This is a genomic window from Taklimakanibacter albus, assembly GCF_016595235.1.
GTDB classification, from domain to species: Bacteria; Pseudomonadota; Alphaproteobacteria; order Rhizobiales; family Aestuariivirgaceae; genus Taklimakanibacter; species Taklimakanibacter albus.
In genome coordinates this window covers 600,855-714,479 of the sequence record NZ_JAENHL010000007.1, presented here as the reverse complement: position 1 = coordinate 714,479, position 113,625 = coordinate 600,855, and the positions used below count along the sequence as shown (strand labels likewise).

Sequence of the window (113,625 nt, the reverse complement as noted above, 5' to 3'; positions counted from 1 at the left end):
TCGACCTTGCCTTCCTTGTCGGCCGGCAGCATCACCAGATGATAGTCGGTGAGCATGAAAGGCAGGTCGGCATTGCCGCTCGCCAGCTTGACCACCAGCGTGTTCTTGTCTTCGGCCTTGATGCTTTCGACCGAGGCCAGGAGCGACTTGGCGCCTGAGGTCGATTTCTCGCCGCGATGATGGTTGAGCGAGGCGGCCGCATCCATGGCGTCGAAGGTCTTGCCATTGTGGAATTCGACGCCTTTACGCAGCTTGAGCACCCAGGTTTTGGCATCCGCCGAGGTTTCCCAGGACTCCGCCAGCTCGCCGGCGACATCGTTGGTGGACGTGATCTCGGTCAGGAAATTGCGATGGGTATGCGCCATGGTGATCATGAAGCGCGAATTGTAGGTCGCCGGGTCCATGCTGTCCGACGAGTTGCCATCATCGAGGCCGACGCGGAATTGTCCGCCCTTCGTGGGCGCGCTGCGCGCCGCTGTGGTCCACAGGCTGGTCGCGAGCGGCGCCGTCACGCCGAGCGCCAGCGCGCTTTGCATGAAAGCGCGCCGGTTCAGGCGGCCGGAACGGGCAATCGACATCAATTGGGAAAGGTCAGGCGAAGTCTTGCTCGGGCGCATGGCTGTCTCCTCCGGATTTTTGTCGTCGTTGCGGAGAAGATTAAGCGCAGATGCCGAGCACGAATGTTCAGCTCTCGCGAATTTATGTGCAGGGTTAAAGGTCGGCGTAAAGCTGGGCGGCGTCGGTGAAGTTGAACAGGATCGGCACCGGACGTTCGGCGACGAAAACCTCGGCCGTCTCGCCGGTCAACAACGAAACGGCGCGCTCGGTATCGGCGACCGCACCGCCATAGAGCCGGTTAGCGAGATTGAGCACCGCCGTCTTGTGCATTGCCGATGTGGCGCTGCCGCAGGCGTCCTTCACCAGAAGAACGCGCAAGCCATGTGTGATTGCATCCCGCACGGTCGCGGCGACGCAGGCCTCGGTCCAGACGCCCGAAACCACCAGCCAGGTGACACCGCGGGCCTTCAGGCGCGCCGCAAGGTCACCTTCGCAGAAGGCGCTGGCGTCATTCTTGGTGATGACCGGTTCACCGTCGCGCGGCGCCACTTCATGACAAATGGCGGTCAGTGAGCTGGCCACGTCGCTGAAAGTGGGTTTGCCATCCGCCGCGGTCGGTTCGAATGGCCGTGGCGGGATCTTGGTGAAGTCGCGGATATAGGCGGCATGAACGACCATGTGGTTCAGCGTCCGCGCCGTCTCGAGAAGGCGCGCGGCATTCTTGAGGATCTGGCTCAGGCCGGGGACCTTGTAGAGCGGATCGTGGCGCTGCTCCTCCTGAAAATCGATGAGGAGGAGAGCGGCAGCCTGGCCGTCGAACGATAATGTCGTCTTCATTCAGATCTCTTTGCCAAGCAGCTCTTCCTCGAAGGGAAAGCGGGAAATCAGCTTCGGTCCGCGCTCCGTTATAAGGACTTCTTCCTCGAGTTTCACGCCCTCCTGGCCACCTTTTTCACCGATATAACTTTCGACGCTCACCACCATGCCGGGCTCGATCGTGCCTTCGCGCCCGTAAGTGGCGAAATCCATGGCATGGGCGATGAACGGCGTCTCGCCATGCATGCCGACACCATGCATGACCGAAGTGTAGCGCTGATCGATGAAACGCTCGGGGATCTTCCAGGCTTTCTCGGCGATCTCGCGGAAGCTCATGCCCGGAGTGATGATGCCGATATTGTGCTGCACCTGGTCATAGGACATGCGGTAGAGCGCCTTCTGATAGGCGGTCGGCCTGCCCGGGCCGCAGCGGAAGGTGCGGGAGAAGTCGGAATAATAACCGAAGCAGCCGATGGTGTCGGTGTCGAGCGCCACCAATTCGCCGGGCCTGACGCGCCGGCCGCTCGCTTCGTTGAACCACGGATTGGTCCGCTGTCCGGAGGTGAGGAGGCGGGTTTCGATGAACTCGCCGCCCTGGCGAATGACCTCATGATACATGACGGCGAAAAGCTCGTTTTCGGTAATGCCCGGCTTGATGGCGTCGCGTACCGCGGCGACCGCCGCTTCCGCGCCCGTCATACTGATTTCGAGGCACTTGATCTCTTGGGGCGTCTTGACAGCGCGCACGGCGAGAATCTCGCCCTGGCAATCGCGGACATCAAGGCCACGGCCCTGGAGCGCCACAGCCTGCAGATGACTGCAGCGGTCGAGGCCGATCTTCTTGTTGCCCGCCGCATGAAGACGCATCAGCTCGGCGATCTCATCGGCGAAAGGCCCCGCTGTCTCAGTATCCTTGCCCGATACCGACGACCAGACGAGCTTGCTCGGGCGCGCTTCATCGACCGTGTCGAGCTGCAGCGAGACATGATAGCTCTGCGGATATTCGAAGAGGATGATCGGGCCTTCGGTGGGGATGAAGAAATAACGCGTCGAATTGCGCAGGAAATAGCCGAACATGTTGCGCGTGCCGGTGGCGTAGCGCTGATTATAGGGGTCGAACAGCAAAACGGCGCCATAATCCGCCTTGGCCATCCACTGCCTGAGCTTGGCGAGCCTTTCGCGGCGCAGCGCCACCGCATCGACCGCCGGGGGCTCGGTGTCGGACAGCCACATATTGTTGGCCGGATCGTCGAGCGAGGGATGGCGCATGCCGGTCGAGAAGTCGACATCATCGACATTGTCCGGGTTGAAGACGACGATGCTCATGAAGGGGTAAGCCTTTCGCGATGGGAACGGCCCGAAAGGATGGCCGACAAAGCCGGCAATGAATGTGCCGTCTTCGCGCTGAAATGTGCCGTTATGCTCTGCGTGCCTTGCCGGGTGTCGTGCCGAATACGGCTCTATAAGCGCGCACGAAAGAGGAGAAGCTCTGATAGCCGCAAGCGAGGCCCACCTCGCGCACCGGCATCTTGGAATGGATGAGAAGGTCGCGCGCTTTCTCCAGGGTGAAGCGGCGATAATATTCGGCGGGGCCGATGCCGAACTCCACCTTGAACAGGCGCTCGAGCTGGCCGATCGACAGACCGAGCTTCGCGGCTATGGCGGAAATCTCTTCAGGCCTGTCCTGGGCCTTCTCCATCTCGGCGACGGCCTTGAGGACGACGTCGTCGCGGATGCCGGTGCGCAAACGCAATTGCAGGCGCTCGCGATCCGCCGTCGCCTTGATCCGATCATGCACGAACCATTCGGCCACCTGGCGGGCGAGCTCGGACCCGTGATGCCGGCCGATGAGCTCGACCATCATATCGAGAGCTCCGACGCCGCCGGCGGAGGTGATGCGGGTGCGATCGATCACGAAGATCTCGCGCGCCAGCTTGATATGAGGAAAGGCTTCGAGGAAGGCCGGCTGGCTCTGCCAGTGCAAGGTACAGGCGAAACCATCGAGAAGGCCGGCGCGGGCGAGATAGAAGGCGCCGTCGGCGACGCTGCCGATATTACCGCCGAGGCGCAATGTCTTGCGGATCCAGGACAAGGGCTTCTTGGCGACGAGTCGGTCGGCGTCACCGCCGGAGCAGACCATGATGTAGTCCGCGGCCGGCGCCTTGGCGGCGGCGTGATGCGGGGTGACGACGATGCCGTTGGAGGCGGTGACGGGCGCGTCATCCGGCGCCACGATCGTCCAGTCATAGAGGCGCCGGCCGGTGATCGTATTGGCGGCACGCAAGGGCTCGATGATGGCGCTGAAAGCCATCAGCGGAAAACCCGGAAAGATCAGGACGGCGAATTTTCGCGTCGCGCTTCTAGCCACAGCTCTTCATCACATAGAGTCCGGCGCCGATGATCAAGGCAATGCCGAGCCAGGTCCAGAGATCGGGCAGGGCGCCGAAGACGACGACGCCGAACAGCACGGCACCGATGATCTGGGCATAGCTGAAAGGCGCCAGGCGGTTCGCCGGGGCGAGCGCGAAGGCGCGGATGATGAAGATCTGGGCCAGGCCGAAAGTGAGGCCGAGGGCGATCATGATGAGCCAGTTCAAGCTCGAGATCGGCTCCCAGGTGAAGGCGGCGAGCGGCGTGGAGATGGCCATGCCGATGGCGAGCGTCCAGGCCAAAGTGGTTTCCGGCCGCTCGCCCGCCGCGCCGAGCTTGCGGGTGAAAATCTGGAAGAACGCATAGAAGAGGGCGGCGGCGATCGGAAACAGCGCATAGAGGCTGATATCGCTCACCCCTGGCCGGGTGACGATCAGCACGGCAAGGAAGCCCGCGAACACCCCGATCCAGGCCGACAATCTCACTTTCTCACCGAGCAGCGGCTGCGACAAAGCGACGACCAGGAGCGGGCCCATATAGAGAATTACGGTCGCGTCGGCGAGCGGCAGATGGCGCACGGCCAGCACCATGGAAATGCTGATGCTGAGCGGAATGAGGCCGCGGATGATCTGGTTCTTCCTCTCCCGCGTGCGAAAGAGCGTACGCCACTCGGTGCCGGGGCTCGCCCAGATGAGGACGGGAATGGCAAAGGTGTAACGCGCCCAGACGATCTGTCCGACCGATTGGTCGTTGGCGATGACCTTGCTCAGGCCGTCGAGCACGGCGAAGATCATCGCCGCGGCGATCATCAGCACCGCGGCTTTGACCCAGCCCGAGGTCGTGTCGGGCGTCGTCACTGCGGGACGGTCTGCGCCGGCAGCCCTGCTGTCTGTGGGAAGGGAAAGCCGATCTCGGCCGCCAGTGCCCGGAAATCCTCGTTCTGCCAGAGCTTCTTGAAGGAGCGGTCGATGCGGATGGCGAGAATGTCGGTCTCGCCGATCTCCTTCGATTTACGCAAATAGGCCATCGTCGTCTCGGCATCGCCGATCACGCCGGCGGTGCGCGCCACATTGAAGGCCTGCTCGCGGCCCTGGTCGAATTGCAGGCGCTGCTCATCGAGCATCGCGGCAAAGAGGCCGCGCGCGCCATCCGCTTGATAGCCTTTCTGGGCCGCCGCGAAGATCTTGCGCATGGCCTCATTTTTCTGAAGCTCCGCTGCCTTCAGCGACTCGCGCAGATATCCTTCATAGTCTTCTTCATCGAGATACATCGTCGCCAGATAGAAATGGGTGGCGAGGTGGCCGGGTGCCGTACGCCGCAGCTCCTTCAGGATGGCGATGGCTTCTTTCGTATTGCCGGCGTGGAACAGCATCAGCGCCTTGTTGGCGAGGATGGCGCGCGATTCGGGATCGAGCTCCTGCGCCTTGCTGATGGCGGCGAGCGCCTTGCCGAACTCTCCCCAATGCATGATGGTCATGGCGTACCAGGCATAGGTCTGGGCTGAATTGGGATCGAGCGCCAGCGCCTGCTCGAACAGCGCCTTGGAGCGGCTGAAATCGCGTGACCAGAAGAATTCCGTAAAGCCCAGCGCGCTGTAACCCGCGGCCAGCTTGGGGTCGAGGCGGATGGCGCGCTCGGCCGCGGTCTTCGCCTGCGGATAGGCGATGTCGGCTGGCATCAGCGCATATTGCGGCAGGAGATTGTAGGTATTGGCGAGCTCGGCATAGGCGCCGGCATGGTTAGGATCGCGGGCGATGATCTGGGTGAACTGCTCGAGCGCGCGGGTCAGTCCCTCGGGCGTACGTGTGCTCAGATTATAGCGGCCGGCGAGATAGAGATCGTGGATGGAGGGCGCAAGCGGCTCGGTCACCTCGTCGTCGCCGCCAGATATAGTGGTCGGCGGGACCAGGCGATAGAATAAGATCACACCCGTCGCGATGACGAAAGCGAGCGCCAGCAGACCAATCGCCCCTTGGCCGTAGGAAAGGCGGAAGCCTTTCGGCGGCGGCGCGATCTCGATTGCGGGTTCGGGCTCGGCCTCAGCGTCCGAAGGCGGCACTGCTTCCGCGGGTGGCGATTTCAGCCAGTCTTCCAGCTCATGCGCATAGGCATAGACGCTGGTGCGGCTGCCGCCCGGCACGCGATGCACCGGCAGGCCGCGCTGCACTTCCCAGCGTTTCACCGTGCGCTCGTCCTTGCCGAAAAACTGGGCAATCTCCTTCCAGCTTCTCAGGCGGCGATCCGGTTTTGGATGTGCCGGTTCGGTCTTCATGCCCCGTCCCCATGTCCGTCTGAGCGGCGGCCGGATGCTAGCCGAACTGGCAAGCAGGCACCAGTCGGACTTGCCAGGAAATTCCGCCATCGGTTCGAGGTACCCGGCATAAATCATGGACACCATGGGCATTTTCCCGTGATGCCCCACTTTGTCCCAGGATGTCACGACTTGCCCTGCGCCGCTTCATGACGGGGGCCTCTACTCTTCAGGAGGAATCGCGTCGGGTCGCATGCCCTCATCGGCCCCGCGGGAAGCCAAGGAGGAGATGAGGGAAAGCGAGTTGGTTCCGCCTGAAGGCGGGCTGGGGGAGGGCTATCTTGTCTATCCATGTTCGTTGCCTGACGCAGCACGTCAGGAAGGCCGCGATGCTGTCGATCTCGTCACTGGCACTTGCGGCCATTGGCGGTACCGCCCAGGCGGCCTGCACCAGCACCGCGCCGGCCAGCAACACAACCGTCACCTGCACGGGCGCCAACACGACCGGCGTCATCGCGCCGGCGAGCACCGGCGTCACGCTCACCGTCGATCCGAACGGGTCGATCATTCCGCCGAGCGGTCTCGCCATCTCGCTCGGGGGCACCGCCAATGTGACGATCGGCGCCGGCGCCGATCCGACCATCGATACATCGGGACAGGGAACACAGACAGCCTATGCGATCGTCATCGGTGACGGCTCGACGATGACGATAAACGGCGTCGTCAAAGGCAAGGGCGGCATCAGCGATGCCAATCTTGGGACCAACCTGACCGGCTTCGCCAACAGCACCATCACCCTGAATGCCGGCGGCAAGATCGTCACCACGGGTACGGTGCAGAATTTCGCTCTCAATGGCCGCGGCGGCAGCAATATCTACCAGATTGACGGCATGATCGATGTGACGGGCGCCAGCGGACAAGGGATCGGGGTCGGCAATGGCGACCAGATCACCATCGGCGCGACCGGCAGCATCATCACCAGGGCGGGTGACTCGTCCGGCGCGATCGCCGGATCCGGCAAGAACAATGTCAAAGTGACGATCGCGCAAGGCGGGCTCATCGAGACGCACGGAACGGCTTACGCCGTTTGGCTCGGCAATGATGCCGACATCAAGGTCGAGGGCACGATCAAGAGCCTCAGCGATGCCGCCGCTGCCAATTCAGGCGGTGGTGCGGCGATCAGTGCCGGCAACAATGCCAGGATCACGGTCGCCGCAACCGGTAAGATCTATACGGGCAATCCGAGCGGCGCGCAGGGATCGAGCGCCTGGGGCATCATCGCCAAGGATAATGCCGTGATCCAGATGGACGGGCTCATCGACACGCAGCGCGCCCATGGCATCGATATTCTCGGCAAGGCAGCCGATATCACGATCGGCAAGACCGGAACCGTCACGGTGCATGGCGGCGCCAGCAACGCCTATGGCATCTTCGTGCGCGCCAATACGGCAGTTGGTGACGCGCCGGTCAAGATCATGGTGGCCGGCCGTGTCGAGAATTTCGGTACCGGCTCGGCGATCTATCTGATGGGTGACAACGGGCCGGTCGATCTCGTCACCAATGTCACCATCGCCGAAGGCGCCTCGCTCTTCGCGCAGAACAACATCGTCTACAAGCAGGCCGACAGCGGCGGGGGCAATTATCCGGCGGTGATCGACAATCTCATCATTGCCGGCAAGATCGAGCGCGGGTCGTCCGGCATTGCCATCGATCTGAATGATGGCGACGATGTCATGACTCTCCTGCCGACCTACGAGATCGTCGGCGGCGTCACGGGCGGCAATGGCGCGGACAGGTTCCAGCTCGACGGCGCAACCGGCACGACCGGCAGCTTCGATTTCGGCACCGTTGCGGTGACGAATTTCGAAGCCGGCCGCAAGCAGGGCGCCGGCGAATGGATCCTGAAGGGAACCGCAGGCGCCAATGCCATCGCGGGCACTTTCGAAGCTCAGCAAGGGCTCCTCACCGTCGATGGGACGATGTTGTTCACCGACTTCGACGTGAAGTCCGGCGGTGCGCTTGGCGGCAATGGCTCGATCAAGTCCCTCACCGCCGCCGGCAGCGTCAATCCCGGCAGCAAAGGAAACATCGGCACGCTCACCGCCGGTTCCGCGAATTTCACGTCCGGATCGGTCTTCCAGGTCGATCTTGATCCGTCAAATTCCGATCTGCTCACCGTCACCGGCAACGCCACGATCGATGCGGGCGCGCAAGTCTCCGTCCTCGCCGGATCCGGCTCCTATGCCGATGGCATGGAATATCTCATCCTCGACGCCGCCACCCGCGCTGGCACCTTCGGCGGCGTGATCGACAATTCCGCCTTCCTGAATTTCATGCTCGATCACGACAAGGATCCGAACCAGGTGTGGCTGCGCGTCGCGCAGGTGGCGGTGTTCCCGGATGTCGCCGAGACGCCGAATCAGCTGTCGACGTCCGAGGCCCTGCAGGGGCTCGACCCCGCCAATCCGATCTACCATGCCGTGCTGCAGCTCAGTGCCGGCGAGGCGCGGCAGGCCTTCGATCTGCTATCGGGCGAAATCCATGCCTCGCTCAAGAGCGTGCTGTTCGAGGAAAGCCGTTATCTGCGCGAAGCCGTGCTGGGGCGCCTCAACCAGGCCGCCTCGGGCGACCTCGCCATCACGCCGGTCGCCGATGCCGATCTCGATGCGGCATCGCAAGCGCGCAATGGTTTCTGGGGCCAAGGCTTCGGCTCCTGGGGCGATCTCGACGGCGACGGCAATGCCGCTTCCGTCGATCGTTCATCCGGCGGCTTCTTCGCCGGCCTCGATGGCGAGGTCGCGGATGGTTTGCGCCTCGGCCTGGTCGGCGGCTACAGCCACAGCTCGCTCGACGTCGATGAACGCGCGTCCTCGGGCGAATTCGACGGCTATCATATCGGCCTCTATGGCGGCACCGCGTTCGACAGTCTCAATCTCCGGCTCGGCGCCGCCTATAGCTGGTACGATATCGACACGCGGCGGCAGGTCGATATCCCCGGCTTCGACGACAAGCTCGACGCCGATTATTCGGCCGGCGCGGCGCAGGTCTTCGGCGAGCTCGGCTATCGCTTCGATCTCGGCGGTCTCGCGGCCGAACCTTTCGCGCGCGCCGCTTATGTGCATCTCCACACCGAAGGCTTTGATGAGGAGGGTGGCGCCGCGGCGCTTTCCGCCGACAGCGACAATCAGGACATGACCTTCACCACGCTGGGCGTTCGCGCTGCCGCCCAGTTCAGCGTGGGACAGAGCTCTGTGACGGCGCAGGGGCTGCTCGGCTGGCGCCATGGATTCGGAGATATCTCCCCCCAATCCATGTTCGCGCTGGCCGGCAGTGCCGATTTCGACATCGCCGGCGTGCCGTTGGCGCGCGATGCGCTGCTGATGGAAGCGGGCCTCAAGGCGGCGCTGAGCGATGAGGTGACGCTCGGGGTGAATTACTCCGGCCAGACCGGCGATGGCGTCGAGGACCACGGTGTCAGGGGCAGTCTCACTTTCACCTGGTAATCGGCTCGGCGGCACGACGGCGCAGTTCGTATTTCTGTACCTTACCGGTCGAGGTTTTCGGCAGTGGTCCGAAGATGACAGTCCGTGGGGCTTTGAAATGTGCCATGTTGGCGCGGCAGAACTGGATCACCGCCTCGGCGCTGAGCTCGGCGCCCTTCTTGAGGTCGATGAAGGCGCAAGGATGCTCGCCCCATGTCACATCGGGCGCCGCGACGACCGCAGCCTCGAGGATGGCCGGATGGCGATAGAGGACTTCCTCGATCTCGAGCGAGGAGATGTTCTCGCCGCCCGAGATGATGATGTCCTTCGAGCGGTCCTTGACCTCGACATAGCCGTCGGGATGGCGCACGCCCAGATCGCCGGTGTGAAACCAGCCGCCGGCGAAAGCCTTGGCGCTGGCTTCCGGGTTCTTGAGATAACCCATCATGATCGTGTTGCCGCGCAGGAAGATCTCGCCCATCGTCTGGCCATCGGCCGGACAGTCGGCGCCGGTGTCGGGATCGGCGACCGTCACCGCTTCGAGAGTCGGGAAGGTCACGCCCTGGCGCGCCGCGAGCCTGGCGCGCTCGGCGAGCGGCAGTTCATTCCACTCCTCGTGCCAGGCACAGACGAGGGCGGGACCGAAACTCTCGGTCAGGCCATAGAGATGCGTCACCCGGAAGCCCGCTTCCTCCATTGCGGCGATGATGGCGCTGGGTGGTGCCGCGCCGCCGGTCAGCACATCGACCGGGTGGTCGAGGCGCCAGTCATCAGGCCGCTCGGCGCGGGCGATCATGTTGAGCACCACCGGCGCGCCGCAGAAATGCGTGACCCCGTGATCCTTGATCTTCCTGAAGATGGCGGCGGTCTCCACCTGGCGCAGGCAGACATGCGTGCCGCCGACCGCCGTCACCGCCCAGATGTAGCACCAGCCGTTGCAGTGGAACATCGGCAAGGTCCACAGATAGACGCTGGTCGATGAAAGGCGTGCTTCGAGGGCATTGCCGAGCGCATTGAGATAGGCGCCGCGATGATGGCAGACGACACCCTTGGGGTCGCCGGTGGTGCCCGACGTGTAGCCGAGGCTGATCGGCGCCCATTCATTGACGAGCGGCGGAAGGTCCTGGGCCGGGTCGCCTTCGGCGAGCAAAGCCTCGTAATCCTCGCCGATGACAATCACGGGAACTTCGTGGCCTGAGTGCTGGAGCGCCGTCTCGACCACATCAAGGAACTGCGGATCGACCAGCACGAGCTTGGCCTCTCCATGGGCGAGGCAGATGCCGATGGTCGCAGCGTCGAGGCGGATATTGAGACAATTGAGGACGGCGCCCGCCATGGGCACGCCGAAATGCGCCTCGATCATCGCCGCGCTATTGGCCGCCATGATGGCAACGGTGTGACCGGTGCCGATGTTCCGTCCGATGAGCGCCGAAGCGAGGCGGCGGGCGCGCTCGTCGAGCTTGCGATAGCTGTAGCTCCGCGTCTCGTCGATCACCGCGATCTTGTCGGGGAAGGTCAGCGCCGCGCGCCTAAGGAACGAAATCGGTGACAAGGGCTGGTAGTTCGCCGGATTGGGCGCAAGGCCTTGCTCATAGATATTGGACACCCAGACACCCTCTCGTCAGAAAATCCGTAGAGATTCCTATCCTCATCTTAGTTCCATTCGGTTCCCGCCGACTATGTAAGATTTTAGTAACCGCATATCGGCATTGCCGGAACGATTGCCGCCCTCGCGCTTTGTTTCGACATGGACCAGATGGCTACAGATCTCCGCGCCGCGGCCGCTTCGGCAAGAGCTTTCGCCGACACGGTCGAGTCGGCTGAATTGCGCGAGAGCTTCCGCGACATGGCGCGCCGCTGGGAAGCGGAAGCCAAACGCTGCGAGAAGCGGAAGGGAACCGCAAGGTCGTATTTTGAACAGCGAGCAGATGCCCCAACGTCAGTAAACATGAAGGATCGGTAAGCGACGGAATCCGCCTCCCCGCTCGTCCTTGTTCATGAGAGTGGGTGAAATGCGCCTTTCGGAAAATGAACGGCGCCTGCAGTGCGGAGAAAAATATGAAGAAACTTTTGATGACTCTGGCCGTGGCGGCTCCGATGGCGCTTGGCATCGGTCTTGTTGGGACGGGCAGCGCCGAAGCCAAGACGAGCGTCAATATCTATCTGGGCATTCCTCACTATGGCTATCAGGTCGGTCCTGACTATGTGTATCGCAAAGGCCACGGCTGGTACCGGCCGGGTCGTCCGAACAACAGGGGCATGAGCTGCAACCGGGCGCGTGATCTGGTGCGTGACCGCGGCTACCGCAATGTCCAGGCGCGCAATTGCAGCGGCCAGACCTATACCTTCCGCGCCACCCGCAATGGCCGCGCGTTCCTCGTCTATGTGAATTCGCGTACCGGCGCCGTCTGGCGCGGCTGATCGGCAAAGCAGAGATGGGACCCGCCGTTAACCCGGCGGGTTTTTCATTGCCTAGAATCCGTAACGGATATGCTCGGCCCAATAATGCTCGAGCCGCTTCAACGCCGAGACGAGGCGTTCGAGATCCTCGGCGGTGACGCCTTTCTCCTCGAGCACCGGAACATGGCCTTCATAGATGGCGGCGACCATCGCCCTGATTGCCTGGCCCTTTTCCGTGAGGCTCAGGCGAACGACACGTTTATCCTGGGGCGCGCGCTCATAATGGAGGTAGCCGCCCTCGACGAGCTTGGCGATCGTGTAGCTCAGATTCGAGCCGGTATAATATCCCCGGACCCTGAGCTCGGTGGCCGACAGCTTGCCGTCGCCGATATTGTAGAGAAAGACGGCCTGGGCGCTCGTCACCTCGGCGTCCTGGATCTGGCGCTCGAGCTCCAGTTTTATGAGCTCGAGCAGGCAGCGGTGCAGGCGCTCCAGCTGCCCGAGGGCGCGGACGAAATGGCTCTTGAGGAGCCGGTTTTCGACCTTGGGATCGTCATTTTGGTCATCCGGCTTCGGGTTTTCGGGAATCGGTTTTGCTGCCATAGGGTCGGCTGTAAAGGCCGCTTGGTTAAACCAAGATCAAAAAAATCGCTAAAATTTGCTTTATCCCCAAAGAGATAGGGGGCGACAAGGGGCGGCTGCGGAGGTTCTCGCATAGGTTGCGGCGAGGTGAGGCACATTGACAAATCATGCCCAAAACCTCATCTAGACCGGGTTCGATCTATGGCCTTGCTTGGCGTTTGCCCTTTCGGGCTCTTCTCAAGACATTGCGGGTTCGAATACGGGGACAAGAGACGGTCCACCGGTTTGGTCACAACTCGAAAGGTACTTCCTATGCCGACAGGCAAAGTTAAGTGGTTCAACCCCCAGAAGGGCTTCGGCTTCATCCAGCCGGATGACGGCTCGAAGGACGTGTTCGTTCATATCAGCGCCGTTGAGCGCGCTGGTCTGTCGACCCTCAACGAAGCGCAGAAGATCAGCTACGAGCTCGTCACCGAGCGTGGCAAGACGAGCGCCGGCCATCTGAAGATGGTCTGAGCTATCTGGAAAAATTCAGTTGGGTCGAGGGCCGGGATGCAAATCCCGGCCCTTGGCTTTTTGGGGGTGGCCTGAAATTTGGGATAGCCCGTTGTATTTCTTTAATTTTGACGTGTTTTATTTTTGAAACCATACGAGATTTTCCCGTAAGCAGATAAAGTCTATGGCTTCGCTTCTCGGGGAAAAGTTATCCACAGGTGGCGTTCAATCTGTGGACGGAGAAAATCGGCATATCGACTTCAAAGGCAATCGGCGTGACACTCTCCCTCACACGACGCCGATATTGTGATCCAGATCGCAGCCGGGTCCATCCAAGATATAGGCGCCGTCTCATGGCCGGGCTCGCTGGCAACAGTTAGAGACCGGACCGCGACATGAGGCCGATGAGTGTCATAAACGGCGGCTTATCCGTTTGATGGCCGGGCAATTGGGCCGCAAGGTTCAGCTGTTCGCCGGCCGGCAGCTTGGGTTGCAAAATCGGAGCAGCCTGGTCGCTTCAAAGTAGACTTATGGCACGGGTCATCCTCGTGGTGATCAGATGCTGTGGGCAGCTTTGAACAGGGAGGCGTGGGCACTTCGGTGTACCGCGCCTTCTTGTTATTGGGCCGGGCTTCACCGATATTATGTTTCATGTCGCGTGAACGAAAATCCAAAGCGGATATCGACGAGAAGCTCGATGAGGCCTTGAGCGAGACCTTTCCGGCGAGCGATCCGGTTGCCGTCGGCCGCAATGACCATCCCGGCAAGCCGAGACAGCCGGCGCCGGAAAAACCCGACAAGCCCGAGTAAACTGACGATCAGTGGAGCTGCAGCCAGCTCGGCAGCCGGGCGTCCTGGTCGGCGAGCGGATCGACCTGGGGCTGCTGCAGCAGGCCATATACGCAGACGCGGTTGCGGCCTTGTTCCTTGGCCGCGTAGCAGGCCTTGTCGGCCTGATGCAGGATCTCGCTGAGCTCGGGCGCCGTGTCGGAAATGATGGTCGCGCCGATGCTGGCGCCGATGCGGAAAAGATCCAGCTCCCAGCGGAACTCCATGCGTGAGATCGCGGCGATGATCCGCTCCGCCGTGGCCTGCGCCTCGGGCAATTCGCAGTCGCGGATGAGAAGCGCGAATTCATCGCCGCCGAGCCGGGCGGGGACATCCTTCTTGCTGCAATTGAGCGCGATGATCTTGGCGGTCTCTTTCAGGAGCGCGTCGCCCGCGGCATGGCCGGCCCGGTCATTGACCTGCTTGAAATAATCGAGATCGATGAAGCACAACGCATGGGTACGGTGCTCCTGGCGCACCTGGGTGATCGCGTCATTCACCCTGGCGATGAAGGCCGTGCGGTTGGGCAGGCCGGTCAGCGCGTCATGCAGGGCCGAATGGGCGATTTTCTTCTGGCGCGCATGCGCCTCGGTCACGTCGCGGAAGACCAGCACCGCGCCGATCGAGCCCTTGGCCGGGCTGCGTACCGGTGCCGCCGACATCTGGATATCGCTGACGCCGCCCTCGCGGTTCACCAGGAACACGCCGCCGTCGCGCTGATGAGAGGCATTCCCCTTGAGGCATTCGGCGACGGGATCGGCGGCACGGTCGCCGGTCGCCTCGTCGACGATATTGAAGATGGTGGCGAGCGGCATGCCTGAGACCTCGGTCGACGACCAGCCGGTCAGCTTCTCGGCGACCGGATTCATGAACGTGATCAGGGTCTCGGCGTCGGTGCAGATCACCGCGTCGGCGATCGAGGTGAGCGTGATGCCGAGGCGCTCGGTTTCCTCATAGGCCTTCTCGGTCAGCCGCTTCTGGTCGGTGATGTCCCAGTTGGCGCCCACCGCGCGCGTCGCCCGGCCGTGATCGTCCCTGAAGATACGGGCGATGCTGTGGATGAAGCGCTGCTCGCCATCGGGACGGATGATGCGGAACTCGTCCTCGTAATGATTGTGATTCAGCTGCGCGTCCTCCCAAGAGGTCAGGACGCGCATGCGATCGTCGGGATGGAGGATGGAGCTCCAGGAATCGAGGTTGCGAACGAGGCTCGCATCGGTGCCGTAGATCTTGTGCAGGCGGTCGTCCCAATGCGGCGTCTCGCCGACCAGGTCATAGTCCCACACGCCGATCTGTCCGGCGCTGATGGCGAGGTCGAGCCGTTCATGCAGGCGCGATATCTGCGTCTCGTAGTTCTTGATCGAGGTGATGTCGGTATGGGTGCCGATGATGCGCTGCGCCCGGCCGTCGGCAGTCCAGGCGACGGTGCGGCCGCGGCTCAGGATCCAGACCCAGTGCCCGGCCTTGTGGCGCATGCGGAATTCGCATTCGATGCCGTCGAACTCGCCTTCCGTGTTGCGGCGCATGGTCTCGACCATCCGGGCGCGATCGTCGGGATGGAGCAGGTCCTCCCAGGACTGGCGGGTATTGGCGATCTCCGCCTCGCCATAGCCCAGCATGGCTTTCCAGGTAGGCGAAAAATAAGTCACGTTCGAGCTGACGTCATAGTCCCACACGCCCTGATGGGCGCTTTCGAGCGCGAAGGACCAGCGCTGCTCGCTGTTGGCGAGCTTGCGTTCGGCCTCCTTACGCGCGGTGATGTCGACGAGCTGCGAGACGACGAGCGGCGGCTTGCCCTTGTTGCGCAGGACCGACGCGGCGCCCTGGACATAGACGATGCGCCCGTCCTTGTGGACATAACGGCGCTCGAATGTGTAGCCGTCGCGTTTGCCTTCCTCGATCTCCTTGAAGTTCCGGCGGATTTGTGCGGCATCGTCGGAGGTAATGAAGTCCTCGAGGCGCAAGGCGCGCAATTCTTCGACACTGCGGCCGACGAGGCCGGCATAGGCGGCATTGGCATAGGTGATACGGCCGTCGAGCGACAGAATAACGATGCCGATCAGGGTGTTGTCGAAAAGACTGCGCAGCAGCTGCTCGTCATTGCCGGCACCCGGAGGCGGCGCAAATGGGGAGGACTGGACCATCAAGCCACTATCTTCGACCAAGCTTAATAATGGTGGTTAATGTGAATTTCAATTTTAAATATAAGGCCCGCAGCGGAGGGACTCGCTGCGGGCCATCGACAGGGGATGCCCAGGGGGAATGGGCAGGGGACCTGGCCTCGGGTAGGCCAGTGCAGATAAAACGCGCCCAGCTCCAGAAAGTTTCATCCGAAGTTCAGATTTTTTCCGTCGTCCCAGGGGCTTTCCGCCTCGCCGTCGCGGTCGTCTATGCCATAGACATGGACGCAGCGGCGCCCGGAGCTCTTGGCCGAATAACAGGCGAGGTCGGCGCGGTGGAGCACGACGGCGCTGTCGGAGGAGTCGTTGGCGATTTCGGTGATCCCGACGCTGGCGCCGACCCGAAAAATCATGGATTCCCAGCGGAATTCCATGGCGCAGACGGCATCGACGATACGTGTGGCGACGGCGCGGGCCTCGGCGGCGCCGACATTGCGCAAGATGAGCCCGAATTCGTCGCCACCCAGCCGGGCGGGCACATCCTTCTTGCTGCAGCTCAGGGCGATGATCTTGGCGATTTCCTTCAGCAGCGCGTCGCCCGCGGCATGGCCGCCGGTATCGTTGACGGTCTTGAAGCGGTCGAGGTCGATATAACACAAAGCATGGGGCCCTGAGCCCGGGACCGTCTCCTCGATCGTCTGAGCGAGCTTGGCCTGGAAGGTGGCGCGGTTGGGCAGGCCGGTCAGGCCGTCATGCTGGGCATTGTGGGTGATCTTCTTCTGGGCGGCGCGATGCACGGTCACATCCTGGAAGACCACGACGCAGCCGATCATCTCGCCGTCGGAGCGGCGCACCGCGGCGGCCGAAAGCTGGATGTCATAGACGCCACCCGCGTGGCTCAGCATGAAAATGCCGCTGGCGCGGTAATGCGAGGCTTCATGCGCGAAGCATTGGCCGACCGGATTGGGGGCGGGATCGCCGGTCGCCTCGTCGATGAGGCGCAGCACCTCGACCAGCGGCTGGCCGATCGCCATCTCGGCGGCGGCGATGCCGGTCATGGCCACCGCGGCGGCGTTCATGAACGTGACATTGGCGAGCGCATCGGTGCAGATCACCGCCTCACCGATCGAGGCGAGCGTGATCCTGAGGCGTTCCTTTTCCTCGAGAATTTCCTGGTTGAGATGTTTGTAATCCGACACATCCCAATTGGTGCCGACGGCGCGCAGCAGCGCACCCTTGTCGTCGCGAACGAACTGCGCCAGCGCCTTGATGTGGCGAACCTCACCCGAGTGCCGGATGATGCGGTATTCGGCACTGAAATGACTGGAACTCTCCTTGGCATAGCGCCAGTCCTCGTGCACTTTCGCAACGTCGGCGGAATGGATCATATCCATCCAGTCGTCGAGATGTCCGCTGAAGGCGCCGGCCGCGACGCCATAGATCGCGTGCATGCGCGCATCCCAATGATAGTCGCCGTCGGCGAAATCCACGTCCCAGACACCGGCGCCGCTGGCCTCCATGGCGAGCTTCAGGCGCTGGTGGAGCGCCGAATTGCGCGCCTCGGCCTGCTTCTGGGCGGTGATGTCGGTGAGCTGGAGGATGGCGATATCGGGCTGGCCGGCGGCGCGGTGCACCGACACGGCGCCCAAAGCGTGAAGAATGCTGCCGTCCTTGCGGATATAGCGGCGCTCGAGCTGATAGCCGTGGGTCTCGCCGCTGGCGAGAAACTGGTGAAAGCTGTCGATGGTGACGGGGTAATCGTCAGGATGGGTGTGAATGTCGAGGCCACCCTCCAGAATCTCGGCCTCGCTGAAGCCGATCATCGTCGTGAAGGCGCGGTTGGCGCTCAGGATGCGGCCGTCGAAGGTCATGATGACGAAGCCGATCGCCGCGTTCTCCATGATATTGGTGAGGAGGGCGGCGGGATCGAGCCCGGTCAATAGATCGCTCTGGTAGTGGACGCCGGCTTGCATAACTTACCGTCGCACGCACCGATTAAGGTCGGCTAGCGGAACTCGTTCAATTTTTCGCTTTTTTCCCTATTGGGAAAAGACCCTCAGCGCGTGATGGTCTTCTGCAGCGCCTTGATGCGCTGGGCGAGGGAGACGACATTGCCGGGGAAACGCTGGGCCGACTGGCTTTGGCTTGCCGATTTCTTGGCCGATTTGGACTTGCCGGAGCCGTTTACCGGTTTTGCCGCCGGTTCTGCCGGCGCTTCCACTTCCACCGGGGCTTCCGGCTCGCCGGCGCGGTCTTCGAAGCCAAGCTCGGTAAGTTTTTCCGGCCAGGCCTTGTCGAGGGCACGGATCTCGGCGGCGAGCTTGTCGCTCTGCTCGGCGGCCTCGGCCAGCCTCTCCTCGATCGGCTGGCTCTTGGTCTGCAGCTTCCAGATCTTGCTCTTGAGGCCGGCGATCTCATCACCGCGCTCGGTGAGCTCATTGTCCTTGGCCTGCGCCTTGGCGGCCAGCAACTGATTGGATTCGGCGCGCTGGGCGAGATCGGCCTCGAGTTCGGCGATATGCTGCTGCAGGCGGGTGATCTCGGCCATGTGGCCGGAGCCGACCTTTTCGCGCAGGCTCAGATCGGCGGCCAGGATCTCGATGCGGTTGCGGTGGCGCGAGACCTCTGCGGTCTGTTCGGCGAGCTTCGCCTTCAGCTCGCCCAGGCGCACTTCGAGCTTGCGCGCCATCATGGCGTTTTCGGCGCGCATGCTGTCGCGCTCGGTTTGCAGCTCGGAGACGGTGCCCGGCACCTTGCGTGCCATGCGGCGGGCGCCGAGTCTGACGCCCGAGCGCCAGGCGGCGCGACCCAGGAAAAGGGCGATCAGGCTCGCCACCGCGAAGCCCAGGCCGAACCACAATAACGTCTCAAGCTGAGACATGAATTCCTCTACGCCACGCCGCCTCAAAGCTCGCCGAAGCGAAGCCTTCCGACCCACCATAGCGTGGCAAATGTGGCGGAGCGACGGCTAAATCGCTCCAGAACCGGCTCAGAACGGGTTCCAGGTCGGCTTTCTCGTATATTTGAGATAACCGACATTGGCCCCGAGCCGGGCGCCCACGCCCGTCCGGATGGGAGCCAGTATTATATCCCGGTTCTTCTGGAAATTCACGCCCAGACCACCAACCAGATAGGCCGAGCCTTCGACGCCGCCGAAGCGCTCGTCATAGAGGTCGCGCGGGGCCGAGGAATTATAGACCAGCACCAGTGCCCGCGAGCCGTTGCCGCCGAAATCGAAGCCGATCGAGGGGCCCTGCCAATAGACCTTCTGACGAGTGCCGTTCTTATAATAGATCACGCCTTCGCCATAACGCAGGCCGCCGACCAGGGCGCCGGAGCCTTCCTCGCCGACGATATAGGCGGTGGGCTCACCCTGGCTGGAAAATACATATTCCACCGCTTCAGCCACGCCCCGCGTCGTCTTGCCGAAGAATTTCTGACCGGCATCGACGATCTCGCCGGACGAATAGGTCTGCTGCTTGCGCTTGGTGGCCGCTTCGGCGGGCCCGAAGCCCACGACACCGGCGGTGAGGCCCATACCCAGAAGCGCCAGGGCTTGGCGACGGTTGATAATCTTGCTCATGCACAACTCCTTCAGCACGTCACCCAACCGGCACTCCCGCGACGCGGTGTCCTGGCCATTCGACCTGCTTGAATCCCACCTGTTATGAAACCTTACTCTAAGCGCTGCTTGTGGCAGCTTTGAGTCGCGGATTTCAGCCCGACAAAGTGGCGTTCTTTTGGTTAACAGGGCGCTAAAATGGAGGTGTTCAGGCGCCCCGGGCGATGAAGGCCGGGTTGTCGTAGCCGCGTTCGGCCTTGCCGTAACGTAGGGGGTCACCGGTCTCGACCTCGACATGGCCGCCGGCGGCGGCAAGCACGGCGTGGCCCGCCGCCGTGTCCCATTCCATGGTGCGGCCGAAGCGCGGATAGAGATCGGCTTCGCCGGCGGCGAGGAGGCAGAATTTGAGCGAGGAGCCGGCGGACACGATCTTCTTCACCTTCAGGCCCTTGAGATAGGCCTCGGTGCGCTCGTCGCGGTGCGAGCGGCTGGCGACGACGACGGGGCCTTCGGGCGCGGCTTTACGTGCCTTGAGCGGCCGCCAGGCGCACAGCGAAAGATCCTGCTCACCTTCCATCTTGGCCTCGAAGGCGCCCAGGCCCTGTTCGCCGCAGAAGATGCGCCCGATGGCAGGCGCATAGACGATGCCGGCGACCGGGATGCCGGTGTCGACGAGTGCGATATTGACGGTGAACTCGCCGTTGCGGCTGAGGAACTCCTTGGTGCCGTCGAGCGGGTCGACGAGATAGAAGCGCTGGCCGGTCTTGGGGATGAAGCCTGCCGCCGCGGCCTCCTCGGAAATGACCGGAGTTCCACCATCCTGGGCCTTGAGGCCGGCGAGGATGATCTTCTCGGCCGCCTCGTCCGCCTCGGTCACCGGCGTCAGGTCGGCCTTTTCGCGGGCGACCACGGGCCTCGCATAGATGGTCATGATTTCCCGGCCGGCAGCCAGAGCGAGGTCGGCAAGGGCCAGGAGGCGGGACGAGAGGGAGGCTTGAGCAGTCATGATGGGGGCCGCTATGCCCTGAAGCCCGCGCATCGGTCAATGCGGAATTATTCACCTCGATCTGGTAAAACGGTCACACGAATCACCCTTACCTCCAGGATATGTGCCGCCGATGCAGCAGAGCCTCTTGAGCGATCTCGACCTTGCCGCCCTCCTGTGCAGCCGAGTCTGCCACGACGTCATCTCGCCGGTCGGCGCCATCACCAATGGTCTCGAGCTGCTCGAGGTCGAGGACGACGAGGCGATGCGCGTCATGGCGATGGACCTGGTGCGCAAATCGGCGAAGCAGGCCTCGGCCAAGCTCAAATTCTGCCGTATCGCCTTCGGTGCCGCGGGCTCGGCCGGCGCCATCATCGACATGGGCGAGGCGGGCGATGTCGCCAAGGCTTTTGTCGGCGAGGAGAAGATCAAGCTCGACTGGCAGGTGCCGCGCGAGAACCGGCCCAAGCAGCAGGTCAAGCTCCTGCTCAACATGATGCTGATCGCCATGGGCTCCATTCCGCGCGGCGGCGTGGTCAAGGCGGAAGCGATCGAAGGCGGCTTCACCATCCGGGCCACCGGTGAGGGCGCCAAGATTTTCGAGAAGACCGACCAGGTTCTGAAAGGGGCCGCCCCGCTCGAGGAGATCGATGCGCGGCTGATCCAGCCTTATTACACCAAGCGGCTCGCCGAAGCGGCGGGCATGCCGCTGTCGCTGGCCTTGGACGGTGCCGATGTGGTGGTGAGTGCCATCGCCGAAGCCACCAACCCGGTGGCCGTCGGCGCGTGAGGCCCTCTTGCCGGGGCCTGCGTCCATCGTTGGCGCCGAGGCGGATGATCTCGTAGACCGCATCTATGAAGCCTCGGTGCTGCCGGAGCTTTGGACGAGAGTCATCGCGCAGATTGCCGATTCCGTCGCGGGCGAGGCGGCGCTCCTGTCGACGGTGCAGATGAACACGGTGCGGATGGTCGCGACCTCCGCCGACTTCGCCGAAACCTGGCAGCTCATCTTCAAGCGATTTCCGGGCGCGTCAAATCCGCGGACGCAGCGATTGCTTGCAGCCAGACATTCGGGGTTCGTGACCGATGCGCATGTATTCAGCGCAAGCGAGATCGAGCGTGAACCGCTCTATACGGAAATCCTTATCCCGCGCGGTTATGGAAGCGGCGCCGCTACCGCCATTCACTATCCGGGCGGGGAGGCGGTTGTCCTGAATATCGAGCGCCGGGCAGCACTCGGAACCTTCGACGAGCAGGCTATCACGCGGCTCGACGGGCTGCGCGCCCATATTGCCCGCTCGTCCCTGATATCGATGCGCTTGTTGTTCGAGCGTGCCAGGACGGCGGTCGAGACGATTTCGGCCCTCGGGCTCGCGGCCTGTGCGGTCACCGAGACGGGCGTGGTGCTCGTCGCCAATGCCGAGTTCGACGCCGAAGCGGATGTGTGGACGAGCCGCGGCGGCGACCGCATCGCCTTATTGGACCGGCGCGCGGACGGGCTGCTTCAAGAGGCGCTCGCCTTCATCGCCACGGAACGCGGCGTCCGGTCCCTGCCAATCGCGGCCGGCGAGGGGAGGCTGCCCGGCGTTCTGCATGTCGTGCCGATCCGCCGCGCCGCCCATGACCTGTTCGGCCGGGCGGCGGCTATTCTCGTCTTGACGAAGGCGTCCAATGAGCCGACGCGGGCGACCGCGCTGTTGCAGGTATTGTTCGACCTGACGCCGACCGAGGCGGTGGTCACGGCGCGGATTGCGGCGGGTCAGACGATCGAGCAGATCGCGCGCGCTGACGGCAAGAGCATCGCGACCGTGCGCAATCAGGTGAAAAACGTGCTCGGCAAGACGGGATGCCGCCGGCAAACCGAACTCGCGCGGTTGTTGGCGCAGTTGATCCCGGCCGGCAGCTGAGGGCCTCGCTCGAAAGTCGGCGCCGGACCAAAAGAAAATCCCGGCGCCTTGCGGCACCGGGATTTCCCAACCCCTTCTGCGCCCGAACCGTCAGGCGCTTTCGCGCATATCGTCTTCCTGCGGCGCACCCTCGCGCAGCACATAGCCGCGGCCCCACACCGTCTCGATGAAATTCTTGCCGCCCGCGGCGGTCGCGAGCTTCTTGCGCAATTTGCAGATGAACACGTCGATGATCTTGAGCTCGGGCTCGTCCATGCCGCCATAGAGATGATTGAGGAACATCTCCTTGGTGAGGGTGGTGCCCTTGCGCAGCGAGAGCAGCTCCAGCATCTGGTATTCCTTGCCGGTCAGATGTACGCGCTGGCCGCCGACTTCGACGGTCTTGGTGTCGAGATTGACGAGGAGGTCGCCGGTGGTGATGACCGACTGGGCATGGCCCTTGGAACGGCGCACCACGGCATGAATGCGAGCGACGAGCTCGTCCTTGTGGAAGGGCTTGGTCATGTAATCGTCGGCGCCGAAGCCGAGGCCCCGCACCTTGTCTTCGATACCGGCCAGGCCGGACAGGATCAGGATCGGCGTGTTCACCTTGCTGACCCGGAGCGTCTTCAGGACTTCATAGCCCGACATGTCGGGCAGGTTCAGGTCGAGAAGAATGATGTCATAATCATAGAGCTTGCCGAGATCGACGCCCTCTTCACCGAGATCGGTGGTGTAGACATTGAACCCTTCCGACTTGAGCATCAGCTCGATGCTCTGGGCCGTCGCTGTATCGTCCTCGATCAGCAGAACTCTCATGCGTATCCCCTTCATCCGCCCCGGACTGCGACGCCTCACGGCCCGCGAATCCTAAGAAACCTCGCCGTGAAACGTTCAGTTAACGTTGATCGTTAACATACGCCCGGAAAGGTTAACAAAATCTAATAAACCTGACTCAAGATCACTGTTCCCCCCGGTGCCGGAAGCCCGGATTTACCCGGTCTTAAGGTTACGGGCCCAGTATGGGCTCCAGAGGTTCGAATCTCCAAGTTAGTTGATTCGTATTCCTATGCCTAGGGAGGGCGGGGGGCACTCGCGCTACCGGGCACCCGTGTGTTGAGTATAAGAGGGTTACATGCGTTCGTCCCGTGAGACGCTTCTCAGGCTGCACCGCTTCCGCACAGAAGAAAAACGCCGGCAGGTCGCTGATATCGAAGCGATGATCGCGGATCTGATGCGCAAATATGACGATCTCGACGCGCAGATGAAGATCGAGGAACAGCGCACCGGCGTCAACGATCCCGCCCATTTCAACTATTCGATGGCCGCCAAGTCGACGCGCGGACGGCGCGACAATATCCTCAAGACCGTCGGCGACCTGAAAGACCAGCAGTCGAGCGCGCAAGGCCTCCTCCAGGAAGAGGAAGCGGAGCTGCGCAAGCTCGAGCTCCTGGCCGAGAAGGAACTCGACCATCGTCCCGCCTCACGCGGCGCGCCGACCGGCTTTGCGCCGCGCCAGGCGATGAGCTGAGGCGGGCTATCCTCCGTCTCGCGACCCTTGCCGACAGTGAAACCGTCGCCGGGCTTCTACGGCTGATGGATGCGTATTACCGGCCCGGCGAGGTCCTGCCCGCGCCGGGAGCCTATGCCGCCATGGCCGAGGCGACGATCCGGACGCAGGAGGGCACGCGTTTCGTCCTCTGTTTCGCGGGCGACGAGCCGGCGGGGCTCGGCTGCTTCGCGCTGCTGCGCCCGGGCCGCGACCTGAAGGGGCTGATCTTCGTCAAGGACCTGTTCGTGCGCGCCGAGCGACGCGGCCAGGGGCTGGGCCGCGCGATGCTGCGTTTCATTGCCGGCGTCGCGCTGGAGCAGGGCATCAGCCGCATCGATCTCGCCACCGATGTCGCCAATGAAGGGGCGCGCAAGCTTTATGAGGCGCTGGGCGGCGTGGTGCGGCCGGCCGTCTATTTCAGCTTTCCAGAGAATGCGCTGAGAGATCTGGCGCAACCGTCCGCTAGCGCGTTTGACCAGGCGATCCTGAAGGAAGCTTTCGAGCTGATAATTCTGGGGAAACGGATGGCCGCGATAGCGCCGGAACCCCTCACCAAACGCAACCCCTATGCGCTTGCCCCGCTCGGCCGACCATATCTCCATCTGATTCACATAATCATCCATATGATGGTGGGCCTTCAGCCAGGTACGCTGTGACTGGTGATGCTCGAGCATCGCGCGTTTGACCGCGATCTTGCCGGTGATATCGACAATGAAATCCGGATCGATCAGGTCGCCGCTGCGGTCGATGCCACCCAGCGGATCCATCAGGTAGAGCTCGGGGATTCCGTCGATAGAAGGCGAGTCTGTCTGGTAATTGGGTGAACCTGCCGCAAAGCAGGCGTCGCGCACGAGCAAGCTCGTCGCTTCGTGATCCGGGGAGTAGTCCACGGGCGATGCCGTGAGAACAATGTCGGGACGTGTCTTTCGCAGCAGCTCCACCACGGCGTGCCGAGACGCGTTATCCGAGAAGATTTCCTGGTCCAGGAAATCTCCGGGCAGATACTGCGCGCCGATGACCGCCGCCGCGGAAGCGGCTTCCTTCCGGCGCAGCGCCGATATCTCCGGCGCCGACAGGTCGTGCGATCCCTTGTCGCCGCTGGTCAGCGTAGAGAAGACGATGTCGTGATTTCCCGTGTCGGCCAAAAGCGCCAAAGTACCTGCGGCGAGGAACTCGATATCGTCAGGATGTGCATGTATTGCGAGAATGCGTGCCAAGTAAGTTGCTCCAAAAATCCTTATGCGCGCCTGCTTCGACTGACCGATTGCGCGCCTCCCCCGGAAGCCAACCAGTATTTCTACATTGTAGAATGTCATACGTTGATATAAAAAAGTTGACAAGCATCCTTTTCATGATTGTAAATGTTATTGTACATTGTAGCAAAATAACGGATGCCGCCTGGTGATCTCGCCAGGCGATGTCTTGCAAGAAAAGGGTGGATCGCATGAAGTACAGGACGATTGTCGGGCTCCTGGGAGCTGTCGGCTCGTTGTTTTTGGTGAGCTCGGCCTCATCCGAGGAGACAAAAACAATCGGGTTCTGGAAGGCCCCGCACAGCGCGGACGAGGCTGCCCTTTGGTCTCCGTACATTGCCGAATTCGAAAAAGCACATCCCGGCGTGAAGATCGATCATGTGATCACCCCCTGGAACACTTGGAACGAGGCCTATACGGCGGCCTTTGCCAGCGGCAACGCGCCCTGTGTCAGCTACATGGTCGACGCGTTCTCTCCGGCCTTCATCTACAACAAAAAATTCGTGGATATCGATGCCGCCGGTTGGTCCGATCAGGTGAAGGGCGGATATGGCCCACTCTGGACCGTCGCCCATTTCGGCGAGATGCAGGTCGGTGTCCCGTTCGCGACCAGTCCGCGCATGTGGCTCTACAACAAGGACATGTTCGACAAGGCTGGTGTCAAATATCCCACCGATGACTGGACGATGGACGACCTGGTCGAGACGCTTCGCAAGCTGAAGGCGAGCGGCGTCGAGACCCCGGGCAATATTCCGGTCGCGGCGGCCAAGCTCGGCTATCAAAGCTATCTGCCGTTCCTGTGGTCGATGGGTGGAGACATCCTGGACAAGAGCGGAAAACCTCGCGTGGACGACGATGCCTCGGTCCACACGATGAAGTGGCTGAAGGCGCTGTTCGACGAGAAGCTGATCGCTCCGATCGGCAACTATTCCGCTCAAGAGGGACAGGATCTGTTCGTGCGTGGCAGCATTGCCGTGCAGAACATGGCAGCAGAGGTGCTCGGCAAGCTCAAAGCGGAAGCGCCGGATCTGAAATACGGCATCGTCAAGTCGCCGACGGGCCCCGGCGGGCAGCACAACTTCCAGGACTGGGGATATTTCGCCATCGCCAATGAATGCGCTTACAAGGAAGAGGCCTGGGAATTCGTCAAGTTCATAACGTCGAAGCAGGTGGTTGAGCAGTATATCGCAGCGGTCGGATTATTCCCCGCACGCGTGGACACCAATCTCTACCAGAGCGATCCCGACGGTAAGGCCTTTCTCGATAACATGGCGCAGAACCGCAATATACCGATCGTGCCCAAGTCCAATCAGATCGTGGATCTGTGGTTCAAGGAGGTCGAGGCCGCATTGTCTGGGATAATTGCACCCGAAGAGGCCGCGAAAAACGCCCAGGCCTCTCTGGAGCGGGTTCTCCGCTGATCCCGGCGGGGCCGGTGCGATCCGTGCGCCGGCCCGGCTTTGACAATTTCATCTGGCTTGCCATCAATGAATGTCCTCTCAGCCGCTCGTCGGTCCGGAAAAGCGCATCTTGGATTGCGGGAGGCGCTCCTCAGCAATGCCGTCGCCTATCTATTCCTGGCTCCGGCGCTCCTCTTCTTCGTCGTCTTCCAGGCCGGCCCGCTGATCACGACCATTGTGCTGTCCTTCTACGAAGGCGGTATCCTGTCAGGATTCAGCTATTCGGGATTCGACAACTACCTGACGCTTTGGTCGGACAGAGAGTTCTATCAAACCATAAAATTCACCCTCCTGTACTTCGTCATCATCGTTCCGTCGGTTCTCGCGGTGTCGCTGGCGATGGCGGTGCTGCTGAACGACAAGTTCATTCGCGGGAAGAACTTCTTCAAGGCGGCGATCTTCTTCCCGAGCCTCGCCCCGATGGTGACGCTTTCGACGCTCTGGCTGTTCATGATCTTTCCAAATGTCGGGCTGATCAACATGCTGCTGGCGGTCGTGAACGTGCGCGAGGTGGAGTGGCTGTCTTCGCCTCTGATGGCCACGCTGACCATCGTCCTGGTCGAGCTCTGGCGAGGCGTGGGCTTCTACATGGTGATCTTCCTCGCCGGACTGGTCGCCATTCCTGAGGAGCTTTATGAGGCGGCGGAACTGGACGGCGCCGGGCCCATCCGCCAATTCTGGTCGATCACACTGCCGCAATTGCGTCCCACGATCACCTTCTGCCTGATCATGGCGGTCATCTTCAACTTCCAGCTCTTCGATGCGGTCTACATGATCACGGGTGGCGGGCCAGGCGGATCCACCGAGTCGATCGCCTGGTATATCTTCAGCAATGCCTTCAAATACGACCAGCTCGGTCTCGCATCCGCCACCTCGACATTGCTGCTGCTCGCCGTCATGAGCATCACCGCCGTGCTGCTCAAAGTCCTCCCCTCGGACCGATAGACATGACCTCCGCATCCCGGACCCTGCTGCTCCGTCACCGCCCGGCGCTGAACCGTCAGGTCTCCAGGCTTCCGATCTACATCGGCGTGACGATCATTGCCGTCCTGGTCCTTTATCCTTTCGTCTTCATGCTCTCGACGGCCTTGCGTGAGTCCACGATCCTGCGTTTCTCGCCCTGGGACCTGGTGCCGAGCGATGTGACGCTCGCCAATTTCCATCGCCTGTTCTCCGATACGTCCATGCTGAACTGGCTGGGCAACAGCATGTTTGTCGCGACTACGACCGCCTTGTTGAAAGTGGGGATCGATTCGCTGGCCGGTTATGCGTTCGCGCGGCTGCAGTTCAAGTTCAAAGAACTTATTTTCCTTCTGCTGATCGCCGCAATGATGGTCCCGCCGGCGGTGACCATCGTGCCGCGTTTCCTCCTGCTGCGCGATATCGGACTGATCAATACGCCGTGGGCGCTCATTTTGCCTCATCTCTCCTATCCGCTCGGCGTCTTCCTCATGCGGCAGGCCATGGCGACGATTCCCTACGAGCTGGAGGAGGCGGCGAAGCTCGATGGATGCTCGGTCTTCACGATCTACTGGCGCATCGTGCTGCCGCTGGTCGCGCCGGCACTGGCGGTCGTGGTGATCACGACATTCATGTATCAATGGGTGGATCTGCTGTGGCCGGTCGTCGCGATCACCAACGATGGGCTCAAGACGGTCACGGTCGGAATTTCCTCGATGAAGGCCGAGCAGTCGCGCGCCGACTGGGGACTGATCATGGCGGCCAATACCTGCGCCATGATACCGATCGGAATGCTGTTCGTGTTCTGCCAGCGGTATTTCATGACAGGGATGACCAGCGGCAGCTTGAAATAGGCAGGAATCAAAATGAGCGCGATCGACATCAGGGGACTGGGAAAGCATTATGCCGGCACGGATGTGCTCAGGCAGGTCGACCTGACCATCGATGAGGGCGAGTTCATCGTCCTGGTGGGACCATCGGGTTGTGGCAAGTCGACGCTGCTGCGCATCATCGCCGGCCTCGAGGACATCAGCGAAGGCGAGCTTTATATCGGCGGGCTGCTGTCCAATGCGGTAAAGGCCCGGGCGCGCAATGTCGCGATGGTCTTTCAAAGCTATGCGCTCTATCCGCACATGACCGTCGAGGAGAATATCGGCTTCGCCCTGAAGGTCGCAGGTCTGAGCAAGGCCGAGCGTCATCGTCGCGTCCGCGACGTCGCCAGGTCGCTCGGGCTTGAAAACCTGCTCCAGCGCAAGCCGAAGGCCTTGTCGGGCGGACAGCGTCAGCGGGTCGCCATCGGCAGGGCGATCGTCAGGCACCCCAAGGTATTCCTGATGGACGAGCCGCTGTCCAATCTGGACGCCAAGCTTCGTGTCGAGATGCGCGCGGAGATGCGCGCCTTGCATTCCAGACTCGGGGTCACGACCGTCTATGTGACCCATGACCAGGTCGAGGCCCTCACTCTCGGCACCCGCGTGGCGGTGCTCCGCCCGATCGGCGAGAGCGGCAACACGAACGTCCAGCAGTTCGCCACGCCGACCGAGCTCTTCGAAAGGCCTCATAATGTTTTTGTCGCCGGTTTTATGGGCAGTCCGCCGATGAACATCCTGCTTGCCAGGCTGGTTCGCCGTGGTGGCGCCCTCGAGATCAGCATGGGCGATATCGTGATCGCCCTGCCGCAGGCGATGCAGAGCCAGGCACTGGCGGACGCTGCCGGCAGAGCAGATGGGTATATCGTTATCGGCGTGCGGCCGGCAGACATAGGCGTGGCGCCCCCGGGCGGAGTCGCCTTCAATACCCGTATCACCGACATGGAGATGCTGGGCGACCATTCATCCGTCTCGTTCTCCGCCAGGACGCCGGCGGTTCCTTTCGATTTCGACTTCACGGCCAAGGACGTCTACACGTCGCTTCTGGGCGGGAGCAGCTTGACAAAGATATCCGCGCGACTCGAGGGCCGGCTTCGCCTTCGGGCGAATGACGAGGTATCGCTCGCCATCGATCCGGCGCGCATCTACTTCTTCGACGCGCAAACTGGTCTCGCGCTCGGTAATCCGTGACCGCTCGAGCCGTTCCGTCCGGTGACCGGCGCAGTGAAGCGTGCTCAGCCTACCGGCCGGAGTGAGGCCTTCAGACGAGAGCCTTGCCGGTCGTCGTGTCAAACAGATGGATGGAAGCCGGGTCGATGGCGATCGAGGCCGATTGCCCCGCCTTTACATGAGTACGGCCGTTGACGCTGGCGCAAATCTGCTCGCGGCCGATGTGGCCTATCACGTAGGAATTCGCGCCGGTGAACTCGACATCAGCGACCTTGAAGTGGATCCCGCCGCTGTCGCAGAACCTGATACGTTCCGGACGGAAGCCGACAGTGACCCGTTGACGGGGCTTGGCGTGGCCCGGCGCCTTCACCGACACCCTCTGCTCGCCCAGGAGAACGCTCCTCATGTCATCGGCGAGTTCTCCCGGCAGAAAGTTCATGGCCGGAGAGCCAATGAATCCAGCGACGAACAGGTTGGCAGGCTGCTCGTAGAGCTCACCCGGCGTACCTACTTGTTCGATCCGTCCGCCGCACATGACGATGATCCTGTCGGCGAGCGTCATCGCCTCGACCTGATCATGTGTCACATAGACGGCGGTGGTCGGGAATTGACGGTGCAGTGACTTGATCTCGCTGCGCATCTGGACGCGAAGCTTGGCGTCCAGATTGGAGAGCGGCTCGTCGAACAGGAAGACTTTTGGATTGCGGACGAGCGCGCGGCCCATCGCGACACGCTGACGCTGCCCACCGGAAAGTTGTCTCGGATAACGCCGTAGCAGGGGAGAGAGGCCAAGGAAGCCGGCCACCTGCTCGACGCTCGTCCTGATCGCCGGCGCCTTCCTGCCAGCGAGCTTCAGGCTGAAACCCATATTCTGCTCGACCGTCATATGCGGATAGAGGGCGTAGTTCTGGAATACCATGGCGATATCCCGGTCCTTGGCGTGGACCTCGTTGATGACTCGGTCGCCAATGGCGATCGTTCCCGACGTGACGCCCTCGAGACCGGCAATCATGCGCAACAGGGTCGACTTGCCGCAGCCCGAGGGCCCGACGAGGACGACGAACTCGCCGTCCTGGATCTCCGCGTCTATGCCATGCAGGATCTCGAATCCGCCATAGGCCTTCTTCACATTGTTGATTGTCACACCCGACATCTGATCAATCCTGTTGTCTGTCAACTGCTTGCGCGATCAGCCTTTCACGCTGCCCGCCGCCAATCCCTTGACGAGAGAGCGCTGCAGGAAGAAGGCGATGAAGACCGGGGGCAGCGCCGAAAGCAGGCCCGCTGTCGCGATAAGCGGGTAGTCGGTCGCGCGGCCGGCGGCGAAATCCGCGATCGCGACACTCAGCGTCTTGGCGCGCAGGTCATTGGTCAGGATGAGCGAGAAAAAGAACTCGTCCCACGCCAGCAGAAGTCCAAACAATGCCGCCGTGCCAATGGCCGCTCCCGACAAGGGAAGCACGACATGGCGAATGGTCTGCCAGAGATTGGCACCATCCATCGCCGCGGCGTGGTCGATTTCACGCGGCAGCGTATTGAGATTGCCGGTGAGCAGCCAGACGACGAAGGGCAGCACGATCGAGCAGTAGACGACCGCGAGGCTGAACGGGGTATTGAGCAGGCCGAATGCGCTCAGCGCGATATATATCGGCAGGATCAATGCCACCGACGGCAGCATGTATGTCGAGAGCACCAGATAGAGAAGCGGAGCCCGCCGGCCAGGAAGCCGCGAGAAACTGTAGGCGGCGGGAAAACCGACTATCAGTGACAAAATGGACGCTCCCGCCGCCGCGAGGAAGGTATTGCGCAGCGCAAGGAGGAATATCTCGCCGGGCGAGTTCGGCTCGAACGTCAACAACATGCGGTAGCGGGAAAAATCCATCGTTGCCGGAAGCCATTGCATCGGCCGTGCGGTCAGATCGGTCATGGAGCTGACGCTCATGATGAACATCCAGCATACCGGCGCCAGGATGATGGCCGTGACAAGCAACACGCTCGCATAGAGGGCGATGCGCCAGAAAATTCTTCTCATGGCTGGTCCTGCCTCCGAAGCAGACGGACATAGATCGCAATCAGCACCATCGAGATCGCAACGACGACGAGTGCGTATGAGGCGGCGCTGCCGGCCCGCAGGAACGCAAAGGATTCGTCGTACACGAAGAAGGTGGCGGTCTTGGTCGTGTTGGCGGGGCCGCCGCGCGTCATGACGTAGAAGATGTCGAAGACCTTGAAGGCTTCGATCGTGCGCAGCACCAACGCCACGCTGAGCGGTGCCAGAATGCCAGGCCAGGTGACATTGCGGAAGCGAGCCCACGGTCCCGCGCTATCGATTGTCGCGGCCTCATACAGCTCACGCGGAATCGTCTGCAGGGCGGCAAGCACGATGATCGCCACGATCGAGAAGTTCTTCCACACCTCGGCAACGATCACCATGTTCATGGCCAGGCCGGGTGTGCCGAGCCAGGACTGATAATTGTCGATCAGGCCGATCTGGAGCAGCAGGGCATTGAAGGCGCCATATTCGGGATTGTAGATCAGTCGCCACATCATGGCCGACACCACCGTGGGCATCGCCAAAGGCAGCACCAGCAGGGCGCGAACAAAGGCGCGCCCGCGAAATTCCTGGTCGAGCAGAAGGGCGACCATGACGCCAATCATCGCCTCAGCGAGGACCGATACGATCGTGAAATAGAGTGTGCGCGCAACCGCCGCGCGGAAGGCCGCATTCTCGAGAACAGTCTTGAAGTTGGCCAGCCCGACCCATTCGGCCTGGACATCGTGTCCCGCCAGCGGGCGCGAATGAAATGACAACCAGATCGATTGCAGCAGCGGGTAGCCCGTTACCCCGAGCACGATGATGAACATGGGAAGGAGCAGCAGCCATGCTGTCCGGTTTTCTCGTCTAATGAGCGTCACAGTCTGTCCGGCGGGATCATTTCTGAAAGGAGGCGGCTTCGCGTCATCGCGATTTTCGCTGGAAGGAGCCGCAGGGGAGGGTGCATAGGGGGCTTGCCATCGGCGACCTGCACCCATGGCAAGCACGGCGCGATCCTCACTTCATTCCGCTGGTCTGTGAAGCGAGCTCCTTCATCGCCTGTTCCGGCGATTGGAGGCCGAGCAGCGCGCTTTGAATCTGCTGCTGGAGCAGGGTGGAAATTTCCTGGTACTGAACCTTTGTCGGGCGATTATACATGATCGCGACAGAGGTTTCGGCCGCCTTGATCAGCTCTTCCTGACCCTTGACCACCTTCGGATCAGCGTAGGAGCTCTTCCAGATCGGCAGGCTCATGCTGGCGTATTTGTCCTGCGTTTCCTGCGAGGTCAGATACTTGATATATAGCCAGGCGGCATCCTTCTTGTCCGAATTCCGCATGATGCTCAGACCCATCGAGCCGTTGATGGCGGCCTGCGGGCTGCCTTCGGGCGTTCCGGGCGCCGGCACGATGCCGATCTTGCCGGCCACCTCGCTCTGCTTGGGGTCGTTGGCGAGCGGCCACATATAAGTCCAGTTCAGCGCGAAAGCCGCCCGGCCGCTCGAGAAGGTATTGCGGACCTCTTCCTCGAGGAACTCGGTCGAACGGGGATTGGATATGCCGTCCTTGATCGAGCCCACCATGAACTGCAAGGCCTTGAGCGCGCCGCCTTTGGTGAAGGCGGGTTCGCCGTTTTCGTCATAGAACTGGCCTCCGAAGGCCTGGACGAGAAGCGCGTAATCGCAGACGAGCGCCTCCGCCTGACCCCAGCTCCACACGATCGGGTAGTCGGCAAGACCCTTGTCCTTGATGACCTTGGCCTGCTGGGTCAGCTCGTCGAGTGTCGCGGGGGGATGATCGAACCCGGCCTTGGCGAGAATATCCTTGTTGTAGAACAGATATTTCGTGTCGAGGATCCAGGGCATCGCCCAGATCTTTCCGTCATATTCACCGGTCTTCCAGGCGCCGCCGAAGATGGGATCGCGCGGCGGAACCAGGCTCGTGAGGTCGTCGACAAACTGGTTCGTGGCGAACTCTGCCGGCCAGATCGTGTCCACGAGGGCGACATCATATCCACCCGAACCGGCGCTGATGGAGGCGACAATCTTGTTGTGCAGGGCTTCGTAAGGCACGAATTCGAGATTGACCTTGATCCCCGGATGGGCAGCCTCGAAATCGGTCGTCATGTCGCGCACGTCTTTGTCGCTATAGGCGGTCTGCTTCATGAAGAGTGCCTGGAGAACAATGTCCTGGGCCTGGACGACCGTTGAGGCCGCCATCACCGCGGCAATGCTCAGAGCTCCCAAAATGCGTTTCATCTCCCACTTCCCTTGTCATTTGTGTTTTTAAGCCCGGTCAGATTTCAGCGGGAAATGAAATTTGTCAATATAGAAAATTATGCTACAATAGCGAATGAGAGACAGTACCTTCCTGATGAACTAGCGCGTTTTGCTGGGATTCGGGGTTAGATATGTGTGCGATGATGAATTGACGGCGGTTGATTTTCGTATTGTCGCTTGATAAGCGATATTGTCGCAAGTGTAGATGAAGCCCTGATGACCGAGATGACGCATGACCACGGCAGCCGCTGATTTCGGCATCAACTCCTACTCTTATATCTATGACACCGACGCGCTTGGCTTTCTGCAGCGCGTGCATCAGCTCGGATTTTCACGCTTCGAGCTCATGGCGTTTCCCGGGCATCTCTGGCCCGGCGAGGCAACCTCCGCCCAGAAGCAGGCGATCAGGAAATATGTCGGGGACAACGGGCTGGTCGTCTCCACGCTCAATCAGCCGAATATCGACATCAATATTGCCGGTGCTTCTCCCGAAATGCGCCGCTATTCGCTGGACGTCATCGCGGGGATCATCGAGCTGGCGGGCGAGATCGGATGCGCGAATGTCATTGTCGGCCCCGGCAAGGCGAATGGCCTGCTGTCGGCGCCCCTGGAGCTGCTTGCCAGCCGCTTTTTTGACGGCCTGGACTTTCTCCTGCCGGTGGCGAAACGCGCCGGCGTAAATGTCCTGGTCGAGAACATGCCCTTTGCGTTCCTGCCCGATGCGCAGGGGCTGCTGGCGGCTCTCGAGCGTTATGGCGATCCCGGCATCGGGGTGGTGTATGACATCGCCAATGGCGCCTTCATCGGCGCCGACGTGGCGGCCGAGCTCGAATTACTCAGCCCGCGCCTGAAATACCTGCATGTGTCGGACACGACGCGGGCCAGATATGATCACGCCGCGATCGGGTTGAAGAACAGCGTGATCGATTTCACCGCCCTTGCCGCTCCAGTCGGCCGGCTGGATCTGCTCGGGCCGCCCATCATCGAGGTCATTTCAGCCAGCCCCGACGGCGATATCCGTGAATCCGCCGCGAAATTGTCGGCGCTGGGCTGGTAGGCCGCTTCCGGCGATTCACACCTATATGCGTCATATTCATCCTGATCCAACAAGGGGCCGATAGTGGCTGAAATGGAAAGTGCGGATTTTGTCATCATCGGGGGCGGTTCTGCCGGCTGTGTGCTGGCCAACAGGCTGAGCGGCGATCCCGCCACCGGCGTGGTCTTGCTCGAAGCCGGTCCCGCGGATGACTGGCGGGCCTGGAGCGTACACATGCCGGCCGCCTATGGGATAAATTTTCAAGGCGGGCCCTATACGCGTTCCTACCATACCGAGCCCGAAGCGCAGCTTTTCGGGCGCAAGGTGTATCAGCCGCGCGGAAAGATCCTGGGCGGCTCGTCCGGCATCAACGGCATGTGCTACACGCGCTGCAGCCCGCTCGATTATCAGCGCTGGGTCACCGAAGGCGCGCAAGGCTGGTCGTATGCGGAAGTGCTGCCGTATTTCAAGAAGCTCGAAAGCAGCGATAGCGGCGATGACCTCTATCGCGGCCGAACCGGCCCGGTCCGGGTCAAGGCGGGACCCTGGGCCTTCGCCAGCTACGACTCGTTCCAGAAGGCGGGCGAACAAGCCGGCTATCCGCTGACGCTGGATATCAATGGCTATCAGCAAGAAGGTTTCGGACGTTTCGAGCGCAATGTCGATAATGGCATCCGCGCCAGCGCTTCGTGGGCCTATCTGCGTCCTGTCCGGCATCGGAAGAATCTTAGGGTCAAGACCGGCGCAACCGTGGTGAGGATCCTGTTCGAGGGCACAAAGGCTGTCGGCGTGGAGTATCGTCAGGGCGCGCAGGTCAGGAAGATTCGCGCCGAACGCGAGGTGCTCCTCTGCGCCGGGGCGATCAATTCGCCGCAGATTCTGCAGGTCTCCGGAATCGGCGAGCCTTCCCATCTCAAGGAGCTCGGTGTTGCGACGGTCGCGGCGCTGCGCGGTGTCGGACAGAATCTCCAGGATCACTACGAATTCTATCTGTCCTGGACATGTCCCGACGAGGTGTCTCTCAACCGTCATCTCGGCCCCCTCGGCAAAGCCAAAATCGGTCTTGAATGGATCCTGACACGGAGAGGATTTGGCGAGTCCAATCATTGCGAGGGCGTCGCCTTCGTCAAAAGCGACAATTCGCTTGGATATCCGGATGTCCAGTTCCAGTTCATGCCGCTTCAGCTGGCCGACGGCCTGTCGCCGAAGTCGAAGCCGGGAGGGTTCTGCATAACCATCGCGCATCAGAGGCCGAGAAACCGCGGACATGTGAAAGCCCGATCACTTGACGTGGATAAAGCGCCGGAAATCGTGCTGAATTATCTGTCGACCGATTACGACCTCGCAAAGGCGCGACGCTGCATAGAAATCGTCCGCGATGTCATCGCGCGCCCGGCATTCGATGCTATTCGCGGCAAGGAAATGAAGCCCGGTGTCGAAATAAATTCGCGCCAGAGCGTCGAGCAGTTCTGTCGCGAGACGGGAACCAGCGGATACCACGCTTCCGGCACGTGTCGGATGGGATCGGCGCACAATCCGGATGCCGTGGTTTCTGCCACGGGCAAGGTCTTCGGAGTCGAAAATCTGCGCGTCGTAGACGGGTCCATCATCCCGAGCCTGACCACCGGAAATACGAATGCGCCGATCATGATGATGGCCGAGAAGCTCGCCGACGACATTCTCGGCGTGCCGCCGCTCGTCCCGATCCACGCGCCCTTCGCCGGCGAGCTGAAGCCGGACGTGTAGCTTGTAGGCTCTAGCTCAGCTTGTGATCCCGCAGGCGCTGGTAATGAGGCTGAGCCGCCTCGGCGATCCTGGCCAGATGCGGGCTCAACTCAATGGGCCGGTTCTCCGGCTTGGCGAAACCGGTCGATGCCCAGACCGCATTGTACCAATGCGGCGCCCAGACGCCGTCGAAGCTTTTCGGGCCCTTGGGCCAGCTCAGCATGTGGTCGTCGAAGGGAATGGCGCAGGCCGCGCACAGCCGGCCGAGGGTGCGCCGGGGGTCGGCCAGCACATCATCGGCGTCGATGACGGCGGGGGCGCGGCCCAGATGATCGGCGACGAGGTCGAAGATCTCGGCCTGCTCGACGAAGCCGATATCGCGCAAGGAAACATCCGCCCATTTGCGCGTATAGCTCGCCAGGACACGCTCGGGCCGGCGGATGAGAAAGGCGTTGGTGAGCGGCAGGATCCAGGCGCGGTCGAAGCCCTTCAGCATGTGATGCGTCATATGCTTCTGGTAGACGACGCTCTTGCCGTCCGGCGGCGGCGCGAGGCAGGCCTTGACGAGCCTGTCCCAGTCGCTCTCGTGATGGGCGATGATCTCGTCGCGCATCGGATGGTCGTTGCCGTGGTTCTTAAGCGCGAAGGCGTAGAAAGGCTCGTCCCAGGCGAAACAGTCCGGCCGGTTGCCGAAGGAATACATCATCGCGGTCGAGATGTTGCGCGGTCCCGACCACATGGCGATGGTGACGGATTTCATCAGAGGGCGCGCTTCGCTTCGCGTTTGGCCAGCGCCTTGTAGAGGCCGGTGAGCCGTTCCGTCATCGGGCCGATGCCCGTCCAGTCGCCCTTCGGCGCTAGTGGATGGGCGACGATACGGCCGTCGATCTCGCGCACCGGTACGAGGCCGGCGAAAGTGCCGGTGACGAAAGCCTCATCGGCGCCATAGACGTCATAGAGCGAGAACTGCTTCTCGAAGACCGCAATGCCGTTCTCCCTGCAGGCGCGGATGACGGCCGAACGGGTAATGCCCGGAATGCAATATTGGCCGCTCGACGTCCACACTTCGCCGCGACGAACGATGAAGAAATGCGTCGAGTTGCAGGTGGCGACGAAGCCCAGAGGATCGAGCATCAGCGCCTCGTCGGCGCCGGCATTCATCGCCTGCACGCAGGCGGTGATGCAATTGAGCTTGGAATGCGAGTTGAGCTTCTGGTCCTGCACGTCGGGCGCGCCGCGGCGCACATTGACGGTGTGCAGCTTGAGGCCTTTGGCCACCACCTCCGGCTTCGGCGACTTCCATTCCGGAATGATGACGATGGTGGCGGGCGAAATGGTGGCGCGCGGATCCTGATAGGGCGTCGCCTTGACACCACGCGTGACCATCAGGCGGATATGCACGCCGTCGGTCATCCTGTTGGCGTCGAGACAGGCGAAGAGGCGCGCCACCAATTCGTCCGGCGTGAGGCCGATATCCATGAAGATCGCTTTGGCGCCTTCATAGAGCCTTTCAATATGCTCGCGCAGAAAAGCGATGCCGCCATCATGAAGGCGCAGGCCTTCCCACACGCCGTCGCCCAGGATGAAGCCCGAATCGAAGACCGAGACCACCGCCTTGGCGCGCGGCAAGAGCTCGCCATTGACCGAGATCAGGATGTTCTCGTTGCGCGGGTCGATTTTAAATTCTTGCGTCACGATGCGGCCTTCTCCTCATTCTCGCTCATGCTGCGCGGATCGCGCGCGGCGTCGTTCTGCGTGTCCCAGGACCGGTCGGGCGCCAGTTCCGGGCGGGGGCGCTGGTCGCCCGACAGCACGCGCTCGATCTCGGCTTGCGCGGCGCGCGAAATGTCGATGATGGTGTCGATGTCGCCGGCATGGCGGGCGGAGCGGCGGATCAACGCCTCGTCATGCTTGCGGAAAACCTGCAAGGCGCGCGTTGCCTCGTACGGATGGGTGCCGAGCGCCACCAGCGCGTCTTCGGCCATGACGAGGGACGAGTCATAGACCTCGCGATAGACATGCTCGACGCCGGCATTGAACAGCGCATAAGCGTGGGTGCGGTCGAAGGCGCGGGCGAAGATCTCGAGATGCGGAAAGCGGCGCTTCGCCGTTTCGACGATCTGCAGGATCTTGTCGCGGTCGTCGATGGCGACGACGAGGATCTTCGCGTCCTCGGCGCCGGCGGCCGCGAGCAGGTCCTCGCGCGAGGCGTCGCCATAAAAGACCTTGAAGCCGAAGCGGCGGAGCGCATCGATCTGCTCGGCATCGTGGTCGAGCACCGTGGCGCGTGAGCCATTGGCGGCGAGCACGCGGCCGACCGTCATGCCGAAGCGGCCATGTCCTAAGATGATCGCCGAAGATCCCGCGGGATCGATGCGGTCGGCCTCGCGCTGGAAGCCGTAGCGCTCGAAACGCGGCTGGATCACTTTGGCATCGAGCATCATCAGCAAGGGGGCGATGGCCATGGAGAGCGCTACGATGGCGACCAGCATGCTGGCCTGCGCCACCGCGAGAAGGCCGAGCCCCGCGGCAAAGGAGATGAGCACGAAAGCGAATTCGCCACCTTGCGCCAGCGAGAAGGAGAACAGCGAGGCGCGCGGCGGCTTCATGCGGGCGAAGCGGGCGATGGCATAAAGCACGATGAGCTTGAGGGCGACGAAAGCGAGGACGCCGCCGAAGATCAGGCCGGGCTCGCTGGCGATCAGCTTGAAATTGATGCCGGCACCGACGGCGATGAAAAACACCGCGAGCAGAAGGCCCTTGAAGGGATCGAGATCCATCTCGATCTCATGGCGGTATTCGCTTTCGGCGAGCAGCACGCCGGCGAGGAAGGTGCCGAGCGCCGGCGACAGGCCGACCATTTCCATGAGCAGCGTGATGCCGACGACGAGCGCCAGCGCCAGCGCGACGAAAATCTCGCGCAGGCCCGTCATGGCGATGAGGCGGAAGAGGGGGCGCATCAGATAACGCCCGGCCAGCACGATCATGGCCACCGCGGCGAAGACGACAACCGCCTGTTGCCAGGCGGGCAGGCGGGCAATATGGCCGGCCTCGCCATGCGCGACCTCGCCGCCATTCACCGCCAAGAGCGGCAGCAGCGCCAGGATCGGGATGACGGCGATGTCCTGGAACAGCAGCACGGAGAACACCGACTGGCCGCCCGAGGTCTTGAGCTGGCCGCGCTCGGCGAGGCTCTGCAGCACGATGGCCGTCGAGGACATGGCCAGGATGAGGCCGATGGTGAGCGATGTCTTCCAGGCGGTGCCGCACAGGATCAAGGCGACGGCGATGGTGGCGGCCGTGCCCACCACTTGCAGGCCGCCGAGCCCGAGGATCGGCTTGCGCAGGTTCCACAGCTTGGAGGGCTGCAGCTCGAGGCCGACCAGGAACAGCATGACGATGACGCCGAATTCGGCGAAATGCATGACATCCTCGCCCTCGCTGCCGATGAGGCCCAGAACCGAGGGGCCGATCAGCATGCCGGCGATGAGATAGCCCAGAACCGAGCCGAGGCCGAGCCGCGTGGCGATCGGCACCGAGATGACCGCGGCGCCCAAATAGATGAAGGCGCCGAGCAGGAAGCTGTCGAGGCTAAGTTGCATGGCGCTTCTTGTGAGACCGATGCCCCTCGAAGGCAAGCGGCAGGCTGTAGCCCTTGGCCAGGCGGTGCATCGGGTCGATATGGCCGTCGCGCAGGCCTTCGATGAGGCCCAGATAGTCGCTGGTCCTGAGCGCCAGGTCCTCGCTCGTCATCCAGCGGCCGGCGAAGACGGCGAAGGGTTCGAGATAACCCATGCCGCAGAGATGGGCCGACTGGTTGAACGGGCTCAGGAGCTCGGCGATCTCGAAGCGGTTGCGCCCGCCATGATGGTAGGCGGTCTCGGCACCACCGGTCGAGATGGCATTCATCAGGAACTTGCGCTGCAGATGGGTGCCGCCCGGCCCATATGCCCAGCCGATCTCGAGGACGCGGTCGAGCCATTCCTTGACGATTGCCGGCGCGGAATACCAGTAGAAGGGATGCTGCAGCACGATGACGTCATGCTCCAGAAGCAGCTCCTGCTCGCGCGCCACATCGATCATGAAATCGGGATAGGCGGAATAGAGATCGTGAAAGGTGATGCCGGGCAAGGTGCTGACGGCGTCATAAAGCATGCGCTGGACGAGCGAGCGGGACAGGCGGGGATGGGCGAAGAGAATGAGGACCTTCATGCGTGCCTGAAGATAGAACCAAGCCTGAAGCATGAAAAGGCCGTTCGCTCGATACTCCGTTACCCCGACGAAAGTCGGGGTCCATTGAATTCGTACAATGCGAGCAGCGCCTGTCGCATGGAGGCTTTTGTGGATCCCGGCTTGCGCCGGGATGACGGTTCTTTTCTCAGAATTCCCGACGCTCCTGTTTCGCCTTCATGACGCTTTTGGCCATCTTGCCGAATGCCTTGCTGCGGGCGCGCCGCTCGGCGAGGCTTTCATTGTTGTGCGCTTCCTCGGCGGCGAGCTTGCGCCAGCGTTTGAGACGATCGGGATCGAGGGGGCCGTCGGCGGTGGCCGCGATGATGGCGCAGCCCGGCTCGCCATCATGCCGGCAATCGCTGAAGCGGCAGGCCTGGGCCAGCGCCGCGATGTCGGCGAAGACGCCGTCTATCCCCGAAGCCGCATCGGTCAGCTGCAATTCGCGCATGCCCGGCGTGTCCATCAGCCAGCCGCCGGCGGCGAGGCGATGCAGCGCGCGGCCCGTCGTGGTGTGGCGGCCCTTGTCGTCATCACCGCGAATGGCCTGCGTCACAATGGAATCGCCGCCGGTCAGCGTGTTGACGAGCGTCGACTTACCGACGCCCGACGACCCCACGAAAGCGACGGTCTGGCCTTTCTTGCACCAGGGCAGCAGACAGGCGGTGCTTTTCGGATCGCGCGCATCGACAATCTCGACGAGAAGGCCGGGCAGGAGCCGCGCCGCCTCATGCACATAGTCTTCCGGCGTCTCGCTGAGATCAGCTTTGGTGAGGACGACGACCGGCATGACCTCGGCGTCTTCGGCGAGGACGAGATAACGCTCGAGACGCGCTTGGTTGAAGTCCTGATTGCAGGACGAGACGATGAAGAGCGTGTCGACATTGGCGGCGATGAGCTGCAGCTTGCGCGCCGTGCCGGCGGCGCGGCGCTTGAACAGGCTGCGGCGGGCAAGAAGACGGCGCGCCCGGCCGAGGGCCGGGTCGAGGAGCAGCCAGTCGCCGATGGTGGCGTGGGATTGGTCGTCATCTTCATCGGCGATGAAGGGTGCGATGGTGGTGTCGAGGCCAACGCCCAAGACCTCCAGTCGGTCACGGTGAACCGCCATCACGCGGGCGGGGATGAGAGGCGTATCGGGATCGAGTTGCGCGGCGAAATAGCCGCTCCAGCCGAGTTCGGCGAGATCGAGAATTGCGGAATTCATTTGTGCACCAGCTACGGCGCCTCATGCGAGGCGCGCATGGACGATCGGACCTGCCAAAGCAGGCTCCGGTTTCAGGCTGGGCGGACGGAAGGAAACGTTATCGCTGCGGACGGGCCGCGGCGGGCGTCAGAATGCTTTCCGGATGGCTCCAGCCAAACGGGACAAGAGGACAATCATTCAGGCCTCCTTTCAAAAAAACATCGTCAGGCGCTAATATGTGACGGAAATGAGCGCTCCCCGCAAGCCCCGCGATGTTTTTCTGGCCCTGGTCAACGGCCTGTGCGACGGCCATTTCGACGATGTCGTCAAGCTTTATGCCGAGAGGACCGATATCTCGCATCCCTTCGATCCCTTACACGGCGAACGGCTGACGAGCCGGGCTCAGCTTACGGAGCATTTCTCGCGGCGTCCGGTGCGCAAGACGCTCGCGGCGCGGCCGAGCAACATCAAGGTGCATGAGACCAGCGATCCGGAAGTGATCGTGGCCGAGTTCGCTTATGCCGGCACCAATCTCGAAACCGGGGCGGCCTTTTCCTATCCCTGCATTTTCGTGATGCGGGTGCGCGACGGCGAGATCGTCGAATCGCGTGATTATGTCGATCATCTGGGATCGGCCGAAGCGCGCGGTGGCCTTGCCAGTCTCTTGAATGAGATCGGCAAACACCGCTCCAAAAACGAATAGGGCCTGCAACTGCAGGCTCATTCATTTCCCGGAAGGATGCGCTACTGGCGGTATTGCTGGATGCGCGTGGTGCGCAAGCCGGCGAGCCCATGCTTGTCGATCGAGCGTTGCCAGCTCAGATATTCCTCGACAGTCAGGGTGTAACGATCGCAGGCTTCTTCGAGGCTCAATAGCCCGCCCCGGACAGCTGCCACGACTTCCGCCTTTCGGCGGATGACCCAGCGCTGGTTTCCGGGGGGCGGTAAATCCGCAATGGTCAGCGGACTGCCATCGGGCCCAATGACGTAATTAACGCGGGGACGCAACTGACCGTTCATCACCATACTCGACTGGGGTACTCAAAACTCACTACGGGGGTGAGCGTAAGTGTCTTCACTTAAAATTGGGCTAAGCAGTTCCGAACAATTTGCAAATCTCGAGCGCCTTATGCGCCAAATCAGGACAGGTACGTCAGTTTGACGTTTACAAGCGAGGGACGAGCCGCCATCTATCCGCCCATGACCCAGTCCGACGGCCTCCTTGAGCATGTGCGGGCGACGATCGGCCTGCCGGGCGAGCCCGGCTCGACCCGGATCGTCTGCGCCATGTCGGGTGGCGTCGATTCTTCCGTAGCGGCAGCTTTACTCAAGCGGGCCGGCTATGATGTCGTCGGCATCACGCTCCAGCTCTATGACCATGGCGAAGCCGTTAAGCGGAAGGGCGCCTGCTGCGCCGGCCAGGACATTCACGATGCCCGCCGGGTGGCGAGCCAGCTCGGCATTCCCCATTATGTGCTCGATTTCGAGAGCCGCTTCCGCGAGGCAGTGATCGACGATTTCGTCGACAGCTATGTCAATGGCTTCACCCCGGTGCCCTGCATCCGCTGCAACCAGACGGTCAAATTCGCCGACCTCCTCAGCCGGGCCCAGGACCTCGATGCGGCGGCCCTGGTCACCGGACACTATATAGAGAGCCGCCCGCGCCCCGACGGGTCGGGCCGGCGCGACCTCTATACCCCTGCCGATATCGCCCGCGACCAGAGCTATTTCCTGTTCGCGACGACCCAGAAGCAGATCGACTATCTGCGCTTCCCCCTGGGTGCCTTGCCCAAGAGCGAAACGCGCCGGATCGCCACCGAGATCGGCCTAGCGGTCGCCGACAAGCCGGACAGCCAGGATATCTGTTTCGTCCCGGAGGGCCGTTACGGCGATCTCATCGCCAAGCTCCGGCCGGACGCCGCCGAGCCCGGCGATATCGTCCATCAGGACGGCAGGGTGCTCGGGCGCCATAAGGGCACGGTCAATTTCACCGTCGGCCAGCGGCGCGGCCTCGGCATTGCCGAGGGGGATCCTCTTTATGTAGTGCGAATCGAGCCCGAGACGCGGCGTGTGGTGGTGGGACCGCGCGAGGCGCTGCTGCGTCACGACATCGCGCTCTCCCAGGTCAACTGGCTGGGTGAGCAGCCGATCGATTCGCAGGGACAGTCGATTTTTGCTAAGATTCGCTCGACTCGGCCACCGGTCGAGGCGGAGATCCGCCGGGCGGAGGACAGTGTGCTTGTCGGCATTGCGCAGGGGGAATATGGCGTTTCGCCGGGCCAGGCTTGCGTTCTTTATGAAAAGCCCGGGCCAGGGGCCAGGGTTCTGGGGGGCGGCTTCATATCCCGGGGTTTTCCAACGGCTGGAAATAGGCGCTTGCCAGAAGCCTTGTCCGTTGTCACATAATCGGGAAACGGGAGCAGGAGAGAGAAATGCAGGGCAATGCCCGCGCGCTCGCTGAGATCGACAACCACGACGTGATGCGTGCCTATCGGCGTTGGGCGCCGGTTTATGACGCAACGTTCGGCAAAGTGGTCGAAGCAGGCGTCAAGCAAGCCACCTCCCTCGTCAATCGCTATCACGGCAAGGTATTGGAAGTGGGCGTCGGCACCGGCCTGTCGCTACCCCATTACAAGCACACGCTCAAAGTCACCGGCATCGACCTGTCGCCCGACATGCTGATGCGGGCACGCGAACGGGTGCAGCGCAAGCATCTGCGCCATGTCGATGCGCTTCTCGAGATGGATGCGACGGCGCTCGATTTCGAAGACAAGACCTTCGACGTGACCGCCGCCATGTTCGTGATGACGGTGGTGCCGGATCCGGTGCAGGTGATGAACGAGCTCATCCGCGTCACCAAGCCCGGCGGCCATATCCTCATCGTCAATCATTTCAGCATCGACAAAGGCCTGCGCGCGGTGGTCGAGAAGAGGCTGGCGCGCTTCTCAGATATTCTTGGCTGGCGGCCGGACTTCCCGGTCGAGACGCTGATGGTCAGCGGCAAACTCAAGCTCGAAGAACGCCGGCCCTTGAAGCCTTTCGGTTTCTTCACCTTGTTGCGGTTTCAGCGGCTCACCTGATGGGTAATCACGAAATGCTGTTCTGGCGGCGCTATCTGCGCCGCCCGCTCGGTGTTGGGGCGGTGGCGCCCAGCGGTCCCAGTCTCGCCAAGGCAATGGTGGCCGCGCTGGCTCCCGGACCCGGCGATACTGTCGTGGAGATCGGACCGGGCACCGGACCCTTCACGCGTGCACTGCTCGCCGCCGGCGTGGCGCCCTCGCATCTCATCCTGATCGAGTTCGACAAGGAGTTCGTGCGCCATCTGCGCCACAAATTTCCGGGCGTCACCGTTGTCGAAGGTGATGCCCAGGAGCTGCCGCGGTTGCTGAAGGAGCAGGGGCACGACAAGGTGCCCTGCATTCTCTCGGGCCTGCCGCTCCGCAGTATGCCCGAACACGTGCGCGTCGGCATCTCGCGCGCCATGGCGGCCTCACTCGCGGATGAAGGACGGCTCGTCCAGTTCAGCTATCTGTTCGGGCCGCCGATCGACAGGGCGGAATGCCGGGCTGCCGGCCTCAAGGCCCGCCGGGCCAAGGCGATCATGGCGAATATCCCGCCGGCTTTCGTGTGGCGGTACAGCCGGAGCCAGTGACGGTAAGACCTGTAACTGTATTATACGCATTCCTGTTTTTGAGTATAACTAGGCTGGCTATTGTCGGGAAAATTGGTTATACTCATCCCGCAGGTCGCGTATAAAAGGCGTCATAAGTGGCAGTTCCCTCGCTCGTTGCGCAGACAATCTATGCCGAATTGCTCGATCGCTGTGCCAATGCGGCATTCGACGAGGCGTTCATCGAGGAAGGCGCTTTTACCGCTAAGATGATTAAGGGGCGGCGCTATTGGTATTTTCAGGTTGGGGTCGGCGCCGCGCGTAAACAAAGATATGTGGGGGTCGAGACGCCTGAACTCTTGGAGCACATCGCCCGTCACCGAGAGGCGCGCAACGACGCACGCGAACGTCGGGCGCTGGTCTCTACGCTGGTGAGATCATTCAACATGCCGCGCCCCATTCCGCAGATCGGCGACGTCACCGCCGCCCTGGCCAAAGCTGGCGTTTTTCGTCTCCGTGGCGTGCTCGTAGGGACTGTCGCATACCAAACATATTCGGCGATGCTGGGGGTCAGACTCGCCAATGCTCTCCTGGAGACCGGCGATGTCGACATCGCTCAGTTCAAGAATGTGTCACTGGCCGTAGAGGACAATACTCCCTCCGTGCTCGAAACCTTGCGGGGTGTCGACAAGACATTCAGGGCGATTCCAAATATGCTCGATGGCCGGCGGGTAACGAATTATGCGGCCAAAGGCGGCTTGCGAGTAGACTTTCTTACGCCAAATGAAGGCGAAGAAACCGGTCAGCCGCAATCATTGCCGGCGCTGCAAACGGATGCACAGCCGTTGCGTTTTCTCGACTTCCTCATCCATGATCCGGAGCCGGCAGTACTTCTCCATGATGCCGGTGTCTTCGTCCAAGTCCCCGCGCCGGCGCGCTATGCCGTCCACAAGCTGATCGTGTCGAGTCGGCGTCGTGATGGCACCGCCAAGCGAGACAAGGATATTCGTCAGGCCGATATATTGCTCACCGTGCTTGCTGAGAAAAGACCTCACGAGCTCAGGCTCGCCTGGGAAGAGGCTCATGGGCGTGGACCAAGCTGGCGCAAACTGCTCCTCCAAGGGCTGAGCGTCATCAGTGCGAGCGCACGAGATCTGACGCTCAAGACGACTGATCTTCGACGACTAGCCATTCCCGGCCTCGACCTGACGTTTTCCAGTCCCCCGGTTCGGTATGACTTCTCTAGGGACATCGTGATGTTTGAGGGCGAAGCGCTTGGAAGCGCGGTTTCCTGCGCGATCAGCCGTGAGGCGTTGGATGACCATTTCGGATCCAGTGGACTGGATCAGCAGGGACGCCTCGACAGCGTCTTGAGAAGTAGATCCAAGATCGAGTTTATGGCCCGGACCAAATATCGGTCATGGCCGATTGAGGAACCGGGCAAGGTTCTGATCAAGACCGAGGACGTTCCGGAATTGTTGAAGGAGCCTTCTGCTTCGAAATCAGCGGATAGATCGGTTCGCGCGAAGCGTGGACGGCACGCAGACGGCAAATGAGCGGGCCGATGATCAGTTTTCCGGCTCTGGAATGAATGAACCAACATACACGTAGGGTTCGAGATCGAATGCCTGCTTCAATCTCTCCGCATTGTATGCGTTGATAGTCGGAGCGTCGGAGAGCGCGGATGTGACCAAGACAAGACGCCATGCCGGATTGGATTGTAAGCCCTTTTCATGCTCGTTCCGGGTTAGGAAGAACTGGGGGGATGAACTGGCCGTGCCCTTCACCTCGACATGCAGCTCCGACCTGCCCTTCGTAAAAACGAAGTCGTGACCACAAGGCAGATGCGTCACACGCTTGTAGCTGTATCCCCTCATCTTGTAGTGCGCGATGACTGCGCGTTCGGCTGCTTTCTCAACCTTCTTGCGATGCTCTGGCGTGCCGAAGCTCTTCAAGGGATCGGCCGCGTCGAGGTCAGGATCGGGTGCCCTTTCTTCGTTCGGGTTCTTGATCGCAAATGTAGCCATCGCCTTCAGGCGATCTTCGAGAAGCTTGAGCACACGCCTCTTGGTGTCGTTGACGGGCACACCGGGTCCTGCGAGGAATGAGTACTTTCCCTGCCTGATGGAAGAGTCCGAGAATGGCCTGACTCGATGTTCGGGCGGAACGAAGTATGCGGTTTTGCTGCTGATGCAGTACGACCAGTCATAGGCCTGGTGAGCTACATCCCTTCTCTTCTTGGTCATGCCAGCAGGCGGATCAAGCCACTCACCATGCAGCGTGGCGTCGTTGTACCAGCCGATGATATGGACACCGGTGCGCTCTGGGTTCTTCGCAAGACAGATCACCGTCCAGCCATGCGGGTCATCGTTTGAAGGCGCGTACTCCTTTCTTTGTGGCGGAACGTAGCAGTAATAGGTTCCACCTGGTCCTGGATCAAAGTTGAATGCCTCGTGCCCGCGACCTTCATTCTTCTTATCTCTAATGTCGTTGAGCCACCCAAAGTTACCGTCGACAGAGCCGCCACGGTAATACTGTGACCAGCCGAATTTGACCCAAAGGACCTTCTTCATGAGCCGTCTCCCTCAACCCACCGTCAACTTCGAGAAACCGCTCTCGATTTTCAAGTGCGATGCCTGATCCGCGCAGACAGCATGGTCAGGGAGTAGTTTGGAAAGGATTATGGGTGGGGCGCTTTGTTGACGTGGACCTGCCGGTACAGTCGACGCCTAGATTTTGCTACTTTAGGTATTTTATCAGTTTTTCGCACCCCAATGGCGGAACTGACCGAGAAGGCATATGCTAAAAGCGGACCCCCCGGCAGTCGCTGGATGCCAGATGAGTATTAATCAAGTAAAACAATGCTTTATTGAAAGTATTGGTAGCGGAGGAGGGAGTTGAACCCCCGACCCCAGGATTATGATTCCCGTGCTCTAACCAACTGAGCTACTCCGCCCCAAGATCGTGACGGCGATATAGGGTTGGGGAGGATGGCAAGTCAAGTCATGGCGCAGCCTTTCTGCGTTTGCCCATATGCGATTATGGGAAGGTACCCCTCCCTTAGATGACCGGCCGAATTCGGATAAGATTCGGGGTCGGGGGTTCAACGCGCTGTAGCGCTACCAATATGTGCCTCGAGAGGTGTTTCTGCATTCTGATTGACAGTTCAATCAGAATTCTGACAGGCTGACATCATTCACCGCCCCAGCGAGGGAGGAACCAGTCCCCGTGAACAAGCCGCATTCGCCCGTTCCGTCTTCGCCGCTCCTCGATCATTGTCCGGCGACCCTGCCGGCCGTCGCCTATTACGACGCGGATCATTTCGCGCGCGAGCAGAAGATGATCTGGGCGCGCAACTGGGTGTATGCGGGACGCGCCAACGACATGGCGGCGATGTCGATGCGGCGCCTTTCGGTGGCGGGCGAGAATCTGATCCTGGTGAAGGATGCCGAGGGCGCCTTCACCTGTTTCCACAATACCTGCCGGCATCGCGGCGCCGAGCTCTGCGCGGCGCCTGAGAGGCGGCTCAAATCGAAGCTCATCGCGTGCCCCTATCACGGCTGGACCTATGACCTGAAAGGCCGGCTGGTGCGCATGCCTTTCGTCTCCATCACGCCCGACTTCAAGAAGGAGGAGCAGGGACTCTTCCAGGTTGCGGTGAAGGAGTGGAACGGCTTCGCCTTCGTCTGTCTTGCCGATGATCCGCCCGACTTCGACAGTGTTCCGGGCGCCGGCCGCCTCGACAACTGGCCGATGCGCGATCTCGTGACCGGCCATGTGATGGTCAAGGAGATCGCCTGCAACTGGAAGATCTTCTGGGAGAACTACAATGAATGCCTGCACTGCCCGGGCATTCACCCCGAGCTGTCGGCCATGGTGCCGGTCTATGGCAAGGGTTACATGGCGGCGAATGAGGCGCCCGACTGGACGCCCGACACGCCCCTGCCGACGCATCAGCTGAAAGACGGAGCGAGCACCTGGTCGATGACCGGTGAGCTCTGCGCGCCACCTTTCCCCCGCCTGACGCCTGAGCAGCTCGCCGCGGGCTCGCATTTCGTGACCTTGCTGCCGACGATGTATATCGTCGCCCATGCCGATTTCGTGCGTGCCGTTTCGCTCACGCCCCTGGGGCCTGAGCGCACCGAGCTTCGCGCCGAGTTCCTGTTCGCGCCCGATGCGCTCGCGGCGCCGGGCTTCGATCCGAAGCCGGTCGTCGATTTCGCCACGCTGGTGATGGTGCAGGACGGTGCGGCCTGCGAGATGAACCAGCGCGGCCTGCATTCGAGCCGCTACCGCCACGGCACGCTGATGCCGCAGGAATTCGAGGTCCACCGTTTCCACGAATGGATCCGCCGCCACGATCAGAATTGAGGAGAGCTACGCCATGAAACAAGTGAAGCCGGAAGACCGGCGCGTCGCCAATATCCACTCGGCCAGGTTCGAGCCTTTCGTCTATCCGGACGGCGAGGCGCTGGGCGACGGCATATTGCAGCTCGCCGACGACCTGCCGCTCGGCACCGGCTTCCATGTCTATCGCATGCCCGCCGGCATGACGACGCGGCCGCATCGGCACAATGGGCATGAGCAGTTCCTCATTCTCGAAGGCGAGCTGATCGAGAATGACGGCACGGTGTTCAAGACCGGCGATCTCGTCTGGTTGCGCGATGGGACCGAGCATTGCTCCCACACGCCCAATGGCTGCCTGCTCGCCGTGCATATCGCAGGACCCGAGATCGCCGTCGACTGAGATCGTCAGCGCCGTCCGGCCTTCTTCTTGACCGGCTTCTTCTTGGCCGGTGGTTTCTTCTTCTTGGCCGGGAAGAAGGATCCGAAGGCGGTGAGATCGATAAGCCCCGGCTTGCTGCCCGCCGCCGCGGCGATGGTGGCGAGATCATGCGCGAGATTCTGGCGCAGCACCTCGCCGCCGAAATGCAGCCCGCCCACGCCATAGGGCGCATGGAGGCTCAGAACCGCCGAGCCGGAATTGCCGCCGAGCGTGGTGGCGTCATGGCTGAAAGCCCAGCCTATCTTGTCGCCGGCGACCGAACCCGGCTGATTGAGGATGCGTCCGGGGCAGACATATTTCATGCCGTAATCGTCACCGAACAGCTCGAAGAAGCGATCCCAGATGGCAGTGGACACTTTGCCGGTGTCGGGGTCGATCGCGGCCTCGCGCGGCGGCGCCGCCGGATAACCCGCCACGACGAGATTCGATTTCGCGCCGGCGCCGGTCAATAGCGGCGCGCGGCCGGCCGCCTTGGGCAGTGCCTTGCCGGCCTTGTTGGTCGTTTCGACTTCCAGGATCGCGACATCAAGCTTGGCGAGGTCGACATAGGGACCGATGCGTTGACGGCCGGCGGTCACGATGCTCTTGACGGCGAAACGCCGCGTGTCGTCCTGGGCTGCCTCGTCGAAGCAGATCGACACGTCGCCATTGAGCAGGAAGCGCTGCTTGCCGCCCGCCGCCGGCATCGGTTCGGCGAAGACGTCGATGACATGCCGGTTGGTCATCACGAGGCCCTTGCCGATGACGGTGCCGGTGCCGACATGGACCTGGCCATCCACGGTCTTCACGTCGATGCGGCCGACGGCATCGAACAGCGGCTTCAGTGCGTTACGGGCCGGGCCCAGGGATGCCGCCCAGTCGCCGAGCTGCGGATCATCGGGATCGACCATTCCCTTGACGATGCGCAGCGCCGGCCTGCCGGTGAGCAGGACGATGGCCTCGGTGGTGGCGCGCAGCATTTGCGCGGAACGTCGGCCAGGGGAGGCGCCGGTCGCCAGTGTGGTGACGACTTCCTCTGCGTCCGTCATGAATTCGCGATGCCTGCTTGCTGCCGATTCCGTGGCCGCCGACTTCGAGGCTCGGAAATTCAGCGCCTTCTCGATACGGTCGAGCATCTTCTGCGGGCCGGCTTCGGTGACCATTCCGCTGACGGCGCTTTCCGGCGAAGACTGTGCGCCTGCGAATCCCGCCGGCGATGCTTCGGGGACGCGCGGACCGACAAAAGCGGTGCGTGGGCCGTGGGCGGCGGAGCCGGGCTTTTTGTCGCTCGGGATGGGTTTTGCCGGCTTGTGCAGCGCCTTGGCGAGCGCATCGCTGGGACGCGGTGGTGTGGCGCTTTCGAGCGCGCCGGCGCGCTCGGGGATCTGGCGCTGGATGCGGTCGGCGGCAAGATAACCCGCCTCGGCGACGAAGCGCGGATGAGCGCCGGCCGATTCCAGGATCTTGGCGCCGGGATTGGCTTCGGGTACCGGCGCCGCGGCTGGAATGGCGGCGAGAGGCAGCTTGAGCAAAGCGAGCGCATCGACGATGCCGGCGCCGAGCGAGTTCGACGGCCAGTTGGCGGGCTTGCGCACCGTCTTCTTGACGGCGGAGCGGAACAGCTCATGCACCGTCGTGCCGCGCTTCGTGGCTTCGGTGCGCACCGCCGGAACGCCGTGGCGCGCCAGCCACAAAGCCGCGCAGCCTGCAGTCAAGGCGACGGCGAAGGAGGTGCCCTGGCCCGGCTCCACCAGCGCCTTGTTGGTGTCGGCGGGTCCGTTGCGGCGGGCGATATAGACATTCTCGGCGGGGGCGGAGACGTCGACCTTCGAGCCGTGCGACGAGCCCTTCCACTTCTTGTCCTTGTGATTGACGCCGGCGACGGCGATCACGTTTTTGTCCCAGGCCGGATAGACCACGAAGGGGACACAGTTGCCGGCGGCGGCGAGCACGATCATGCCGGCCTTGACGGCGCGCTCAATGGCGCGCTTCAGGTCGGCGCCTTCGATGGGACCGCCGAGGCTCATGGTGATGACATGGCAACCCTGCAGGCGGGCATGGTCGATCGCCGCGGCGACGGCGCCGCCGGCGCCGATGACCACATTGTCGATGCAGCGGACGGGAACCAAAGTCGCGCCCGGCGCGCTGCCGATGATCGACAGCGAGGCGCGGCTGACCGCGACGCTCGATGTCCCGGTGCCGTGGCCCGGAGACGACATGGAAGACGACAGGGGATCGATCGGGAGGCCCGAGCCCGCCAATATGTCCTTGCCCTTGGCGAGATCGAGCGCGGTGTCGAGCTCACGGTGGTCGGCGACGCCGGTATCCGGCTGGCCGATCAGGATGCCTTCGCCGCGGGTATTGAAAGCCGACCAGGCCTGATCGGCCTTGATCGCCTGGACCGCCCAGCGCTGCTGCGTCGGCGCCGCCGCATTGGACTTGCACAATGTCCAGAATATGCCGCCGATCGATTCCGGCGACTGGCGCATCAGATCATCGTCGGGAATCCAGCCCGGATCGACATCGGGCACACAGGATTCGAGATCGAAATCATCGACCAGATGCTGGGCGACGTCGAACAGGAAGCTCGATGACTGCTGGCGGACAACGCCCGGGAACTGCAGCACATGGATCAGCGGGTCTTCACCGGGTGGAAGCGGGAAGAACTGGAACCGGTCGCTGCCGATGAGGGCGCGCAAGAGGCGGCGCTCGCGGGTCTTGTTCGGCTTGGTCTTGTATTCGAAGGTGAAGCGCAAGATGCCAGGGGTCAGAACCTCAGGCTGGTTCGGCATAGCCGCCTTGCCCGCGGCTTTGAGGAAATCGCGGTACATATCTGCCCACTCCAGTTGCGCCCTCTGTGGCTATGGATTCGGCACGGTACGAAATTCGCGGATTTTCTTGGCGGTGGAAGGCGATAGCTACAGCGCAGCTGCAGCCTCGTTTCCCGGACGTGTTCTTATGAGATGATTATTACCCAAGGATACATCAGGCGCGGCCAATTGAAAAGGGCATTGCCGCGTTTCGGGCCGAAAACCCGCTCATCATGCTGTCACCTCACCCAACAACCATTCGCGAAACAGCGAAATTTTCGGCTTGTCGCGCATGTCGAGATTGCAGAGCAGGTGGAAGCGCTCAGGGAGATCGATCTCACTGCCGGCGATGGGGACGAGTCTCCCGGCCTGCACTTCAGCCTCGACCAGGAGCGGTGTTGCGAAGCAGATGCCCTGTCCCTGGAGAGCCGCATCGATCATCAGACCGGCATCGCCGAAATAGAGCGTGTCGGCGAAGCCCGTCTCGCCAAGCCCCGCAGCTTCCGCCCAGAGCGTCCAGTGCGGCTGGTGGATGACCTGAAGAAGGGTGAGGTGGCGCAAGTCTTTCAACGTCGCGCCGGCGGGCGTCCCGTCGAGCAAGGTCGGGCTCGCAACGGCCAAGGCGGCGCCGCCGCCGATCGGGTCGGCATGCATGCCGTCCCAGTCGTCGCCGCCCCAGCGAATGGCGACATCGATGTCCTGGCGATTGAAATTGACCGGGTCGGAGGAGCTCAGCAGCGTCACCCGGATATTCTCATGGCGATCCATGAAACGCTTAAGGCGCGGGGCCAGCCATTTGGAGGCGAAAGCCGGCGCCGCGTTCACGCTCAATATCGCAGGCGCGGTGGGGTCGGCGAGCTTGCCGCAGGCGCGGCCGATCATGTTGAGCGCCTCCGACACCGAGCCGGCAAGTGCCGTTCCCTCATGGGTGAGCTCGAGGCCACGCGGCAGGCGGCGGAACAGCCGCACATCGAGGAATTCCTCGAGCTGGCGGATCTGCTGGCTGACGGCCGACTGGGTGACGAGCAATTCCTCGGCGGCGAGCGTGAAGCTCAAATGACGCGAGGCGGCATCGAAGGCGCGAAACAGATTGAGCGGCGGAAGCCGTCGCGCCTTGCCGGCAGCGGGTTTATCAAGCGGCATCGGCGAGGCCTCGTGCCTTGAGCACCGGCTCGAGCAGCTGCAGGACCTCCGCCCCGAAACGCTCCATCGAAGCGAGGGTTTCTTTTCGACCAATGCCGGCGAGGCCCATGAAGCAGGAAAGATGCGTCGGTTTGAGCGCGGCGATCTCGGCGGTGAGCTTCTCGGCGCAATATTCGGCGCCGCCGATGACGGCATGGGCGAGAAAATCATCGAGCGGCGGTTCGTCATGGAACGGCATCAGGCGCACGAACGGCCCGTCCTTATCAACGGCGGCCCCCCTCAGATTGTGCTCGGCGCGCGACAGATTGCGCACGCATTCGACGGCATGCAGCGCTTCGCTGCGATCCTCGGTGACATAGATAAAGCGCTGTACGGCAAGCGGCATGTTCTCCGGATCGCCGCCAGCCCCGGCCCAGCCGTCGGCGATTTGTCGGCGTTTCTGCAGAGCTGCCGCCAGGCCGCGGTGACCGAAGCTCATGAAGGGCGTGTGGCCGCCACGGGCGGCGCGCGCGACAATCGCGGGATTGGTGCTGACCGCGAAGATCTCCGGCAGATCGAGACCGAAGGGCCGCATCGGCAATTCGGTCGGCGCGATCTGGAAGAATATGCCTTTGTGCGCGATGGCGCCGGTACGCAGGCCCTGCTCGAGAATGTCCCAGATCTCGAGCACCATGTCGTGCTTGTGCCGGGGATCGATGCCGAAACGGTCGAACTCGTAGGGCTGATAGCCACAGCCGAGGCCGAGCGCCAGACGGCCGCCGGTCAGAAGATCGGCGAAGGCGACCTCCTGGACGAGGCGCAACGGATTGTGGAAGGGCAATGGCAGCACACAGGGTCCCAAGCGAATACGTTTCGTCGTGGCGGCGGCGCGTGTCACCATCATCAGGGCATCAGGGCAGATCGAGTGATTGGTGAAATGATGCTCGGCGAACCAGGCGATGTCGAAATCGAGATCCTCCGCCATCGTCACCATGTCGAGCGTGGTCTGGATGACCGAGGCGGGCGAGGTGTTGCGGTCATAGAGCCCCATGAGGCTGAAGAGACCGAGCTTGATCATATGGCCATATCTCCTCTCTCCTCGCCTATCACGCCGCAAGGGCCGGCCCAAATTAGTTAAACTCCGTATCTTACGAGGCATTAGTTCCTCTTATGTCGCCGCCGTCAGCATTTGCGCTTATGCGACCATTATTATTTTGCGTTTGCGCCCTTCGCGTCGTCGGCAAATATTGAATGTCATGGACAAGACTCGCACCGACTTCATCTCCGCAATGCGCCAGCTGGCGAGCGGCGTCAGCGTCGTCACCACCGACGGGCCTGCCGGGCGCGCCGGCCTCACCGTCAGCGCCATGTGCTCGCTGTCCGCCGATCCACCGGCACTTCTCATCTGTATCAACCGGCAAAGCCGGGCGATGGCGACGTTGCGCCGCAACGGCGTGTTCTGTGTGAATGTTCTGGCCATCGAGCAGATGGAAGTCGCGCGCATCTTTGCCGGCCAGGCGAACACGTCCGATGGCGATAAGTTCGCCAGCGCGCGCTGGGAACAGCTCGTCACGGGTGCGCCCGCGGCCCAGGATGCGCTCGCCGTCTTCGACTGCCGGATCGCGCAAGGCATGCCCTATGGCAGCCATGACATCCTGATCGGCGCTGTGGCCGAAGCCCGCATGCGCGAAGGCCGGCCGCTCGTCTATTCCAATCGCGCTTATGGCGGGGTCGCGCCGGTGGCGGTCTAACCACTGGCGGGCGGAGAATAATGGAGTATCCTGAGCGCCGACAGAATCTCCTGAAGAGCGCTCACGCCCAACATGCCAGACGCCGCCATCGACAAGCTCATCACCGAGCAATTCGACTCGCTGAGCCCGCAGCTTCGTCTCGCCGCCCGTTTCGCGATCGACAATCCCGACGAGATCGCCGTCAATTCGATGCGCAATGTCGCGGCCAAAGCCGGGGTCAGGCCCAGCACGATGCTGCGTTTCGCCCGGCAGCTCGGTTTCGAAGGCTACGACCAGCTGCGCGATCAGTTCCGGGCGCGCATCAAGGCGGGCGTCGAAACCTCGTGGTCGGGGCGCGCGCAAAGCCTGCGCAAAGGTTCTACATCCTCGCGCAACGCGCTGATCGACCGGATCGTCGCCGATGAGCATGACAATCTGCAGAAGACTTTCGATGAGGCGACGGCGAAGAGCCTCCGGCAGGCCTGCCAGATCATCAGCGCGTCGCCCTCGGTCTATGTGCTGGGCCTGCGCAGCCTGTTCCCGGTCGCCTTCTATTTCCACTATGTCTGCCGGATGTTCATGGGCAAGACGGTGCTCCTGACCGGCACCGGCGGCACGTTCGCTGACGATCTGCGCCGGGTCGAGAAGGGCGATGCGGTGGTCGCCTTCAGCTATCACCCTTATGCGCGCGACAGCGTGAAGGCAGTGAATTTCGCCCAGAAAAAGGGGGCGCGTGTGATCGCCGTCACCGACAGCCGCGTGTCGCCCATCATGGCGCCGGCCAAGGTCGGTGTCGTCGTCGCCAACCAGACGCCGTCTTTGTTTCCGACCATCCTGCCGGCCTTTGCCGTGGCCCAGGCGCTGGCCGCGCTGCTCATCCAGGAGAGCGGCGAGGAGACCATGGCCAATCTCGCCAAGACCGAAAGCCAGCTCGCCGCCTTCGGTGTCTATTTCGGCGGCGAGAAATAGAGACCGTTTTGCAACATCCCTCACGCTGAGGTGCCCGGCGCAGCCGGGCCTCGAAGCGTCCCTCAGGATAGAGCGACAATACTGAACCATACCCTTCGAGGCTCGCTTCGCTCGCACCTCAGGGTGAGGGAGTGTGACGTGTTGCGTTCATCATGGCCTAGCCCTTCAACACCTCCTTGATCGTCGCTTCGAGCTTGCCGATGATCTCGGCGATATGGCCGTCATCGACGATGAAGGGCGGCGCCAGCATTACGTGATCGCCCTGGCGGCCATCGATGATGCCACCCATCGGATAGCAGATGAGGCCGTGATCGAGCGCCGTGGCCTTGAGCCTCGCGGCGATCTTCTTGTCGGGATCGAAAGGCGCCTTGGTCGCGCGGTCGGCGACGAATTCGAGTGCCCAGAACAGGCCGCGGCCCCTGATGTCGCCGACATGGGGATGCGCGCCGAAGGTCATATTCAGGCCCTCGGCCAGCCAGCTGCCGGCGCGTTTCACATTGTCGAGCAAATTCTCGTCGCGGATGGCCTCCTGGACGGCAAGCGCCGCCGCGCAGGCGGTGACATGGCCGGTATAGGTATGGCCGTGCTGGAAGAAGCCGGAGCCTTCGACGATTGCCTCATAAATACGCTCGCTGGCGAGGACCGCGCCGACCGGCTGATAGCCGGCGCCCAGCCCCTTGGCGATGGTGACGAGATCGGGCGCGATGCCTTCCTGCTCATAGGCGAAGAGCGTTCCGGTGCGGCCCATGCCGCACATCACTTCGTCAAGGATGAGCAGCACGCCATATTTGTCGCAGATGTCACGAATGCGCTTGAGGTAGCCCGGGACCGGCGGCACACAGCCGAGGGTCGCGCCCGCCACCGTCTCGGCGATGAAGCACATCACGGTTTCGGGGCCGAGCCGCAGGATCTCCGCCTCGAGCTCATCGGCGATGCGCAGGCCGTAATCCGCTTCCGTCTCATGGGCGCCGCGGTCGCGATAAGGATAGCAGGGCGCCACATGGGTGACGCCGATCAGCAGGGGCTCATAGGCAGCGCGCCGCCAGAGATTGCCGCCGGCCGAAAGCGCACCCAGCGTATTGCCGTGATAGCTCTGACGCCTGGCGATGATGCGGCTGCGCTGTGCCTGTCCGGTCTCGACGCAATATTGGCGCGCGAGCTTAAGCGCGGTCTCGACCGATTCCGAGCCGCCGGAAGTGAAATAGGCGCGGGTGAGATTGCCGGGCGCTTCGCTGGTCAGGAAGGAGGCGAGGTTCTCGAGCGCATTAGACGTGAAGAAGCCGGTATGGGCGAACGCCAGCGTCGTCGCCTGTTCCTGAATGGCGCGGATGGGGGCGGGATGGCTGTGGCCCAGACAGCTCACCGCGGCGCCGCCCGACGCGTCGATATAACGATTGCCGGCATCATCGAGAATATAGGGCCCGTCGCCTTTCACCGCGGTGCGCAGTTTCGTCTTCGGCGCGCGGTGAAAGACGCTGGTGTCGATGTTTCGCTTAGGCCCGGCCATGAGGTTCTCCTTAGTCACGGAGCCCCAAGGCTAGAGCGGAAAAGAGTGTGATGCAACAAATGACTCATAGATTGACTTAGTAGAGCAAATGGTTCATTCTTGAATGATCGGGAACAGGAGCGCTTTCGCGAGCATGACGAAGGAATTCCAGGATCAGGTGGCGGTGGTCACCGGCGCCGCGCAAGGGTTGGGCGCCGCCGTCTCGACGCTTTTGGCGCGCCAGGGCGCCACCGTCTTCCTCGTCGATCTCAACGGCAAGGGCGCCGAAGCCCAGGCCGAAAGATTGCGCGGCGAGGGAGCCTCGGCCCATGGTTTCGGCGTCGATGCCGCGGATGAAAGTGCGCTGGAAGGCTTCCGCGCCGAGATTGCGGCACGCAGCGAAGGGCGCCTCGACATATTGGTCAACAATGCCGGCGGCTGGCGCTACGGCCGCGCCCATGAGATCACGCTCAGCGACTGGGATTGGACCTTCCGCACCAATGTCACGGTTCCGTTCCTCACCACGCGCGCGCTGATGCCCTTGATGATCGAGCGTAAATACGGGCGCATCGTCAATGTCGCCTCGACCGATGCCTATCGCCCGAAGCCGGCGCTGCCGCATTACGCGGCGGCGAAAGCCGCGGTGGTCAGCCTCACCAAATCGCTCGCCGAGGAGCTGGCGCCGCATCAGATCCTGGTCAATGGCGTGAGCCCCGGGCCTATCGCCACCGAGACGGCGAAAAGCCAGAGCTGGCTCGCCGAGCGCATCAAGACCATCCCGATCGGGCGGGCCGCGGAACCGGAAGATATCGCCGAGGTTATCCTGTTCCTGGCGTCGCCGCGCAATCGTTTCGTCGTCGGCGAAACCGTCATCGCCAATGGGGGAATCCTGATGGCGGGATGAGACCCCCCGAGAATCTGCGATAATCATAAAACAAGGAGGACGCGCCTATGAAGAATAAGACTGCCGGTTCACTCACACGCCGCGAAGCGCTCGCCATGATGGGCGCGGTCTCGCTCGTGCCGTGGCTCGATGCGACGCCGGCGCAAGCGGCGAGCCAGCTCGTCTTCGCCTCGGGCGGCGGCAAGCTCGAAGAGACCTACAAGAAGACCGTGTTCTCCGCCTTCAAGGAGAAGACCTCGAACGACATCGTCACCACTGCCAATGAAGGCGCCAAGCTCAAGGCCATGGTGGAGCAGGGGCAGGTCGAATGGGACATGATGCAGGGCCCGGCCGAGCAGCTCATCGTCTTCGGCCGCCAGGGCCTGTTCGAGCCGATCGATTACACCAATATCGACAAAGCCAATCTGCTGCCGGGCGCGGCCAATGAGTTCTTCGCGCTCACCGATGTCGCCGCCTACAATATCGGCTGGAACACCGCCAATCTGAAAGGCCCGGCGCCGCAGAACTGGGCCGAGGTATGGGCCTATGACGGGCGCATCGGCCTGTGGAAGAAACCCTTCCAGACGCTGGAAGTGGCGCTTCTCGCCGACGGCGTGGCGATCGCCGATCTCTATCCGCTCGACATCGAGCGCGCTTTCAAGAGCCTCGACAAGATCAAGAGCAAGATCGTCTGGTGGGAGCGTGGCGCGCAAGGCGCGCAGGTCTTCCTCGATGGCGAGGTCGATGTCGGCGCCATCTGGAACGGCCGCGTGCACCAACCCAAGCTCGACGGCGCGCCGGTCGACTTCAACTTCAACCAGGCGATCTTCGTCAACGACGCCTGGGCGGTGCCGAAAGGCGCGCCGCACAAGAAGGAGGCGATGGAGCTCCTCGCTCTGGCGCTGTCGCCCGAGCAGCAGGCGGCCTTCGCGCGCGAGCTGCCTTATGGGCCGGTGAACCGCGCCGCTTTGGCGCTGCTCGACGACAAGGTCAAGGCGACGCTGCCGTCCTCGGACGAGAACTTCAAGAAGGGCCGGCTGCTCGATCTCGAATTCTGGGCCGACAACAGCCAGGCCGCGCTCGAGAAGTTCAATTCCTGGCTCATCGGTTGATGCTGAAGGGGGCAAACACCGGCACACCGGCCACGATGCGTAAAGTATCGTGGTCGGTGGCGCGGCTCTATCGCTGGATGCTGCTGGCGCCGGCACTGTTCCTTGCCGCCTTCTTCGTCTTCCCGATCATCCGCGTGGTGCTACGGAGCTTCTCGGACCCCGCCTGGGGGTTGCAGAATTACGAACGCATCATGGCGGGCGGACCCTATCTGCAGGTGCTGCTGGCGACGATACAGACGGCCGCCACTGTCACCGCGCTCTGCCTGCTGCTCGCCTATCCCGTCGCCTATGTCATGTCGCGGCTGAGCGGTTCGCTTCTCCAGATCGCGGCGGCCTGCGTGATCATTCCGCTATGGACCAGCGCCGTCATCCGCTCCTATGCCTGGATGGTCGTCTTCCAGCGCAAAGGCATCCTCAACGAGGCGCTGATCGGCGCCGGCGTCCTCGACGACGCCATCCGTTTCCTGCCCGGCAGCTTCGCCGTGCATGTCGGCATGGTCCATATCATGCTGCCTTTCATGATCCTGCCGCTCCTGGCCAATATGCGCGCCATCGACCGCTCGCTGCTGCGCGCCGCCGAGATCATGGGGGCCAACCCCCTGGTCGCCTTTGCCAAAGTCTATTTCCCGCTGTCGATGCCGGGGGTGAGCGCCGGCGTGGCGCTGGTCTTCATGATGTCGCTCGGCTTCTTCATCACGCCGGCGCTGCTCGGCGGGCCGCAGCATCTGATGGCGGCGGTGTTGATCGAGCAGCAGGCCAATGTGATCCTCGACTGGGGATTGGCGTCGAGCCTTGCCACTGTCCTCCTGGTGGTCACCGGGGCCATGTATGTCGTCTATATGCGCCTCACCGGCAACGCGACCGGCAATCTGAAGGGAGCGCTCTGACCATGTGGGGGCGCGCTCTTCTCGCCGGTCTCGCCGGGCTCATTCTGCTCTATCTCATCCTGCCGATGCTGGTGGTCGTGCCGCTCTCCTTCAGCGGCCAGAGCTATCTGTCCTTCCCGCCGCAGAGCTGGTCGCTCAAATGGTACGGCACGATGGCGGACAATCCGCTGTGGCTCGAGGCGACGATCAACAGCCTCCTGATCGGCATTCCGACAGCGCTGATCTCGGTGGCGTTCGGTACGTTGGCGGCGCTCGGCATCGTGCGCGGCAACATTCCGCGGGCCGGCCTGATCTCGGCCGCCATGGTGGCGCCGATGATGATGCCGCATGTCATCCTCGCCATCGGCCTCTATCCCGTCATGCTGGAGCTCGGGTTGCTGCGCACCCATGTGGCCGCCATCATCGGCCATTCGGTGATCGGCATTCCGCTCGTCTTCATCACCGTCTCCGCCGCGGTCACCGGCTATAATGGCGCGCTCGAGCTCGCCGCGATGACCATGGGCGCCAATCCCTGGCAGACCTTCTGGAAGGTGACCTTCCCGATGATCCGGGTCGGCATGCTCATCGGCGGCATCCTCGCTTTCGCAACCTCCTTCGACGAACTCATGCTGTCTCTTTTCCTCACCGGTGCGGCCACCCGCACGCTGCCGCGGCTCATCTGGGAGCAATTGGCCGACTATCTCACCCCCACCATCGCGGCGGTGGCGACCTTGGTTTTCGTCTTCACCCTCGTCCTGCTCGCCATTGTGAGCCTTCTGCAGATCAGGCGCGGCCGCGCCATGGCAGGTCAGCATGGCTGAGCATGGTTCGGGTCTCGTCCTCGACGGCGTTACCAAACGCTATTCCAGCGTGACGGCGCTGCAGCCGATCTCGATCGAGATCGCGCCGGGCGAATTCTTCTCGCTGATCGGGCCGTCGGGCTCGGGCAAGTCGACGCTTCTCGGCGCCATTGCCGGCTTCATACCGCCGAGTGCCGGGCGCATCCTCATCGACGGACGCGACATCGTCGATATCCCGCCCTATCGGCGCAATATCGGCATGGTGTTCCAGAATTATGCGCTGTTTCCGCATTTGACGGTGTTCGAGAATGTTGCCTTCGCACTGCGCCTGCGCAAGCTCTCTAAGGCGGAAGTGACCGAGAAGACGCAGCGCATGCTCGACGTCATCCGGCTGTCCGGCATGGGCGAGCGCCGGATCAGCGAGCTGTCGGGCGGCCAGCAGCAGCGTGTCGCCCTGGCGCGCGCCGCCGTCTATGACCCGCGCATCCTGCTCATGGACGAACCCTTGGGCGCCCTCGACAAGAATCTGCGCGAGGAGATGCAATACGAGATCAAGGCGTTCCACAACAAGATCGCCGCGACGATCATCTATGTGACGCATGACCAGGAAGAGGCGGCGGCGATGTCCGACCGCATCGCCATCATGAAGGACGGCGAGATCGTCCAGCATGGCAAGCCGCGCGAGCTCTATGAACATCCGCGCAACATCTTCGTGGCGAGTTTCTTAGGCGACGCCAATATCTTCAAGATCCACGACGCGAAGCCGGATGCGCGCCACATGAAGCTCGATATCGGCGAAGGGCTTTCGCTGTCGGCGCCCGGCGATGTGGCTTCCGCGTCACGCCATTATGTCTGCGTCCGGCCGGAATCGATCGCCGTCGGCGCGCCCGGGGCCTTCAACGGCGCCGCCGGCCAGAATGTGCTGCCCGGCATCATCGCCGACGTCGTCTACACCGCCGGCACCATCCGCTGCCGCGTGAAGCTCGCCGATGAGGCGGTGGTGACGGCGCGGCTGCCCTTTCAGCGCAATGCGGCGTTTTTCGCGACCGGAGATCAGGTCGACGTCCGCTGGGCGCTCACCGATACATTGCTGATACCAGAGGAGACGTGAATGCCCTTGTTGGAAGGTAAAATTGCGCTGATCACCGGGTCGGGTGACGGCATGGGACGGGCCCATGCGATCCTGATGGCCGAACGCGGCGCCGATATCGTCGTATCGGACATCCGCGCCGAGCCCGCCCAGGCGACCGCCGAGGAAGTGCGCAAGCGCGGGCGGCGCGCTCATGTGGTCGTCGCCGACATGGCCGATGTGGCGCAGGTCAAGAACATGGCGGAGGAGGGAGCGGCCAGGCTCGGTCCCATCGACATCCTCGTCAACAATGCCGGCTACGGCCAAAGGCTCGAGACGATGGACATCACGGAAGAGGATTTCGACCGTATGTTCGCGGTCCACGTCCGGGGCTCGTTCTTCGCCGCCCAGGCAGTGATCCCCGCGATGAAGGAACGCCGGCGCGGCAAGATCATCAACATCTCTTCCATGTGGGGCATGACGGGCGCTCCCGTCGCCTCGCATTATTGCGCCGCCAAGGCAGCCCTTCTCGGCTTCACCAAGGCCTGGGCCAAGGAGTTGGCGCCCTGGAACATCCATGTCAATGCGGTGGCGCCCGGTGGCGTGCGCTCCGGCGGGCCGATGAAGCTCGACAATTCCGAGATCCTCAAGGCCAAGGAGGCGAAGGTGCCGCTCAAGCGTTATTGCGAGCCGGTCGAGATCGCCTATGCCGTCGCCTATCTGGCGTCGCCCGAATCCGACTTCGTCACGGGGCAGGTCATCAGCCCCAATGGCGGCGAAGTGATCGTCGGTTATTGAGGGAACGATCATGGAAAGACCGAGCATGAAGCTTGCAGGCAAAGTCGCCTGGATCACCGGATCGGGCCGCGGCATGGGCCGTGCCCATGCCGAGCTCCTGGCCCGCTATGGCGCCGACATCATCGTGCATGACGTCTTGCAGGATGAAGCCGCGATCACCGCGAAATCTGTCGAGAAACTGGGCCGGCGCGTCTTCGTCACCCATACCGATATCACCGACACGGCCGGGATCCGGGCGATGGTCACGGAGGCGGAAGCCGTGCTGGGACCGATCGACATCCTGGTGAACAATGCCGGCATCGGCCAGCATCTCGCCATCGAAGACATCACGGTCGCCGATTTCGACCGCATGTTCGACATCCATGTGAAGGGATCGTTTTTCTGCGGCCAGGCGGTGATCCCCGGCATGAAAGAGCGCCGGCGCGGCAAGATCGTCAACATCTCCTCGATCTGGGGCATGAACGGCGCCAATACCGCATCCCATTATTGCGCCGCCAAGACGGCCATTCTCGGCCTGACCAAGGCCTGGGCCAAGGAGCTCGCACCCTGGAACATCCATGTCAATTCGGTCTGCCCGGGCGGTGTCATCACCGAGATGCCGATCAAGGTGCAGGGCTGGGACCGCATTCGCGAGAAAGAGCAGAAAGTGCCGCTCAAGCGCTGGGCGCAGCCCGAGGAAGTGTCGGGCGCGGTCGCCTTCCTCGCCTCGGCGGAAGCGGACTTCATCACCGGGCAGTCGATCAGCCCCAATGGCGGCGAGACGATCGTCGGTTTCTGATTAGGGAGTTAGAGGTATGCATTTCGGTCTCTTCAACCTGATGACCCAGCGCGACAAGGCCAAGACGCCGCGCGAGATCTATGCCGAGATGGCCGATCAGGTTCGTGTCGCGGAGGATATCGGCTTCGAGATCGCCTGGTTCGCCGAGCATCATTTCTCCAATTATTGCCTGTGCCCGTCGCCCCTGACGATGAGCACCTACATGGCGGCGCGCACCAAACGCATCAAGCTCGGCCCGGCGGTTATCGTGCTGCCGCTCTATGAGCCGATCCGCATGCTGGAGGATATCGGCCTTCTCGACCAATTGAGCGACGGCCGCGCCGTGCTCGGCTTCGGCACCGGCTATCAGGAATATGAGTTCCACAAATTCGGCGTCGATCTGAAGAAGGGCCGCGAGATTTTTCTCGAAACGATGGATCTGGTCGAGGCCTATCTGAAAGGCGATCCGGTCTCTTTCAACGGCCAGAAGATCAAGCTGCCGGAGACCTATTTCTCGGTGCGCACCATCCAGGAACGGCCGCCGGTCTATGTCGCGGGACTCACCACCGACATGGAGACGCAGCGCCGCTCGGTGGAGCGGGGTTACGTGCCGTTCGTCACCACGGGCTGGAACACCGTCAATGTCATCCGCCAGATCAAGGACAAATTGCGTGAGACCTATGTCGCGGCGGGCGGCGAGGCTGCGCGCATGCCTTTCGCCATCCAGCGTTATGTCTTCGTCAGCCACGACCGCGACGATGTGCTGAAAGCCGCGGATGGCGCGCGTTATGTGCGCCGCATCGGCCAGGCCATGCGCAACAAATATGGTGAGCTCGACGGCGCATACTTAAAGGAAACGCCGGCCGCCGACGAGCCGCCGCTGGAAGAGATCGCCGAGCGCACCTTGATGGGAGATCCCGAGACGGTGGCCGAGAAGCTCTGTGCCGATATCACGGCGCTCGAGCCCAGCCATATGAGCCTGTTCATGGGCATTCCGGGGGTCGCGCAGCAGAAGACGCTCAAATCGATGGAGATGTTCGGCAAGGAAGTGCTGCCGCTGGTCGAGAAGCGGCTGGGCAAGCTCGCCGATATTGGGGTCGGGGTGCCGGGCCTCCGCAGCAACGCGGCCTGAGCATGATCATCACCGTCTCTGAAACAGGCGAATTGGGCCTCGACGCGCCGGACGACTTCCGGCGCTTCGAGATCCAGGTCAACCGCGTCGGCATCACCGTCGCGCAGATCATGGCGGCGCTGCGCACATTGGGCGAGGTTTCCGATGACGGCCATGTCTGGGTCGGCGAGCCGGCGCTCGTCAAGCTGGCAGGCCGTGAGGGAAATGACGCCTGGCTCGCCAGGCTCGCGGCGATGAAAGACAAGGCACGGCCCTTCGGCTGGGTGGATGACGACCGCCATGCTATACGGGCCCACATCAAATGGCCCGCTCAGGACGATAACAGGACCGCATGACCACACCCTGCATCATCACCGTCGCCATCACCGGATCGGTTCCGCGCAAGGAGGACAATCCGGCGGTGCCGATCACCGTCGCCGAGCAGATCGAGTCGACGCAGGAGGCCTTCGAGGCCGGCGCCACCATTGCGCATGTCCATGTCAGGAAAGACGACCAGACGCCGACCTCCGATCCCGAACGCTTTGCCCGTCTCGGCGAAGGGCTGCGCAAACATTGCCCCGGCATGATCATCCAGTTCTCGACCGGCGGGCGCTCGGGCAAGGGCTCGGAGCGCGGCGGCATGTTGCATCTCAAGCCGGACATGGCGTCGCTTTCGACCGGCTCCTGCAATTTTCCGACCATCATCTATGAGAACCATCCAACTCTCGTCCGCGAGCTGGCGGACAAGATGATGGAATATGGCGTGAAGCCCGAGATCGAGGTGTTCGATCTGTCGATGCTCTATCAGGCGTTGCGTCTCGCCGATGAGGGGGTGCTGACGAAGCCCTTGCATGTGCAATTCGTCTTCGGCGTGAAAAACGCCATGCCGGCGATCCGCGATGTGCTCGCTTTCCAGGTGAGCCAGCTCAACAAGCTGATGCCGGAAGCGACCTGGACCGCTGCCGGCATCGGACGGCATCAGCTTGAGGTCAATCGCTGGTCGCTGGAGCTCGGCGGGCATTGCCGCACCGGGCTCGAGGATAATATCCGCATCGACCGCGACCGTCTCGCCGCCTCCAATGCCGAGCTGGTCAAAGGTGTCGCGGCGCTGTGCGGTGAGTATGGCCGTCATCCGGCGACGGTGTCGGAAGCGCGCCAGCTCCTCGGACTTGCCGCAACGGGGTGATGCGATTTCGGCGAAGTGCTGCACCTGCGCATCGCTCGGCTCATCACCACCCTCTGACCGATTTTAGATTTTCCTTGCCGATCAACGTCTTGTGGAAGGACGTCGGATTGGCACAGTGATTGCTGATGGCTTCTCAAAGAACATTCTGCGGGAGGAGCCATGAGCGAGACTGCAGCGGCCGAGCTGCCATTCCTGAATCTGTCGGATCCGTCTTTTTCCATTCGCTCGCACGTGGTGCGCGAGGCGCGCGACAGGAGCTGGTGCGCGCGTACGCCCTATGGGCTGGCGGTGCTGCGTTACGAGGAAGTCGGCAAGCTTTTACGCGATCCGCGCCTGCGCCAGGGCAGCTACGCTTGGCCGGCGCATAATCAGGCGACCGGGCGTTTCGCCGAATGGTGGCTGGCCATGCTGCTCAATCGGATCGGTGAGGATCACGCACGGCTGAGACGGCTCGCCAATCCGGCCTTCTCGCCAAAACTCATCGGCGCGCTCAAGCCCAAATTCGAAGCGCTGGCGCATGAGCTGATCGACGGTTTCGCCAAGCGCGGCCGTTGCGACTTCATGGCGGAGTTTTCCGAGCCCTATGCCACGCGGGTGATCTGCATCCTGCTCGAGCTCGACCAGTCGGAATGGCGCAATCTGGCCGACATCGCCGGCGAAATGGGGCTGGCGCTGGGCGTCACCTACAAGCAGGATGTGGCGCGGGTGAATGCGGCGACCGACCGGCTTTATGACTATGTGCAACGCGTGATCGCCCTGCGCCGCAAGCGGCCGCCGGCCGACGACTTCGTCTCTTTGCTGCTGCAGGCGAATGAAAACAAGGACACGCTGAGCGACCAGGAGCTTGATGACATGGTCGTGCTCGCGGTGTTCGGCGGCATCGACACGACGCGCAATCAGCTCGGCCTCGCTCTCGGCATGTTCATCGACAATCCGGCGCAATGGCAGCTTCTCGCCGAGCAGCCGGAGCTGGCACGCCCGGCGGTGGAAGAAGTGATGCGGACCAGGCCCACCACGACCTGGGTAACGCGCGAGACGATGGAGGACATCACGGTCAACGATCTCCCGATCAAGAAGGGGACGACGTTGCATCTCTTTGCGGAATCGGCCGGCACCGATCCTGCCGTCTTCACGCCGGGCTTCGACATCTCGGTCAAACGAATGCCGCATTTCGGCTTTGGCGGCGGCACCCATCATTGCCTCGGCCATTTCATCGCCCGTGGCGACATGACCGAAGCCCTGCGCATCCTGGCCCAGCGCATCCGCAACCCGCGCTACGACGGCGCCGCGACATGGCTGCCCGACAGCGGCAATACCGGCGCGGTCAAGCTGCCGATCCTCTTCGATGCGGAGCCGACATGAAGATTTGCGTCGATCTGGTGAAATGCCAGCTGCATGGCCAATGCGCGATTGCGGCGCCTAAGCTCTTCTCCTTCGGTGAGGACGGCAAGCTCCAATGGGTCGAGCAGCCGGATGAAAGTGCGAGACGGGAAGCCGAGGAAGCGGCCGATGTCTGTCCCGAACAAGCCATCACGATCGAGGATTGAGCGGAAATGACCGGGCATGTCCTCGTGGTCGGTGCGTCGCTCAGCGGCCTGAGACTGGCCGAGCAATTGCGTGGACTTGGCCATACAGGGCCGGTCACGATTGCCGGCGCCGAAACACGAATGCCTTACAACCGGCCGCCGCTCTCCAAGGACGTACTGACGGGTGATGACGATGAGGCAACACTTGTACAATCATTGAGCTTCCGTCCGCGCCCGACGCTTGATGATGTGACCTGGAAGCTCGGCGCGACTGCGGTTGCCTGCGATCTGGCGGCGAGAAGAGTGAGCTTCGCCGACAGCTCGACGCTGTCCTATGACGCGCTCGCCATCGCCACCGGCCTGTCGCCACGGCGCGTGCCGCTGTCCGGCGGTGAGAAGGACCGTTATGTCCTGCGCACGCTCGACGACGCGCTGGCTTTGCGGGCGCGGCTCATCGCGGGCGCGCGGCTCGCCGTTATCGGCGCCGGCTTCATCGGGTGCGAGGTCGCGGCGTCGGCGCGCAAACGCGGCCTTGCCGTGACGATGATCGAAACCTTCGAAGCCCCGATGCAGCGCGCCATCGGCATCGTGGCAGGCCAGGCGATGCAGGCGCTGCATCGGAGTGAAGGCATCGACTTCCGCTTGCAATCGAAGATCACCGGCTTCGTCGACCGCGGTGACGGGCATCTCGACGGCATCAGGCTCGAAACTGGCGAAATGATCGCCTGTGATCTCGCGGTCGAAGCAGTGGGCTCGACTGCCAATACAGCCTGGCTCGTCGGCAATGGCCTAGATCTCAGCGATGGCGTTCTCTGCGACAATGCGATGCGTGTCGAAGGGCGCGCCGACGTGGTGGCGGCCGGCGACATTGCGCGGTTTCCCAATCTCTTTGCCGATCATGTGCCGCGGCGCATCGAGCATTGGACGGTACCGGGTTTCACCGCCAAACGCGCCGCCGAAAGCCTGGTCAAGGAGATGGTCCAAAGCAGCTTCGCGCCTTTGCCGGCCTTCTGGAGCGACCAGCATGGTTTGCGACTGCAGAGCTACGGTTCGCCGTCGCTCGGAGATGCATCTGAGCTGCTCGAAGGTTCGCTCTGCCCCGATGACATGCGCCGCCAGGGCGTGGCGCTGGGCTATCGCCGGGCCGGCCGCATGATCGGGGTGGTGCTGATCGGCCTGCCGGCGGCCCGCCTTGCTCACTATCGGAACCTTGTGGATGTCGGGCGAGAAACGTGATGCAATATCTCATCAAGCGCTGCGAAAATGCAGCATCTGTGCGGGGGGGCCGTGTGAAAAGCCGATTTGAATCAAGGGCTGACTGAAAATCGAGGTCCTGGCTTGAGTGGCATGGGCCTTGCGGAGACAGACGAAAACAGCGGCGCAAGCAAAGCGCCCCATAGAGGGAGACCAGGAATGGCCGATCGATCGGGCCTCAAGGCGCAACTCGCCAAGGCCTTGGACGACATGCATGCCGATGTGATCCATGTCGGACTGTTCGACTATGCGAGCATGTTCCGCGAGCGCCGGCTGCGCCGCGATGAATTGCTGAACGGCGCCGAAACGGCGGTCTTTGCCAATGTGCTGCCCAAATGGGATTCGGGCGAGGCGATCCTCTTTCCAGGTCCCTATCGCAGCGAGACGGTCGCTTATGACGTCGCTTCGCTCAGGCCTTATCCCTTCGAGAAGAACGCCGCGGCGCTCATCGCCGATTACACCGGCCCGCAAGCGGCGATCATGCCGCGCCGCGTGCTCGCCGACCAGATCGCCAAGGCCGATGCACTGGGTCTCGATGTGTTCGCCGGCTTTGAATTCGAATTCATTGTCCTCAATGAGACGGCCGAGACCTTGCGTACCAAGGGGTTCGCCAATCTCAATCACTATGCCGCCGACAATCGCTGCTGGTCGGGGCAGACGGCGGCCACCTATGCGCCCTTCGTCGCCGAGCTCGAAGATACGCTGACCCGCGCCGGCGTCGATCTCTTCTCGCTCAGCGTCGAATTGGGACCCGGCTGCTTCGAGGCGACGCTCAAGCATCGCGAGGGCCTGCGTGGCGCCGATGACGCCGCCTTCTTCCGCATGTTCACCAAATCCTTCTGCCGTCAGCGCGATCTCACCGCGTCCTTCATGGCGCTCACCGGCAATGGTTTCCCAGGCATCGGCGGCCATATCAATCTGTCGCTGCGCGATCGCAAAAGCGGCCGCAATGTCTTCGCCGACCGATCGGATGCCAATGGCCTGTCGGCGACGGCCAAGTCCTTCCTCGCCGGCATCATCGCCAATGTGCCGGAGATCTTCCCGATGATAGGCAATACGGTGAATGCCTATCGCCGCCTGGCGCCTGGCAGCTGGGCGCCGAAGACGGTGAGCTGGGCGCCCTATAATTATGCCGCGGCGGTGCGCATCGCGGCCGAGACGGAAGAGATGACCCGGCTCGAATTGCGCCTGCCGGGGAGCGACGCCAATCCACATCTCGCCATGGCGGCGATGCTGGGGGCAGGGCTCGACGGTCTCACGCGCGGGCTCGAGCTTACGACGCCCGCCATCGCGTCGGGCGGACCCAATGAGGTTCCGGAAGGCGTCGAGCGCCTGCCCGTCGATCTGCTCGATGCAACCAGGCGCTTCCGCGCCAGCGCCAAGGCGAAGGCGCTCTTCGGCGCGGCCTTTGTCGATCACTATTCGGCGATCTGCGAGGCGGAAGACACGGCGCTGCGCAAGGCGGTGAGCGCCGCCGAGGTTCAACGTTATCTGGAAGCCGGCTGAGGAAAAATGAGCAAGCAAACCGATTTCGAAGTGCATCGCAACGCCGTTGGCCGCGCCGAGCTTGTCCGGAAAGTCCAGGCCAAGATCGATGAGCTGGGGGTCGATTACATCTATCTGCAATATATCTCGATCACCGGCCGGGTGATGGGCAAGGCCTGTCCGGCGCGCCATTGGGAGCAACTGGCGCGCAAGGGCGTCCAGACCTTCATGGGCGGCGTCGTCAATGTGTTTCCCGACCGGCATGGCAAGCTCATCGCTTTCCCGGCCAACTCTCATGAGGTGATCGCCCTTCCTGACCCGGAGACCTTCTGCCAGCTGCCCTGGAACAAGCGCATGGGGCGGGTCTTCTGCACGCTCTTCTACATGGAAGAAGACGCCGACAAGCCGGGGAGCTATTTCGAGCCCGATTCGCGCGGCAATCTGCGCCGCATCGACAACGAGTTCCGCGCCACCCATGACATGCACATGCGGGTCGGCTGCGAGCCGGAAATGCTGTGGCTGAAGAAAGGATCATCGCCCGATATTCCCTTCGAAGGCACGACCAAGCCCTATGCCTATCATATCGAGCAGTTCGAGCAGCTCGCGCCGGTATGGCTCAAGGTCTATGAATATTCGATCGCCATGGGGCTCGACATCATCCAGGGCGATCATGAAGACGCGCCCGGCCAGGTCGAGCTCAATTACATGTTCGACGAGCCGCTGCGCACCGCCGACCGGCTCACCACCTACCGGCAGATCTGCGCGCAGGTGGCGCGTGAGTTCAACCTTATCGCCTGCTTCATGACCAAGCCTTATATGGGCACCTCGGCCAATGGCTGCCATCACAACATTTCTCTGTGGTCGGGCGGCGACAGCGAGGTGGTGAAGCTGGTGAACGGCCCGCAGCCCGGCCTCGACGACGTCTTCACCTATCGCAGAGGCGGCAAGAACGAATTGCGCGACGAGACGGAAACGTGGAAACCGGCGGCGGTCGGCCGGCATGCGCTGGGCGGGCTCCTCAAACATCTTTCCGGCATGACGGCCATCGCCTGCTCGACGGTGAACTCCTATCGCCGTCTCAACGATACGGGCCTGTGGGCGCCGCTCGCGATCAGCTGGGGCCTGCAGAACCGCTCCTGCGCGGTGCGCGTGTCGGGTCCCGACCGCTTCGAATACCGGCCCTGCGATTCGATGGTGAATCCCTATCTGATGATGGCGGCGCTCTATAAGGGCATGGATGACGGGCTCAGGAACCAGACCGATCCGGGCGAGCCCGAAGAGCGCAACCTCGTCGAGGTGATGAAGTCGGGCGAGCATGTCGAGCGTATCCCGATGAATCTCAACGACGCGCTCAACGCGCTGCGCGACGATCCGGTGATCCGCAAGGCGCTGCCGGGGCGCATGTATGAGGTGTTCGATGCCTATAAGCGCGATGAATGGGACCGCTTCATCTGGGAAGCGTCGGACTGGGACGTGAAGACCTATCTCGACTGCCTGCCGTAACAGGAAGGAATCTTTGAGGTGGATGACAGGCTGATCCGGACCGCGCCTTTCCTCTTCGACCTCGTGTCGGAGGAGGGGCGCATCGTCTATGCCAATGCGACGGAGGAGCGTGAGCTCGGCTTCCGACCGGGCAAGCTCGCCGGCGTCGGCTTCGAGCTCGTCTATCCACCCCAGTCGCGCCAGTTGATCGAACGTGTTCTCAGAAGTGAGGCCACCACACCTTTGACCTTTGCCCGCCTTCAGGTCCGCAGCGCCGAGCGCAAGCTCATCGAGGTTGCCGCCAATATCGACATAGTGGAGGATGCGGAGCTCGGCCGCTGTGCCCGCATCGTCAAATTCCCGCTCGACGACACGTTGCGCCAGATCGATGCGATGCGGCGCGAGAACGAGCTGCTGTCGAGTATCGTCTTCTCGGCGCGCGACGCCAGCTACTGCGTGGAATTCATCGAGCCGGTGGACCTGACGGCGCCCGAGCATGAGATCATCCGGCAGGTCTTCGAGAATCGCTGCTGCTGGCGTTATTGCAATGAGGCGATGTCGCGGCTCTACAAGCTGCCGATCGGCGACGACCTCAATACGCGCAATGTCCGGGAGGTGTTTCCGCGCAATCCCGACAATGAAGTCTTCGTGCGCACCCTGATCCAGGCGAACTGGAACATCGACGCGGCGCTGTCGCGCGACCATCGCTATGACGGCGTCGACGTCTTCATCGAAAACGATGTGCGCGCCGATATCCGCGACGGACAGCTCCATCGTTTCTGGGGCGTGGTGCGCGAGGTCAACGCGCGGCGTATGCAGGAACGCGATCTCGCGGTCCAGGCCGCGACCGCCCTCGACATATTGGCCGCGGTGGCCGATCCGATCATCGTGACGGATGGGGCAGGGCAGATCATCGGCGCCAACCCGGCCGTCGAATGGAGCCTGGGCTGGCCGGCCGATACGGTCCTCGGACGCGATCTCGGTGACCTTCTGCGCCTGCGCCAGGATATTAAGGATTTGCTGGCCGCGGCGCGCCCACCGCAGCTCGCCCAGCGCGTCGAAGGCCAGGCGATGCACCGTGACGGCGGCGCGCTCCCTTGTCTCGCCATCGTCTCGGCGCTGCAGCGCGAAGACCAGGAGCCGCGCTGCGTGCTCAGTCTGCGGCTGACACCCGGCGCCGCCCGGATCGGACGGGCGTCATGACCCGCTCCACGTCCTTCCCCGGCAATACCATCGACGCTCTGCCCGAGGGCATCCTGATCATCGACGAAACCGGGCTGGTGCGTGATCTCAATGCCGCCGCGGTGACCCTTCTGGGCTTCGACCGCGATACGCTTCTCGGCCGACGGCTCTTCGACAGCTGCGGCGGCTTCCAGCCTTTCTCGCGGCTGGTGGAGCTCGTCGAAGCGGGCCTCAAGGCGGAAACATTGATCGAGCTCGAGGGCGGGCGGCAGATCATGGCGCTGGTCCGGCGCATCGGTGGCGAGCTTCCGGGCGCATCGCAAGGTGTGGTGGTCGTGCTGCATGACCTGCAGGTGCTCGATCATGAGCGCGAGCGGGCGCAAGGCGGCGGCAAACGTCCGGCCTTCCGCCTCATGGGCCAGCGCGCGGCGAAGCCCGATCTCGCCCATCAGCGCCGCATCTCCCCCTATCTCAACCAGATCATCACGCTCGGCGAGCGGGCGATGCGGCAGGGCGCGCGCGTGCTCCTGCTCGGCGAATCGGGCGTCGGCAAGACCGAGATCGCGCGTTATCTCCATACCTATGGCGCATCGCCCGCTGCCCCCTTCGTTCATGTCAATTGCGGCTCGATCCCCGACACATTGTTCGAGTCGGAAATGTTCGGCTATGAGCGTGGCGCCTTCACCGGCGCGCTGTCGGGCGGCAAGAAAGGTCTGATCGAGGCGGCCGATGGCGGCATGCTGTTTCTCGACGAGGTAGGCGAGATCCCGCTCGCGATGCAGGCGAAACTGCTCAAATTTCTCGAGACCGGTTCGGTGCAGAAAGTCGGCGGCTCGACCGAGAAGTCGGTAAAAGTGAGGATCATCGCCGCCACCAACCGCGATCTGGCCCAGATGGTGCAGACCGGCCATTTCCGCCGCGATCTCTATTACCGGCTCGCCGTCGTGCCGCTTTCGGTGCGCTCCTTGCGCGAGACGCCGGAGCTCATCGGCGAGCTGATCGACTTTTTCGTCGCCGGGGTCAATGTGCAGCGCGACCAGCCGCTTGTCCTCTCGGAGGACTGCCGGAAACATCTGATGGCCTATTCCTATCCCGGCAATATCCGCGAGCTGCAGAACGTCATTCAGCAGATATCGGTGCTGGCGGCGGGCAGAGCGGATTCGAGCCATCTTCCTGAAAGTGTGCTGCTGCGCCTCGTGCCGCAGAACGCCCAGCTCGACGACGGCGGCAATCTCAAATCGCGCGTCAGGGCCTATGAGCGCCAGATCATCGAAGCGACGATCGGCAAGCTCGGCTCGAAGCGCAAAGCGGCCGATGCGCTCGGCGTCGATATCGGAACAATTGTGCGCAAGACACAAGAGAAAGACTGAAGTCAGAAACAAGAAACGGAGGAAAGCCTATGAAGAACACGTTCGTCAGGAAGATCTCGACGGCGCTGGTGACGCTCGGCCTCGTGGCGGGGCCTGCTCTCGCCGACGGTCAGGTGAACATCCTCACCTGGGAAGGTTATGCCGATGCGAGCTTCATCAAGCAGTTCGAGACGGAATCGGGCTGCAAGGTCTCGGCCACCTATGTCGGCTCGAATGACGATTTCGCGCCGAAGCTCGCCGCCGGCGGCAATGTCTATGACATCATCACGCCGTCGCTCGACACGACCTATACGATGGTCGATGCCGGCTTCGTCGAGCCGCTCGATACCTCGAAGATCACCGAATGGAACAACATCTATGAGAAGTTCCGCAAATCCGCCGGCATCAACAAGGACGGCGTGACCTATGGCATGCCCTATGCCTGGGGCGCCATCGCCTTCATGTATCGCGTCGACAAGTTCCCGACGCCGCCCACCTCGATCGCCGACCTGTGGAACGAGCAATATAAGGGCAAGGTGTCGCTGTGGGACGACAAGAGCGCCATCTATGTGGCGGCCCGTCTCGAAGGCAACACCAACATCTATGAGCTGAACGACGCGCAGATCGAGCAGGCCAAGCAGAAGCTGATCGCGCAGAAGCCGCTTATCCGCAAATATTGGGCGACCGCCGGCGAGCTGGTCGATCTCTATGTGGCGGGCGAGGTGTGGATCTCCAATACCTGGGCCGGCTATCAGTCGGCGCAGATCAAGGCCAAGGGCATCGACGTCAAGGAGTTCATCCCCAAGGAGAATGCCGAGGGCTGGCTCGATTCCTGGATGATCGTCAAGGACACGCCGAACAAGGACTGCGTCTACAAGTTCCTCAACATGCAGAGCTCGGAGCTCGGCCAATGCGGCGTCGCCAATGTGAACGGTTACTCCGCCGCCAATCCGGTCGCCGCCAAGAAATGCATGAAGCCCGAGCAATATGACGCGCTGCATCAGGACGATCCGGCCTATCTCGACAGCCTCATGCTGTGGCGCAATCTCGGCGAGCGGCTGGAAGCCTATACCAATGCCTGGAATGCGGTGAAGGCCGCCAATTGAGCGGATTTGAGCGCGGGATGCGAAAAAGTGGATGCCGGTTCTTCGCGAGAATCCCGCGCTACTATGAAAGTCGATCATGTTCATGAGTTTGGATCGCTTCGATCCAAACTCATCGTGATCTAACGTGTGAGGCCGGACCCGCGAGAGAGGGCAGCGGGTCCGGCGCCGTTTCATTCGGAAAGGTCTTGTCTCATGAAGCCGATCATCGAGATCGACCATGTATCGCGCATCTTCGGGGGCAGGATCGTCGCCGTCGACGATGTCCGCCTCGACATCGCGGAAGGTGAGTTCATCACGCTGCTCGGTCCCTCGGGCTGCGGCAAGACGACCTTGCTGCGCATGCTGGCCGGCTTCGAGCTGCCGGATCGTGGCGCCATCAGGCTTGACGGGCAGGATGTCACCCACCTGCCGCCCTATAGACGCGATGTGAACATGGTGTTCCAGGACTATGCACTGTTCCCGCATCTCACCATCGCCCGCAATGTCGCTTTCGGCCTCGAGCGCTTGCGGCTCGAGCGTGCCGACATCACCCGCAAGGTGGACGAGACGCTGCAGCTCGTCGGTCTGGCCGACAAGGCGGACCGCATGCCGCACCAGCTGTCGGGTGGGCAGCGCCAGCGCGTGGCGCTCGCCCGCGCCATCATAAGGCGGCCGCGCGTGCTGCTGCTCGATGAGCCGCTCTCGGCGCTCGACGCAAACTTGCGCGAAGCGATGCAGGTCGAGCTCAAGCACCTGCACCGCAAGCTCGGCCTCACCTTCGTCATGGTGACGCATGACCAGACCGAGGCGCTGGTCATGTCGGACCGCATCGTCGTCATGCATAATGGCCGCGTAGCGCAGGCCGGCACGCCGAGCGAGCTCTATGACCGACCGGCCTCGACCTATGTGGCCAATTTCGTCGGCACGTCGAATCTTCTGAAAGGCGTCGTATCGGACGTCTCGAAAAGCGCCATCACGGTCGACCATGCCGGCTTCAAATTCGAATGCCCGCCTTTGCGCAGCGTCGCGCCCGGCCAGCATGTGATCGTCGGGATCAGACCGGAGAAACTGCAGATCACCGGCCTGGTGAACGGCGTGGCGCCTCCCGCCAATGCCCTCGACTGCGAGGTGGAGGAGCGGCATTTCCACGGCAACAGCATCAGGCTGCGCTGCCGTCTCTCTTCCGGCGAGCCCTTATTGTGCGATCAGCAGCTCGGCACCACCGGCGCGCTCAAGGCCGCGCCCGCGAAGGGCGAGCGGATCAGGCTCGCGGCCGATGCCGACAGCCTGGCGCTCTTCACCGAAGATGACCGGGCATGAAGGGGTTCCGGCTCGACAGGCTGCCTGGCCTTGCGGTGCTGTCGGCACCGCTCGTCTGGGCCGTCCTCTTCCTGTTCATCCCCTATCTCATCATCTTCACCTACAGCTTCTGGCTGAAAAAATACCCGACCTTCATACCGGCCTTTCAGTTCGGCAATTACGCGCAGATCTTCGCCGATCCGCAATATTACCAGGTGCTGCTGCGCACCGGTAAGATCGCCCTGATGGTCACCGCTTTGTCGCTGCTGCTCGCCTATCCCTTCGCCTATTTCCTCGTCTTCAAGGTGAAATCGTCACGGGTCCGCAGCCTTCTCTACATGGCGGTCATCGCACCGCTCTGGGTGTCCTATCTGCTGCGCGCCTATATCTGGAAGACGATTCTCGGCAGCGAGGGCGTGCTCAATTCCTTCCTGGTCTGGACCGGCATCCTCTCGGCGCCCACCGATCTTCTTCTCTACAACCAGTTTTCGATGGTGGTGACGCTGACCTATATCTTCATCCCGTTCATGGTCATGCCGATCTTCACCGCGCTGGAGAAGATTCCGCGTAATCTGGTCGAGGCGGCGGGCGATCTGGGTGTCACGCCCTGGGGCGCGCTCGCCAAGGTCATCTGGCCCTTGTCGCTACCGGGCGTCATCGCCGGCGCCACCTTTACCTTCTGCCTCACTTTCGGGGATTTCATCGCGCCCATGCTGGTCGGCGGGCCGGACGGGGTGATGATCGCCAATGTGATCACCTCGCAATATGGCGCCGCCCTCAACTGGCCGCTCGGCTCGGCGCTCGCCGTCGTTCTGCTCATCATCGTGCTCATCATCATCGAGCTGTCCGACCGCCTCCAGCGGAAAGACCGGATCGGGCTCGGGTGATGTCATGATCCAGGCGCTCAACAACACACTGTTCCGCCGCCTCGGCGATGGCGTCTTCGTGACGATGATCGCCAGCATCCTGGCCTTCCTCTATCTGCCGGTGATCGTCCTCATCGTCTTCAGCTTCAATGATTCGAGCTCGCTGACCCTGCCGCTCTCGGGCTTCACCTGGAAATGGTATCAGAGCGTCTTCGCCAATGAGGACCTGCTCAGGGCGCTGCGCAACAGCTTCTATGTCGCTTCGCTGGCGACGGTGCTGACTCTCGTCATCGGCGTTCCCGCCGCCTTCGCACTCGACCGGCTGAATTTTCCCGGCAAGACGTTGTTCCGGCGCCTGGTGCTGCTGCCGCTGGTGCTGCCCGGCATCATCACCGGCATCTCGATGCTCAATCTCTTCAAGCTGATGGGCTTCAGCCTGAGCCTCGAGACGGTCATCATCGGCCATGCGACGGCGCTGCTTTCAGTGGTGGTGACGCAGGTTTTCGCGAGATTACAGCGGCTGAGCCGGTCCTATGAGGAAGCGGCGGCCGATCTGGGCGCCAGGCCCTGGGAGACCTTCTTCCTCGTCATCCTGCCCAATATCCGTTCCGCCATGATCGGTTCGGCGCTGCTATCCTTCACGCTTTCCTTCGACGAGATCCCGGTGACGTTCTTCCTCACCGGCCGGGACAACACGCTCCCCATGTATATCTGGTCGACGATGCGGCGCGGGCTGACGCCTGAGATCAACGCCGTCGGCACGCTCATCATCGCCGCCTCGCTGGTGCTGATCGTGCTGTCCGTCTCGCTGCTCAAGGCCGATGACGAGAGATAGTCGGATCAGGGCGAGAAGGGGAGGTTATTCAGCGCGACAGGACGATGGCCGCGCGGTGGCGCGGCTCGCCATACCAGGCCATGCGGTCGAGGACGGGAAGCCTCACCGGTAGGTCATAGGCATCGGCTTCGGTTTCGAAAGAGTCACGGTCGATCCACGGGTCGTTGATGAGGAAAACATCGTTCTTGACCGAATGGGCGACGACCCAATGCGGCGCCTTGTGGCCATGCGTCGCCATCTGGTCGATGAGGACGATAGCGATGGCGCCCAAGGAGACGGCATCGTGGATCTCGGCGATGTCGAATTCGCGCTTCTCGATGATGATGGGGGAAGCATGCGCCTTGGCCTTGAAATCGGCCTGGACGAACCGCATGAGATCGCGCTTGGCCTCGGTATTGCCGCGGTCGAGCAGGACCGGCTCCTCGGTGCTCATGAAGAGGCGCGTGCGATAGCCGCGCCGCTGGGCGGCGAGCGCCATGGCATAGGGATCGCAGCCGCCGGGACCGGTGAGGCCGATGACCGTCGTCGCCTCGCGCCACAAAGCGATCTCGATATGCCGGTCGGGGATTTGCGCCGGATCGAAGCCGCCGAAGCTCATGGCGAGCGAGCAGGGGCCGCAGGTGAATTCCGTCGACTGCGCATAATGAGGCACCTGGCGGGTGGTGCGCATATCGTGATTGGCGAGCCAGCGCTCGGCGAATCCGCGCTTGTCGGCCCGCTGCGGCAGGCCAAGAAGCAGGCGCATGTCATCGCCGACCTCGGCCCCCGATGTTCCGGCGTCGATGCGCCAGGAGAGGATGCCCGCCTCGGCCGAGGCCTCAGCGAGCGTCACGACCAGCGCCTGGCCCGCCTCGCGCCGGCCGGCCCACAGCCAGACGATACGCAGCATCGCGGCGGTTGGCCGCTGCAACGCCACCAGAAGACCGGTGATGGCGCCCGACTGGCGCGCGACGAGAATCCTGCGGCCATGGACCGGCAGATAGGACATGAGACGGCCCGCGATGTCTTCCGGCAGTCCCGAGGGCAGGCTCGCATCGCCATCGAGAGACGTCACGTCGATGAGGTCGGTCATGTCAGATTCCTGCTGATCGGACTCCTGGATAGACGAACGCGCGTCTAGCCGCCACGATTCTCGTCAGCGAGGACAACCTTCAGCTGTTGCTTGAGTTTCATGATCGCATCAGGCGTCCAGGGGCCGGCACCGGTCACTTCGATCCAGGCATCGACATAATGTTCGGGCGCATAGACATGGCCGTGGCCCATGGGCGTCGCGGTGGCGACCGCCATGTCGAGTGCCAGCTGCAGCATGGTGACGATCGGATACCAGGTGAGCTCGGGCGAGACGTCGGGACCGCGCGGCTTAGCCATCCAGGCGGGGGCGCGGTAGAGATCGCGGTAGTCGAAGAAGGTGACGGGGTCGCTCGCATATTGCAGATAGACGACGCGCATCGGTCCCCAGGGCGCGAGGTGGGACGTACCGAGCCCCTCTTGATTCATGAAGCGCACGAAAGACCCGTCGCGGAATTGCGGCAGCCAGGCGGGCGATCCTTCATTGCGCCCGTCGGTGATGCGGCGCCAGCCGCGGCTCGCGAAAGGCGGGCCGCTCCATAAAGCGCCGGCAATGGGGTCGCCCAGCATCTCGAAGAGCTGCGCCGACTTCTCGGAATTCATCGCGCCGAGGCTGAGTCCGTGCAGATAAAGAAGCGGCCGCCGGTCCTTGGGCAAGGTCGTCCAATAGGCATAAACCACACGGAACAAAGCGCGCGCGGCCTCTTCGCCATATTCGGGCTCGGCGATGAGCGACAGTGGACTCGAGAGATAGGAATATTGCTGGGCAACGCTCGCGACGTCGCCGTCCTGCAGATATTCGAGGCTGTCGACGGCAGCGGGGTCGATCCAGCCGGTGCCCGTCGGCGTGATCACGACGAGAAGCTTGCGTTCGAAGGCGCCGACCCGTTTCAGTTCGTCGAGTGCCAGCCTGGCACGCTCGTCGGCGGTGCCGGCGGCGTTGAGCCCGACATAGACGCGGATCGGCTCCTTGGCGGGGCGTTGCGTGAAGGCGCCGATCGCTTCGGCGGAGGGACCGGTGGTGACGAATTCGCGCCCGGCGCGGCCGAGATCGTCCCAGGCGATCAGAGAGGCGGAGTTGCCGGTCTTCGATGCCGATGTCGGCTGCGGGCGCTCCGGCTCGATCAACTCGTCATATTGACGGTAGCTCGAATCCGCCGCTTCGAGCGCCAGGCGAAAGACCATGTCATTGGCTAGCAGCCAGAACAGCAGGAGGGCCAGACCGGCGCCGATGACATTGGCGACGCGGCGTGGCACGAAACGGCGGATGCGGGCCGTGACGAAGTAAGCCACCTCGCGGAAGAAGCGCGCCAGCGCCAGGAGCGCCACGAAAGTCACCAGCGCGATGAAAGTGAGCTTGATCGGATGCGCGCTGGTCACCGGCTCCATCTGCATCAACTGGCGGATGGAATTCTGCCACGCGGCCGTGTTCCAAAGGAAGTAGAGCGCCACGCCGGCGCAGAGGACCGCAATGACGGTGTTGGCACGGAAACGCAGCTTCTCGCCGGGCTCGGGCAATTCCAGATAGGCCCACAGCCAGCGCCAGAAGACGCCGACGCCGTAGCCCAGGGCGAAACAGGCGCCCGCCAGCACGCCTTGGGTCAGATAGGTGCGCGGCACCAATGTGGGTGTCAAAGCGGCGGCGAAGAACAATGTGCCGAGCAGAAGCCCGATGCCGGACAGGGAACGCCAGAAATTCAGCCAGCGGGAGACGGAGAACATGGTCTACAACTGAGCCTCGATGGCGGCCTTGTCGATGATCGACCACACTTCCCTGATCCGCCCGTCCAGAAATTCATAGAAGACATTTTCGGCGAACTGGACCCGCTTGCTGTTGACCGGCAGGCCGAACAACATGCCGATCGGCGTGCAGTCGAACTGGAGACGGCTGGCAATACGAGGGGGCTCCGAGATCAGCAGCTCTATCTCGAAATGCAAATCGGGAATGGCGCGAAAATCACCTTCGAGCATGTGGCGATAGCCCGACAGTCCGATGCGCTTGCCGTTATAGTGGACATCCTCGTGAACGAACGCGCCTAAATTCGGCCAGTCCTGCTTGTTCAGGCAAGCTATGTAGCTTCGGTAGATCTGGGCGAGATCGGTTCCCATCAGGCCTTTATATCGGCAGTCCCGCCGAAATGAAAAGGGCGCCTTCCGGCGCCCTTTCGTCAGCTTGCGATCGCGTCGATCCATTTGTTGAGCGCGTCGTCATAATGATCGGCATACCAGGTCTCGTCGCGGATGATCTGCTTGGCGAGATTGGCCGGGAAGCCGGGGTCGATGCGCTGCTGTTCGGCGTTGAGGAGTGCCGAGGCCGCCGGGTTGGACGGGGAATTGCCGAGCTTGTCGAGCAGCACGATCTGGCGTTCCGGCTTGAGCGTCGAGGCGATGAACTGCTGCACCTTGGCGCCGGCCGGGTTGCCTTTCGGCACCACCCAGGCGCCGGGGCAATAATTGGCGCCGTCCCAGATCCAGCTGACCCGCTTCTTGGTGTCGCGCTCGAGCACGCTGGCGCGGGTCGAATAGATGCAGCCCATGACGATCTCGCCGTCGAGGAACATCTGCTGCGACTCGGCACCCGAATCCCAGAACAGCAGATGATCCTTGATCGACTTCATCTTGGCGATGGCGCGGTCCATGTCGAGCGGATAGAGCTTGTCGGCCGGAACACCATCGGCGAGAAGCGCCCCTTCGGCCGCTCCCATCATGTATTTCCACATGGCGCGTTTGCCCGGATATTTCTCGACATCGAAGAAATCGGTCCAGCCGGTCGGCGCCTTGCCACCCATCTTCTCAGCGTCATAGGCGATGACGAAGCTGAAGCCGTAATTGGCGATGCCGTGCTCCCAGGCCCAGCCGTCGCGGATCATCTTCTTGTCGACCACCGAATAATCGATGGGCTCGAGATACCCCTTGCGGCCGAGATCGATGGCGATGAAGCCGTCGGCGTCGCAGACATCCCAGATGACGTTCTTCTCGTCAACCTGGGCGCGGATCTTACCCGGCAGAGGGCCGCCGCCGATCACGCTCACCTTGGTGCCGGTATCGGCGGTGAAGGGCGCGCCCCAGGCTTCCGCCATGAAGGTCGCGGCGTCACCGCCAAAATTGGAGACGACGATCTCGTTGACGTCGGCCAGCGCTTCGCCGGAGCCGAGGCTCATTTTGGCGAGGGGTGCTGCGAAGCCGAGGGCGGCCACGAGTTTCACGAAGTCGCGGCGGTGGATGCGGCCGGCCTTCAGATCATCGATGCCGATCTGGAGGCGGTCGAGCTTGAATGCGGTGCGGGACATGGATTTCCTTACCTTCTTATTCTCTGTGGTCCTTGGAGTCGCCGCGGGTGACATGCGGCGTAATCCGGATGGCGCCCGCTGCGTCGCGGGTGAAGCCGCGCACGCCGGCAAAGGAGATGGCGTGACGGTCGAGGAGAGCGACGGCTTTGTCCTCGAGGCCTGCCGGCACATAGAGGAAGAAGTGGCGGTTGCCGGTCTCGGTCAGATTGTCGGCGGCGGCCGAGCAGGTCTTCCAGATCGGCGCCTTGGCTTCGTCGAGGGTTTCCTCGACCTCACCGATCTCGCGGATCTCGCCCTTGGTGTTGACGATGACGATATCGGGGAAATGCTCCCGGCCTTGATGAGGGATCGAGCGGGTCGGGCGTGCGACATTGGTGAGCGTCACATAGTCGGCCGGCCAATCCTTCTGGTCGTGGAAAGGAAAGCGCGTCCTGGCGATATGCGTGACGACGGCGTCGTGTTGTTCACGGGTCATGTTCGTACTTTCGATTTATTGATGGTCGTAGCGGTCGCCACGGGTGAGATAGGGCGTCACCTTCACTTCATCGCCGGCGATCTCATATTCGCGAAGCCCCGCGAAGGAGATCGCATGCTGGTCGAGGGCGGCCAGTGCTTCCGCGGCGAGGCCTTTGCGCACATAGACGAAGAGATTCTTCACGCCCGTCTCGTTCATCGTGTCGGCGACGTCGGCGCAGAGCTTCCAGCGGGCGATGGCCGCCGCATCGATCTTGTCTTCGACCTCGCCCAGACGGCAGGGCTCGCCCTTTTCGTTGAGAATGACGATATCGGGCCAGTGCTGGCCATCCGGTCCTTGAACCGGATGGCTGCGCTCGGCGCCGTTGGTGAGCGTCTGGTAGCCTTCCGGCCAGTCGGTCTGGCCGGGGAAGGGGAAGCGATTCGCCGCGATGAAACGGATAACGCGATCCTGATCGGTGTTCTGCATGAGGCGCCTCAGACCGCGTCGCGGATCAAGGGCGACGTCGAGCAGTGCGGGCCGCCGCCCCCCGAGCAGACGAGATCATAAGGAAGGGTGAGAACCTCGACGCCTTTAGCGCCCAAGCGGTCGAGCGTGTAATTGGAGGCGCCCTCGGTCATGATCACGCGGCGGGGCGCAATGGCCAGGCCGTTGATGATCCACGGATTGTCCTCGTGATGCACTTCCACCGTCTCGATGCCGAGCTGCTTCAGCTTCTGCAGGAAGGGGAAGGGGAGCTGCGCCGGATTCACCAGGGCGAGATCGGGGGCGATCATGAGGAACAGGCCGTCGATATGGAGGCGATAGCCGGTGAGATCGATCTGGACGAGCTCGACACCTTGCGAGCGCAGCACTTCCTCGATCTGGCGGCCGCCTTCCTCATTGCCGCGCGATGAGCGCGAGAAGACGGCGGTCTTGTCATTGAGCCAGGCGAAGCTGCCGCCCTCGGCAATGGCCGTGCCCGACAGCGTGCGCAGGATCGGGCAGCCGATACGCGCGAGTGTACGCGTCGCCTGCACTTCCTCGCCGCGGCGGATGCGCGGGCCCATGCGAGTGACAATGGCGCCGCCGCCGACGCCGATGACGACGTCGCGCGTGTAGCAGGACTTCATGCGGCCGGGGCCGGCCTGGTCGAGGAAGACGATCTCGACACCTTCGTCCTTGAGAATCTTCACATAGGCATCATGCTGGCGCTGCATGCCGGCAAGGTCGGGGCCCTGATTGCCGCGCCAGTACCAGCCTTGCTGGATGTCGCCGAAAGCGCCCATTTCGAGACGCTTCGAGGTGTCGACGACATTCACTTCGGGACCGGGGCGATGCATCAGGACGACGCGCAGGCGGCCGACGTCATTGGTGCAGCCCCAGGAGCGACCCCACCAGCGCTTGAGCAGATCGGCATCCTCGAAAGCGGGCTCCGCTTCCGACGGGAAGATCTTGATCAGCTGATTGTAGCGCCATTCATTTTCAGTCATCACGCTCATGGTGATTTTTCCTCTTCTTGGTGTTGTGATCAGATTCCGACGATCGGGTCGCCGCCATTGGGGCAGAGAAGCTGGCCGGTCATGAAGCCGCCCTTCGGTCCGACGACGAAAGCGATCCAGTCGGCGATTTCCTCGGGCTCGGCCCAGCGCTTGACGAGATTGAGTGCGGCCTCTTCGTCGAGCGCGTCCTGGCCGTAGCGCAACGTCATGCCGGTGCGCACGACGCCCGGCGCCAGCGCGTTGACGAGAATGCCATAGGGGGCGAATTCCCGGGCCCAGGCTTTGGCGAAACCCAGCACTGCCGCCTTGGCGGCGGCATAGTGGCTCGAGCGCTCGAAGCCGACCTGGGCGCGGTTGGACGAGATGTTGAGAATGCGGCCGTAACGTTTGGCCTTCATCTCGGGCAGCACCGCGCGGGTGGCGGCGAGCGTGCCCCAGACATGGATATCGAACAGGCGCTCATAGGCGGCCTTGTCGATATCCTCGATGACGGCATTGAAGCCCGGCACGCCGGCATTGTTGACGAGGATGCTGACGCCGCCGGCTTCGAGGGCGCTCTGCCTCAGTGCCGCTTCATCGGCGACGCTGTAGATGGCGGGAAGCGCCTCGCCCTTGGCTTTGCGGATGGCGTCGACGACCTCGGTGACGCGTCCTTCATCGACATCCTGCACGATGACGCGGGCGCCTTGCGAGCCAAGCTTCTCGGCGGTGGCGCGGCCGATGCCGGAACCGGCGCCGGTCACCAAAGCGGTCTGGCCGACGAAATCACTCATGCTGTTGCTGCTTTCTTTTTCTCAGGGGTTCTGGCGATGACGCCGGTGAAGACGAGGTCGAGATGGTGCTCGACCGCGGCCTGCAGCTCCTCCAGAGTCATCGTGTCGGAGGAGACGAGCCGGCCGAAATGATAGGTGCCGACCGCGGTGATGAGATCGGCGAGCCGATGGATATCGACATCCTTCTTGATGCTGCCGCGCTTCTGGAAATGGCCGAGCAGCTGGATGTAATGGCGCTTGATGATGCCCTGGAAGCGGCGCGACAGGCGATGCTGCGGGCCGTCGGGCTCGCGATAGGGGGCGGAGAAGATGACCCGCCAGCATTCGCGGTTGAGCGTGGTGAGCGCCTGCACGGTCAAGAGCTTTTCGAAGGCGTAGATCGCCTCGATCGGATCCTTGGGCGGATTGCGCACCAGGTCGCGCCGTGCGGGATAGGCGGCGCGGACATGGCGCACCGCCAGCGCCATCAGGATATTCGGCTTGCTGGTGAAATAATTATAGACCGTGCCCGGCGCCACCTGGGCGCTCTCGGCGATTTCCTCGATGCGCGTCGCCTCATAGCCTTGCGAGGCGAACAATTCGGCGGCGACGTTCAGCATCTGATTGAAGCGTGTTTGCCTGTGCAGAGCGCGCAGCCCGGCCATGCGGTGCCTCCCGGAGAGATCGACAGGCCGGAATGATAGTCACATCAATTTTGAAGTCGACTCCTTTTTTTTACTTGACTTAAAATTTAACCGGGCGAAACCTAGGGAGGGTGGCGGCAAAGGGGCGCAAGCCCTTGCTGTCGCCTAAACATGATGAGAGAAGCACGCCGCAGTTGAAGGCGGCCGTTACCGCAAGGAGAGGACGACAAACATGAGAAAACACAGTTTCCAGGCTGATCTCGCCGAGATCGCCGCACAGGAAGTCAAAGCCGGCAGGCTCGACCGCCGCGATTTCCTCAAAATCCTGGCCGCGGCCGGTGTCGCTCCGGCGCTGGGCGCCGTCCTCGGCTCCGATCCCGCTTCCGCGCAGGCCGGCGAGATCGTGCTCGCCAATTTCGGCGGCGACGCCATCAACGGCATGAGCGAAGCCTGGGGCAAGCCCTTCACCGCCGATAGCGGCATTCCGGTGCGCGTCGACGGCGGCAGCCCGCTCGCCGGCAAGATCAAGGCGATGGTCGAATCGAAGTCGGTGATCTGGGACGTCTGCGACGGCGACGGCTTCCTGTGCAACCAGCTCGGCAATCAGGGCCTGCTCGACGAGGTCGACTATTCGGTCGTCGACAAGTCGAAGATCCGCGAAGGCTGGGCGTGGAAGCACGGCATCGCCAACTACACCTACAGCTTCGTGCTCGCCTATAAGAAGGAGCTGTTCCCGGACAAGCCGCCGACCTATGCCGATTTCTTCGACACCAAGAAATATCCGGGCAAGCGCTCCCTGTGGAAGTACCAGATGGGCGCCATGGAAGCGTGTCTCTTGGGCGACGGCGTGGCGCGCGACCAGCTCTATCCGGCCGATCTCGACCGCGCCATCGCCAAGGCGAAGTCGCTCGGCGACGACGTGATCTATTGGGAATCGGGTGCGGAATCGCAGCAGATGTTCCTCGACGGCGAAGTCGTCATGGGCAATATCTGGAACACCCGCGCCAGCATTCTCGAGCGCGACACGCAAGGCAAGGTCACCTGGACGTGGAATGACGGCCTCTATTGCCCGTCGTCCTTCGTGATGCCGAAGGGCCATCCGGCGCCGAACGAGGCGCTGCAGAAGTTCCTCGCCTCGATCCTCGAACCCGATCGGCAGATCAAGCTGCTGTCGATCCTCGGCAACGGCCCGACCAACCCGGCCGCGTCCGCGTCGCTGCCGCCGGAGCTGCAGCGCCTCGACCCGGGCTATGGCGACAACGCCACGGTCCAGGCCATCCGCAGCGAGGACTGGTACGAGAAGAACTACGACGCCGCTGTGGAAAAGTGGATCGACGGCATAGCCGGCTGATCAGAACGGCGGGCATAGGATATTCCTTATGAGACAACCTTATATCGGGTTCCTGCTGCCCGCCGCCTTTCTCGTCTGCGGCCTGTTCCTCATCCCCATCGGCCAGCTGATCATCCTGTCCTTCGACGGCTTCACCGAGCCGTCGTTGCGCTGGTATGCGCAGATCCTCGAGACCGGCAGCATCCAGCGTATCCTGTGGACGACATTCCGCATCGTGACGATCACCACGCTGATCGCCGTGCTGCTGGGTTACGCGGTGGCCTTCGCCATGGCCCATATGGGCCCCCGGCAGCGGCTTCTGCTGCTGCTCTGCGTGCTGGTGCCGTTCTGGCTGTCGGTGCTGGTCAGGGCGCTCGCCTGGCTTATCCTGCTGCGCAATAACGGCATCGTCAACGAGACGCTGCTCGCCACCGGTCTCATCGGCGCGCCTTTGCCCCTGGTGCGCAACGAATTCGGCGTGATCATCGGCATGGTGCATTATCTCGTGCCTTATGCGGTGTTCCCGATCTTCGCCACCATGCAGAACATGGATGGCCGCCTGATGATGGCGGCGCGCAGCGTCGGCGCCTCGCCCTTGCGCACCTTCATCGACGTCTATCTGCCCGTAACCTTGCCTGCGGTCTTCGGTGCCGGGCTCCTGGTCTTCGTCTTCGGCCTCGGCTTCTTCGTGACGCCCGCCATCCTGGGTGGCGGCCGTGTCGTCATGCTCAGCGAATATGTGTCGATCTCGGTGCTGCAGACCTTGCGCTGGGGCCTCGCCGCATCGCTCTCCGTCGTCCTGCTCGTCGCCACGCTCGCTCTGCTGTGGATCGTCAGCAAAGTCGTCGGCGTGCGCCGTCTCCTGGGGAACGCGTGATGGAGCTCAAAGGCTGGCCGCGTTACGCCATTTTCACCCTCGCCTGGACGGTGGCGCTGTTCCTGCTCTTGCCGGGACTCGTCGCCATTCCGGTCGCCTTCAATGACAGCCGATTCATCGCGCTGCCGACCAACGGCCTGTCGCTCAGGCATTTCGAAACCTTGTTCACCTCGGGCGGCTGGCTCGCCAGCATCGGCGACAGCGTCGGCGTGGCCCTCGCTTCGACGGCGATCGCGGTCTCCTTCGGCACGCTCTGCGCGGTCGGCCTGTGGCGCGTCACGCCGTGGCTCGCCGGCGTCGTCGCTGCCTTGCTGCTGGCGCCGATGATCTTCCCGCCGATCGTCAGCGCGCTGGCGCTCTACCGCGCCTGGGTGGCGATCGGCATCTATGACACCTGGATCGGCGTCGTCCTCGCTCATGCGATCCTCGCCATTCCTTACGTGATCATCACGGTGACGACGTCGCTCAGCCTCCTCGACGGCAGGCTGGAGCAGGCGGCGCGCAGCCTCGGCGCCTCGCCGCTGCGTACCCTCGTCGACATCATCATCCCCAATATCCGCACCGGCATCGCCACCGCCGCGGTCTTCGCCTTCATCGTCTCGTGGGACGAGATCGTGGTGACCATGTTCGTCTCGAGCCGCGCCGTCTACACGCTGCCGCGGCGCATGTGGGATGGCATCCGCGAGAATGTCGACCCCACCGTCGCGGCGGTCGCCGCCGTGCTCATCGCGATCACCGCCATCGGCGTGCTGATCGCAGTGGCAAGCTCCTGGCGCCGCGGCGGCGCCAAGGCGTCATGAACAGAGCGCTTCCCGCCAAAGTTGCGCGACTTTGGCGATAAGGAAGCGCTCAAAAATATACTGTCGAGATCTACCCGCTTCGATCGAAGCGGGTAGATCTCGATAACAAGAAGAGTGAAAGACCAGATGCTGCCTTTGATCAAGAATCCGCCCCCCTGGCCGAATGGCGCCCGCGTCGCGGTGTGCTTCTCCTTCGACATGGATGTCGAAAGCCTGCTGCATCTCTATCAGAAAGAGGCAGCGCCCTCGCGCCTTGCGACATCTTCGGCGCTGCGCTACGGGCCTTTCGTCTCGATCCCGCGCCTCATCGACATCTTCAAGCATTTCGGCATGAAGCAGACCTTCTTCGTGCCGGGCTGGTGCATCGAGACCTATCCGCACGCCATCGAGGCGCTGCTCAAGGAAGGTCACGAGATCGGCCATCACGGCTGGCTGCATGAGAAGCCCAATACGCTGTCGGCGGGAGACGAGGAACGCGTGCTCGATCGTGCGCTCCAGGCCTTCGACAAGGTCGTCGGCGCGCGCCCGCAAGGCTATCGCGCACCCGCTTATGCGCTCTCCGAGCACACGCCCAATTTCCTGGTCGAGCGCGGCTTCACCTATGACGCCTCGCTGGTCGGCGACGACATTCCCTATATGCTCAAGGCGGAGAAGGGCTCGCTCGTCGAACTGCCGTCCGATTTCGCGCTCGACGACTGGGTGCAATATGTGAACATGAAGGAATTCGGCTTCATGATGCCGATTCAGGCGCCGGAGCGGGCGATGGAAGTGTTCCGCGCCGAATTCGACGCCGCGTGGAATCACGGCGGCCTGTGGATCTCGGTCTGGCATCCTTTCGTGTCGGGGCGCCTGGCGCGCGCCGAAGCGATCGTGCGCCTCATCGAGCATATGAACGCCAAGGGCGATGTGTGGTTCGCGCCGATGAGCGAGATCGCCGCCCATGTAAATTCGCTGATCAAGACGGGCGCCTGGACGCCGCGCGCCGATGAGGTGCCGTATTGGACCAGTCCCGTCGAACATCTCGTGACCGCAAGTCGAGGGTGACATGAACAAAGCTCAGGAAAAACCGATCGCGCTGTCGATCCGCAACCTCGTCAAGACCTACGGCAAGGTGGCGGCCATCGACAATGTATCGCTCGATATCGCGTCGGGTGAATTCCTGAGCCTGCTCGGGCCCTCGGGCTCGGGCAAGTCGACCATCCTGATGGCGATCGCCGGCTTCGTGACGCCCGATTCGGGCGAGATCCTGCTCAACGGCCAGAAGATCGACGCGCTGTCGCCGGAGAAGCGCCAGTTCGGCGTGGTGTTCCAGGGCTATGCGCTGTTCCCGCATATGTCGGTGCGCGGCAATATCGCCTATCCGCTCAAATTGCGCGGCATCAAAGGCGCCGAGCTCGACGCCCAGGTCGAGCGCACCATCGATCTCGTGCATCTCTCGGCCTTGGCCGACCGTATGCCCCGGCAGTTGTCGGGCGGCCAGCAGCAGCGCGTCGCGCTGGCCCGCGCGCTCGTCTTCGATCCGTCCGTCGTGCTGCTCGACGAGCCGCTCTCGGCGCTCGACAAGAAGCTTCGGGCCGAATTGCAGTTCGAATTGCGCAGCCTACATCAGCGCCTCGGCACCACCTTCGTCAATGTGACGCATGACCAGGAAGAGGCGATGACCATGTCGGACCGCATCGTCATCCTGCGCGACGGCGCGGTGCAACAGATCGGTGCGCCCGACAGCCTCTATAACCGGCCCTCGACCCGTTTCGTCGCCGACTTCCTCGGCCGCGCCAATTTCCTCGAAGGCGCGGTGTCCTCCGTCAACGGCACCGAGCTCAAGATCGACGTCAAGGGCATCGCGGTCCGCCACGCCAAGGGCAAGGACGCGGCGGCGCAGGGTGAAAAAACGCTGCTGGCGCTACGCCCCGAGCGCATCGCGGTGGTGTCGCCCGATCAGGCCAAGACCAGTCTCAACCGGATCGACGGCAGCGTGCAGACCTCGGCTTTCGTCGGCAGCCAGTATGTCTATGTGATCGATACGCCGCTCGGCACGATCGAAAGCCAGATGCCGGCCTTCGAGGCTGGTCCCCTGCGTCAGCCCGGCGCCCAGGTCGCGGTGACGTGGTCACCGGAAGCGGGCGTGCTGGTGAAGGACAAGTAGACGTCATAAACATCAGTTTCGGAATTCTCCCTCCGCCACCGAAGGTGGGGAGGGTGGCGCGCGGAACGCGCGACGGGTGGGGTCTCTCCGTGCACGGAAATCCATCACGAAAATAGGGTGCAAGGTGCTCCGGCCAGTTGATGAACACCTGCCGGCGGAGGGACCCCGCCCGTCCGCCCTGTGGGCGGACACCCTTCCCACGCTTCGCGCGGAGGAGGGAGATCGCTGTCAGCCGCGCCGCGCCTTCTCGATCGCCGCGACATCGATCTTCTGCATGGTCATCATGGCGTCGAAGGCGCGTTTCGCTTCCGCACCGCCGGCGGCCATGGCCTCCATCAGGACGCGGGGCGTAATCTGCCAGGAGAGGCCCCATTTGTCCTTGCACCAGCCACAGTCGCTTTCCTTCCCGCCATTGCCGACAATGGCGTTCCAATAGCGGTCGGTCTCCTCTTGGGTCTCGGTCGAGATCTGGAAGGAAAAGGCTTCATTGTGCTTGAATATCGGACCACCATTGAGGCCGACGCAGGGGATACCGCAGACGGTGAATTCCACCACCAGCGCCTCGCCCTTCTTGCCGCTGGGATAGTCGCCGGGCGCGTAATGAGTGGCGCCGACCTTGCTGTCGGGAAAAACCTTCGCATAGAAGCGCGCCGCGTCCTCGGCATCCTTGTCGAACCAGAGGCAGATCGTGTTCTTGTTCATCGCATTTCCTTCCCTTCATCGAAATCGAAGCCATAAGATGCACCGAGAGCGGTGAAACGTCCAATATGTGAAGAAAGTTCCGCAATTTCGGTCACAGCTCCTTCTCCGCAAGCTCACGGAATTCATCGGGGACGGAGTGCCGCGGACCGAGCGCGACGGAGGCGTAACCAACGGCTTCCCAGCCAAAACGCTGGCGTACCTTGTCGATGGAGCGATCGGCGAGATAGCGCGCCATGCCCGGTTTGGCGCCGGGGCGGCGCTTTTCGTCGGCAAGACCCAAGGGCAGTTCGAGCTGCAGCCACGAGCTGTCGTCTATATGCGACACCGAGATCGCCAGCAACGAGATGAACGTTTCGCGTGGATGATCGGCCAGCACGCCGCGCACCAGATCTTCGGCGATCTCGGCCAGGATCGTCGTCGCCGAAATTGGTGCGTCGAGAGTCACGGAGCGGGTGACCGCGCGCAGATCGGCGAAGCGGACGCGGACCGTGACCGTTCTGCCGGGCCGCGCTTTGGCGCGCAATCGCGTGGCGACCCGGTCGGCCAGGTGGCGCAAAGCAGGGCGGATGACACTCTCCGTCGCGGGCTTCCGGCCAAGCGCCGATTGGGCGCCGGCCGAGTGGGCGCGCTGATGCGTCCTGATCTCGCGCGGATCGTGGTTCCAGGCGAGCGCGGTGAGCTTCTCGCCGGCGGCAGGTCCGAGCAGCCGCCTCACCGCGCCACAATGCGTATAAGCGAGCTGGCCGATCGTCGTGATGCCAGCAGCGGTGAGCCGGGCCTGTGTCGCCGGTCCCACGCCCCACATCAGCTCGACCGGCAGATCATGCAGGAAGGCGAGCTCGGCCGCGGGGTCGACGACGACGAGCCCGTCGGGCTTCGCCACTTGCGAGGCGATCTTGGCCAGATGTTTGGTGCGCGCCACGCCGACCGAGATGGGCAGGCCAAGCTCGAGGCGCACCCGCTTGCGGATCGCCTGGGCGATCTCGGCCGGAGACCCGAAGAGATGCGTGCAGCCTTTGACATCGGCGAAGGCTTCATCGATTGAAATCCGCTCGACCAGCGGGGTGAAGTCCCCGATCACGCGGATCGCGGCGTCACCCAGTCTCTGATAATCCTTGAAATGGCCGCCGGTGAAAATGAGATCGGGACACAATGCGCGCGCCTTGCGTCCCGGCATGCCGCCTTTCACGCCGAAGGCTTTCGCTTCATAGGAGGCCGCCAGCACCACGCCGCCTCCCACCGCGATCGGCTTGCCGCGCAGCGACGGGTCGAGCAACTGCTCCACCGAAGCGTAGAAGGCGTCGAGATCGGCATGGAGGATCGTGGGGGGATTATCCATTCCGGTGGTCTTCGTGACGCTCCGAATTGCCTGGAACATAATAAGAACAAGCTGTGCTGATGTCAATTAGCTTTTGGACTAAGTAAGGCAGCTTTTAATCCAGGCGGCCGCCCTTTTTTCATTGAACTCCGTCACCGATCCCCAGGTCGTTATGCGCGATCTCCCTCGGGCCCTAAATCTCCTTCTGTTGCCCTATCAAAGCTTCTCTATGAAATCGTTCCAACCGCTAGGAGTGAGGGCGTGGTCCACTAGTTCAACTACTTCCGGCCTGTTTGTCTTATGCAGCGAGTTGCGGGAAAATCCGTCATAGCCAAAACGCGAAAACCCTTCTTGAGCGAGGATTTCGCACCATTGCCGCACGTCACTCTGCACTAGCATAAGTTGTTCTTGATTAAGGTTGTGCCCAGTTTGCTGACCATGAAAGAGCTTGTTTCTGTAGGTGTATGCTGTCTCGATGGAGCGTCTTAGGCTTTTATAGTCGTTGCCCATGATTTGCCTCGCGGTAGTGGCTGTGAGCTTCTCAATCCCGTGAATGAAACGATTGTGGTTTAGCTTACTCTTTCGAGCTAGTGCGGCGCGCAGCTTAGACTTCGAGTCCTCGTCGTCTTCCAAGAGGTCGGAAGCTTGGAAGAGAAGGTTGGCTGCGAGTTTTCTTAACTGTCTCTCAAACTTGATCCAAGTTAGGCAAAAGGCGTCGACACACATTGTGCTCGCACCTGACAACAGGACCAAATCTACAGTCTTGAACTCCTCGTCGATTCCCTGAGTCATGCGCGTAATTACAGCTTGTGTATTCTTCATGTTGTCTCACTCTCACCTGGGGCCCACTGACCGTAACGGAGTGTGAGATCCTAGTGCCCATGATAGTATCCAATTAGCGGCGGATACTTCGGCTCACTCTTCGTCAATCGCCGTTCAACATGTTCACCAAAATCTGGTGGGGGTGCATGATATGTTTGATCAATTAGAATGCACTGCCAGTCGTTCAACTCCTCCTTTAAGAGGCGATAGACCTCCTGATAGAAGTACTCAAATACCTCCGGATTAATGTCTGGCGTAATATTCTTCATCGGAGAGTCAATGATAATAACATGAGGAAGTGGAAGTGAATTTTGGGCCGCGGTAACATGTAGGGCCAGTGCAAAACATATCTTAAAAAGGACCATCTTCCCGCCACTTCCAGCATCGTTGAATGTCCAAGCTCGCTGTTCATCGCCTGCGGGATATACATAGGGTAGCCATGATTTTTGGTTTAGAGATATGCGGTCCTGCGGCTTAAATTCCGGAAAGTGAATCGCCTGCAAGATGCTATGGAAGTTTAGTTCCAAGGATTGGATGTTTTGACGTCCCTTCTCGAAGCGTGCCTGTTCGTTTTCGATTTCTCTTTCTAATTCGCTGATCTGAGCACTGAACGCGTCGGCCTCGCGCAACTTGCGTTCAACGTCATTTGGCATCTCCTTAATACGAACTAAAAGCGATCGGCGTTCGCCGATTGCACCTCGTCGAGCCTCTAGTTTCCTGGCGCGTTGAATGTACTCGGACTCTACTTGTCTGCGGGCATTGTCGATTCTTGCTTGCAATATCGCTCGTTCAACGGAAATTCTATCTGCTTCCTTGTTTTGACGCTCGAGTGAGCGATCCAATCTTGCCACAGAGCGCTTAAGGTCTTCAATTCTGTCAGATAGATCCCGCTCAATCACCGCATTGCCTCCTGGGAGGCCGCCTGGTGCTTTGCCCAAGTCTGACTTGCATAGTAAGCAAGTTGCTCGACTTATCGCGTCGGCTAATTCCGTTCCGCAAGCTGGGCAGGCATGAAACTCAGCGCCGCTTAGGAGTTCAGATGCGGTCGATGATCTAGCTATCTTGAATTTCATCGTTATGAATTCAGCTATGAGAGATCTCTGCTCGTGGAGGCGCTGATCAATCTCAACTATTGCCTGTCTCTTGCTTTCGATCGTCCTTGTTAACGCTGAAATTTGGGCGGCATCCTCTTCAGCAACGGTCATTCCGGGTGTCTGAGTATTTCTTTGCTGACTGATTTCAGACTTAATTTTCTCCTCTTCGTCATTGAGGCCGTCTATTTCAGCCGAAATCTGCTCTTGCGAACTGAACCCATACCGCTCAAGAAAATCGCCGATTTGCTTGGCGGCCTCTCTCATCGTCCGTTGCTTTTGTCGAATATCTGCTAGTTCTGTTTGTAGTGCGCTGAGGCGATCGCTGTGCAATCCTAGAACATAGCGCAGTACATCTTTTGACTTCTCTTGCCGTACTGGTTGCTCAAGAAGAAAAAAGCTGGAATCTAGATCTGGTTGATCTAGGTAGCAGAATTTGAAGAAATCTCTGAAGCTTATACGATGGAGTTCGGAGTCGGGATCGCTCTTACGGCTCCGTACTTTAAGAAGTGGCGAGCCAAGGTGGCGTAGCAGAAAATCGCTGTAGTTGAATATATCGTCTCCGATGAGTGGTTGAGAGCCCGCTGTTAGCGGGAAATTGTCTCGACCCGATTCTGTGTCAGATTTCCACGTAACCTCTACCGAAGTTGAGAGTGTTGCTCCCCGTTCTATGAGAGCTTCGGTGTTTCCGACTGTTGCGCGGAGGTGAGTGCCAATCATCTCGCTACTGATAGCCGGTGTTTTTTTTAGCGCGCCGCCAAGGCAGAAGTTGATTAACTCAGCTATGGTAGATTTTCCTGTAGACATTTCTCCGTGAAAAAATGAGAGATGGCGAGAAAACTCAATGCGTTCTTCACTCTGCTTGCAGAAGAGGACTAGCGCTTCCAATATGAATTTCATTTCGTTTTGCCGATAAAGGTGATGCCCTCGTTGAACTCTAGAGTTGTGAGTTCAGGGAAAAGTTCATAAATGAATTCCATCAGTCTTCTCGCTTTGAGATCTAGGTGTTTTTTCAGTAGGAGGGCCCGCTCAAATACGCGTTTGAAGCCTTCGCGGTTCGACAGGCTCTCTGCTAGCTTGTCGCCAGTCACTGTGAGGTCAATCTGAATTGTCCGACCATCTGTTCGCACAGTAACAAGTCGTCTTGCTGCCAGAATATTTAGAAACCGCCGGTATCTGTGATCCCAAGGACCGTATCTGTATCGGATCATCCGCGCTTCGATCGCAAGTCTCTCGTAGTCATCAACGGGGATGCTTTTAGGAGAAACACCGCGGGCGAGGAGTGCTTTTTCAAGGCACGATGGATAGCGTAACAGAAAGTCCAGTTTTGCTAGTTTTGTAATGCCTTCAATTGCGGGGCCCTCCGGGCGATTAAAGGCTTTCAAGAGCACTAAGATGCGAGCAAGATGGATGTCTTCATCCTTGTCGAGAGAAGTGAGAATATCGACAAGGTCGAGAGTCATCTCTTATCTCCAACGGGAGTAAATTGAGGCGACCACCAAGTCTTACATTTTTCTGTCAATACCCCAGCTGCTCCCATTAGGTGTTCGGGACGACATCGATAGATTTGATCCGGGTCCTCATTGCAGCGGTCATTGAGCCGCCTACGTAGATCGCTATACATTTTTGAGCCGTAGGGTGCTCCAGTCTTTTCCGCAATGACTTGAGCTTCGACAGCTTCGGATTGTACAATTCGAAGTACGTTTCTGTATCTGCTTGTTGCTTCTTCGTGACCATATTGGTTTGTCCATCTGAGCAGAAGAGCTTCAAGAGAATGCACAAGATCTTCCATGTCCAAGACGCGAAGTGCTTCGACTCCACCTCGTGCCATCTTTTCAACCATTGTTCGTAGGGTCGAAGGAAAGTCGTCCGCGACTAGCAAGTGCGAGATGTCCAGATTCTCGAATGTGAGATGTCTGTTCTTCAGATCGTCGATTATGTTTGTGACTTGGACTTTACGGATACGCTTGCCCTCTAGGCGCTGATCGACACTCACTTCCGAGAAGTGGGTGCCGGCAGCGTATAGATCAGTGATCGGACCGCTTAGAAGTCTGGTGGACGCGTCACGAGCTAAGCCGATAAGAGATTCGGCGATTCGACAAACGCAAGAGAATGGCAAGTTGCCAATTCCCGGGCACTCAGCGAGCGCGTCCCTAACATTGTGTCGAATGCTGGCGATGTCAGTACCGTGGCCATTGAGTAGTATCTTCTTCAATGTCGAAAATACTTCAGACGTATTGCAGTTTGACGTGCTGCAAAGCTTTTCCGTCAGTTGCCTCAGTGGATGTTCTGTTTTCAACCCCTTCAAGCTCTGACGGGTCTGCGCCTCTCGCAATAGCCAGGGAAGATTTCTTTGGTCTTCAATGTTGATCCAGAAGCTGTGATTGGTGACTATTTCAAAGCTTGCAAAGGTATTGGGAAATTTCTTGTCGAGTGCGCAGAATCTGCAGAGCGCTGATACAATAGTGTTTTCGTTGGCTTTGAAGTGGTCCTGGTCTGTGGCTCGACTCTTGACTTGTATTGCGATGAAGTCGCCATTGTAATGTTTTACGAGAATATCTTCGTGATTCTCGCAAATGATTTCTTCAACGTCTGTCGCTTTTGTGAGAAGTCTGATTGCATTGATTGCGGCGTAGCAGTGTTGATACAGAAAACGCAAAGCAACATCGTCTCCAGGATCCGATGTATCTAATGTGTGGCCTGGGCCAAAATTCACAATCGAGCCTCTCGTTACGTAAAGAGGGCATTCCAGTGGATTCGTGTTGGAATTGCAATAGCAGCTGTGCCAAAAAAGGCTGCATAATGACTGATGTCTTGCAATTTAAGATTGAATTGCTGTTTATTTCAATCTTTCGATCAGCGACATCGCCGCTGCCGGCGCCTTGGGCTTGAAGCCGTTGATCATGAAGACGAAGACATCGCGCGATTTGGGCGGCTTGGCTTCCGGCTTGGCGACGGTTTCGAGATCGTTCGGCGTCCCGCCTTCGGCCCAGGCCTTGGCGCGCTTCGCCCAGTCGTCGAGCGCCTTGGGCGCATAACCGGTCTCGATCTTCTCCGACATGCGCTGCAGGCGCGCATAGACGAAAGGCGCCGTCACATCGGCGATCTCGGGGAAGCTCTCCTTGTCGGTATAGACCGTCGCCACCTTGTATTTGCGCAACAGCTCGATGAAGTCCGGCGCCCTGAAGCTCGGATGGCGCACTTCGACAACATGGCGCAGCGCCAGGCCGTCCTGCTCGTCGGGGAGAAGCTTGAGGAAGGCCTCGAAATCGGCGGGATCGAACTGCTTGGTCGGCAGGAACTGCCAGTTGATGGGGCCGAGCTTCTCTTTCAGCTGCGTGATGCCGCTCGTGATGAAACGTTCGACCGACTGGCCGGCTTCCGCCAGCACGCGACGATTGGTGCTGAAACGCGTGCCTTTCACCGAAAAGACGAAATCTTCCGGCGTCTCGTCGCGCCAGCGCGCGAAGCTTTCCGGCTTCTGACTGCCATAATAGGTGCCGTTGATCTCGATCGCGGTGAGATGCTGGCTCGCATATTCGAGCTCGCGCTTCTGCGCCAGGCCTTTGGGATAGAAGGTGCCGCGCCAGTCCTCGAAGGTCCAGCCGCCGATGCCGACGCGGATTTTTCCGGTGGAAGTTTTGGCCATGCGATGATCTCCGGGAGGAATTGGGCGGGGTGAGACTACCGCAGTACCCTAAAGATGTCTGCTGTCAGATCACGATGAGTTTGGATCGTTTACGATCCAAACTCATAAACGTGATCGATTCTTATATGTTAGCGCGGGTTCTTGCGAAAAACCGGTGTCCACTTTTTCGCACCCGCGCTAATGTTTGGCAGCAGTCTTGCCATAGGCCTTGAGGAAGGTCCTGACCGCGGCAACCGCTGCGGCGCGCACTTGCGCGTCGGTCGGCTTGTCGCCGAGCAGCGAGCCGACAAAGAGATCGGCATTGACGAGAGCCTGAAACTGGCGCGCCGCGATATCGGGATCATCGATGTCGAGATAACCCAGATGATGCAATTTGGCGAAACGCGCGCCGATCGCCGCCCAGGCGCGCTCGGGCCCAAGCGCCCGCCACGGCGCGAAGAGCTCAGGATAACGCTCGCCCTCCGCCTGGATCAGTTTACGCAGCGCGATGCAGTCACGGTTGCACAGGCAATTCGACGCGAGCCTCGTCGCGAAATCGACAAGTTCGGCTGCGAGATCGGAGGGGCGTTCGGGGAAGCCCGCGAGGGTGGCGAAGAGACCTGCATTGGCGCGCTCGGTCATGTCCTTCACCACGGCGGTGAACAGCTTCTCCTTGTCGCTATAGTGATTGTAGATGGTCTGGCGCGAGACACCCGCTTCGGCGGCGATCGTCTCGATGCTGGCGCTGGCGAAACCGTCCCGGCAGAAGATCATGGTCGCCGCTTCGAGGATGGAGAGCCGCTTGGCGGCATGGCTCCTTGAGGGCGAGGGGGCCGGGCTGGTGCTGACCATTTCTGTCATGTCGGCCGGATAATAAGAGGGCTTGACTGTTTTGACAACTATGTCCAATAATTTGGGCTAACTTGTCCAGCGAGGGCGTGCCGAGTTGCCCCCGTTGTCTCGCTGGGCCCGACTTTCTGAGGGAATTCAATAGTTTCGAAGCTGCCGCCGGACGCCGGTGCAGCTCACGATGAGGGATCTTTACACCATGCAGGCGCGCTTTATCCGCAATGCCGTGATTCTGGGGCTGCTGTCGGCCATCGGCCCCTTCGCCATCGACATGTATCTGCCGGCGCTGCCGACCATCGGCCAGAGCCTCAATGCCGATATCAAAGCGGTGCAGCTCAGCCTGATGCTGTTCTTCGTTTCTTTCGGCGGTTTCCAGCTCGTCTTCGGCCCGCTGTCCGACATGTATGGCCGCAAGCTGCCGCTTTATATCGGCTTGGCGCTGTTCGCCGTCGGCGGCGTGGGCTGCGCGCTGGCGCCGGACATCACCACGCTCAACATCTTCCGCTTCATCCAGGGAATCGGCGCCTGCGCCGGCATGGTCATCTCACGCGCCGTGGTGCGTGACCTGCATACCGGCATCGATGCGGCGCGCATGATGTCGCTGCTCATGCTGGTGTTCAGCATCTCGCCGATCCTGGCGCCGCTCACCGGCTCGATCGTCATCGAGCTGGCCGACTGGCGCGCCGTATTCTGGGTGGTCACGGTGGCGGCGCTCGCCGGCATCGTCATGATCGCGACGATGCTGCCCGAAACGCGGCCTAAGGCGCTGCGCGTCGAAAGCGGCGTCGGCAGCGCGCTGTCGGCCTACCGGCTGCTGTTTTCCGATGCCAACTTCCTGGCGCTCACCTTCATCGGCGGCTTCGGCATTGCGAGCTTCTTCGTCTATCTCGCCAATTCGCCCTTCGTGCTGATCGGCCATTACGGCCTGACGCCGACGCTCTACAGCGTGTTCTTCTCGATCAATGCGGTGTCGTTCTTCGCGGTGTCGCAATTCACCGGCAAGCTCGCCGACCGCTTCGGCCTGACGCGCGTCGTGCGCATCGCGGTCGTCGGCTATTTCGCGGCGATCACGGCGCTCTTCGTGCTGTTCGCCTTGGGCGTGGACCGTCTCGATGTGCTGGCGGTGCTGATGTTCATCGGCTGCGGCTTCCTGGGGCTGGTCATTCCGACCACCGCGGTGCTGGCGCTCGAGGAGCATGGCGAGATCGCCGGCACGGCCTCGGCGCTCATGGGCACCTTGCATTTCGCGGCCGGCGCGGTCGCGATGGCGGTCGTCGGGCTCTTCGTTGACGGTACGGCATTTCCGATGGTGGCGGGGATCTCGGCCTGTGCGCTCATCACCTTCGTCCTGGCGCAGGTCGTCCTGCGTCAGCGCCGGCCAGCCGAAGTTCCTGCAGAATAAATTTTGACCTGCATAGGAAACCAACCGCGGTTGCGGGCGTTTTCCAGGTAGTCTCGGCAGCAGGAGCCGTCCCGTAGCTGAGGCAAGGGTCGCTCCAGGGATTCACAAGATCCCTGCAGCGGCCCTTTGTCTTTAAATCGCGGAGCTTTGACAAATCCCTGGAATTTGAGAAGGTTAGCCCGGAATCACATCGGGAACCCTCATGCGCGCGAAATCCAAAGCCATCATCACCTGTGCCATCACCGGCTCCATCCATACGCCCTCGATGTCGCCGCATCTGCCGGTGACGCCTTCCGACATCGCCAGCCAGGCGATCGAGGCCGGCGAGGCGGGGGCGGCGATCCTGCATCTCCATGCGCGTGATCCTCAGGATGGCCGACCGTCACCGTCATCCGACCTGTTCATGGAGTTCCTGCCGCGCATCAAGCAGGGCACCAATGCCATCGTGAACATCACGACCGGCGGCGGGCAGGGCATGTCGCTCGATGAAAGGCTGGCCGCCGCCGAGCGGGCTTCGCCTGAAATGACCTCACTCAATATGGGCACGATGAATTTCGGCCTGTTCCCGATGCTCGGCCGCTACAAGGAGTTCGAGCATGAGTGGGAGCGCCAGCATCTCGACCGCTCGCGCGACTTCATCTTCCGCAACACCTTCGGCGATATCGAGCAGGTGCTGAAGCGGCTGGGCGAGGGGCACGGCGTCAAATTCGAGTTCGAATGCTACGATGTCGGCCATCTCTATACGCTCGCGCATTTCCTCGACCGCAAGCTCGTCAAGCCGCCGCTCTTCGTGCAGACGATTTTCGGCATACTGGGCGGCATCGGGCCCGATCCGCAGAACGTCCTTATCATGCGCGATACGGCGGAGCGCCTGTTCGGCGATCAATATCACTGGTCGGTGCTGGCGGCGGGGCGCTTCCAGCTGCCCTTCTGCACCATGGCGGCTACGATGGGCGCCAATGTGCGCGTCGGCCTCGAGGACAATCTCTATATCGCCAAAGGCAAGCTCGCCAAATCCAATGCCGAGCTCGTCGCCAAGATGCGGCACATCCTGGAAGAGCTGTCGATCGACGTCGCGACGGCCGACGAAGCGCGCCAGATGCTCGATCTCAAGGGCGTGGCGAATGTCAAATTTTAACGGTCACCGACCTCGCGGGCGGGACTGAACGCCATGCCATGTGGGGCCATGGTCCAATAGCCGCCGGCTGGCCGATATGCCTAAATCTCATGGATTTTCTGGGGGTCTTTCTTCCCGATCATGTGAGAGAAGGCAATCGATGAAGCTGTTACGCTCGCTCGGGCGCGCGGTGCTCGCGCTCATGACCATTGTCGGTGCCGGCGACATGGCGAATGCCCAGGAAGGCCTCGGCGCCTTCATGCCGCATGACGGCGGCACGATCACCACCGCCTGGGCCAATGCCTACGGGCCCGATGCGGAATCCTGGATTCGCTTCGCCAATACGCGGCCCGATTCCTTCGACATCAACTATTCGAGCTCGCGCGGCACCGTCGCGGTACGCCGGATCTATGTCGCCGACCGGATGAATGCGCGGACCCTGGTGCTCGGTTACAGCGCCAAGATGCCGCTCGTCATTCCGGGGACCACGACGCTCGGGACCTCGGCGGCGGTGCTCGAAGAGCTGCGTTCGACCGGGCAGGCGGCCTCCAATCTCGTCTATAACGAGGCGATGGCGACGATGACCGGCGGCTTCACATTGGTCGAGAAGGCGCAGATGTCGGTCAATCTCGACGGCAATCCCATAAATGTGCCGGTGGTCCACGCCAAGGGCAGCTTCAAGGATGGCCGGCAGAGCGCCGTCGGAGATTTCTATTTCCTCGATAACCGCAACAATCCGATGCTGCTCCTCTACAGCATCCAGTTTCGCGGCGAGAGGGCGCCGCGCAGCGAGCGTTATGTCCTGGTCACGCCGTCTGCGGATGAGCGCGCCCGGATGGAGCAGGCGCTCGCGGCGCGCAAAGCCTATACGACCTACGGCATTCACTTCGACTTCGACAAAGCGACCATTCGCAACAGCTCGGTGCCGCTCCTGAAGCAGATCGCCATTGCGTTGCGCAACAATCCGCTGTGGACGCTGTCGATCACCGGTCACACGGATTCGATCGGCGACAAATCCTATAATCTGAAGCTTTCGAAAGCCCGGGCGGAATCCGTGAAGGCCAGGCTGATCAAGCTCGGAGTCGATCCAGGTCGCCTCAGCACGGCAGGGGCGGGCGCCGGCGAGCCCGTCGCCACCAACAAGACTCTGCAGGGACGCGCCCTCAATCGCCGTGTCGTCCTCGCCCGTACCGACCGATGATCTCGAGACCCAATGAGGAGTGCAGTACATGATTCTGGCGACGCGTCTCTTTCTGGCCGGTCTCGCTTTCTGGGCGCTGGCGGCGACCGCTTCCGCCGCCGACAAAATCGGCAATTGCGAGCTGACCGGCGCCAAGGGCTCGGCTCGCATCGCGACGCCGGCGGTCCCGGGCCAGCTGACCGTGGCGGTTTCGCTGCCGGCGCCGGTGTGGTGGAACGGCGATACGCCCGAGGCGATCAAGGACGGCATGGAATATTGCCTGGCGGCCGAGATCGCCTGGCGCGCGGGGTATGACAAGCTCAAGGTGGTGGCGGTGGATTTCGTGCCGCTGGTCAGCGGCGAGGTCAAGGACTACGACCTGGCGCTCTCCGAGGTCTCGATCACCGAGGAACGCAAGAAGGTCGTCGACTTCTCGGTGCCCTATTTCAACTCGGATATCGGCGTGCTGACGCTGAGCGCAAGCCCGGTAACCCAGAAAACAGTCCGGAAGGTTACGGTCGGCATCCAGCAAGGCACGACGGGCGCGGCCTTCGCGCTCGATGTCCTCAAGGTGAAAGACTACAATGTCTATGCCGAGCGCGCCGATCTTCTCAAGGCGCTGAGCGACGAGGACGTGGTGGCCGTCCTGACCGACACCTCGATCACGCTTTCGGCCGAGACGGCCTCGGCGGGCAAGATCAAGGTCGTCGGACAGTACAAGACCGGCGAGATCTATGGCGCTGTCTATCCCAAGGGCAATGCGAACAATCCGACGCTGGACAAGATCATGAAGGCCATCATCGATGACGGCACGATGAAGAAGCTCGCCGCCAAGTATCTGGTGGCGGCCTGGGGCAAGGATCCCGGCAGCATTCCTTATTTCAAACCATAGATCACTCATTTCGGGTCAGTTCGACCCAAAACCGACAAATGTGATTGAAATCTCATATCGGCGGCGCCAGTTGAGTTCAGGGCGGCAGGCTCCTATGAGTGGCGCCATGGATATCCAGGCCCAACCCCGATCTTTGATTTCCCCGTCGCTCCCCCTGTCGCATGCCGGCAAGGCGGCACCATTCCTGCCGATGTCCCGCGCCGAGATGGACGCGCTCGGCTGGGATGCCTGCGACATCGTGCTGGTGACGGGTGACGCCTATGTCGATCATCCGAGCTTCGGCATGGCGATCATCGGCCGGCTGCTCGAGGCGCAGGGCTTCCGGGTCGGCATCATCGCGCAGCCCGACTGGCAGTCGGCGGAGCCGTTCAAGGCGCTGGGCAAGCCGGCGCTGTTCTTCGGCATCACCGGCGGCAATATGGACTCGATGGTCAACCGCTACACGGCGGACCGTCGCCTGCGCCATGACGATGCCTATACGCCCGCCGGCGAGGGTGGCAAGCGGCCGGACCGCTGCACCATCGTCTATTCGCAACGCTGCCGCGAGGCCTACAAGGACGTGCCGATCGTGCTCGGCGGCATCGAGGCGTCGCTGCGCCGCATCGCGCATTACGACTACTGGTCCGAGAAGGTGCGCCGCTCGATACTGGCCGACGCGAAGGCGGATCTGCTGCTTTATGGCAACGCCGAGCGCGCCGTCGTCGAAGTGGCGAACCGGCTCGCCGCCGGCGAGGCGCCGCGCGATCTCGACTCCATCCGGGGCGTGGCGCTGTTCCGTCGCGTGCCCGACACCTACACCGAACTTCCCGCCGACGATCTCGACTCCGCCGATGAGGGTGCTGCCCGCCGTCCCGGCGACACCGTCATCCGGCTGCCGTCCTACGAGCAGGCCGAGCAGGATCGCGAAGCCTATGCCCGCGCCTCGCGCGTGCTGCACCGGGAGAGCAATCCCGGCAATGCGCGCGCCCTTGTCCAGCGCCATGGCGATCGCGATCTGTGGCTGAACCCGCCGCCGATCCCGCTGACGTCGGACGAGATGGACGCCGTCTACGATCTGCCTTATGCGCGGGCGCCGCATCCGTCTTACGGTGATGCGAAGATCCCGGCCTGGGACATGATCAAGTTTTCGGTGACCATCATGCGCGGCTGCTTCGGCGGCTGCACCTTCTGCTCGATCACCGAGCATGAGGGCCGCATCATGCAGAACCGCTCGGAAGGCTCGATCCTGCGTGAGATCGAACTGATCCGCGACAAGACACCGGGCTTCACCGGCGTGATCTCCGACATCGGCGGGCCGACCGCCAATATGTACCGGATGGCGTGCAAGGATCCGAAGATCGAGGCGGCGTGCCGGCTGCCGTCCTGCGTGTTCCCCGACATCTGCCCGAATCTCAACACCTCGCATGACGAGCTGATCCGGCTCTATCGCAAGGTGCGCGAGGTGAAGGGCGTCAAGAAGGTGATGGTCGCGTCCGGCCTGCGCTACGATCTCGCGGTGAAAAGCCCCGAATATATCAAGGAGCTCGTCACGCATCATGTCGGCGGCTATCTGAAGATCGCGCCCGAGCACACCGAGCGCGGGCCGCTCGACAAGATGATGAAGCCGGGGATCGGGGCCTATGACCGTTTCAAGGAAATGTTCGACGAAGCCGCCAAGCAGGCCGGCAAGAAATATTACCTGATCCCGTATTTCATCGCGGCGCATCCGGGCACGACCGACGAGGACATGATGAACCTCGCGCTGTGGCTCAAGAAGAACCGCTATCGCGCCGATCAGGTGCAGACCTTCCTGCCGTCGCCGATGGCGACCGCCACGGCGATGTATCACACCGGCGTCAACCCGCTGCGCGGCGTGCGGCATGGGGCGAGCGACAAGGTCGAGGCGGTCAAGGGCCTCAAGCAGCGCCGGCTGCACAAAGCGTTCCTGCGCTATCACGATCCCGACAACTGGCCGGTGCTGCGCGACGCGCTGAAGCAGATGGGCCGTGCCGATCTCATCGGCTCGCGCCCGGACCAGCTCGTGCCCGCCCACCAGCCGCCCGGCACCGGCAAGGCCTCGGGAACATCACGGCCGGTCCGCCACACCGGCAAGGCGCAGCGCTTCACCACCAAGGGTGTGCCTATCCGCAAGCTGAGCTAGGCGTTTAGCCTCGTGAAGAACGAGAGGGTGCCCTTACAATCTCCGAGCGCTCGCTTGCAAAGCTGTGCGCGGCGGCGTTAGGATTTTCCAGACTGAAACCATCGGGGAGAATTCCGCTGTTTCTCCGGATGGCCGAAAATCCTGTAGATCCCTGTTGTTCCGCTGTTAATCCGCTGCAAATTCCGCTGCAAAAAACAGCGGAATTTTTCTTCTTCTGCGTCACTCGATGATCGGAATCTGCGGCGCCGCCTCGCGCGGCATGTGGCCGGTCAGGCGCGGGTCGGGATGAACCTCGATCGCGGTCTGATAGGGCGTGAAGCCGGAGCGGCGATAGAAGGAGAGCGCGGCCGGATGATCGAAGCTGCAGGTATGCACCCAGAAGCGTTTGATCGGTTTCGCCCAGGCGCGCCGGGTCGCTTCCGACATCAGGAAGCGGCCGGCGCCCTTGCCGATCTCGTCGGGTACGAGGCCGAAGAAGGAGAGCTCACATTCGCCGGCGGTGCGAAAATCCAGTTCAAGCAACCCGGCAACAGCCGCGCCGCGGAAAAGGCGATGGACCTCGACATCGGGATGGCGCAGGATTCCCGACAGCTTCTCATCCGCCATCTTGAGGCGCGAGTACCACAGCCAGTTCTCGCCGATCAGCTTGAAGAGGGCCCGATAGGCGCCGAGATCGGCATCCTTCCAAGGTTTCAACGTGAGGTCGGGCGCATAGATCTGCGGCGGCCGGTGCTCCGGCGGCGCCGTCATCTCGAGGAAGGTCGCGACATTGGCGACGTGACCGGGCGGAATAGGCGAGTAGCCTTCAGGCAAAGGCGGACGGGTGCTGGACATGGCGCGTAACCAGCCTGTGTCCGACAGATTGTCAAGTCCCACTCATCCCTGGTATCGACCTCTCGTGAAGACGCCATGCGAAATGGAACGACGACGGAGAAGGTCTATATCCTGCACCATGTTCGTGAGGACGACGAATATGGTGATGATGCGAAGTTGATCGGCGTCTATCGTACTGAAGAGAAGGCAAAGGAAGCCATCGAGCGTCTGAGTCCGCGGCCGGGTTTTCATGACTATCCCGAAGGCTTTCAGATCGACCCTTATGAACTGGATGAGGATAACTGGACCGAAGGCTTCGGCTTCATCACGTCCGGGGATGAAGCCCTAGAGACTGACCGATAATCCGCCATCGACGGCGAGCACATGTCCGTTCACATAAGATGCCGCGTCGGAAGCAAGGAACACCACGGCGCCGCCGAGCTCGGCGGGTTTGGCCCAGCGACCCGCCGGCGTGCGGCTCTCGACCCATTGGGTGAAGGCTTTGTCCTCGAGCAGAGCCGTGTTGAGCTCGGTCGCGAAATAGCCGGGTGCGATGGCGTTCACCGTCACGCCATGGCGGCCGATTTCCGCCGCCATCGAGCGGGTCAGGCCATGCAGGCCGGCCTTGGCCGCGGCATAGGCATGGATCGTCGGACGGCCGAGGATGGCCGCCACCGAGCCGGTATTGATGATGCGGCCATATTTGTTGGGCAGCATGATACGCGCCGCATCGCGCGCCAGCCGGAAGCAGGCGGAGAGATTGACGGCGATGACACGGTCGAAATCGGCGTCCTCCCAGTCGATGAGGGGGCGGCGATGCTGGATGCCGGCATTGTTGACGAGGATGTCGAGCTTGCCGTGATCGGCGACGATCTTCGCCAGCGCGTCCTGGCACTGGCGCGTGTCGGTCACGTCGAAAGCGAGATGCTCGGCTCCGAGCTTCGCCGCCGCATCGCGTAAGGAAACTTCATCGCGGGCATTGAGGACGACTGTGGAGCCATGCTCGGCCAAGGCCTCGGCCATGGCGAAGCCAAGCCCGCGCGACGCGCCGGTCACCAGGGCCACGCGGCCTTTCAGAGAGAAACGATCGGTCATGATTTTCTTTTTTTGAGGGAGGGAGAAGCAGGCGGGACAAGCCCGCCTGCCTGTGAGCGTGGTTATTTGCCGATGCAGGTGTCGGCGGTTTCCGGCGTGCAGACATCGAGGCCGGTATAGGTCGGGTCGGTCGGGTTGCCCTTGCCGTCCTTCATGTCCTTCAGGAACATCATGGTCTTGTAACCCATTTCAAAGGGCCGCTGACCGACCTGGCCCTTGGACAGGCCTTCCTTCATCAGCTCCATCTGAACCGGGAGCGTGTCGGCGACGACCAGCGCCAGCTTGCCGGAGTCGAGACGGTCCTTGTATTTGGAGACCGTCGCGCGATAGGCATCGGGGATGAATTGCGGGAAGCCGCCGGTCGGCACGAAGGCGTCGAGATCGGCAAGCTTGCCCAGCGTATCCTCGAGCTGCTGCACCGAGCGCGGGAAGTCGTCATCGGTGTAGAGCGGGCAGCCGTCGGCTTCCGTCCAACCGTTCTCACCTTTCAGCGCGTCACCGGGCGATGCCGCCGACTGTTTGCCGGAGAGCGTGTCGCGGATGCCCTGCATGCGCTCATTGTGGTTGGCGGCTGCCGCACCGCCCGACTGGATGCAGATGGTGCCGCCCTTGGGCTTCAAGGTCTGCACGATCTTCGCCAGGTTGACGCCGATGTCGTAGTTCTTGGTGCCGACATAGGCGACACGCAGGTCCTTATTCTCGGGCAGCATGTCGGAGTCCCAGGTGAGCACCGGGATGCCGGCTTCCTTCGCCGCCTGGAGCGCCACCGCCATGGCCGCCGCGTTGGACGGCGACACCGCGATGCCGTCGACCTTCTTGGCGACGAGATCCTGCACGATCTGCACTTGCTCTTCGCCGCCGCCATGCTCGCCGGGGCCGATATACATGCATTCGAAGGCGCCGTTCGATTCCGCCTCCGCCTTCTTGCAGCCGTCACGCGCCTGGTCGAAGAACGGGTTGTTCATGTTCTTCGGCACCAGCGCGAAAGTGTATTTCTGCTGCGCCATGGCGCCCGCGGCGCCGACAGCGAGAAGTCCGGCGATGATCGCCGTTCCGGTAAGATACTTCAACATTCGAGATCCTCCACTTGCTCTTGCTGTTAGGCCAAATCCGACGGTCCGCACGGGTGCTCCTTTGCGTTCCGTTGTTCTAGCGGTGCTTCCTGGGCAGAATCCTCTCGATAGTGGCGGCGATCAGGGATTTGCCGCCGCTCTGCATGCCGAGAAGCACCGCGAGAATGATGAAGGCGCCGACAAAGGCTCCTTGCCAATTGGAATCGATACCCGCCATCAAAAGCGCGTTGCGGATGACCTCGAGCAGGGCCGAGCCCACCACGGCGCCGAAGGCGGTGCCGGCGCCGCCCATGAGATTGGCGCCGCCGATGACGGTGGCGGCGATGACGCGCAACTCATAGGACTGGCCGAGCGCATTGATGGCCGACCCGCTATAACCCAGGATCAACAGCGAGGCGATCGATGCGGTGAAGGCCGAGAAGACATAAGCGAAGAATTTGATGCGGTCGACCGGCACGCCGGTGAGGCGGGCGGCCTGCTCGTTGCCGCCGATGGCGAAGAGATGGCGTCCCCAGGCGGTGAAGTTGAAGGCGAATCCGGCCACCAGCGCGAAGATGATCATGGTCCAGAAATGCGACGAGAGCTGCGGTAGCCAATGCGGCAGCCAGCTGTCAGGCGTGTGCAGCGGCCAGCGCCATTGCCCGATCGCCTTCACGATCGGGGCGTCGGGGCCGAATTTGTAGAGCATCTGGTTGCCGGAGAAGACGATCGCCAGCGAGCGGGCGATCGCCATCATGCCGAGCGTCACGACGAAGGACGACATGCCGACATAGGCGACGAAGAAGCCGCTGACGGCGCCGCAGATGAGGCCAGCGGCGAGACCGGCGCCGAAAGCGATGTACCAGGGATATTCCCAGGTGAGGAAAAGCCCTGCGACGATGGCGACCAGGCCCATGATCGAGCCGATCGACAGGTCGATGCCGCCGGTGATGATGACCACCGTCATGCCGATGGCCATGATGCCGAAGGGCGCGAAGTTGCGCGTCATATTGGCGAGATTCTCGACCGTGCCGAAGGCGTTGGGCTCGTAGAGCGCCATGCCGACATAGAGGATGGCGAGCGCGATGGTGACCCAGAAGGCCTGGCTGGCGAACAGCTTGTCGAGCAGCGTCTGCTCGCGGTTCTCGACGACGTCTGTGATCGCCGCGTGATCGGTTTCGATGCTGGCCTTGGCGGGTTCAGGCGGCACGGATCGCTCCCGTGATGAGGCCGGTGATTTCTTCAGGCGAGGTCTCGGAAGTGTGTTTGTCGGCGACCTTGGCGCCGCGGCGCAGCACGATGATGCGGTCGCTGACGGCAAAGACGTCGGGCATGCGGTGACTGATCAGCATCACCGTCACGCCTTGCGATTTGAGGCGGCGGATCAGCTCGAGCACCTCGGCCACCTGGCGCACCGAGATGGCGGCGGTCGGCTCGTCCATCAGGACGAGCTTCGCCTGTGACAGCCTGGTGCGGGCGATGGCGACCGCCTGGCGCTGGCCGCCCGACATCTTCTTCACCAGATCGCGCGGGCGGGTTTCGGATTTGAGCTCCTGGAAGAGGGCGGCGGAGCGCTCGATCATCGCCTGCTTGTCGAGGACGCGAAAGGGCCAGACGCCCTTCTTGATCTCGCGGCCCAGGAACACATTCTCGGCGGCGGTCAGATTGTCGGCGATCGCCAGGTCCTGATAGACGACCTCGATGCCCTTGCCGCGCGCTTCGATCGGCTTATGGAAATGGCAGACCTCGCCCCCGACCGCGATCTCGCCTTCGCTCGGCGGGAAATTTCCCGCGATCAGCTTGACCATGGTGGATTTGCCGGCGCCATTGTCACCCATCAGGCCCACGACCTCGCCCGGCTCGAGCGCGAAGCTGACCTCGCTCAGAGCCCGGATGGCGCCGAAATTCTTCGACACGTTGCGAATGTCGAGTAAAGCCAAAAAGGGGTCCTCCCATCGCGTCGGCTCTTGGCGGCCGGCTTTTCGAAAACTACCCGGCTGGAATTTTTGCATAGCTTCGACGGGCTTGTCGAGCGCCTTCACAGGCGATAGGCATATTTGTCATACTAAAGACTCTTGAGACTTTCCCCTCAAACCATTAGTCATTCGGATGAGGCTTCGCAGATGCTGAAGTTTGCGCTTTTCGGAGCAGGGCGGATCGGCGCCATGCATGCCGCCAATATCGCCGCCAACCCGCACGCCCAGCTGGCCTGGGTGTTCGACGTGAACAAGGACGCGGCGGAGAAGGTGGCGAGCCGGCATGGCGCCCAGGTGGCGCCCGGCATCGAGGCGGCGCTGGCGGATGCGTCAGTGGGCGCGGTGCTGATCGCGTCCTCGACCGACACCCATGTGCCGCTGATCACGGCCGCGGCCAAGGCCGGCAAGGCGATCCTGTGCGAAAAGCCGATCGATCTCGACATCCAGAAAGTGGAGCAATGCCGCAAAGATATCGCCGGAACGAACGTACCGGTGCAGATCGGCTTCAACCGGCGTTATGACGCGACGCACCGCGCCGTCCAGCAGGCGGTGGCGAGGGGCGAGATCGGTACTCTCGAAGTGCTGATCATCACCAGCCGTGACCCCGAGCTGGCGCCGATGCCGATCCTCAAGAGCTCGGGCGGCATCTTCCGCGACATGACGATCCATGATTTCGACCTGGCGCGTTTCATTCTGGGCGAGGAGCCGGTGGAGGTTTCGGCCACCGGCAGCGTGAAGGTCGATCCCATAGTGGCGACGCTCAACGACTATGACACGGTGATGGTGACGATGAAGGCCAAGTCCGGCGCGCTCGTCCATATCAACAATTCCAGGCGTTGCGTCTATGGCTATGACCAGCGGGTGGAAGCCTTCGGGTCGAAAGGCATGGTGCAATCCGACAATCCGATGCCGAACATGCTCAGGCGTTCAGGTGCCGGAATGACCCAGGCGCTCAGCGGGCTGCATTATTTCTTCATCGAGCGCTACATGCAGGCCTATCTCGACGAGCTCAACGAGTTCATCGATCGCACCAACAGAGGATTGCCGCCGACGGTCGATTTCGAGGATGGCCGCAAGGCGCTCATCATCGCCGATGCGGCCTTCGAATCGATCCGTTCCGGCGAGGCGGTGAGCGTGAATTACGGGTGAGCGCCCCTTCCAAT

Annotated in this window: 107 protein-coding genes, 1 tRNA gene and 1 pseudogene (1 of these 109 cut by a window edge); 56 read left to right on the top strand and 53 right to left on the bottom strand. The window is 62.0% G+C overall.

All coding sequences use genetic code 11. The features are described from left to right. The 6 genes from JHL16_RS14975 to JHL16_RS14950 all read right to left on the bottom strand — a co-directional run. Positions 1 to 617 carry the start of an ABC transporter substrate-binding protein gene (locus JHL16_RS14975; protein ID WP_200185631.1) on the bottom strand. It extends 997 nt beyond the left edge of the window, so only the first 617 of its 1,614 coding nucleotides appear in the window; the start codon lies at positions 615 to 617; its stop codon lies off the left edge, out of view. A 94-nt stretch (positions 618 to 711) separates the two neighbouring features. After that, positions 712 to 1,395, bottom strand: a complete 684-nt coding sequence (locus tag JHL16_RS14970; protein WP_200185630.1) for an isochorismatase family protein — start codon at positions 1,393 to 1,395, stop codon at positions 712 to 714. Then, positions 1,396 to 2,700, bottom strand: a complete 1,305-nt coding sequence (locus tag JHL16_RS14965; RefSeq protein ID WP_200185629.1) for a M24 family metallopeptidase — start codon at positions 2,698 to 2,700, stop codon at positions 1,396 to 1,398. Between the two features lie 91 nt (positions 2,701 to 2,791). Further along, positions 2,792 to 3,742 (bottom strand): GlxA family transcriptional regulator, encoded by a 951-nt coding sequence (locus JHL16_RS14960; protein WP_348647216.1) that lies wholly within the window; start codon positions 3,740 to 3,742, stop codon positions 2,792 to 2,794. Then, positions 3,735 to 4,601 carry an EamA family transporter gene (locus tag JHL16_RS14955; protein ID WP_200185628.1) on the bottom strand — a complete coding sequence of 289 codons (867 nt, stop codon included), beginning with the start codon at positions 4,599 to 4,601 and terminating at the stop codon, positions 3,735 to 3,737. The genes JHL16_RS14960 and JHL16_RS14955 overlap by 8 nt, the downstream gene beginning before the upstream one ends. Continuing rightward, the gene (locus JHL16_RS14950; protein ID WP_200185627.1) at positions 4,598 to 6,016 is read right to left on the bottom strand and encodes a tetratricopeptide repeat protein; all 1,419 of its coding nucleotides are present in this window, start codon (positions 6,014 to 6,016) and stop codon (positions 4,598 to 4,600) included. Before JHL16_RS14950 ends, JHL16_RS14955 begins: the two co-directional genes overlap by 4 nt. A 320-nt stretch (positions 6,017 to 6,336) precedes the next feature. Between JHL16_RS14950 and JHL16_RS14945 the strand changes: the two genes are divergently transcribed. Beyond that, positions 6,337 to 9,498, top strand: coding sequence for an autotransporter outer membrane beta-barrel domain-containing protein (locus JHL16_RS14945; RefSeq protein WP_200185626.1), 3,162 nt, complete (start codon positions 6,337 to 6,339; stop codon positions 9,496 to 9,498). On the opposite strand, the gene JHL16_RS14940 is transcribed toward JHL16_RS14945, so the two are convergent. Then, positions 9,488 to 11,083: an AMP-binding protein gene (locus JHL16_RS14940; RefSeq protein ID WP_200185625.1), complete on the bottom strand. Its 1,596-nt coding sequence runs from the start codon at positions 11,081 to 11,083 to the stop codon at positions 9,488 to 9,490. The genes JHL16_RS14945 and JHL16_RS14940 overlap by 11 nt on opposite strands. 452 nt (positions 11,084 to 11,535) lie before the next feature. Between JHL16_RS14940 and JHL16_RS14935 the strand changes: the two genes are divergently transcribed. Continuing rightward, positions 11,536 to 11,898 (top strand): hypothetical protein, encoded by a 363-nt coding sequence (locus tag JHL16_RS14935; protein ID WP_200185624.1) that lies wholly within the window; start codon positions 11,536 to 11,538, stop codon positions 11,896 to 11,898. A gap of 51 nt (positions 11,899 to 11,949) precedes the next feature. Here JHL16_RS14935 and JHL16_RS14930 read toward each other — a convergent pair whose 3' ends face one another. Next, positions 11,950 to 12,480 carry a MarR family winged helix-turn-helix transcriptional regulator gene (locus JHL16_RS14930; protein WP_200185623.1) on the bottom strand — a complete coding sequence of 177 codons (531 nt, stop codon included), beginning with the start codon at positions 12,478 to 12,480 and terminating at the stop codon, positions 11,950 to 11,952. Between the two features lie 291 nt (positions 12,481 to 12,771). On the opposite strand from JHL16_RS14930, the gene JHL16_RS14925 reads away from it, so the two are divergent. Next, positions 12,772 to 12,975 (top strand): cold-shock protein, encoded by a 204-nt coding sequence (locus tag JHL16_RS14925; protein WP_137858178.1) that lies wholly within the window; start codon positions 12,772 to 12,774, stop codon positions 12,973 to 12,975. A gap of 630 nt (positions 12,976 to 13,605) precedes the next feature. After that, positions 13,606 to 13,764, top strand: a complete 159-nt coding sequence (locus tag JHL16_RS14920) for a hypothetical protein (protein WP_200185622.1) — start codon at positions 13,606 to 13,608, stop codon at positions 13,762 to 13,764. 8 nt (positions 13,765 to 13,772) lie between these two features. On the opposite strand, the gene JHL16_RS14915 is transcribed toward JHL16_RS14920, so the two are convergent. The 5 genes from JHL16_RS14915 to cysQ form a co-directional block, all read right to left on the bottom strand. Next, positions 13,773 to 15,926, bottom strand: a complete 2,154-nt coding sequence (locus JHL16_RS14915; RefSeq protein ID WP_200185621.1) for a PAS domain S-box protein — start codon at positions 15,924 to 15,926, stop codon at positions 13,773 to 13,775. 182 nt (positions 15,927 to 16,108) lie between these two features. After that, positions 16,109 to 17,875: a diguanylate cyclase domain-containing protein gene (locus JHL16_RS14910; RefSeq protein ID WP_200185620.1), complete on the bottom strand. Its 1,767-nt coding sequence runs from the start codon at positions 17,873 to 17,875 to the stop codon at positions 16,109 to 16,111. An 83-nt stretch (positions 17,876 to 17,958) separates the two neighbouring features. Beyond that, positions 17,959 to 18,783, bottom strand: a complete 825-nt coding sequence (locus JHL16_RS14905; RefSeq protein WP_200185619.1) for a hypothetical protein — start codon at positions 18,781 to 18,783, stop codon at positions 17,959 to 17,961. A gap of 108 nt (positions 18,784 to 18,891) precedes the next feature. Further along, positions 18,892 to 19,485: a DUF1134 domain-containing protein gene (locus JHL16_RS14900; RefSeq protein ID WP_246770942.1), complete on the bottom strand. Its 594-nt coding sequence runs from the start codon at positions 19,483 to 19,485 to the stop codon at positions 18,892 to 18,894. A 187-nt stretch (positions 19,486 to 19,672) separates the two neighbouring features. Beyond that, on the bottom strand, positions 19,673 to 20,470 hold the full coding sequence (gene cysQ, locus JHL16_RS14895) for a 3'(2'),5'-bisphosphate nucleotidase CysQ (RefSeq protein ID WP_200185618.1): 798 nt from the start codon (positions 20,468 to 20,470) through the stop codon (positions 19,673 to 19,675). Positions 20,471 to 20,582: 112 nt separating this feature from the next. Here cysQ and chpT point away from each other — a divergent pair, with 112 nt between their 5' ends. Both chpT and JHL16_RS14885 read left to right on the top strand, forming a co-directional pair. Next, entirely contained in the window at positions 20,583 to 21,239 is a 657-nt protein-coding gene (gene chpT, locus JHL16_RS14890) for a histidine phosphotransferase ChpT (RefSeq protein WP_137858184.1), read from the top strand. Positions 21,240 to 21,315: 76 nt separating this feature from the next. Then, the gene (locus JHL16_RS14885) at positions 21,316 to 22,356 is read left to right on the top strand and encodes a helix-turn-helix transcriptional regulator (RefSeq protein WP_200185617.1); all 1,041 of its coding nucleotides are present in this window, start codon (positions 21,316 to 21,318) and stop codon (positions 22,354 to 22,356) included. Positions 22,357 to 22,446: 90 nt separating this feature from the next. Here JHL16_RS14885 and ctrA read toward each other — a convergent pair whose 3' ends face one another. Next, on the bottom strand, positions 22,447 to 23,154 hold the full coding sequence (ctrA, locus tag JHL16_RS14880) for a response regulator transcription factor CtrA (protein WP_119389369.1): 708 nt from the start codon (positions 23,152 to 23,154) through the stop codon (positions 22,447 to 22,449). Positions 23,155 to 23,470: 316 nt separating this feature from the next. Between ctrA and JHL16_RS14875 the strand changes: the two genes are divergently transcribed. Further along, positions 23,471 to 23,866, top strand: coding sequence for a flagellar export protein FliJ (locus JHL16_RS14875; protein WP_200185616.1), 396 nt, complete (start codon positions 23,471 to 23,473; stop codon positions 23,864 to 23,866). A gap of 65 nt (positions 23,867 to 23,931) precedes the next feature. Continuing rightward, positions 23,932 to 24,543 carry a GNAT family N-acetyltransferase gene (locus JHL16_RS35525; RefSeq protein ID WP_420884557.1) on the top strand — a complete coding sequence of 204 codons (612 nt, stop codon included), beginning with the start codon at positions 23,932 to 23,934 and terminating at the stop codon, positions 24,541 to 24,543. Positions 24,544 to 24,735: 192 nt separating this feature from the next. On the opposite strand, the pseudogene JHL16_RS35520 reads toward JHL16_RS35525, so the two are convergent. Beyond that, positions 24,736 to 25,203, bottom strand: a pseudogene (locus JHL16_RS35520) (PIG-L deacetylase family protein); the annotation flags it as partial. A gap of 128 nt (positions 25,204 to 25,331) precedes the next feature. Between JHL16_RS35520 and JHL16_RS14865 the strand changes: the two are divergent. The 4 genes from JHL16_RS14865 to JHL16_RS14850 all read left to right on the top strand — a co-directional run bounded on the left by JHL16_RS14865 (position 25,332) and on the right by JHL16_RS14850 (position 29,620). After that, a complete protein-coding gene (locus JHL16_RS14865) occupies positions 25,332 to 26,561 on the top strand; it encodes an ABC transporter substrate-binding protein (protein ID WP_200185614.1) in 1,230 nt (409 codons plus the stop codon). 114 nt (positions 26,562 to 26,675) lie between these two features. Further along, positions 26,676 to 27,545: a carbohydrate ABC transporter permease gene (locus tag JHL16_RS14860; RefSeq protein WP_200185613.1), complete on the top strand. Its 870-nt coding sequence runs from the start codon at positions 26,676 to 26,678 to the stop codon at positions 27,543 to 27,545. A gap of 2 nt (positions 27,546 to 27,547) precedes the next feature. Continuing rightward, on the top strand, positions 27,548 to 28,414 hold the full coding sequence (locus tag JHL16_RS14855; RefSeq protein ID WP_200185612.1) for a carbohydrate ABC transporter permease: 867 nt from the start codon (positions 27,548 to 27,550) through the stop codon (positions 28,412 to 28,414). A 12-nt stretch (positions 28,415 to 28,426) separates the two neighbouring features. Beyond that, positions 28,427 to 29,620: an ABC transporter ATP-binding protein gene (locus JHL16_RS14850; protein ID WP_200185611.1), complete on the top strand. Its 1,194-nt coding sequence runs from the start codon at positions 28,427 to 28,429 to the stop codon at positions 29,618 to 29,620. Between the two features lie 70 nt (positions 29,621 to 29,690). Here JHL16_RS14850 and JHL16_RS14845 read toward each other — a convergent pair whose 3' ends face one another. The 4 genes from JHL16_RS14845 to JHL16_RS14830 all read right to left on the bottom strand — a co-directional run bounded on the left by JHL16_RS14845 (position 29,691) and on the right by JHL16_RS14830 (position 33,890). Beyond that, positions 29,691 to 30,752 carry an ABC transporter ATP-binding protein gene (locus tag JHL16_RS14845; protein ID WP_200185610.1) on the bottom strand — a complete coding sequence of 354 codons (1,062 nt, stop codon included), beginning with the start codon at positions 30,750 to 30,752 and terminating at the stop codon, positions 29,691 to 29,693. A gap of 36 nt (positions 30,753 to 30,788) precedes the next feature. After that, on the bottom strand, positions 30,789 to 31,631 hold the full coding sequence (locus JHL16_RS14840) for a carbohydrate ABC transporter permease (RefSeq protein ID WP_200185609.1): 843 nt from the start codon (positions 31,629 to 31,631) through the stop codon (positions 30,789 to 30,791). Next, complete coding sequence (locus JHL16_RS14835; protein ID WP_200185608.1) at positions 31,628 to 32,464, bottom strand: carbohydrate ABC transporter permease; 837 nt, start codon at positions 32,462 to 32,464, stop codon at positions 31,628 to 31,630. The genes JHL16_RS14840 and JHL16_RS14835 overlap by 4 nt, the downstream gene beginning before the upstream one ends. A gap of 187 nt (positions 32,465 to 32,651) precedes the next feature. Beyond that, positions 32,652 to 33,890: an extracellular solute-binding protein gene (locus tag JHL16_RS14830; RefSeq protein WP_200185607.1), complete on the bottom strand. Its 1,239-nt coding sequence runs from the start codon at positions 33,888 to 33,890 to the stop codon at positions 32,652 to 32,654. 253 nt (positions 33,891 to 34,143) lie between these two features. On the opposite strand from JHL16_RS14830, the gene JHL16_RS14825 reads away from it, so the two are divergent. Further along, positions 34,144 to 34,968 carry a sugar phosphate isomerase/epimerase family protein gene (locus tag JHL16_RS14825; RefSeq protein ID WP_200185606.1) on the top strand — a complete coding sequence of 275 codons (825 nt, stop codon included), beginning with the start codon at positions 34,144 to 34,146 and terminating at the stop codon, positions 34,966 to 34,968. Between the two features lie 72 nt (positions 34,969 to 35,040). Continuing rightward, positions 35,041 to 36,693, top strand: coding sequence for a choline dehydrogenase (locus JHL16_RS14820; protein ID WP_200185605.1), 1,653 nt, complete (start codon positions 35,041 to 35,043; stop codon positions 36,691 to 36,693). Positions 36,694 to 36,703: 10 nt separating this feature from the next. Here JHL16_RS14820 and JHL16_RS14815 read toward each other — a convergent pair whose 3' ends face one another. The 5 genes from JHL16_RS14815 to rsgA all read right to left on the bottom strand — a co-directional run bounded on the left by JHL16_RS14815 (position 36,704) and on the right by rsgA (position 42,106). Next, on the bottom strand, positions 36,704 to 37,432 hold the full coding sequence (locus tag JHL16_RS14815) for a sulfotransferase-like domain-containing protein (RefSeq protein ID WP_200185604.1): 729 nt from the start codon (positions 37,430 to 37,432) through the stop codon (positions 36,704 to 36,706). After that, positions 37,432 to 38,367, bottom strand: a complete 936-nt coding sequence (locus tag JHL16_RS14810; RefSeq protein WP_200185603.1) for an aminotransferase class IV — start codon at positions 38,365 to 38,367, stop codon at positions 37,432 to 37,434. The genes JHL16_RS14815 and JHL16_RS14810 overlap by 1 nt, the downstream gene beginning before the upstream one ends. After that, a complete protein-coding gene (locus tag JHL16_RS14805) occupies positions 38,364 to 40,274 on the bottom strand; it encodes a monovalent cation:proton antiporter-2 (CPA2) family protein (protein WP_200185602.1) in 1,911 nt (636 codons plus the stop codon). The genes JHL16_RS14810 and JHL16_RS14805 overlap by 4 nt, the downstream gene beginning before the upstream one ends. Next, positions 40,264 to 40,884 carry an NAD(P)H-dependent oxidoreductase gene (locus tag JHL16_RS14800; RefSeq protein WP_200185601.1) on the bottom strand — a complete coding sequence of 207 codons (621 nt, stop codon included), beginning with the start codon at positions 40,882 to 40,884 and terminating at the stop codon, positions 40,264 to 40,266. The genes JHL16_RS14805 and JHL16_RS14800 overlap by 11 nt, the downstream gene beginning before the upstream one ends. A 166-nt stretch (positions 40,885 to 41,050) precedes the next feature. Beyond that, the gene (rsgA, locus tag JHL16_RS14795; protein ID WP_200185600.1) at positions 41,051 to 42,106 is read right to left on the bottom strand and encodes a ribosome small subunit-dependent GTPase A; all 1,056 of its coding nucleotides are present in this window, start codon (positions 42,104 to 42,106) and stop codon (positions 41,051 to 41,053) included. 226 nt (positions 42,107 to 42,332) lie between these two features. Here rsgA and JHL16_RS14790 point away from each other — a divergent pair, with 226 nt between their 5' ends. Beyond that, positions 42,333 to 42,788: a nuclear transport factor 2 family protein gene (locus JHL16_RS14790; RefSeq protein ID WP_200185599.1), complete on the top strand. Its 456-nt coding sequence runs from the start codon at positions 42,333 to 42,335 to the stop codon at positions 42,786 to 42,788. Between the two features lie 41 nt (positions 42,789 to 42,829). Here the strand turns inward: JHL16_RS14790 and sciP are convergent, their stop codons facing one another. Then, positions 42,830 to 43,105, bottom strand: coding sequence for a CtrA inhibitor SciP (gene sciP, locus JHL16_RS14785; RefSeq protein WP_137858205.1), 276 nt, complete (start codon positions 43,103 to 43,105; stop codon positions 42,830 to 42,832). A gap of 180 nt (positions 43,106 to 43,285) precedes the next feature. Between sciP and mnmA the strand changes: the two genes are divergently transcribed. From mnmA to JHL16_RS14765, 4 genes are all read left to right on the top strand, one after another. Further along, positions 43,286 to 44,491 (top strand): tRNA 2-thiouridine(34) synthase MnmA, encoded by a 1,206-nt coding sequence (mnmA, locus tag JHL16_RS14780; RefSeq protein WP_200185598.1) that lies wholly within the window; start codon positions 43,286 to 43,288, stop codon positions 44,489 to 44,491. A gap of 26 nt (positions 44,492 to 44,517) precedes the next feature. After that, positions 44,518 to 45,165, top strand: a complete 648-nt coding sequence (locus tag JHL16_RS14775; protein WP_200185597.1) for a class I SAM-dependent methyltransferase — start codon at positions 44,518 to 44,520, stop codon at positions 45,163 to 45,165. Then, entirely contained in the window at positions 45,165 to 45,737 is a 573-nt protein-coding gene (locus tag JHL16_RS14770; RefSeq protein WP_200185596.1) for a class I SAM-dependent methyltransferase, read from the top strand. Before JHL16_RS14775 ends, JHL16_RS14770 begins: the two co-directional genes overlap by 1 nt. Before the next feature lie 116 nt (positions 45,738 to 45,853). Further along, complete coding sequence (locus JHL16_RS14765; RefSeq protein ID WP_200185595.1) at positions 45,854 to 47,251, top strand: GSU2403 family nucleotidyltransferase fold protein; 1,398 nt, start codon at positions 45,854 to 45,856, stop codon at positions 47,249 to 47,251. A 12-nt stretch (positions 47,252 to 47,263) separates the two neighbouring features. On the opposite strand, the gene JHL16_RS14760 is transcribed toward JHL16_RS14765, so the two are convergent. Then, positions 47,264 to 48,268 carry a protein NO VEIN domain-containing protein gene (locus JHL16_RS14760; RefSeq protein ID WP_200185594.1) on the bottom strand — a complete coding sequence of 335 codons (1,005 nt, stop codon included), beginning with the start codon at positions 48,266 to 48,268 and terminating at the stop codon, positions 47,264 to 47,266. 306 nt (positions 48,269 to 48,574) lie between these two features. Then, positions 48,575 to 48,651: transfer RNA gene (locus tag JHL16_RS14755), tRNA-Met, on the bottom strand. Between the two features lie 272 nt (positions 48,652 to 48,923). On the opposite strand from JHL16_RS14755, the gene JHL16_RS14750 reads away from it, so the two are divergent. Both JHL16_RS14750 and JHL16_RS14745 read left to right on the top strand, forming a co-directional pair. Next, positions 48,924 to 50,066: an aromatic ring-hydroxylating oxygenase subunit alpha gene (locus JHL16_RS14750; protein ID WP_348647215.1), complete on the top strand. Its 1,143-nt coding sequence runs from the start codon at positions 48,924 to 48,926 to the stop codon at positions 50,064 to 50,066. Between the two features lie 13 nt (positions 50,067 to 50,079). After that, complete coding sequence (locus JHL16_RS14745; RefSeq protein ID WP_200185593.1) at positions 50,080 to 50,442, top strand: cupin domain-containing protein; 363 nt, start codon at positions 50,080 to 50,082, stop codon at positions 50,440 to 50,442. Positions 50,443 to 50,447: 5 nt separating this feature from the next. Here JHL16_RS14745 and JHL16_RS14740 read toward each other — a convergent pair whose 3' ends face one another. From JHL16_RS14740 to JHL16_RS14730, 3 genes are all read right to left on the bottom strand, one after another. Next, the gene (locus tag JHL16_RS14740) at positions 50,448 to 53,291 is read right to left on the bottom strand and encodes a S8 family serine peptidase (RefSeq protein WP_200185592.1); all 2,844 of its coding nucleotides are present in this window, start codon (positions 53,289 to 53,291) and stop codon (positions 50,448 to 50,450) included. Positions 53,292 to 53,501: 210 nt separating this feature from the next. Next, positions 53,502 to 54,413, bottom strand: coding sequence for a transcriptional regulator GcvA (gcvA, locus tag JHL16_RS14735; RefSeq protein ID WP_200185591.1), 912 nt, complete (start codon positions 54,411 to 54,413; stop codon positions 53,502 to 53,504). Next, positions 54,403 to 55,470: an LLM class flavin-dependent oxidoreductase gene (locus tag JHL16_RS14730; RefSeq protein ID WP_200185590.1), complete on the bottom strand. Its 1,068-nt coding sequence runs from the start codon at positions 55,468 to 55,470 to the stop codon at positions 54,403 to 54,405. Before JHL16_RS14730 ends, gcvA begins: the two co-directional genes overlap by 11 nt. Positions 55,471 to 55,648: 178 nt before the next feature. On the opposite strand from JHL16_RS14730, the gene JHL16_RS14725 reads away from it, so the two are divergent. Both JHL16_RS14725 and JHL16_RS14720 read left to right on the top strand, forming a co-directional pair. Then, the gene (locus tag JHL16_RS14725; protein ID WP_200185589.1) at positions 55,649 to 56,143 is read left to right on the top strand and encodes a flavin reductase; all 495 of its coding nucleotides are present in this window, start codon (positions 55,649 to 55,651) and stop codon (positions 56,141 to 56,143) included. 72 nt (positions 56,144 to 56,215) lie between these two features. After that, on the top strand, positions 56,216 to 57,091 hold the full coding sequence (locus tag JHL16_RS14720; RefSeq protein ID WP_200185588.1) for a MurR/RpiR family transcriptional regulator: 876 nt from the start codon (positions 56,216 to 56,218) through the stop codon (positions 57,089 to 57,091). Between the two features lie 157 nt (positions 57,092 to 57,248). On the opposite strand, the gene JHL16_RS14715 is transcribed toward JHL16_RS14720, so the two are convergent. After that, positions 57,249 to 58,598: an aspartate aminotransferase family protein gene (locus JHL16_RS14715; protein ID WP_200185587.1), complete on the bottom strand. Its 1,350-nt coding sequence runs from the start codon at positions 58,596 to 58,598 to the stop codon at positions 57,249 to 57,251. 133 nt (positions 58,599 to 58,731) lie between these two features. Here JHL16_RS14715 and JHL16_RS14710 point away from each other — a divergent pair, with 133 nt between their 5' ends. The 21 genes from JHL16_RS14710 (at position 58,732) to JHL16_RS14610 (ending at position 79,522) form a co-directional block, all read left to right on the top strand. Next, positions 58,732 to 59,481, top strand: a complete 750-nt coding sequence (locus JHL16_RS14710; RefSeq protein WP_200185586.1) for an SDR family NAD(P)-dependent oxidoreductase — start codon at positions 58,732 to 58,734, stop codon at positions 59,479 to 59,481. A 47-nt stretch (positions 59,482 to 59,528) separates the two neighbouring features. Then, on the top strand, positions 59,529 to 60,572 hold the full coding sequence (locus JHL16_RS14705) for an ABC transporter substrate-binding protein (protein WP_200185585.1): 1,044 nt from the start codon (positions 59,529 to 59,531) through the stop codon (positions 60,570 to 60,572). Between the two features lie 35 nt (positions 60,573 to 60,607). Further along, entirely contained in the window at positions 60,608 to 61,459 is an 852-nt protein-coding gene (locus JHL16_RS14700) for an ABC transporter permease (RefSeq protein WP_200185584.1), read from the top strand. Positions 61,460 to 61,461: 2 nt separating this feature from the next. Continuing rightward, positions 61,462 to 62,259, top strand: coding sequence for an ABC transporter permease (locus JHL16_RS14695; RefSeq protein ID WP_137858223.1), 798 nt, complete (start codon positions 61,462 to 61,464; stop codon positions 62,257 to 62,259). Next, positions 62,252 to 63,349 (top strand): ABC transporter ATP-binding protein, encoded by a 1,098-nt coding sequence (locus tag JHL16_RS14690; protein WP_200185583.1) that lies wholly within the window; start codon positions 62,252 to 62,254, stop codon positions 63,347 to 63,349. Before JHL16_RS14695 ends, JHL16_RS14690 begins: the two co-directional genes overlap by 8 nt. After that, entirely contained in the window at positions 63,350 to 64,105 is a 756-nt protein-coding gene (locus JHL16_RS14685) for an SDR family NAD(P)-dependent oxidoreductase (protein WP_200185582.1), read from the top strand. Between the two features lie 25 nt (positions 64,106 to 64,130). Beyond that, positions 64,131 to 64,883: an SDR family NAD(P)-dependent oxidoreductase gene (locus JHL16_RS14680; RefSeq protein WP_200185581.1), complete on the top strand. Its 753-nt coding sequence runs from the start codon at positions 64,131 to 64,133 to the stop codon at positions 64,881 to 64,883. Positions 64,884 to 64,899: 16 nt separating this feature from the next. Next, positions 64,900 to 65,994 carry an LLM class flavin-dependent oxidoreductase gene (locus JHL16_RS14675; protein WP_200185580.1) on the top strand — a complete coding sequence of 365 codons (1,095 nt, stop codon included), beginning with the start codon at positions 64,900 to 64,902 and terminating at the stop codon, positions 65,992 to 65,994. A gap of 2 nt (positions 65,995 to 65,996) precedes the next feature. Then, positions 65,997 to 66,329, top strand: coding sequence for a hypothetical protein (locus JHL16_RS14670; RefSeq protein ID WP_200185579.1), 333 nt, complete (start codon positions 65,997 to 65,999; stop codon positions 66,327 to 66,329). Then, a complete protein-coding gene (locus tag JHL16_RS14665) occupies positions 66,326 to 67,159 on the top strand; it encodes a 3-oxoadipate:acetyl-CoA acetyltransferase (RefSeq protein ID WP_200185578.1) in 834 nt (277 codons plus the stop codon). The genes JHL16_RS14670 and JHL16_RS14665 overlap by 4 nt, the downstream gene beginning before the upstream one ends. A 159-nt stretch (positions 67,160 to 67,318) precedes the next feature. Beyond that, on the top strand, positions 67,319 to 68,521 hold the full coding sequence (locus JHL16_RS14660; RefSeq protein ID WP_200185577.1) for a cytochrome P450: 1,203 nt from the start codon (positions 67,319 to 67,321) through the stop codon (positions 68,519 to 68,521). Next, positions 68,518 to 68,706, top strand: a complete 189-nt coding sequence (locus JHL16_RS14655) for a ferredoxin (protein WP_200185576.1) — start codon at positions 68,518 to 68,520, stop codon at positions 68,704 to 68,706. Before JHL16_RS14660 ends, JHL16_RS14655 begins: the two co-directional genes overlap by 4 nt. 6 nt (positions 68,707 to 68,712) lie before the next feature. Beyond that, complete coding sequence (locus tag JHL16_RS14650) at positions 68,713 to 69,921, top strand: NAD(P)/FAD-dependent oxidoreductase (protein ID WP_200185575.1); 1,209 nt, start codon at positions 68,713 to 68,715, stop codon at positions 69,919 to 69,921. 177 nt (positions 69,922 to 70,098) lie between these two features. After that, positions 70,099 to 71,445, top strand: coding sequence for a type I glutamate--ammonia ligase (locus JHL16_RS14645; protein ID WP_200185574.1), 1,347 nt, complete (start codon positions 70,099 to 70,101; stop codon positions 71,443 to 71,445). Between the two features lie 6 nt (positions 71,446 to 71,451). After that, positions 71,452 to 72,927 (top strand): glutamine synthetase family protein, encoded by a 1,476-nt coding sequence (locus tag JHL16_RS14640; RefSeq protein ID WP_200185573.1) that lies wholly within the window; start codon positions 71,452 to 71,454, stop codon positions 72,925 to 72,927. Between the two features lie 18 nt (positions 72,928 to 72,945). After that, positions 72,946 to 74,109 carry a PAS domain-containing protein gene (locus JHL16_RS35420; protein ID WP_200185572.1) on the top strand — a complete coding sequence of 388 codons (1,164 nt, stop codon included), beginning with the start codon at positions 72,946 to 72,948 and terminating at the stop codon, positions 74,107 to 74,109. Then, a complete protein-coding gene (locus tag JHL16_RS14630) occupies positions 74,106 to 75,458 on the top strand; it encodes a sigma-54 interaction domain-containing protein (RefSeq protein WP_200185571.1) in 1,353 nt (450 codons plus the stop codon). The genes JHL16_RS35420 and JHL16_RS14630 overlap by 4 nt, the downstream gene beginning before the upstream one ends. Positions 75,459 to 75,487: 29 nt before the next feature. Further along, a complete protein-coding gene (locus JHL16_RS14625) occupies positions 75,488 to 76,543 on the top strand; it encodes an ABC transporter substrate-binding protein (protein WP_200185570.1) in 1,056 nt (351 codons plus the stop codon). Positions 76,544 to 76,735: 192 nt separating this feature from the next. Beyond that, the gene (locus JHL16_RS14620; RefSeq protein ID WP_200185569.1) at positions 76,736 to 77,842 is read left to right on the top strand and encodes an ABC transporter ATP-binding protein; all 1,107 of its coding nucleotides are present in this window, start codon (positions 76,736 to 76,738) and stop codon (positions 77,840 to 77,842) included. Next, positions 77,839 to 78,708: an ABC transporter permease gene (locus JHL16_RS14615; protein WP_200185568.1), complete on the top strand. Its 870-nt coding sequence runs from the start codon at positions 77,839 to 77,841 to the stop codon at positions 78,706 to 78,708. The genes JHL16_RS14620 and JHL16_RS14615 overlap by 4 nt, the downstream gene beginning before the upstream one ends. Positions 78,709 to 78,712: 4 nt before the next feature. Beyond that, a complete protein-coding gene (locus tag JHL16_RS14610; RefSeq protein ID WP_200185567.1) occupies positions 78,713 to 79,522 on the top strand; it encodes an ABC transporter permease in 810 nt (269 codons plus the stop codon). 28 nt (positions 79,523 to 79,550) lie between these two features. On the opposite strand, the gene JHL16_RS14605 is transcribed toward JHL16_RS14610, so the two are convergent. Genes JHL16_RS14605 through JHL16_RS14565 form a run of 9 tightly spaced genes read right to left on the bottom strand, consistent with a single transcriptional unit; the run spans position 79,551 to position 87,253 of the window. Continuing rightward, a complete protein-coding gene (locus tag JHL16_RS14605; protein ID WP_200185566.1) occupies positions 79,551 to 80,594 on the bottom strand; it encodes a peptidase C39 family protein in 1,044 nt (347 codons plus the stop codon). A gap of 44 nt (positions 80,595 to 80,638) precedes the next feature. Continuing rightward, positions 80,639 to 82,312, bottom strand: coding sequence for an alpha/beta hydrolase (locus JHL16_RS14600; RefSeq protein ID WP_200185565.1), 1,674 nt, complete (start codon positions 82,310 to 82,312; stop codon positions 80,639 to 80,641). 3 nt (positions 82,313 to 82,315) lie between these two features. Beyond that, the gene (locus tag JHL16_RS14595; RefSeq protein WP_200187141.1) at positions 82,316 to 82,699 is read right to left on the bottom strand and encodes an ester cyclase; all 384 of its coding nucleotides are present in this window, start codon (positions 82,697 to 82,699) and stop codon (positions 82,316 to 82,318) included. A 59-nt stretch (positions 82,700 to 82,758) separates the two neighbouring features. After that, positions 82,759 to 83,880 (bottom strand): ABC transporter substrate-binding protein, encoded by a 1,122-nt coding sequence (locus JHL16_RS14590; protein ID WP_200185564.1) that lies wholly within the window; start codon positions 83,878 to 83,880, stop codon positions 82,759 to 82,761. A 16-nt stretch (positions 83,881 to 83,896) separates the two neighbouring features. Further along, positions 83,897 to 84,355 carry a hypothetical protein gene (locus JHL16_RS14585; protein WP_200185563.1) on the bottom strand — a complete coding sequence of 153 codons (459 nt, stop codon included), beginning with the start codon at positions 84,353 to 84,355 and terminating at the stop codon, positions 83,897 to 83,899. Between the two features lie 15 nt (positions 84,356 to 84,370). Next, positions 84,371 to 84,823 carry a hypothetical protein gene (locus tag JHL16_RS14580; RefSeq protein WP_200185562.1) on the bottom strand — a complete coding sequence of 151 codons (453 nt, stop codon included), beginning with the start codon at positions 84,821 to 84,823 and terminating at the stop codon, positions 84,371 to 84,373. 8 nt (positions 84,824 to 84,831) lie between these two features. Further along, positions 84,832 to 85,836 (bottom strand): dimethylarginine dimethylaminohydrolase family protein, encoded by a 1,005-nt coding sequence (locus tag JHL16_RS14575; RefSeq protein WP_200185561.1) that lies wholly within the window; start codon positions 85,834 to 85,836, stop codon positions 84,832 to 84,834. 29 nt (positions 85,837 to 85,865) lie between these two features. Beyond that, the gene (locus JHL16_RS14570; RefSeq protein ID WP_200185560.1) at positions 85,866 to 86,609 is read right to left on the bottom strand and encodes an SDR family NAD(P)-dependent oxidoreductase; all 744 of its coding nucleotides are present in this window, start codon (positions 86,607 to 86,609) and stop codon (positions 85,866 to 85,868) included. Beyond that, complete coding sequence (locus JHL16_RS14565) at positions 86,606 to 87,253, bottom strand: TetR/AcrR family transcriptional regulator (RefSeq protein ID WP_200185559.1); 648 nt, start codon at positions 87,251 to 87,253, stop codon at positions 86,606 to 86,608. The genes JHL16_RS14570 and JHL16_RS14565 overlap by 4 nt, the downstream gene beginning before the upstream one ends. A 211-nt stretch (positions 87,254 to 87,464) precedes the next feature. On the opposite strand from JHL16_RS14565, the gene JHL16_RS14560 reads away from it, so the two are divergent. The 5 genes from JHL16_RS14560 (at position 87,465) to JHL16_RS14540 (ending at position 92,385) form a co-directional block, all read left to right on the top strand. Next, a complete protein-coding gene (locus JHL16_RS14560; RefSeq protein WP_200185558.1) occupies positions 87,465 to 88,583 on the top strand; it encodes an extracellular solute-binding protein in 1,119 nt (372 codons plus the stop codon). A gap of 28 nt (positions 88,584 to 88,611) precedes the next feature. Further along, a complete protein-coding gene (locus JHL16_RS14555) occupies positions 88,612 to 89,439 on the top strand; it encodes an ABC transporter permease (protein WP_200185557.1) in 828 nt (275 codons plus the stop codon). Then, a complete protein-coding gene (locus JHL16_RS14550) occupies positions 89,439 to 90,239 on the top strand; it encodes an ABC transporter permease (protein ID WP_200185556.1) in 801 nt (266 codons plus the stop codon). Before JHL16_RS14555 ends, JHL16_RS14550 begins: the two co-directional genes overlap by 1 nt. 126 nt (positions 90,240 to 90,365) lie before the next feature. Continuing rightward, positions 90,366 to 91,283 (top strand): polysaccharide deacetylase family protein, encoded by a 918-nt coding sequence (locus JHL16_RS14545; protein WP_200185555.1) that lies wholly within the window; start codon positions 90,366 to 90,368, stop codon positions 91,281 to 91,283. 1 nt (position 91,284) lies between these two features. After that, the gene (locus JHL16_RS14540; RefSeq protein ID WP_137860297.1) at positions 91,285 to 92,385 is read left to right on the top strand and encodes an ABC transporter ATP-binding protein; all 1,101 of its coding nucleotides are present in this window, start codon (positions 91,285 to 91,287) and stop codon (positions 92,383 to 92,385) included. Positions 92,386 to 92,613: 228 nt separating this feature from the next. Here JHL16_RS14540 and JHL16_RS14535 read toward each other — a convergent pair whose 3' ends face one another. The 8 genes from JHL16_RS14535 to JHL16_RS14500 all read right to left on the bottom strand — a co-directional run bounded on the left by JHL16_RS14535 (position 92,614) and on the right by JHL16_RS14500 (position 100,807). Then, positions 92,614 to 93,087 carry a VOC family protein gene (locus JHL16_RS14535; protein ID WP_200185554.1) on the bottom strand — a complete coding sequence of 158 codons (474 nt, stop codon included), beginning with the start codon at positions 93,085 to 93,087 and terminating at the stop codon, positions 92,614 to 92,616. A gap of 91 nt (positions 93,088 to 93,178) precedes the next feature. Further along, a complete protein-coding gene (dinB, locus tag JHL16_RS14530) occupies positions 93,179 to 94,426 on the bottom strand; it encodes a DNA polymerase IV (RefSeq protein WP_200185553.1) in 1,248 nt (415 codons plus the stop codon). A gap of 195 nt (positions 94,427 to 94,621) precedes the next feature. Next, on the bottom strand, positions 94,622 to 95,227 hold the full coding sequence (locus JHL16_RS14525) for a hypothetical protein (protein WP_200185552.1): 606 nt from the start codon (positions 95,225 to 95,227) through the stop codon (positions 94,622 to 94,624). Positions 95,228 to 95,277: 50 nt separating this feature from the next. After that, the gene (locus JHL16_RS14520) at positions 95,278 to 97,218 is read right to left on the bottom strand and encodes an ATP-binding protein (protein ID WP_200185551.1); all 1,941 of its coding nucleotides are present in this window, start codon (positions 97,216 to 97,218) and stop codon (positions 95,278 to 95,280) included. Continuing rightward, positions 97,215 to 97,781, bottom strand: coding sequence for a hypothetical protein (locus JHL16_RS14515; RefSeq protein ID WP_200185550.1), 567 nt, complete (start codon positions 97,779 to 97,781; stop codon positions 97,215 to 97,217). The genes JHL16_RS14520 and JHL16_RS14515 overlap by 4 nt, the downstream gene beginning before the upstream one ends. Further along, a complete protein-coding gene (locus JHL16_RS14510) occupies positions 97,778 to 99,034 on the bottom strand; it encodes a dsDNA nuclease domain-containing protein (RefSeq protein ID WP_200185549.1) in 1,257 nt (418 codons plus the stop codon). The genes JHL16_RS14515 and JHL16_RS14510 overlap by 4 nt, the downstream gene beginning before the upstream one ends. Before the next feature lie 123 nt (positions 99,035 to 99,157). Beyond that, the gene (locus JHL16_RS14505; protein WP_200185548.1) at positions 99,158 to 99,967 is read right to left on the bottom strand and encodes a DUF72 domain-containing protein; all 810 of its coding nucleotides are present in this window, start codon (positions 99,965 to 99,967) and stop codon (positions 99,158 to 99,160) included. Positions 99,968 to 100,144: 177 nt separating this feature from the next. Continuing rightward, complete coding sequence (locus JHL16_RS14500; RefSeq protein WP_246770941.1) at positions 100,145 to 100,807, bottom strand: TetR/AcrR family transcriptional regulator; 663 nt, start codon at positions 100,805 to 100,807, stop codon at positions 100,145 to 100,147. A gap of 187 nt (positions 100,808 to 100,994) precedes the next feature. Between JHL16_RS14500 and JHL16_RS14495 the strand changes: the two genes are divergently transcribed. The 5 genes from JHL16_RS14495 (at position 100,995) to JHL16_RS14475 (ending at position 107,526) form a co-directional block, all read left to right on the top strand. Then, positions 100,995 to 102,197, top strand: a complete 1,203-nt coding sequence (locus JHL16_RS14495) for a multidrug effflux MFS transporter (protein WP_200187139.1) — start codon at positions 100,995 to 100,997, stop codon at positions 102,195 to 102,197. 202 nt (positions 102,198 to 102,399) lie between these two features. Continuing rightward, a complete protein-coding gene (kce, locus tag JHL16_RS14490; protein ID WP_200185547.1) occupies positions 102,400 to 103,335 on the top strand; it encodes a 3,5-dioxohexanoate:acetyl-CoA acetone transferase in 936 nt (311 codons plus the stop codon). A gap of 139 nt (positions 103,336 to 103,474) precedes the next feature. Further along, on the top strand, positions 103,475 to 104,515 hold the full coding sequence (locus JHL16_RS14485; protein WP_200185546.1) for an OmpA family protein: 1,041 nt from the start codon (positions 103,475 to 103,477) through the stop codon (positions 104,513 to 104,515). A gap of 28 nt (positions 104,516 to 104,543) precedes the next feature. Continuing rightward, a complete protein-coding gene (locus tag JHL16_RS14480) occupies positions 104,544 to 105,386 on the top strand; it encodes an ABC transporter substrate-binding protein (protein ID WP_200185545.1) in 843 nt (280 codons plus the stop codon). A 106-nt stretch (positions 105,387 to 105,492) separates the two neighbouring features. Beyond that, complete coding sequence (locus JHL16_RS14475; RefSeq protein WP_200185544.1) at positions 105,493 to 107,526, top strand: YgiQ family radical SAM protein; 2,034 nt, start codon at positions 105,493 to 105,495, stop codon at positions 107,524 to 107,526. Between the two features lie 219 nt (positions 107,527 to 107,745). Here JHL16_RS14475 and JHL16_RS14470 read toward each other — a convergent pair whose 3' ends face one another. Then, complete coding sequence (locus JHL16_RS14470; RefSeq protein WP_200185543.1) at positions 107,746 to 108,360, bottom strand: GNAT family N-acetyltransferase; 615 nt, start codon at positions 108,358 to 108,360, stop codon at positions 107,746 to 107,748. Between the two features lie 75 nt (positions 108,361 to 108,435). Here JHL16_RS14470 and JHL16_RS14465 point away from each other — a divergent pair, with 75 nt between their 5' ends. Then, positions 108,436 to 108,702, top strand: a complete 267-nt coding sequence (locus tag JHL16_RS14465; RefSeq protein ID WP_200185542.1) for a DUF7336 domain-containing protein — start codon at positions 108,436 to 108,438, stop codon at positions 108,700 to 108,702. Here the strand turns inward: JHL16_RS14465 and JHL16_RS14460 are convergent. From JHL16_RS14460 to JHL16_RS14445, 4 genes are all read right to left on the bottom strand, one after another. Then, complete coding sequence (locus JHL16_RS14460) at positions 108,685 to 109,434, bottom strand: SDR family oxidoreductase (protein ID WP_200185541.1); 750 nt, start codon at positions 109,432 to 109,434, stop codon at positions 108,685 to 108,687. The genes JHL16_RS14465 and JHL16_RS14460 overlap by 18 nt on opposite strands. A gap of 62 nt (positions 109,435 to 109,496) precedes the next feature. Continuing rightward, positions 109,497 to 110,507 carry a substrate-binding domain-containing protein gene (locus tag JHL16_RS14455; protein WP_200185540.1) on the bottom strand — a complete coding sequence of 337 codons (1,011 nt, stop codon included), beginning with the start codon at positions 110,505 to 110,507 and terminating at the stop codon, positions 109,497 to 109,499. Positions 110,508 to 110,583: 76 nt separating this feature from the next. Then, complete coding sequence (locus JHL16_RS14450; protein WP_348647213.1) at positions 110,584 to 111,696, bottom strand: ABC transporter permease; 1,113 nt, start codon at positions 111,694 to 111,696, stop codon at positions 110,584 to 110,586. Next, positions 111,686 to 112,426: an ATP-binding cassette domain-containing protein gene (locus tag JHL16_RS14445; protein WP_200185539.1), complete on the bottom strand. Its 741-nt coding sequence runs from the start codon at positions 112,424 to 112,426 to the stop codon at positions 111,686 to 111,688. The genes JHL16_RS14450 and JHL16_RS14445 overlap by 11 nt, the downstream gene beginning before the upstream one ends. A 183-nt stretch (positions 112,427 to 112,609) precedes the next feature. Here JHL16_RS14445 and iolG point away from each other — a divergent pair, with 183 nt between their 5' ends. After that, entirely contained in the window at positions 112,610 to 113,611 is a 1,002-nt protein-coding gene (gene iolG, locus JHL16_RS14440; protein WP_200185538.1) for an inositol 2-dehydrogenase, read from the top strand. Positions 113,612 to 113,625: the final 14 nt, after the last annotated feature.

Coding starts and splice junctions, on each gene's coding strand:
- JHL16_RS14970 (WP_200185630.1), bottom strand. CDS start 1,395: ATGAAGACGACATTATCGTTCGACGGCCAGGCTGCCGCTCTCCTCCTC.
- JHL16_RS14965 (WP_200185629.1), bottom strand. CDS start 2,700: ATGAGCATCGTCGTCTTCAACCCGGACAATGTCGATGATGTCGACTTC.
- JHL16_RS14950 (WP_200185627.1), bottom strand. CDS start 6,016: ATGAAGACCGAACCGGCACATCCAAAACCGGATCGCCGCCTGAGAAGC.
- JHL16_RS14935 (WP_200185624.1), top strand. CDS start 11,536: ATGAAGAAACTTTTGATGACTCTGGCCGTGGCGGCTCCGATGGCGCTT.
- JHL16_RS14930 (WP_200185623.1), bottom strand. CDS start 12,480: ATGGCAGCAAAACCGATTCCCGAAAACCCGAAGCCGGATGACCAAAAT.
- JHL16_RS14925 (WP_137858178.1), top strand. CDS start 12,772: ATGCCGACAGGCAAAGTTAAGTGGTTCAACCCCCAGAAGGGCTTCGGC.
- JHL16_RS14920 (WP_200185622.1), top strand. CDS start 13,606: ATGTCGCGTGAACGAAAATCCAAAGCGGATATCGACGAGAAGCTCGAT.
- JHL16_RS14915 (WP_200185621.1), bottom strand. CDS start 15,926: ATGGTCCAGTCCTCCCCATTTGCGCCGCCTCCGGGTGCCGGCAATGAC.
- JHL16_RS14910 (WP_200185620.1), bottom strand. CDS start 17,875: ATGCAAGCCGGCGTCCACTACCAGAGCGATCTATTGACCGGGCTCGAT.
- JHL16_RS14905 (WP_200185619.1), bottom strand. CDS start 18,783: ATGTCTCAGCTTGAGACGTTATTGTGGTTCGGCCTGGGCTTCGCGGTG.
- JHL16_RS14900 (WP_246770942.1), bottom strand. CDS start 19,485: ATGAGCAAGATTATCAACCGTCGCCAAGCCCTGGCGCTTCTGGGTATG.
- cysQ (WP_200185618.1), bottom strand. CDS start 20,470: ATGACTGCTCAAGCCTCCCTCTCGTCCCGCCTCCTGGCCCTTGCCGAC.
- chpT (WP_137858184.1), top strand. CDS start 20,583: ATGCAGCAGAGCCTCTTGAGCGATCTCGACCTTGCCGCCCTCCTGTGC.
- ctrA (WP_119389369.1), bottom strand. CDS start 23,154: ATGAGAGTTCTGCTGATCGAGGACGATACAGCGACGGCCCAGAGCATC.
- JHL16_RS14875 (WP_200185616.1), top strand. CDS start 23,471: ATGCGTTCGTCCCGTGAGACGCTTCTCAGGCTGCACCGCTTCCGCACA.
- JHL16_RS35525 (WP_420884557.1), top strand. CDS start 23,932: ATGGATGCGTATTACCGGCCCGGCGAGGTCCTGCCCGCGCCGGGAGCC.
- JHL16_RS14865 (WP_200185614.1), top strand. CDS start 25,332: ATGAAGTACAGGACGATTGTCGGGCTCCTGGGAGCTGTCGGCTCGTTG.
- JHL16_RS14855 (WP_200185612.1), top strand. CDS start 27,548: ATGACCTCCGCATCCCGGACCCTGCTGCTCCGTCACCGCCCGGCGCTG.
- JHL16_RS14850 (WP_200185611.1), top strand. CDS start 28,427: ATGAGCGCGATCGACATCAGGGGACTGGGAAAGCATTATGCCGGCACG.
- JHL16_RS14845 (WP_200185610.1), bottom strand. CDS start 30,752: ATGTCGGGTGTGACAATCAACAATGTGAAGAAGGCCTATGGCGGATTC.
- JHL16_RS14840 (WP_200185609.1), bottom strand. CDS start 31,631: ATGAGAAGAATTTTCTGGCGCATCGCCCTCTATGCGAGCGTGTTGCTT.
- JHL16_RS14835 (WP_200185608.1), bottom strand. CDS start 32,464: ATGTTCATCATCGTGCTCGGGGTAACGGGCTACCCGCTGCTGCAATCG.
- JHL16_RS14830 (WP_200185607.1), bottom strand. CDS start 33,890: ATGAAACGCATTTTGGGAGCTCTGAGCATTGCCGCGGTGATGGCGGCC.
- JHL16_RS14825 (WP_200185606.1), top strand. CDS start 34,144: ATGACCACGGCAGCCGCTGATTTCGGCATCAACTCCTACTCTTATATC.
- JHL16_RS14820 (WP_200185605.1), top strand. CDS start 35,041: ATGGAAAGTGCGGATTTTGTCATCATCGGGGGCGGTTCTGCCGGCTGT.
- JHL16_RS14815 (WP_200185604.1), bottom strand. CDS start 37,432: ATGAAATCCGTCACCATCGCCATGTGGTCGGGACCGCGCAACATCTCG.
- JHL16_RS14805 (WP_200185602.1), bottom strand. CDS start 40,274: ATGCAACTTAGCCTCGACAGCTTCCTGCTCGGCGCCTTCATCTATTTG.
- JHL16_RS14800 (WP_200185601.1), bottom strand. CDS start 40,884: ATGAAGGTCCTCATTCTCTTCGCCCATCCCCGCCTGTCCCGCTCGCTC.
- rsgA (WP_200185600.1), bottom strand. CDS start 42,106: ATGAATTCCGCAATTCTCGATCTCGCCGAACTCGGCTGGAGCGGCTAT.
- JHL16_RS14790 (WP_200185599.1), top strand. CDS start 42,333: ATGAGCGCTCCCCGCAAGCCCCGCGATGTTTTTCTGGCCCTGGTCAAC.
- sciP (WP_137858205.1), bottom strand. CDS start 43,105: ATGAACGGTCAGTTGCGTCCCCGCGTTAATTACGTCATTGGGCCCGAT.
- mnmA (WP_200185598.1), top strand. CDS start 43,286: ATGACCCAGTCCGACGGCCTCCTTGAGCATGTGCGGGCGACGATCGGC.
- JHL16_RS14775 (WP_200185597.1), top strand. CDS start 44,518: ATGCAGGGCAATGCCCGCGCGCTCGCTGAGATCGACAACCACGACGTG.
- JHL16_RS14770 (WP_200185596.1), top strand. CDS start 45,165: ATGGGTAATCACGAAATGCTGTTCTGGCGGCGCTATCTGCGCCGCCCG.
- JHL16_RS14760 (WP_200185594.1), bottom strand. CDS start 48,268: ATGAAGAAGGTCCTTTGGGTCAAATTCGGCTGGTCACAGTATTACCGT.
- JHL16_RS14745 (WP_200185593.1), top strand. CDS start 50,080: ATGAAACAAGTGAAGCCGGAAGACCGGCGCGTCGCCAATATCCACTCG.
- JHL16_RS14740 (WP_200185592.1), bottom strand. CDS start 53,291: ATGTACCGCGATTTCCTCAAAGCCGCGGGCAAGGCGGCTATGCCGAAC.
- gcvA (WP_200185591.1), bottom strand. CDS start 54,413: ATGCCGCTTGATAAACCCGCTGCCGGCAAGGCGCGACGGCTTCCGCCG.
- JHL16_RS14730 (WP_200185590.1), bottom strand. CDS start 55,470: ATGATCAAGCTCGGTCTCTTCAGCCTCATGGGGCTCTATGACCGCAAC.
- JHL16_RS14725 (WP_200185589.1), top strand. CDS start 55,649: ATGGACAAGACTCGCACCGACTTCATCTCCGCAATGCGCCAGCTGGCG.
- JHL16_RS14720 (WP_200185588.1), top strand. CDS start 56,216: ATGCCAGACGCCGCCATCGACAAGCTCATCACCGAGCAATTCGACTCG.
- JHL16_RS14715 (WP_200185587.1), bottom strand. CDS start 58,598: ATGGCCGGGCCTAAGCGAAACATCGACACCAGCGTCTTTCACCGCGCG.
- JHL16_RS14710 (WP_200185586.1), top strand. CDS start 58,732: ATGACGAAGGAATTCCAGGATCAGGTGGCGGTGGTCACCGGCGCCGCG.
- JHL16_RS14705 (WP_200185585.1), top strand. CDS start 59,529: ATGAAGAATAAGACTGCCGGTTCACTCACACGCCGCGAAGCGCTCGCC.
- JHL16_RS14700 (WP_200185584.1), top strand. CDS start 60,608: ATGCGTAAAGTATCGTGGTCGGTGGCGCGGCTCTATCGCTGGATGCTG.
- JHL16_RS14695 (WP_137858223.1), top strand. CDS start 61,462: ATGTGGGGGCGCGCTCTTCTCGCCGGTCTCGCCGGGCTCATTCTGCTC.
- JHL16_RS14690 (WP_200185583.1), top strand. CDS start 62,252: ATGGCTGAGCATGGTTCGGGTCTCGTCCTCGACGGCGTTACCAAACGC.
- JHL16_RS14685 (WP_200185582.1), top strand. CDS start 63,350: ATGCCCTTGTTGGAAGGTAAAATTGCGCTGATCACCGGGTCGGGTGAC.
- JHL16_RS14680 (WP_200185581.1), top strand. CDS start 64,131: ATGAAGCTTGCAGGCAAAGTCGCCTGGATCACCGGATCGGGCCGCGGC.
- JHL16_RS14675 (WP_200185580.1), top strand. CDS start 64,900: ATGCATTTCGGTCTCTTCAACCTGATGACCCAGCGCGACAAGGCCAAG.
- JHL16_RS14670 (WP_200185579.1), top strand. CDS start 65,997: ATGATCATCACCGTCTCTGAAACAGGCGAATTGGGCCTCGACGCGCCG.
- JHL16_RS14665 (WP_200185578.1), top strand. CDS start 66,326: ATGACCACACCCTGCATCATCACCGTCGCCATCACCGGATCGGTTCCG.
- JHL16_RS14660 (WP_200185577.1), top strand. CDS start 67,319: ATGAGCGAGACTGCAGCGGCCGAGCTGCCATTCCTGAATCTGTCGGAT.
- JHL16_RS14655 (WP_200185576.1), top strand. CDS start 68,518: ATGAAGATTTGCGTCGATCTGGTGAAATGCCAGCTGCATGGCCAATGC.
- JHL16_RS14650 (WP_200185575.1), top strand. CDS start 68,713: ATGACCGGGCATGTCCTCGTGGTCGGTGCGTCGCTCAGCGGCCTGAGA.
- JHL16_RS14645 (WP_200185574.1), top strand. CDS start 70,099: ATGGCCGATCGATCGGGCCTCAAGGCGCAACTCGCCAAGGCCTTGGAC.
- JHL16_RS14640 (WP_200185573.1), top strand. CDS start 71,452: ATGAGCAAGCAAACCGATTTCGAAGTGCATCGCAACGCCGTTGGCCGC.
- JHL16_RS14630 (WP_200185571.1), top strand. CDS start 74,106: ATGACCCGCTCCACGTCCTTCCCCGGCAATACCATCGACGCTCTGCCC.
- JHL16_RS14625 (WP_200185570.1), top strand. CDS start 75,488: ATGAAGAACACGTTCGTCAGGAAGATCTCGACGGCGCTGGTGACGCTC.
- JHL16_RS14620 (WP_200185569.1), top strand. CDS start 76,736: ATGAAGCCGATCATCGAGATCGACCATGTATCGCGCATCTTCGGGGGC.
- JHL16_RS14615 (WP_200185568.1), top strand. CDS start 77,839: ATGAAGGGGTTCCGGCTCGACAGGCTGCCTGGCCTTGCGGTGCTGTCG.
- JHL16_RS14610 (WP_200185567.1), top strand. CDS start 78,713: ATGATCCAGGCGCTCAACAACACACTGTTCCGCCGCCTCGGCGATGGC.
- JHL16_RS14605 (WP_200185566.1), bottom strand. CDS start 80,594: ATGACCGACCTCATCGACGTGACGTCTCTCGATGGCGATGCGAGCCTG.
- JHL16_RS14600 (WP_200185565.1), bottom strand. CDS start 82,312: ATGTTCTCCGTCTCCCGCTGGCTGAATTTCTGGCGTTCCCTGTCCGGC.
- JHL16_RS14595 (WP_200187141.1), bottom strand. CDS start 82,699: ATGGGAACCGATCTCGCCCAGATCTACCGAAGCTACATAGCTTGCCTG.
- JHL16_RS14590 (WP_200185564.1), bottom strand. CDS start 83,880: ATGTCCCGCACCGCATTCAAGCTCGACCGCCTCCAGATCGGCATCGAT.
- JHL16_RS14585 (WP_200185563.1), bottom strand. CDS start 84,355: ATGACCCGTGAACAACACGACGCCGTCGTCACGCATATCGCCAGGACG.
- JHL16_RS14580 (WP_200185562.1), bottom strand. CDS start 84,823: ATGCAGAACACCGATCAGGATCGCGTTATCCGTTTCATCGCGGCGAAT.
- JHL16_RS14575 (WP_200185561.1), bottom strand. CDS start 85,836: ATGAGCGTGATGACTGAAAATGAATGGCGCTACAATCAGCTGATCAAG.
- JHL16_RS14570 (WP_200185560.1), bottom strand. CDS start 86,609: ATGAGTGATTTCGTCGGCCAGACCGCTTTGGTGACCGGCGCCGGTTCC.
- JHL16_RS14565 (WP_200185559.1), bottom strand. CDS start 87,253: ATGGCCGGGCTGCGCGCTCTGCACAGGCAAACACGCTTCAATCAGATG.
- JHL16_RS14560 (WP_200185558.1), top strand. CDS start 87,465: ATGAGAAAACACAGTTTCCAGGCTGATCTCGCCGAGATCGCCGCACAG.
- JHL16_RS14555 (WP_200185557.1), top strand. CDS start 88,612: ATGAGACAACCTTATATCGGGTTCCTGCTGCCCGCCGCCTTTCTCGTC.
- JHL16_RS14550 (WP_200185556.1), top strand. CDS start 89,439: ATGGAGCTCAAAGGCTGGCCGCGTTACGCCATTTTCACCCTCGCCTGG.
- JHL16_RS14545 (WP_200185555.1), top strand. CDS start 90,366: ATGCTGCCTTTGATCAAGAATCCGCCCCCCTGGCCGAATGGCGCCCGC.
- JHL16_RS14540 (WP_137860297.1), top strand. CDS start 91,285: ATGAACAAAGCTCAGGAAAAACCGATCGCGCTGTCGATCCGCAACCTC.
- JHL16_RS14535 (WP_200185554.1), bottom strand. CDS start 93,087: ATGAACAAGAACACGATCTGCCTCTGGTTCGACAAGGATGCCGAGGAC.
- dinB (WP_200185553.1), bottom strand. CDS start 94,426: ATGGATAATCCCCCCACGATCCTCCATGCCGATCTCGACGCCTTCTAC.
- JHL16_RS14525 (WP_200185552.1), bottom strand. CDS start 95,227: ATGAAGAATACACAAGCTGTAATTACGCGCATGACTCAGGGAATCGAC.
- JHL16_RS14520 (WP_200185551.1), bottom strand. CDS start 97,218: ATGAAATTCATATTGGAAGCGCTAGTCCTCTTCTGCAAGCAGAGTGAA.
- JHL16_RS14515 (WP_200185550.1), bottom strand. CDS start 97,781: ATGACTCTCGACCTTGTCGATATTCTCACTTCTCTCGACAAGGATGAA.
- JHL16_RS14505 (WP_200185548.1), bottom strand. CDS start 99,967: ATGGCCAAAACTTCCACCGGAAAAATCCGCGTCGGCATCGGCGGCTGG.
- JHL16_RS14500 (WP_246770941.1), bottom strand. CDS start 100,807: ATGACAGAAATGGTCAGCACCAGCCCGGCCCCCTCGCCCTCAAGGAGC.
- JHL16_RS14495 (WP_200187139.1), top strand. CDS start 100,995: ATGCAGGCGCGCTTTATCCGCAATGCCGTGATTCTGGGGCTGCTGTCG.
- kce (WP_200185547.1), top strand. CDS start 102,400: ATGCGCGCGAAATCCAAAGCCATCATCACCTGTGCCATCACCGGCTCC.
- JHL16_RS14485 (WP_200185546.1), top strand. CDS start 103,475: ATGAAGCTGTTACGCTCGCTCGGGCGCGCGGTGCTCGCGCTCATGACC.
- JHL16_RS14480 (WP_200185545.1), top strand. CDS start 104,544: ATGATTCTGGCGACGCGTCTCTTTCTGGCCGGTCTCGCTTTCTGGGCG.
- JHL16_RS14475 (WP_200185544.1), top strand. CDS start 105,493: ATGGATATCCAGGCCCAACCCCGATCTTTGATTTCCCCGTCGCTCCCC.
- JHL16_RS14470 (WP_200185543.1), bottom strand. CDS start 108,360: ATGTCCAGCACCCGTCCGCCTTTGCCTGAAGGCTACTCGCCTATTCCG.
- JHL16_RS14465 (WP_200185542.1), top strand. CDS start 108,436: ATGCGAAATGGAACGACGACGGAGAAGGTCTATATCCTGCACCATGTT.
- JHL16_RS14460 (WP_200185541.1), bottom strand. CDS start 109,434: ATGACCGATCGTTTCTCTCTGAAAGGCCGCGTGGCCCTGGTGACCGGC.
- JHL16_RS14455 (WP_200185540.1), bottom strand. CDS start 110,507: ATGTTGAAGTATCTTACCGGAACGGCGATCATCGCCGGACTTCTCGCT.
- iolG (WP_200185538.1), top strand. CDS start 112,610: ATGCTGAAGTTTGCGCTTTTCGGAGCAGGGCGGATCGGCGCCATGCAT.